Here is a 115343-nt window from a genome sequence, read left to right on the forward strand (position 1 = left end):
AATGGCATATTGTAGAAAGTCTTTGAACACCATCAATCACATCCCAAATACCATCTTCTCTTTGCAAAACAAAAATAGCCGGTATTGGATATCCTAATAAAATTGATTCAATAAAATTAGTTTCTTGTTGTGGATTCCATCTAAACAACCTTTGGAATGCTGGTTCTAAATTAACTTCTCTATTTTCATAAAGATTTATAATTTCACCAACAGACATTGTTAACTGGTTAGTATATATTTCACCTCTTTTAGCTATTAATTCATTTCGTAGATCTGTATATTGTTGCATTTATCCTACCTCCAGTACATAACTTAATTATTTATACAATCATTCAACTCTTGTTTCTTTAAATTATATTCTACATTTTATATTATTTCCCTCTTTAGTTTTCTGTATAAAAAATCTTCATTCTCATACGCTAATCTATTAATATGCTTAATTCTACAAACTGTACATTCTTTTTCTTTGGTTTTGTTTATTATTTCATTACTCCATTTACCACCTTCATCAACTAATTTTATTAACAATATTCTGTATATCCATTCCCAATTTATTTGTACATTTGCTTTTAATAATAACATCGATAAAGCTTTATCTTCTCTTTCAATCTCTATTAAACTATATTCTCTACCATCTATCATAGTTATCTTTCCAATAGCATATTTTCTCTTTGTTATCCCATCACTTAACCTTGAAAATCTCTTGCCTTTTTTCCCTTCTGGAAGTTCTCCAATGATTATCTCTACAAACTTCACATCATATCTTTTCTGTAATAGCCTTAGTATCTCCACAAACTCCTCTAATTCTCCTTTTTCTTCTATATTCTCTATACTAGTAAACTCTAATCCTTTAATTATATCTTGTCCCCCTATATCTGCTGTTGTTCTAAGCTTTTCATTTTCTGAAATGTACTTTTTAGTGTTTTCATCTTCTTTAGTTCTTTTGATTTTTCTTCCACTTTTCACCTTATTTATTCTAGGAACTGTTTCATATTCATGCGTAATCAAAAATGTATTAATTTCATCTGAGCTTTTGGTAGCTCCATCTGCTCCTGAATCTAATTCTCTATCACTGTTGGTATTTCTATTAATATAAGTCCTCTTTTTAATTTCATTTGCGCTTACTGTTTCATCTAAACTAGGATGATATATATTTACTTCTTCCACGTTTATTCTCTTTTTTCTAAGAGACACTATTTCTAACACTCTAATGTATGTTTCCTTTTTCTCAACTCTTGCCTTGATGTTAAATTTATCAAATAAGAAATCAAACTTTAATTCTCCTAATTGCCAAATGTTTTGCCCTATAGAATTAAACATTTTAAATATTTTAGGATTTGTAAGTATCCATGCTATATGATTTACTTTCTCACTTTTTAATAACTTTTCTTCATATTCAGACGCAAAATGAATATCTAGCTTACTTCCGTTTATCTCATAAGTAAAATAGTTCTCTAATGTATCCATTTCAACTATTCTATTTAACATAAATCTATCTGGTGCTAAAACAGCTCTTATTATTTCAATTATAGGTATTGTATACAAAATACCATTCTTAATAAAATTGAATGTCTTGGATTTCGTTTTATCTTTAAATTCACTTCCCGAATTGACCCAATCTCTTTCCTTATATTCTGCTTTAACACCATTTAAATTTATTTCTATAATATCTTCTTTTTCTAAAACTTCTCCATTATTTAAATTTCCATCAGTATAATATTTTTCTACTGATAAAAAGTGTATACTGGCCCAATCTAATGTAATTCTTCTTGTAACTTTACTACCTTTAAAATATGTATTAACCATCCATTTGTTATTTTCTTTAAAAGGTTCTCCAATCCATGTTAGCCTTACTTTTTCTCCTTTTTCGAAAGGCCAATCTTTTATCTTAACTGCTTCCCTTCTCATACATCCCCCTGTTGTTTTCTACATTAATATAATTCACTATTTTTTCTTTTACTTTTTTAAAATCTTTCGTTCTAATACCTGCAAGCCTCTGTATTTCCCACAGCTTTATATCTTCATCCTTTTGTAGTTTGTTATCTATTATATTTTTACATCTTCTTATTTGAAACTCTTCCACAGTTTCTGTTATATCCTTTAAATATTTTTCTGTTTCTGGTAACTTATTAAGATTCTTTTCTAAATCAGCAAGTATTCCTAAGGATTTGCCTATTCTAGATTTTGTTATTCTCATAGGAATATCTCTGCTTAAGAATTCTTTATACTTAGATTTCAACAAAGCTATAATCTCTTTATCTCTTTCATTCCAAGCTACTTTTTTATTATGGTTAATGCTCTTAGTTTTATTGGGTAGATTGTCATGTAGCCACTTTTTATCCCATCTATACAAATATATATATTCTTTTTTGCATATTTCTCTTAGCTTAGTCCTTGTTATTGTTGGATTTTCCTCTATGCTTTTTAAAATACCTTCTTTATATTTTTCTAATAAATCACTCTGCCTTATTTGTTCTTTATGTTCTAAATCAACTGCGTTTTTATATCTATTAAAATAGTTTATCCCTAATAAAGCATCAAACTTCCATATAGTTTTAGGGTCGCAATGCATAAGTCTGGCTAATTCTCTAAGTCCGTATTTTTCTTCTTTCAAGTATACTTTTAACCCGTCTTCCCATACCTTACCGAAGTTTTTTATTCTACCTATTTTATATTTATCAGTTTCATCTTTATCGGGACCTTTTCTTGAATACACAAAACCACAATCGCAGCTGAAAGTTCCAACTGGTAATCTAGTTTTATAATCTTCTGTTATCTTTAAATCCTTTACTCCGTTCATTCTATAATGATTTGCAATTCTATTTAGGCATGGCCATGGGCCTTCTCCAAATGGATTAAATTTTTTATTTATATCTTCAAAAAATCCTTCAATCTTACCCATTAAAAAGTTTATTAATAATAAATGCCTTATTGGGTGCACAGTTCTACTTAGATCTCTTGTAATTACTCTAAGCCAATTATATTCATCATCATTATCTATACTAGATTCCATTATTTTTAAAAATTCTTTCCCATAGAAAGCTATAAACTCTTCATGTAATTCTATTTGCTTTACCCTCATACTGGAAGTAGTTAGACCTCTTTTATATAACAGATTCTTATATTTTTCTAGTATTTTTTCTTTAGACACATTATCTAAATCTGCCTGTAATAGATAGTATGCATCCTTGGATATTTTGAGCAATTTATCTTCATAAGTTTTATTAATCAACCTTATATTTCTTAAATCTAGTAATTTTTCATTTAACCTTATAAACTCAATCCTACTTGAATTGCTCCTATCAACTCTATATTTCTTTAACTTCATTCCATGATGAGGACATACATACACACCTTGCAGCTGATGTTCTCTATGAATATACACCTCTCCATAGTCTTCTATTTCATTATTTGCACAATCCGGACAATAATATATGCCGTTTTTTCTGCATATACTTCCAGCTATAACTCCTAACTTTGTATAAAGCCCTTTACCATCTTTATATTTTATCTCTTTTATGATTTCCTTTTTCCTATCATTAGGTAAGAATGGACTATAGAACGGAAATACTGTGTGATTTTTCATAATATATTCTGAAGTATATTTCTCTCCTAAATTCTCTGCTAATCTACCTAAATTGCTTCCTATCTCTAGGCTTGGAATTATTGACCTACTTCCAAATAGCTCTTCTAACGTATCTTTACAGTCTGCATTACCGGTGTAATAGTGATATCTTGCTATTGCTGAATATATAAGTTCATCTTTATAAGGATCAGTAAAAAAATGTATCATGCCTTATATTCTCCTTTATAAATACACTTTTAACCATCCATTCCCCTTATATTTCTCTTGTTTACTTTATCATCAAAAATTCATCAACTGGATTTTTAATATAACCATTTCTCTTTAATACTTCATACGGATGCTCTTTAGCCCTTATTGCTGTTTCATACAAAGCTAATAATCCTTCTTTTTTAGGTTTATTTAGTTTTGCTAAGTTGTCACTTTTTATTTTTTCATTAAGTTCCATTGCTGCTTTTATTGCCATAGCTTTTATGGAATTATAATCTTCATCTATCGGTTGCTTTTGTACTAATTTTTCGACTAATTTCTTTATTTGTATATCCTCTAAATTATCAAATATCCCTATTGAACATAAATCCATGACTAAACTTTCTACAACACTTCTTCTCTTAAGTTCAATTGTATTATTTCTTTCTTTAAATAGTTCTTCTAATTTTCCATTTAACTCAATATCTTTCCTATAATTAAAAGCTATGTCATCTAAGTTTATTGAGATATCTTCATAGTTTCTAATTTCATTCCTATCATTATTTCTAAGAGCTTTTATCATAGGCTGAATCATATGAAGATCTTCCTTTGCAGTAGTTCTTAATATATCACAATTTATTTTTTCTTTTTCCCCACTTAATGCTCTTTCCTGTGCAAGTATAAATAAATTAACTGCAACTGCCGTTATTCCTTGGCATTCATCATAAAATGCATCCTTTATCTCATCTGTTAAAACAGTGTTTTCTTTTAAACATTGAAAATACCATAAGGTTTCTAGAAAAAAGTTCCATTCATCACTTTTCCTAGCCATTCTATCCCATATTATTGATCCTTCACTAGCTGCTCTTCTTGCCTGTCTGAAGTTACCTTTAAATATTTTTTGTGCATTATTTGTACCTATAAGTACAGTAGGAATACCTACAGTATTACTAAGAGTAACAAAGAAATTTAGCATTTCCTCCATATCATTTTTAGCATTAAGCAGCTGTTGGATTTCATCTATAACTAACACACCAATTCCATACATACTAGCTAAAGTAGTCATATGTAACATCATTGAAGAAGTAATTCTATTAGCATAGCCAAATTTCTCTAGGTACCTTGTTCCTAATAGATCATCTATGGCCTTAAAAAAACTCTTACATAAGGTAGCTAAGCTACCATCGTAGGGACAATCTATTTTAAGCCATACTATTTGAGTTCTACTAAAATTTTCACCCGCATATTCTTCATGTTTTATTATTTGAGGGTACATCAATAAAAGTCTTTCTATAGCTGTTGTCTTCCCAATTCCTGATATTCCTATAATTGATAAGCTATCAGCTGTGGATCTAATATGTTCCATTCTCTCATTAAGAACTTTTTCATTGGAACTTTCATCTCTTAATTCATTTAATATTCTCAATCTTTCTAAGAAAGTTTTATCTAAAGGATTTCTAGCTAAGTAACCACGCCTAATAAGTGATGATAACCTTCTTTCTAAGGTAATATGTATTGGTAAAGGCTGAATGAAATTTTTTGCTCGTTTTATGATGTGATATCTTAAATTTGAAGATTTAACTTTGTCTTTGTCTGTAATTATAGGAGATAATGTAAACCTATCTATTACCTCTTCATCAGAAAATATATGTGGTAACGCTTCTATAAAAGGATTCCCTTTGTATTCTTCTATTTCTTGTTCCTTATAATTAGCTTTTTCAGCATTACCTTTTAATATAATTATTCTTTCATTATTTTTCACGTCTCTCATCTCTTTTCTTTTTAAGCATTTCCATAATCCTATCCTTGCCAGTATCCTTCTTTTCTTCTAAGCTTTTATTAGAATTACATAGTTCAATTACTTCAGCAATCTTACCTTCACTTTTTACTTTTTCTCCAATTTTAAAAGCTTCGCATTCTCTATTAATTTCTTTTTCAACTGTTCTATTATTCTTTATGCCTTTAATCCTTTGATTTTTACTTAACCCATACTCTAATTCTTTTGATTTTGCTACTTTTGCTTCTTTAACTATTTTTTCTATTTCATTTTCTAAATCAATATCAATTTGATTTTGTTCTCTCAAGTGTTTATCCTTTAATTCAGCTAATAACTCTTGATTGAAAATTATTTCTTCTAATAAACAATCTTTGTACTGCATGCTTGTTTCTAATAAGTAACATTCTTCATAACCTAACCCATCATGATATGGAATATATATATTGTTGACATTTCTAGGATCATATACAATTTCAATACTTCTAACCTTTGACTTAACAAACCACTGTTCTTTAATTGCCTTATCAGAACTATAAAATAATCCTTTAAATTTAATTCCTGACCTTGAAACACTTGCTTTTCCTCTTGGAAGAATATTTAGTCTTAATATCTCTCTGTTAACAGTCTTTAATCTTCCTTTTTTGTTTTCAATTCCCCAGTTCCACAATTGAATTGGAATTGGTAATATCTCATCTTCTAGCATTTCTTTTTCAACAGGATATTTTTCTATAAGCTTGCTATTATGTTGTAATACAATATTTATATATATCCTTGTAAATTGCTCTAATGTTAGAGCCGAATTTAATCTATAGTCTTTATCCCCTCGTTTTCTAAATTCCTTTTCTATAGCTCCAGGTGATTTATGCTTTATTTTCCCATTTAGTGTCCTAAAATTTCTTTCTACTATGCCTTTTAAATCACCACGATAAGGAGAAGTATTCTCAACTTTAACATTCAAATTGTTAATTAAACTTTCTGGTAAATAACCCTCAAACTCACCTCTATCAGCTATTATGATATCCGGTAAATGTTTTGCTGGCCATTGACTTTCTGTTATTTCTATTCCATATCTTTTACAAAATTCAACCTTGTCAGCTAGCATATTATCTAGTGCCATCATAGCTCCAAGCCATGACGGTCCCTCTAGCCCTACATAAATTCCCGTAATCAACCTAGAATAAACATCTATTATTGCATAAACAATTGGTCTACCAATAATTCTCTTTGTATTTAAAGAACTTACTAGATACACATCTGCTATGGTTGCATCTATTTGAAATCTTGTTCCTGGACCATCGGTCTCAATCTTAGAATTACCTAGTAATGAACGATGTTTTAAATTAAATTCTTTCTCACTATCCCTTAATATAGTATCCTTTTTAACATCCTCAAACTTCTTAAACCAGTAATAAAATTGATTATATTTAGGTATTCTAGCGTTATCCCAAACAATATGTTTAATTTCATCATTTTCTTTGTATTCATCAGAATAAAAATCTCTAAGCATTAGAGTGTATGTTTCTCTTAAAGATATTTTTTTATTATTTCTATAATACTTATTTATAGCAAATTGAAAATGTCTTTTTACTTCATCAGTTACATTAATTCCTTCTATAAAATCTTCCAAATAGATTTCTCTTTTAGGTCTTCCCACTTTTAAATCCGTTAGTTTCTTTTCTTTGCCTTTTCCTCCAGAATTGACGTAGTCCGGTAATAAAGAGTTTTTATTCATTCCTCTTTGCCAATACCTACTAAACGCTTTTTTTACTTTTGTCAGACTCCAACCTGAACTGTTAGCTATTTCTTTAAGCTTATTTTCTCTATGATTTTTTTCTAAAAGCTCATATTTATTTGAATCCCAATACTTTTCAACAAAACTCCAATTCTCATTTCTTTTATTAATTTGAATTTCAGAAAGTTCTTTTTCATTAATTATTCTTGCGAATGGATCTTTAATCGTTATCAACTTTTCCCCATCAATTTCTTCTTCTAAAGTTTTTAATAGTTCTTTTTTAGGCATTGATGTTACTGCATCAACATTTACTACATACACATAGTCTTCGATAATATCAATAACTCTTATCCGTTCTCCGTTTTCTTCATCTATGTATTTAAAAACTGAATTAATTGATATCATATTACATCCACCTTTTTAATTGATTTTTCGCTTACCCTTATACTAGGTATAGATTTATTAACATCAATTTTTCTTGTTATGTCTATATCAATAATTTTGTTTATCACCAAGTGCTTAAATATTGAAAGGCTGCTTCCTCTTTCTAAACACATTTCAGTATCAAATTCACTACAGATAGTTCTCATAGATTTATGATTGTCTATTATCTTTCTTATAAATGCATACAATAAATCATTCAATTCCATTGCTTCAATGTTACTAAAAGAATCTATTGTCTTTATATCCTTATAATTGTGAACAAAACTTATATTATTTGCTATAACTTTGTTTATTTCTTCATTAGTAACTATTGCCCAATTGATCCCTTTACTTTCCCAATACTTCTGTTCAATATAAAATTTTTCTATAATTCTTCTATTCATAAGGTCATCTTTAGGTTTTATTGTTCTCGCAACCTCATAAGTTTCATTGTTGTGATTTATTGATATTAGAAAATCGGTTGTCATAACAATAAATTCTCCTGTTTTCGGGTTTTTAGGATGTTCTACTCCTAATTCTTTAGCAATAATTAATGTATCTTCAATTGGCAACAATGGGAATTGTTCTCTTATATCTTCCACTTCATCTGAAAATTCCAACAAATAAAAGCAGTCTCTTTCCATATCTGATAAAAATTCATGCTGTCTTCCTGTCTTTATTCCTTTAAGCCTAGTAGATCTACCTAATGAAGGCACATCTTGAATTCTAATCCAAGGTTTATATTCACTACCTTTACCACTTCCTCTGCCTTCCTTAAGCATTTTATCTATATTCAAATGCCTTTTTCTTTTAGCCATTTTTTCACCACCCTTTATAAAGCAAAAACTGCACACTCTCACCCTAAATGAGAATGTGCAGTTTATTACATTCTTATATTTATTTTAAATTTACTTATACTACATTCTCAAAATATAGCATATCCATAACAAATATTTTGATTCAACTTTTTTATAAATAGTTAAACTTTTTTCAAAACGGTTCGACTTTTTTATAAATGGTCAAACTTTTTTATAAAGCTACAACAACTAATTACTTTTTATAAAAAACTATTCGACAGTTACACTTTTGGCTAAATTTCTTGGCTTGTCAACGTCACAGCCTTTTTGTATAGCCATATAGTATGATAATAATTGTAGTGGAATTACTGAAACTACTGGTGAAAGTATATCCATTACTTTTGGTATATACAATGCAGAGTCTACAGTCTTTTCAATTTCATCATATCCTTCACAAGTAACTCCTAAAACATTAGCTCCTCTTGTTTTAACTTCTTTTATATTACTTACCATCTTATCAAATAAGTCTTCTTGGGTAGCTCCTGCTATTACAATAGTTCCTTTTTCTATTAAAGCTATTGGGCCATGTTTTAGTTCTCCACCTGCATACGCTTCTGAATGGATATATGATATTTCTTTAAGCTTTAATGATCCTTCCATAGCTACTGCATAATCAAGACCTCTTCCTAAGAAGAACATATCTTTATGCATATAAGTTTTTGCAGTAAACTTTTGGATAGTTTCTTTATTTTCTAATACCTTCTCTGCTTTTTCTGGCAGTGCAAGCATTTCTTTCTTTATTTGATCTATAGTTTCTTCACTTATAGTCTTTTTATTTTCAGCAAAGAATAATGCTATCATATACATAGCTATAAGCTGCGTAACATATGCTTTTGTTGAAGCAACTGCGATTTCTGGACCAGCCCAAGTATATAATACATCATCAGCTTCTCTTGATACAGAACTTCCAACAACATTAGTTACGGCGATTACTCTAGCACCTTGTTTTTTAGCTTCTCTAAGTGCAGCTAGAGTATCTGCTGTTTCTCCTGACTGACTTATAACCATCATCAGGGTTCTTTCATTTATGATTGGATCTCTATATCTAAATTCAGAAGCAACTTCTATCTCTACAGGTATTCTTGCAAGTTTTTCTATTACATACTTACCCACAACCCCTGCATGGTAAGCAGTTCCGCAAGCTACTATATATATCTTATCTATATTTTCTATTTGCTCTTTTGTTATTTTTATATCATCAAGAGTTACAGGCTTACCTGCCATAATTCTTGAAGTCATAGTATCTTTTATTGCTTTTGGCTGCTCGTGAATTTCCTTTATCATAAAATGTTCAAATCCACCTTTTTCAGCTGCATCTGCATTCCATGTTACGTGATATATATCTCTCTTGATTTCTTCGCCTTCTGCTGTTAGAAGCTTAACTCCGTTTTCACTTAACACTACGAATTCATTATCATTTAAAAGGTATATATCTCTTGTATGGTTTAATATAGCTGGAATATCTGAAGCTATAAAGCACTCATCTTTTCCTAATCCAACTATTAATGGACTATCTTTTCTAACTGCTATAACTTTATTTGGCTCTTTAGAACAAACCACACCTATAGCATAGCTTCCTTCCATCTTTGCAACAGCCTTCATAACAGCATCAGTTAGATCTCCATCGTAGAAATAATCAACTAAGTGAGGTATAACTTCTGTATCAGTTTCTGAAGCAAAGCTATATCCCTTTGTCATTAACCATTCTCTTAAATGGATATAGTTCTCTATGATTCCATTGTGAACTACACTGATTGTTCCATCCTCAGTAGTATGAGGATGTGAATTTAAGTCTGATGGTTCACCGTGAGTCGCCCATCTTGTATGACCTATACCTATACAACCCTTTAATGGAGTTGTTTCAAGTTTTTCTTCGAGATTAGCAAGTCTTCCCTTGCATTTTGTTACATTTAATTTATCTCCGTCAAGTATTGCTACACCTGCTGAATCATATCCTCTATATTCTAATTTGCTTAATCCCTCAATTAATATTGGAGAAGCCTCTCTCTTTCCTACAAAACCAACTATTCCGCACATAAATAATCTTCCTTTCTCATTTTAAATTTATAATTCTCTTTTTCGAGAATAGCGAACTCAAATTTACAATTTTAATTTCACGCTTATAAAGCCTTCCTAAATATCAAAAAATGAAAGGATTAAATAAGCTTTTATGATTTTAAATTCGCTAATGATGAAACTTCTTCATGCTGCATGAAGAAGTAAGCTTTCCAACAAACACAAAGTTAGGTTGGATGCTTAGGTTTTAACACCAGATTGATATTGTGTCGGAAATCACTTCCCGATTTTATCAACCGTTAACGGTAGTGCGATACCGTGGGGCACCCGCCGAAGAATCGATACTCCCCATCCTCGTCAACTTAAGTGAGATTTCAAATCTTCGATTTTACTAATCGAACTTACTCCAGCAGCTTGGCTGGTGGAGTTTCCTTTATAACACAAATCTCTGATTTAGCTAGTCCAACTTACCCGGACGTTTCTAAGTTATCACTTACACATCTGTGTAAGTTCGGTTAACTAAATCATAGATTTAGAACCTCACTTAAGTTCTGGCGCTTTAAAATTTAACTTTATAGAGACTAAAAGCCTACTCTCTTTTATTCACCTCCTCGATTATTAAATCAATATAGCATAAAACAAGTTGCTCCTATATTATATGGCTACTTTAATAATTTGGTCAATATATTTTTTATAAATTTAATATTAAGTTCATTTTAATACTAATATGCTTTAGTTGATTACTTGATCTAAGATAGCTCTATTTAAATTTTAGCGTTGTATATTGCTACATGTTATATCTGCATATAGCAATATACAACTACATATAAATCCTTATATACTTAATATTTTTCAATAATTTTTATGAAACAATTTAATATATTAATATGCAGCTTATATTTGTCACCTGTAACTTTATGTTATTTATTACTAAGGTCTATTTTAAACTTTAAGTCCTTCCTTATATCAAAATCATCAAAATTTCTTGTTCCTATAATATATTTTTTATTTTTATCCAAAGGTTCGAACTCCACAACATATTCATTAGGCTTATTTTCATCTATTCTTCTATTACCTACATCAATAAGGTCCGATTTATTTTTATACTCAACATAATTATTTCCCGTATCTTTAATAAATAAACTACTTGCCTGTGTAAGCGGAGCTAAACCCTCTACATTATACCTAACTATAGTTCTATCTTCTTTGAGTTCTATTTCTTTAATTATAGTCTTCCCAATTTTGCCTTGTAAGATTTCTAGTGGGTACTGTCCATTAATAGATTTACATTCTTCTTTCATTTTATAGTTATTATCAAGTTTAGGGAGACTATAAGGTATAATTGTTAAATACTTAGGAATATTTTTTAATCTAACACATTTTAGTTCACCATAAAAATCGCTAAATAAAGAGTTTTTTTCGGTGGTAGTAAGGAATTCCGTCCATTGAATTTCCGTTCCCTTATCATCATAAATAAACCAATGAGAATATTTCATCTCTCCTGCAAAGTGCTCTTCTCCAAAAGCCTTTGCTCTTTTATCTAAATCTTTATAATCCTTATTTGTATATTTACCAGTAAAAACTATAGAGGTATTAATAGGAGTAAAGGTTACTTTTTTTATATTAATAATTGCTTCTGGGAAGTTTACACTCATATTAGATTTAAATACCTTGGTTTCTTTAAGTATTTCCTTTTTGAATAACTAAAGCTTAGCTTCCAGTTTCCCTGTATTCCACCTATATCTTTTATATTCAGATCTATATTTATAGTTTCTGGAAGATTTTTGTCTGACACGTTAATCTCACAAGATCCTACATAGGTGTGAGTATCTACGTATTTTCCTCCATCTCCACCATTTCCAAAGCCATCTTTACCATTTATCTTCAAATAATGTCCTAGAAAAAAAGGTCTATAATCTTTATCCATTTTTTCCTTAATAACATCCTTAATGTTCCCATCGCTTTTTATTGTATATGCCATAATTAGTCGATTGTTATCACACAGTACTTCATTAATGGTTAATGTTATACCTTTATCAGTGGCACTATTATTAACTGCTTGAGAATATTTTTGATATTCTCCATTCTTATCATTGAAACTCTGAATTATAGAATTTAAAACTGGAATGTTTCTCGCAAAAGCTGGCACTACTAAAACACCAGCTGATATTATGCATACTAAGGCTACAGCAGCCGCTTTATATTTAAACTTTCTTACTTTACATTCACTATTAATTTGCTTCATTAAATTTTTTCTTAATTTTTTCTTCCGTAGATCGTTCATTTTTAGATCCACACGTTCATCTTCTTTATCATCTTTACTAATGTAATTAAATAGTTCTAGCATGTCTCCTTCATCTAAAACATCTCTATTCATTTATACAACCTCCTTTTTTTAAAAAAGCAAGTTTTTCTTTTAAAACTTTTCTCCCCCGTGAAAGCCTATTATCTACTACCGCTCTATCTATTTTTAGGTCACTTGCTATATCTACTATATCTTCCTGTATTAAATACCTTCTTATAAAGATTTCTCTATCTATTTCTTTAAGTTCCTTTATTGCGTTAATAACCTCAACTTTATTCTCCTTAGATATGATTAAATCTTCTACTTGATCTTTAGATTGTATTATATAATCTTCTATACATTCAACATTAGTATTTTTAATTATTTTCTTTTTATAGTTTATAGCTTTATATTTTGCTACAGCCTTAAACCAATATCTAAAACTTCCCTTTTCTTCATCAAAGCTTTCTATGTTATTCCATAGACACATGAATATATCATTAATACATTCGTCTATATAAGTAGAATATTGTTTTGAACCAAATACCCCAAATACTACATTATATATATAGTCACAATAGGTATTAAATGCATATTCTAAAGCTTTAGGATTTTTACTGTTTAATTCTCTAATGAAATTATCTTCATTTATCCCCATTTTCCCCTCCATTATACTTGCTGCAACTTTTATGTTCTTATAAGATAATTTTTTTTAAAGAGCTCTTCATATAATAATACAAATATAATAGCAGCTTTCTATCATTAAATACTAAATTTATCTAAATTATTTAAAATATAGCCTATATATTAATCATAGTATTTATAGTAAAAAAGACACAGGTCCATGCCTGTGTCTTTATATCATATGAAAACTACCTTAAAATTTTACTTTGAACCCTATTTATATATTAACTATTTGCTTTTTTCTCAATAAGTTGTGCTAAGTTGTGCGCCATTTCATCAAGCTCACTTTGAACTTCTCCTTCAAGCATAACTCTAACTAATGGCTCTGTGCCTGAAGGTCTTATTAATACTCGTCCACATCCATTTAGCTTTTCTTCCATCTTCTTTATTTCATTTACTATTTCTTCATCTTCTAAGTATATGCTCTTTTTATTATTTGGAACTGTAGCATTCACAAGTACCTGTGGTAGTTCCTTCATCATTGAAGCTAATTCTGATAAAGTTTTTCCACTTTTCTTAACTATAGCTCCAAGTTGAAGTCCAGTAACCAATCCGTCTCCAGTAGTATTGTAATCTAAGAATATAATATGTCCTGATTGCTCTCCACCAAGCTTGTATCCTTCCTTAGCCATTTCCTCAAGAACATATCTATCTCCAACCTTAGTTTTTATTGTCTTTATGTTCTCTTTATTTAAAGCTATATCTAATCCTAAATTGCTCATTACAGTTACAACAACAATATCCTTATATAATTTGCCAGTCTCTTTTAAATGTTTACCGCAAATAGCCATAATAAAGTCACCATTAATTAGGTTTCCCTTTTCGTCTACTGCAAGGCATCTATCTGCGTCTCCATCAAATGCTAAACCGATGTCACATCCTTTTTTAACCACATAATCCATTAGCTCTTCAGGATGAGTTGATCCGCAATTTTTATTTATGTTAATTCCATCTGGATCATTATTGATAACATACACTTGAGCACCTAATTCTTTAAATGCTTTTACCGCTGTGATATAAGATGCTCCATTAGCACAATCCAATGCTACCTTTAACCCTTTTAAATCTATATCTATAGTTGATTTGGCAAACTCTACATAGTCTCCAATTGCTTCGCCAGACTCTTCTATTTTTCTTCCTATTTCTTCTCCTGTTGGAAGGGGAACTCCCTCAAAGTTACTTTCTATAACACTTTGTATTTTATCTTCTAACTCATCAGATAGCTTGTATCCCTGTCCATTAAAAAATTTTATTCCATTATATTCTACTGGATTGTGAGATGCAGATATAACAACCCCAGCATCTGCTCCGTACTTTCTAGTTAGGTGCGCTACTGCAGGAGTTGGTATCACCCCTACACAAAGAGCCTCTGCACCTACAGATAATATACCTGAAACTAATGCGTTTTCCAACATGTCTCCTGATATTCTTGTATCCATTCCTACTAATATTTTAGGTTTATGTGCTCCCTCAGTAAGCACATAAGCTCCAGCTCTTCCTAATCTATATGCTAATTCTGCTGTTAATTCTTTATTTGCGATACCTCTTACTCCGTCGGTTCCAAACATTCTATGCATATCAATCAATACCTCTCTCTTTTATCTTAATATATTATTTTTTTCAACAATATTAACTACATTATAATATTATATTACAATTTACTTACAGTAACAACAGGTATTAACTAGCGTGAACCTCCTCTACCTATAAAGGCAGAGGCTTCTTATCATTCAGTACTAACTCTTCAGCAGATAATAAGGTTTGCTTAGTATCTTCTATACAAAGTATAGGAAAAGCTTCGTACTTTCTAATAAGCAACGCAGCATAAGCTGTGGGCAGGTCCTTGCCATCTACTACTTCTAACTTACGCTATCCGTAGATACTTCTTTAGTTTTACATTTCCTATATCTCTAATATCACCATATAGATATTTAGATAGTATATTTTTGCTCCCATGTATATCTCTGTGTTCTCTATAACCACACTTACACACATAATTTCTAGTAGAAGTTTTCTTCCTTCTACCGCAGCAGGGACACTGCTGACTTGTATACCTTTCGTTTATTTGTTCTAAGGTTATATCTTCTGCTTTTAGTTTATACTCTAAATAACTCTGTAGTTTTCCAAAAGACCAGTTAGACAGCTTTTGATTCACATCTTTTCTTTTCTTCTTTCTAGTGTTTCTTTGAACACCTTCAATATTTCCAATTACAACTTTTTTCACTTCATTTTCTAAACACCAATTAGCAAATTCTTTAGTAGTTTTATGAAGTATCTCTTTAATCTGATTATCGCTTTTAGATAGTATGTATTTTTTAGCTCCATTATATTTTCTCCACTGCCTGCTTCCTTTTTTACACTTACTCATAAGTTTTTGAAGTTCTTTAAGTTTCTTATTTCTAAGTCTATTTACTGACCTAAGCTTTCTACCTGTAATAATTATTGAATTTAGATTAGTAGCAGTAGAAACTATAGAATGTATTTCTCCTAAATCTATACTTGCTATATTTGTACCACTGTTTTCCTTTTCTTTAGATCCACCATCATAAACTATAGACAGCATAAGTTTTCTATCATATATAAGCTCTATCTCTTTTATATCACCTATAGGCAGCTTTGATACTGTTACTTTAATAGGTAATTCTCTTTTTTTATTTTGTATACCTAAACTTAGAAGTATAGTATTTTTCCCTATTCTAAAGGCTTTATCTACCCACTTAGTATTATAGTTTTTCTTCTTCTTGTAGGGATATTTGTTTTTATAGCAGCCTTTAAGTTTAGCTTTATGAGATGCATCTCTAGAAAATAGATATTTATGTGCTACTGCCTGAATGGATTGAGAATGAAGAGGAAACTTATCTTTAAGTGCTTTTTGCAGATTAGTCTTATTAATCCACTTACCACCATTTGCTACAGAATATTCTTTAGCTACTCTTAGGCACTCATTCCATACAAGAGCAGAAACTCTATTACATAAAAACAATTTCTCTAAATCTTTCTTACTGCATCTGAATTCTGTTTTTAAGCACCTAATCATGTAGTCTCACCTCCATACTTATTATGCCCTAAAGTAAGAATTTCAGCCACTTTTAGAGACTAGAAGTGAGTTTATAAATTTAGGCATTGAGTCTAAATTTATAAAATGCTATCCATCTCCCGCCTTATAGAGGTCGGGAGGGTTCCGTATATATTGGTTAAAATTAATATAAAAACCACCCGAAATAGTTTCGGGTGGTTAAATTCAGCCTTATTATTTTACGTATTCAATTCCTCTTTCAATAGCTTTCTTGTTTACTTCAAAGAATTTTTCTTTTCCATGAGCCTTTAATGAATCAAGTAAAGCTTCTATTGTAACTATTCCTGTCTTCTTAACAAGTGCTCCTAAAAGAACCATATTAGCTATTGTTTTGCTTCCTAATTCTTGAGCTATAGTTTGAGCTGGGATTGCTATAACATTTAAATCAGTTCTTGTAGGCATTACATCCACTAAATCTGAATCTAATACTATAACACCATTAGCTTCTACTAAGTCTTCAAACTTCTCTAGAGAAGGTCTATTCATTACAACTATACTATCAGCTTTAGTAACTATTGGTGAGCCTATGCCCTCGTCAGTTAATATAACTGAACAGTTAGCTGTACCTCCTCTCATTTCTGGACCATATGATGGTAACCATGAAACGTTTAAATTAGCATCCATTCCTGCATAAGCAAGAAATTTACCCATAGATAATATACCTTGTCCACCAAAACCTGCGAAAATTATCTGTTGTGATGCCATTTTATTTCACCTCCTCAGTTGTATCCTTCTTAATGCCAAGAGGATAATATGGTATCATGTTGTCTTTTAACCATTGCATTGATTCTGAAGGTGTTAATCCCCAGTTAGTTGGGCAAATTGATAGTACTTCTATCATTGAGAATCCTTTTCCATCTAACTGATTTTGGAAAGCTTTCTTTATAGCTTTTTTAGCTTTTAATGTATTTGGAACTGTGTCTACAGAAACTCTTTCAACATAGCAAGCACCAGTTAAAGTTGAGATCATTTCAGCAACTCTTATTGGGTGTCCAGCTTGTTTAGTATCTCTTCCGTATGGTGAAGTCTCTGTAACTTGACCTGGTAATGTAGTTGGAGCCATTTGTCCACCAGTCATACCATATATACAGTTATTTACGAATATTGAAGTTATATTTTCTCCTCTAGCTGCTGCATGTACTATTTCAGCAGTACCTATAGCTGCTAGGTCTCCATCTCCTTGATAAGTAAATACTACTTTATCAGGGTTTGTTCTCTTTATACCAGTACCAACTGCAGGTGCTCTTCCGTGTGCAGCCTCAAACATATCACATGCAAAATATTTGTATGCTAAAACCGAACATCCAACTGGTGCTACACCTATAGTTTTATCTAATATACCAAGCTCGTCCATAACTTCAGCAATTAATTTATGGATTAATCCATGAGTACATCCTGGACAGTAGTGAGTTGGCACATCTAACAATGATTTTGGAGTTTGATATACTATAGCCATTACTTTGCACCTCCTACTATATCTTTAACTTTGTTAAGGATATCTGTTGGATCTGGAACCATACCGCCTGATCTTCCGTAGAAGTCAACTGGTTTTCTTCCGCTTGCAACAAGTCTTACATCCTCAACCATTTGTCCACAGCTCATTTCTACTGATAAATAGCCGTGTTTAGTTTTATCTATTGTTTTTTCAAAAGCTTCAACTGGGAATGGCCATAAAGTTATTGGTCTTACTAAGCCTAACTTTATTCCTTCCTTTTCAGCCATTTTAATTACATTCTTACATATTCTTGATGTAGTTCCATATGCAACTAATATTAAGTCACAATCTGATTCACAGTTAAATAATTCATATCTAACTTCAGTTGCTTTTATAGCAGCATATTTCTTTTGAAGATGTGTATTATGATCTTCTAATAGTTCTGGCTCTAAGTATAATGAATTTATAACGTTATGTTCTGTTCTTCCACCTAGTCCATTAGCTGCCCAAGTCTTTTCTGGAAGCTCTCTTGCTTGTTTTTCTTTGAACTCAACTGGTTCCATCATTTGACCAAGCATTCCATCCCCCATAATCATACAAGGAGTTCTATACATATCTGCTACATCAAAAGCATCTTGTATTAGGTCAACCATCTCTTGTATTGAAGCTGGTGCAAATACAGGCATATTAAAGTCTCCGTGAGCGCCGCCTTTTGTAGCTTGGAAATAGTCTGACTGAGCTGGTTGAATACTTCCAAGACCAGGGCCTCCTCTAACTATATTTACAATAACACAAGGTAACTCTGCACCTGCAATGTATGATATACCTTCTGCTTTTAAGCTTATTCCAGGTGAACTTGATGATGTCATACATCTAACTCCAGTACCAGCTGCACCATAAACCATGTTTATAGCAGAAACTTCACTTTCAGCCTGGATAAATGTTCTACCTATCTTTGGCATTTTCTTTGCCATATAAGCAGCAACCTCAGTTTGTGGGGTAATAGGATAACCAAAGAAAGCCTTACAATTTGCTCTTATGGCAGCTTCTCCTATGGCTTCATTACCCTTCATTAATACTTTCTCTCCCATAAAACGCCCTCCTTACTCTTTTTCAACTGTTATTACATAATCAGGACATATTCTTGCACATGATGCACATGCAATACATTCACTCATCTTATCCTCTGTAACAGTTGCAGGATGATATCCTTTTACATTGAGTTTATTAGCAAAGTTTATTATTTTCTTTGGACATACAGCTATACAGTGTCCACAGCCTTTGCATCTTTCTTCTCTAAAAGTTACCTTTGCATTTGGCATAAGAAATTCCCTCCTTAATGTTGGTAATTGAAAATCTTTTGAGCAATTCTTACTAGATAGCTTTTGTTCTAGAAAATTACTGAGTTTTTCAACCCTATTTATATAAATTTTATTTCTAGCAATTTTAAAAATGGTAAAGTCTCACTTTATCTCCAAGGCGGCTTCATATATATATCTATTGGTAAAAGTTCGCCTTGCACCTTACCCTTAACCTCATCAATCAAATCTCTTCTGCAAACAGTATATTTATGAGGTATATTAAGCTTTTCAGATAGCTCATTTACTGTTTTATCACCTCTAATAATATCTTCTACTGCAGTTTCATAAGACATATTAGTATTAGATATTAAATGGGTTACCTTAAGCCTAGAAGCTGCTTGTATAACTCTCATATAATCCTGTGTATCATCATTATTTGATGTTAAAGGTCTATTATTATTTATGACAAAGTACATATCATAAGGTTCTTCTCTTAAGTATCTATTATACTGTCCAAGCACAACAGCTCCTTGATCGTCACCACCGATATCCATGATTACTTCATAGCTCTTATCATTAAAAACAGATAAAACTTCTGGCGGAACCACCATCAATTCTGCATTTGATAAGTTAGGATCTGCAGCAATTACTCTTACACCATGCTCTTCAAGCTCTTTCTTGATTCCCCTTGTACAAAAGTAAGGGTTTACTATGTCCAAATCAACAATTGCAACCCTTTTGCCTTCTTTTGCAAGTTTTATTGCATAATTTATAGATATTTCAGTTTTGCCGCTTCCAAAATGTCCTGTAAATATTCTTATTCTACTCACCATATCACCTCACAGATTAGTGAACAACAACTCTTTTTTCTTCAATTTCGCGTAAACGTATTCACATAGAGTACAACTTAACCTATTATGTTCTTAAATTATGTCCATATGGTTTAATTTTAGCAAACGTTAAGTTCATTGTCTACTATAAAATTCATTACTGAATTTCACTTTTGTAGAAGATTATGAATTTTTTGCTTTAAATTTATTTTTTTCTGACCAATTTTTAATCACATTTATATTATATCATAAAACATTCAAAATTTCTAATATGATTTTTATTTATAATCTTGCATAAAAATTCACTCTAGCTTTTAAATTCTACTAATTCTTTGGTTTGCTTCATTTAGAGAGATTCCACATATGAAAAGAAGTACAGAAAAAGGAATGTGTTCTGTACTTCTATCATTACCTATTAAATTATTTATATTCTCTAGCTTTTTCTTCTCCATTTAATACTCTAAGTCCGCCTTGTGCTAGAGCTAAGAGTTCATCTTCTCCTGGATAAATTACAACTGGTCCAACAAATGATACCATTTCTTTTATAGCTGCTGTTACTGCCTTGCTGTATGCAATTCCTCCAGTTAATAATATAGCATCAACTTTTCCACATAAAACTGCTCCACACTTACCTATTTCTTTTGCAATCTGGAAAACAAATGCATCAAATATTAACTTTGATTTAGCATCTCCTTCTAAGGCCTTCTGTTCTACTACTCTGAAATCATTAGTATCTAAATATGCTACAGTTCCACCTTTACCGTTTATCTTTTTCTTTAATTCATCAATAGTATATTTACCACTGAAGCAAAGCTTAACTAGATCTCCAACTGGTAGTCCACCGCTTCTTTCAGGTGAGAATGGGCCTTCCCCATCTAGAGCATTGTTTACATCTACAACTTTTCCATTTTTGTGAGCTCCTACAGATACTCCGCCACCCATATGTGTAACTATTAAATTTAATTCATCATAGGATTTGTTGTTTTCTTTTGCATATCTCTTTGCAACTGCTTTTTGATTTAATGCATGGAAAATACTTTTTCTTTCAATTTCTGGCATTCCTGATATTCTTGCAACATCATCCATTTCATCTACAACAACAGGGTCAACTATAAATGCTGGTATATTTAATGAATTGCCTATCTCGTTAGCTATTATTCCACCAAGGTTTGATGCGTGTTGTCCTTGAACTCCAATTTTTAAATCTTCAAGCATACTTTCATTTACAGCATAAGTTCCGCCTTCAATAGGTTTTAAAAGTCCGCCTCTTCCTACAATTGCATCTAATGTGTTTATATCAAAATTCTTTTCTTTTAGCACTTGTAGTATAACTTCTTTTCTGAATTCAAATTGATCAAATATAGTAGCATATTTTCCTATCTCTTCTGATGAGTGTCTTAGAGTCTCTTCTAATATTTGTTTTTCGTCCTCATAAACTCCTATTTTAGTTGATGTTGATCCTGGATTTATTATTAATAATTTATAAGCCATTGTTTTTCCTCCCTTAAACTTAAGTGAATAATTCGTAATTTTATATGTAATTAAACTATTTCTTTTTTAACTGAGTAGCAACTAATGCCGCCAAGGCTATTGAGTACATTTTTGTTTCATGGCTATCATTTCTTGAAGTTAAAACAACTGGTGCTGATGTTCCAACTAATAATGCTCCACTCTTGCATTCTGTTGTATAAGTTAAAGTCTTATACATTATGTTTCCAGCTTCTATATTTGGCATTAATAATATATCTGCTCTTCCAGCAACTGGGCCTGTAACCCCTTTATGTGCTGCTGCTTCTTCTGATAAAGCATTATCTAGTGCTAGTGGTCCATCTATGAAGCACCCTTTTATCTGACCTCTGTCATTCATCTTTGAAAGTATTGAAGCATCCACAGTTGCCTGCATACTAGGATTTACAACTTCTACAGCGCAGATAGGAGCAACCTTTGGCTTTTCCACTCCAACTGCTTGAGCCACAGTTACTGCATTTTTAACTATATCCACTTTGTCTTTAAGTTCTGGATACATGTTGAATGCGGCATCTGTTAAGAATAATAATCTATCAAAATTATTTAACTGAAACACACCAACGTGTGACATTAATTTTCCTGTTCTTAACCCAACTTCTTTATTTAGTACTGCTCTTAGGAAGTTTGCTGTATCAATAAGTCCCTTCATTAACATATCAGCTTTTCCTGATGAAACTAGCTCAACAGCTTTTAGTGCAGCTTTTACATTATCTTTTTCATCAACTATTTCAAAATTGCTTAAGTCCATTCCTATTTCTGCTGCAATAGCTTCTATTTGTGACTTTTCGCCAACTAGTATAGCATCTGCTATTCCTTGCTCTTTAGCATCTCTAATAGCTTCAAGAACTGGCTTGTCTTGAGCTACTGCAACTGCTACCTTTTTTGTTTCTTGATCCTTAGCTTTTTGTAAAACTTCTGCAAAATTTTTAATCATTAATAAACACCTCTTCCTCATATACTTTTGGTATTTCTTCACTCTTTAGTGCTCTTAATGCACCTTGAGCCAGTGCTAACATTTCATCTTCCCCTGGAACCACTGTCACAGGAGCAATAAATTTAACCATTTCTTCTATAAAACTTGTAAGTTTTTTATTATGAGCCATACCGCCTGTCAATATTATTGCATCTATTTGTCCTTTTAATTCTACAGACATAGCTCCTATTTCTTTAGCAATTTGATAAGCCATGGCATTCAGAATAAACTCTGCTCTTTTATCTCCTTCATCTATTCTTCTATTAATTTCTCTTCCATCATTAGTTCCTAAATATGCGGTAAGTCCACCTTGACCTATCATCTTTTTCTTTAATTCATCATATGTATATTTCCCACTATAACAGAGTTTTATTAGGTCTCCTACAGGAAGTCCTCCTACTCTCTCAGGTGAAAAAGGTCCTTCTTCATTAGCATTATTCATGTCAATTATTCTTCCGTCTTTAACTGGTGATATTGATATTCCACCGCCTATATGAGCTACAACAAATGAACTTTTGTTAAAGTCCTTATTTAACTGAGTACATACTCTTCTAGTAACAGCTTTTATGTTTAATGCGTGAACAAGTGATCTTCGTTGAATCTCTGGTAATCCTGATATTCTGGCTACATCTTCTATTTCATCAACTGCTACAGGATCAACAATAAATGCAGGTATGTTTACTTTTTTAGATATTGCATGTGCAATTATTCCACCAAGATTCGAAGCATGCTGACCTTGATAACCTATTTTCAAATCTTCCATCATTCTTTCTGTCACTTTATAGGTTCCACCTGGCATTGGTCTTAAAAGTCCACCTCTACCTACTACTGCCGCTAAGCTTTCAACGGAAACATTCTGCTTTCTAATCCATTTCATTATAACTTCTGTGCGCATTTCTTTTTGTTCATAAATGCTCTTGAATTTCTTTATCTCTTCTACACTGTGCGATAAGTTTTCAGAGGCTATACACTCTTCATTGTTAAATAATGCTATTTTTGTAGAAGTTGAACCAGGATTTATTACGAGAATAAGATAATTAACATCCATATGATAGCACCTCCGTGAAACCGTTTTAATATACCCATTTATATTTTAGCAGATATATAGCAAAAAAGTATTTTTCAGAAAATTTAATATAATGGGCAATACTCTTTCATCAGACTTTCTGCAACCTTTAATCCATCTACTGCAGCAGACACTATTCCACCGGCGAAACCAGCCCCTTCTCCACATGGATATAGACCTTGTAAACTTATACTTTCAAGCCTATCATTTCTCGTTATTTTCACTGGAGCAGAAGTTCTAGTTTCAATTCCAGTTAAAATTGCGTTGTTGCTTGCAAAGCCTTTGATTTTAAAATCAAAATTAGCCAAACCTTCTTTTAATGATTCAGAAACATAGGTTGGAAGGCATTTTCTCAAATCTCTGAATTCATAACCTGGTCTATATGTTGGCTTTATATCACCTAATTTAGTAGATATCCTATCCTCTAAAAAATCGCCTACCAATTGAATAGGTGCATAATATCCGCCGCCTCCTAACATATATGCCAATCTTTCATAATGCCTTTGAAATTCCATACCTTTTAGCGGTGTATTTCCTTCAAAGTCCTGCTCTCCTACGGTAACTACAATAGCAGCGTTAGCATTATCTTCATCTCTCTTATAGTAACTCATTCCGTTTGTTACAAGTCTCTCTTCTTCCGAAGCAGCCGCTACCACTTCTCCTCCTGGACACATACAGAAGCTGTAAACAGCTCTACCTGTTGCTTTAGTTGTATGTGTAAGCCTGTAATCTGCAGCTTTTAACCTAGGATGCTCAGCATATTTTCCATACTGATTTAAATTTATTAACTTTTGAGAATGCTCAATTCTTACACCTATAGCAAAAGCCTTTGGCTCCATAAATACATCTTTTTTGTATAACATTTCATAAGTATCTCTCGAACTGTGTCCAATAGCTAATATTAAGTTTTCACATGGAATTTCTTCTCCATTTACTATAGTCGCCTTTAATTGTTTATCCTTCACAATTAAATCCTCTAGTCTATTATTAAATTTAATTTCTCCGCCTAACTCTATTATCTTTTCTCTTATATTTTTTACGACGACCTTTAGTATATCAGTTCCTACATGAGGTTTTCCGCTATATATAATTTCTTCAGGGGCCCCTGCTTTAACTAACTCATCTAATACAAAATCACACCTAGTATCTTTTATTCTAGTTGTAAGTTTACCATCAGAGAAAGTTCCTGCTCCACCTTCTCCAAATTGCACATTAGATTCAGTATTTAAAATTCCTGTATTCCAAAATTTATTTATAGTATCTGTTCGCTCTTCAACTTTTTCTCCCCGTTCTATGATTAGAGGTTTATATCCTTTTTGCGCCATCAAAAGACCTGCAAACATACCTGCAGGCCCCATTCCAACTATAACTGGTCTATGCGCCATTTTTTTCGTACCAAATTTAAAGTCCTCTTTATGCTTCTCCTCTTGTATTTTAACGTCCTTATCATTTATCCTATTTATTACTTTTAATTCATTATCACACTCTATTTCAACAGCATAGTTAAACTTAATTAAATCCTTTTTTCTAGCATCTATTGATTCCTTTATTATTTTAAAATTTCTTATATCATTAACAGATAATTTTAGTTTTTTTGCTACTTTATTTTTTAGAACTTCTATATCTTCATCTATACTAATTGCTATATTACTTATTCTGATTGACATTTTTACCCTCCAATACTTTTTTAGTTATTACTGCTTTTACAGTAGAAGGATTCTGTACTACTTTAGATATTCCGCTAGGTAAGTTTACAATGACATTAGCAACCTGCTCACCTTCAGATAGAGAATTTAAATCTATATAACACTCAATACTTTCTAGTTTTAGGTTGTTTATTGCATCTTCTGGTCCAGAAACAGTTATACTCACCTTATCAATATCTAAACTTACAGCATAGTTATTCCCTAAATTCTTTGTCTGTATATTTAAATTAAAGTCTTTTTGCACAGTTTTATCTAAATTAATTTTTAATTTAACTGTACCATTGCTATTTATAAGAGTAACCCCCTGAGGAATAATAACTTTAACCTCTGCAGTATCTTTATTATATAGCTTGCTTACATCTATATTTTCCGTATCTAAAGCATTCACATTTGAAACTACTTTTTCATCCCCTGCTATATCTATTGTATTCGGTGCAGGAATTATAGATTTTATATTTCCTTCACTGCTTAAATTCCCTTGAATTTTTAAATTTATAGGTACATTTTTAATCTTTTTAACTGGCACTGTTACTTGTATCGAGTTAGGGGTTACAGATACATCCTTTACTGCATTCCCTGAAGAATCCACTGGCTGAAGAGAGACTAACGCCTTTACATCCTGTGTAGAGCTTTTTAAATCAAATCTAGCAACTGCACTGCTCACAGATTTAATTGCATCTGATGGCCCATTTATCTCTACTTCAGTGCTTTTTAATATAGGCTGCATTGCAAAAATCCCTCTTTTGCTTTACCTTCAGTTATTATCTTAACTGGTACAGTTTCTTGCTTTAGCTCATCTAGTGTTATTGTTACCCATAAATTTTCACTATTTACTATTCTTACAGTTTCAGGACTTTTTCTCACTATAACTGGTATTTTATTTTCTCCTTTTTTTACTACATACGCCCCTAAATCTGACTCTAGTTTAAAATCCTCAGTCTTTATCGAATATATATCCGAAGCATTCCCTCTTATTGTCAAGGTTGCATTTAACTGTTCTTCTCCTACTGGTACCAGCTTTGATTGTGCTAATACATCTTTATTTATTACTTGCACTGGTACAGAAATTTTACGCTCTCTCATAGGATTTTCTACATTAAAAATATATAACCATAGTATAGCTGATGCGATAACGCAGCATATTCTAATTATTATTTGCTGCCTTTTATTTTTCTCTTCCATACCATCACCTGCTCTCTAAAAGTCAGCTTTTTTTGCTGTCTCCTCTTAATTATTCTAATAAGAATATCTTTAAGTCTTTCTTTCGTATAATTTCTTGTAAGAACACCATTTACCGCAAGTGAAATATTACCAGTTTCTTCAGACACCACTATAACTAGTGCATCAGAGTTTTCGGATAAGCCAATAGCTGCCCTATGCCTGGTTCCTAACTTTTTATTTATTTCTTGACTATTAGTTAATGGCAGAAAACATCCTGCAGACACTATCCTATCATTTCTGATTATTGTAGCTCCATCATGTAATGGGGTGTTAACCACAAAGATATTTTCAAGGAGAGCAGAAGACACCACTGCATCTATCTTAGTTCCAGTATTTATTATATCACCTAAGCCTGTCATTTGTTCAATTACTAGTAATGCACCTGTTCTAGTATCAGATAAATTTTCTATAGAATTTACAACTTCGGTTATGACTCTTTCCATTGTTTCTTCATCTTCTAAAAGATGTTTATCATTAAACGCAGTTCTTCCTAAGTGCTCTAAAGCACGACGTATTTCTGGTTGAAAAATGATGATAAATGAAAGAAGTCCTATCGTTAATGTTTTAGTTAGAATCCAATTTAACATTGTCAAATTAAGAAAGCTACTGACAGGAATAAGTAATATTATAAATATTATTCCCTTTAAAAGCTGTTCAGCTCTAGTTTCTCTTATCAACATATAACCTTTATAAAAAATATATGAAACTACCAATATATCCATTATGGAAGATATACCCATATTTTTAATTGAGTTAACTACAATATCTAATATTTCCACCCATTTCACCGCCCTTATAAAATACCTATCTACAATTATACACTATTTAGTGTTATTTATTTCAATACTCAAGTTTATTTTATAAAATATTAATAAAAAATTATACTCTGTATTTTTTTTGAATTAATGGGTACAATACCATTAGCCTAAGTTTTTTATTAAACACGGGGAAACCAAAATTTTGGGGTGAATCGCATTTTGCGTAGGTTATGCCTTTACCGAACCCGTCAGCTAACCCCGTAGGTAAAAGGAGAGGATTATATTGAAAAAAATTACTTTTTTTATAACAATCTTGTTGACACTTTTACTTTTATGTGCCAACAAGGTAAATGCCATGGATTCAAATAACTCAGACTCGACATTGTTTAACCAGCAAGACCAAGTAGTTCAAGTTTTTAACTGCTCAGATCAAAAAGTATATATTACTCAAAAAGATATACACTTAATGGCTCAAATAGTTTATGCAGAAAGTAACTGTGAACCTTTTGAAGGCAAAGTAGCTGTTGCTTCTGTAATACTAAATCGCTTGAAATACCCAGAATTCCCCAAAACCATAGAAGGTGTAGTTAAACAGAGAGGAGCCTTTTCTTGCGTAATAAATGGAAATATAAGTGTAGTTCCTGATGAAGATTGCTATAAGGCAGTATTCCAAGCATTAAAAGGAGAGGATCCTACTGAAAAGGCAGTTTTCTTCTACAATCCTAAGATAGCTACATCTCAATGGATGAAAAATATAAATAAAAAGAATGTTAAAACCATTGGAAATCACGTTTTTTTGTAGTTAACTAGACATATTTTGTTTTAGCTATAACGAGCTAAGCACATATATAAATAGCCTCATACATATCTTAGTATATGCATGAGGCTATTTGTTTATTAAATCACATGAAAATAAATAATAAGTCGGTGAAATAGCTACTCTCGGTTTATTATTTATTTAATTTTATCTAAATTGAATCTAAATATGAAACAGCACTTAATGCTGCCACCTGACCTTGACCTGCAGCTCTCATATATTGATAAGGCTTACCTGTGCAATCACCTGCAGCAAAACACCCTTGAATATTAGTTTTCATATCTAAGTCTACTTTTATGTGTTCATTGTCCATGGCAAGGCCTGGAACAAGTTGATTTGGCGCTACGCTATCCTTTAATACAAATACGCCATCAGTAACTAATTCTCCATTTTTTAATACTACTCTACTTACTCTATCTTCTCCTTGTATCTCTACAGGTCTATCCTTAATTCTTTCAATGTTATTTCTCAAATTATAATCTCCGCTGTACATAGGTACGTAATATAATTTCTCCGTCAATTCACTTACATAATTAGCCTCTTCCTCAGCGTCCTTATTGTATCCTATGATTGTTACCACTTTTCCTTTGTAAAGAGGTGCATCACAGGTAGCACAATATCCTACTCCTCTTCCTAAAAATTCTTCTTCTCCCTTTAATGGTTTTGTATATTCCATTCCTGTAGCAATAATAACTGACTTTGCTTCATACATTTTATCATTTACCATTAAAGCGAAATAATCTCCCATTGCGTAAATATTATTTATCCTTTCAGCAGTTACACCTATATCCATAACATTCATATGCTTTTCAAACTGAGCCTTTAGCTCAGTACCTGTAATATCATAAAAACCTAAGTAATTATTTACTTTAGGAGCTTTAATTAACTTATTGCTAAAATTCGTACTTCCAAATAAAATGATATTTTTATTTCTAATTCTAGCATTTATCGCTGCCGATAAACCTGCCGGACCACTACCTACAATAGCTATATCATATCTCATTTTTTTCACTCCCTAATTGTACTTGAAATAATTTATGCGTTTTAAAGTATACCAAACACCTTAAAGATTATAATACAAAATGACAAATTAACATTATGGTTAACTTGTCATTTCTAAATCATAGATTATATATGCTTTTCTATTAAACCTTTTATCGCTTCCTTAGGTCTAAAACCTACTATCGTCTCAACCATATTTCCACCTTTAAATACCATTACAGTTGGTATACTTGAAATTCTATGCTGAGTTGATGTAACAGGATTATCATCAACATTTAATTTAAAGAATTGGGCTTTGCTTTCAAGTTCTGAAGCTATTTCATCTATTATTGGAGCAAGCATTTTGCATGGTCCACACCAAGAAGCCCAAAAATCTACAACTACAGGCACTGAAGAACTCTCAACGGTGCTAGAAAAATTTTCGTCTTTAATTTCTTTTATCATAATTCCACCTCCATTTATACCCCTATTAGGTATATCATATATTAATTTTATCCTATATAAAAAACATAGTCAATGGTTTTTAATAATTATTATCCAAATAAATAAACTATATTACTTTACATAGTTAGTCTATTCTTTATTTTTAATTATATGTATGAGCAAAATATTAATAGCCTAATTGCTTACTAGTCCCTTTGTTATAGAGTTATTATAAATAGAGTTTGGATATTTATCTATGAGTTTTTGACTGTAACTCTTTGCTTTATCTTTATCTACATCTTTATATATTATAACTAAGTTATAAAGAATAGTTTCTTCATAATCTCCATTACTAAAATTCTCATCATATTGTGTATAATATTTTATAGCATTTTCAGCATCACCAGATAATTCATAGCTACTTCCAATCATATAGATTATATGAGAATACAAATAACTTTGTCCTCCTAAAGTATAGGCCTTTAAAAGATATTCCTTAGCTTCTAAATAATTTTTTGCGTTAATGTATTGAGAACCTTTATTATAAAAGTAATTTACACCTTCTTGAAGTAGTAATTCATTAGCTTTTGATATGGTAAGTTTGTCATTGATAGACAAGTTCTTATCTTTCCATTTCATATATTCAGTATATATGTTCTCAAAATTTTTATTTTCAATATCCTTTTTTATATTATCCTCTGGAAATACTTGAGCTTCAGATTTGACACTTGCTATATTATTCTTTGCAGCATTACTTTTTACTACATCACTTTCCTTTATAGCGCCTTTGCTAGTCTCTTTTTTCGTATTGTTATTTTTAAAATTACTTTTAATATTATTTATATTCATAAATAGCCTGCTGATAGTATCACGTTTCGTAAAATTTATTACTACTAAAGTAAAAGCTAATATACATACTATCCCACCGAGCGTACAGGCTATTTTCTTTGTATCTACTTTTGAGTTAACTATGCCTAATTTTTTTAATTCATTTTTGTTTTCTTTAGCCATATCATTGTTTTTGTCAATTTTTAGCACTTTCTCAATATGAGAAAGTGCCTTATCATAATAACCCTTATTTATACAACAAGTTGCCATATAGTTATTTACATTTATATAATTATAATCACTTTGTAAACACTGCTCCAAAATTTCTAAAGCATCATTTATTTTTAATTCCTTAATAAGGCTTAAAGATTCATAGTAAAGTTTTTGTCTTTCGTTATCTCTTTTGCTATCACTCAAATATCTTTCTGAAACTCCATCTTTGTTTAGTTGATAATTCATTTTCCAAAGCCTTTGACAGGTATCCAAATCACCTTTTAGATAATAAAGTAGCCCTTTTAAGTTAATAGCCGCAGCATTTTTTATATTTAGCGAAATACTTTCTTCACTAAGTTCTATAGCCTTATCAATATACCCATTATTATATTTTTCTAATGCTTTAATGTATACTCTTTTGGATTTGTCCATCTATTATTCTCCTTGGTTTATCTACTGGTTAGCTCCATTAATTGTATATATAAGCTTTCCTGTAGAGCTTTTTACTTCCATTTGTTTATTTAGGCTTATATCAAAAGAATAAATAGTCCAATTTTCTGTATGTGCTTTATTATAGTCGCTATCTTCATAAACATTTACTTTTAAATTTATATTGTTACCATTCTTTTTTGTTGTCATAATTTGTTGTTTTTTATCTGGAGTTTGGAAAATCAACGATAATTTCCCTGTAGTGACATTAAGTAAGTATAAGTTTCCTCCTTTAGAAACAGTACCGTGAGCAGAACCTATTATTACCATCAAGTTTTCATTATCTGCCCATTCTATATATCTTGGTGAAATTTTTTGATTATCCGCTATTTCGAAACTAAATATGTTCCCATTATTATCCTTTACAAATATTTTTCCTACACCTTCTTCTAATGCCTCTGAGCCTTTTCCTTCTATGCAAGCTGTGTTATTTCCATTGCTACTAGTTATCCATGGTGTGTTAAAACTTATTTTAGTTTCTTTAGAAGCCTGTTGTTTTACAAACTTAGGTATATTAGCATTTTGGTTATTAACTGTATTTGCATTATTTTTTGTTTCTTTAGAGTTGCTTTGATTATCATTAGGTTTTTGGTTATTATTTTGTTGTACTGATGTCTCATTGTTTACAGCAGCAGATTTATCTTTTTTGCTTGAACATGCAGTAAGTCCAAATGCCAATATTATTGACATAGAGCATAGTACACATATTTTTATTTTGAAGTTTCTCATATAAATTCCTCCTTATACAGTACAAATAATAATGTTTTTACTTCTATATCTTATATTATATACTAAAATTAGGCCTTAGAGTTGATATTTTAATAAAAATAAAACCTAAGCTTGATTTTTGTTAGCTTAGGTTTTATTCTTGTTAAATTAAGTAAACTATATAATTAATTTTGCATTATCAACTGTTTTGCTTTTAATATGGAAGATGCGCTCATAGAGAATTCATCTAATCCATATTCTACTAGTGTAGCGATAGCTTTTTCATCTCCAGCCATCTCTCCACACATTCCACACCATTTACCTTCTTTATGCGCTGCTTCTATAGTCATTTTTATAAGTCTTAATACTGCAGGATGCATTGGATTATAAAGGTATGATATTTTCTCATTCATTCTATCTGCTGCTAAAGTATATTGAATTAAATCATTAGTCCCTATGCTAAAAAAGTCTACATGCTTAGCAAGTTCATCTGCACAAACTGCAGCAGAAGGTATCTCAACCATTATTCCTGTTTCAAGATTTTCATTAAAGTCTTTTCCTTCTTTTTTCAACTCTTCCATACACTCTTTAAGAATCTCTTTAGCTTGTAAGAACTCTTCTAATGATCCTATCATTGGGAACATTATTTTAAGATTGCCAAAGGCTGAAGCTCTAAGCAACGCTCTTAATTGAGTTTTAAATATATCTTTTCTATCTAGGCAAATTCTTATAGCTCTATAACCTAAGAATGGATTCATTTCCTCTGGAAGTGGTAAATATGGAAGTTTTTTATCTCCACCTATATCAAGTGTTCTTATAACTACTGGTCTTCCTTCCATTTTTTCTACTGCATATTTATATGATTCAAACTGTTCTTCTTCACCTGGCATATCATCTCTATCCATATATAAAAACTCAGTTCTAAATAAACCTACTCCATCTCCACCGTTTGCTAGAACTTGATGAACGTCTTCTGGCTTTCCTATGTTTCCCGCAACTTCAATACGCTTTCCAGCTTTAGTAACGGTCTTAACACTTATTAATTTTTTAAGCTTCTTCTCTTTCTTTTTTAAAAGCTTCTTTTTTTGCTTCATATTTTTTTATCGTTTCAACATCTGGATTTACTATGGCAACTCCTTCAATACCATCTACAATAATAGTATCTCCACTTTTTACTGATGAAGTTATATCTTGCAATCCAACTACAGCCGGAATTTCTAAAGTTCTTGCCATTATTGCACTATGTGAAGTTCTTCCTCCTATGTTAGTTAGGAATGCTATAACCTTGCTCTTATCAAGCTGAGCAGTATCAGATGGTGTTAGGTCATGTGCAACAACTACTGTATTATCCGCCATTAACTCTGAGTCTCCTGATATCTTGCCTAGTAAGTTCGCAAGAACTCTCTTTCCAACATCTTTTACGTCAGCGCCTCTTTCCCTCATGTATTCGTCTTCCATAGCTGCAAATATCCCAGCATACATATCTACAACATCTTGGAGTGCTTTTTCAGCATTGATTTTATTACTCTCTATTCCCATTTCAACAGCGCCTGCAAATTCTGGGTCCTCTAATAGCATTGCATGGCTTTCAAAAACTGCTGCCTTGTCTGCACCCATTTCTTTTGCTGCTTTTTCTTTTATATTTAATAACTGTTCCTTAGAAGCTTCTAGAGCTTTTTTAAATCTCTCCTTTTCAGCCTCTACATTTTCTATCGCTCTCTCTTCTATATTTAATTCATTTTCTTCTTTTACAACAACTGTACCTATAGCATATCCTTTTGAAGCTGCAATACCTATTTTCATCTTTCTTCCTCCTCAAAACAAATAATTATCTATTTAAATTCAGCTCTTATTTCCAAGTCATTTTAAATCCAATACTAATATTATTTAAGCAATTCCTATGCCAAAGATTTAAAAATTTCATTATAAAAATATTATTTTCTATATTTATATTGTATATGCCTTTATTCTTCTCAATCTAATTTATATCTTTTAAATTTTTTTAAATTAGTATTATAAATTTAAAAAATTTGCAGAAAAATAGATTGATAAAAATTATCAACGTAAACATATACATTAATAAAAGTTTACCATAACTTCCTCATAAAAATTCTAGACTTATTGATTTATATAGGTTAATATATTATTGATAATTTTTATCAACATTTTCAATATATATGATACTTTTTATCAAACAGGGGGGAATTATGTATAAAAATAGTATAACTGTTCCTATTCATAATGGAATACATACAAGAATAGCTGCAATGATAGTTCACAAAGCTGCTGAACTTAAAAGCAGATACGGCATAAATCTTTATATACGCAACTTATCTTCTAAGGAACCCTTAGCTATAAGTATGTTGGCGTTAATCTCCTTGAAGATAAGAGAAGATGAAATAATAGAAGTCTCATGTAAAGAAGATTCTATAAATGGACAAAGAGCAGTAATTGATCTCTGTAATTTTATCACCAAGGACATGGCTACTAATAATTCTGTTCTATCTAAAATTGATGATATTATAGAAGAGAATACTATAGCATATGAGCAAATTGTTGAAAACATACCGGTAGGTATACTAGTTATAGATATTGATGGCTATATTACAGTTATGAATGATTATGCTTTAAAAATTATTGATAAAGAATCAAATGATGTTATTGGAAGATATGTTAAAGACATCCTTCCAACTACCGATCTTACTAATATTGTCTTATCTAAAAAACGTAAAGTCGGCGAAACTCAATATATAAACAATCGTCTTGTTATCACCGGTAAGTCTCCCATATTTTCTAATGATAAGGTTATAGGGGCCTTAGGTGTCTTTCAAGCAGTAGATGAATTAAAAGATATTGTAAAAAAACTAGAAGAATCAGAAGAAGAATTAAATTATTACAAAGAAGAGTTGAAAAGACATACAGATCTCGTAAGTTCATTTGATTCTATTATAGGATGCAGTAGCTCTCTCAAGGATTGCCTTGTAATAGCTCAAAAAGCTTCTCAATCTACATCTACAGTATTGATACGTGGCGAAAGTGGTACAGGAAAAGAGGTTATAGCAAAAGCTATTCACAATAATAGCGCTAGAAAAGATATGTCTTTTGTTAGAGTAAATTGCGCCGCTATTCCTGAAAATCTACTTGAAAGTGAGCTCTTTGGCTATGAGAAAGGTGCTTTTACTGGGGCAATAAAAAGCAAACCGGGTAAATTTAATATAGCAAATGGGGGAACTATTTTCTTGGATGAAATAGGAGATATGCCTCTTTCAATGCAAGTTAAGCTTCTACGAGTGTTACAGGAGAGAGAATTTGAAAGCGTAGGTGGACTTAACACTCAAACTGTAGACGTAAGAATAATTGCTGCTACTAATAGAAACCTCGAAAAAATGATAGAACAAAATAATTTTAGAGAAGATTTATATTATAGATTAAATGTTATAAGCATTATGCTCCCACCTTTAAGGCAACGAAAAGAAGATATAAATCTTTTAGCAGAACATTTTATTCATAAGATAAGTAATAAGTTAAATAAAAGTGTATCAGGCATAGATACTAAATCTTTAATACACCTTCAAGAATACCATTGGCCTGGTAATATACGAGAGCTTGAAAACATTATAGAAAGAGCAATAAATATGTGTGATGATACCATAATAACAGAAAAAGATTTACCTTTCTATATTGTAAATACAAGCCCAGAAAGGTCTGGTTTGATAAATTTTAAAAATGGAGAACTTCAGCCTTTGGAGTATTACGAAAAAGAAATTATAGCTCTTGCTATGAAAAAATATAAAAGCTATAACAAAGCTGGCAAGGCTTTAGGCATAACCCATAGAACTGTCGCTTTAAAATGTAAAAAGTATAATATTAGCGTTGAAAATACCTAAATTTAATTTTATCCACAGTTACAAAAGAAAATAATCCCCAATGTTTAAAAATTGTTGGGGATTATTTCTATTTTATTAGATCCTGAAACTCCTTAGAGTCCCTTACTGGATTAAAATCTTCTTCGTCACTAGCAAATTTTTTAATTTCAGGAGACATATCTATAGCTATTTTTAAGTATTTTACTGTATTCTCTACATCCCCTTTTCTTCCGTATATGCTAGCCTTACCATAGTAACTCCATATATAATTTTCAATTTCTAAATCTTTATCATACCAACTTAAAGCATCATCATAGTTGCCATTTAGTTCGTATGCTAGTGCTTTATTAAATCTTGCATATCCAAAGTCTGGCTTTAACTCCAGTGATCTATCTATATTCTTCATACCTTCTTCATAACTTCCACTATAGCATAAAGCAATTCCTTTTATATTGTAGGCTTTATAAAAATTCGCATCTTCCTTTATAATATCATTTGCCATACTTATAGTGTCAGTATATCGTTTTTCACTAAAGGCTTTTGAACTTTGCTCATATAGTTCTTCTAGTCTTTTATTTTTTTCTCCCTGAATTTTTTGAGCTTCATTCTTTATATTTTGTGAGCTGTCAGAACCCTTGATAGTTGCCGGTGGGCTATTATTTGTTTTTCTATTTTGTTTTTCTATAATACTTTTATTGCTATTACTATTATTGTTCAATGCTTCCTTGTAAACAATTCCCCCTGCTATTAATATTAGAATACAAAGTATAATTATTTTAGTCCTTATAGAAATATTTCTAAACAAACTACTTTCCCTATCTCTAAATCCCACTCTATTTTCCTCCTAAATGTAGCAACTTGCTATCAATAATATAATAATTATATTATTTTTGTAGTTTATAAGAAACTATTATAACTATTTTTTATAAAATTCTTAATCTCTTTCTCATCATGTTGTCTTTGTCTCACACATATATGTGCATAATTTTCACATATGTAGCATCTTCTACTATCTAGCCCTAAGTCTTTTCTACTTAGACTTCTATTATATTTATCATATACGTCTATGTCAACAAACCTTCCTAGTGGGTGATTCTCCTCAATGCCTACGGTTCTGTTTTTACTGTCCATAGCTAATTCATCTACAACTAATGTAAGTATAGGGCCTTCTGCCGTTATATTAAACTTTTTATATAAAATGTGATTGCTAAATTCCTTAATAACCATATCACATAAGATTTTCATTATTCCAATTGAAACATAGTCATTTTTAGCTACTCCTGGATAGTTTACTCTAATACAAATAAGAGAAGAATTATACTTTTTATTAGTTCTTCTTGTACGTGAACTCTTTCTTCTCTTTCAGCAAGTATGTCCTCTGGTACATACTGTCTAGTATATCTTATTATATAATCATTTAACGCTTCTGAATCTACAGAAGCGTCTATAAATGTTAGTATATCTTTTATTATGTCTATTTCGGTTTCTAATTTAGTATTATCTTCCTTCATAGTTAATGTGGAGAATTGCTGCTCTTTATTCTCCCAGCTATCTCCTTTCCTTCATGTGAATTTAAAAAATTCCAGGTTGCTTCTGGTACAATATTTCTTACTTCTTCTATTTTATCATTTTTTATAAGTTCTCTAACTTTAGATGCACTTATATAGTATCTATCATATTTTTTTCTTTCTAACTCAATAAGTTCTACTTTATACTGAGGCATAATCTCCTTTAGAGTTTGATTATATGTATTAGTGACATTGCAATAAGGTTCCTGTCCTACAAATCTTTTTACTATATTGAATTTACTACAGAAGTATTTTCCGAATATCCCACAGTCTATACTTTCATAAGCTTTTAGTTTTTCATCTTCTTTCCTTATGAAATACGAAGGAAATGTAGCAGAAGATATAATGTATTCTCCACCTGGAACAACTGTTACATTTTCTAAATCCTTTACTGCTTCTTTCACAATAGCATATCTATGTTTAAATGGGAAAAGAGATTTATCTTCTTCCACAATAAATACTAATACCTTTTCACAACTTTTTGATGCCTGCTCAATTAGGTATCTATGACCTTCTGTAAAGGGATTGCAATTCATCACTAAGGCTCCCTTTTCTGTAGAATTATCTATACTATACTTTGCTGCTATATCATCTAATGCTTTATTTATATCATATATGCCATATTCTAGTAGTGCTGCATCTTTTACCTCAAGTATAGTTTTAAAGTTAAGTGAATTAAAAACTTTAACTTTGTCTGGCTTTGTAAATATAAAACTGTGAAAAATCCCTTCTTCAAAAAGCTTATCTATTAAATTAGATATAAGAGAAGAAGTCACATTCTCTCCTCTTATATCTTCTGATATTGCAAAACATTTAAAAACATTTTTAGCTTTAGAACAGGTTGCTTGAATATTATCATTTATATCTCTTAAAACAATAGTATAGTCTACATCCTTATCTAAGGTTAATCCAAACTCTTCTAAGAATTTATATACCTCATTTTTCTCATATTCATTTTTTAAATTTATTTTCTGGAGTCTTAAATCAAACATCTATTTTCTCTCCTTTAATTTAAGGTATATAAAAATATGCTCCTAAGCTATTGGTTTTCTGACTACATCTATAACTGTCCCATCTCTATATTCTACTATAGCTACAACTTCATCTGATGTTTCTATAGCTTCTGGTTTTCCTGTCATTTTTTCAGCTAACTCTTTTAATTCTTCTATAGTCATAACTGGTAAATTTGTATTGCTTAGTTTCTCTATTAAATCTTTTCTATTTTGATTTACAGCTATACCTCTTTCAGTAACAACTACATCAACACTTTCACCGGGAGTAGTTACTGTAGTAACTCTGTCTTTTATAATTGGAAGTCTTCCTTTTATAAGATTCGTAACCACAATAGCGAGTTTTGCTCCCGCTGCTGTATCACTGTGTCCACCAGATCCACCCATTATAACTCCGTCTGAACCTGTAGTTACATTTACATTAAAGTTAGTATCTATTTCGGTAGCACCAAGTATCATTACATCTAAGTTGTTTACTACAGCTCCTTTGTTATGAGGGTTTCCATACATAGAACCTGACATACCTTGATGTTTAGGATTATCTCTATATGATTCAACTGCATCCAAGTCAAAGCATTGAACATCAAATAGATTTCTAAATAATCCTTCTTTTAGCATATCCACTATATAGCCAGTTATTCCACCAGCAGCAAAGCTTCCTACTACTCCCTTATTTTTCATCAATTCTTTAAGTTCCGCTGCGACCGCAAGAGAAGTTCCGCCCGCTCCTGTTTGGAATGACAAGCCATCCTTAACAAGACCTGATGCTTCTATAACCTTAGTTGCCATCTTAGCTATTTTAAGTCCTACAGGATCTTTAGTTATTCTTGTAGTACCTGATACTATACCCTTTGGATCTCCAATAGAATCTACTTTTACAACATAATCTACATAGATTTGGCTTATTTCTATTGGACATGCAGGGTATGGAACCAAATTATCTGTAATCGCAATTACTTTATCAGCATATTCAGCATCTGCTACTGCATATCCAAGTGACCCACAGGCAGCGTTTCCATATACTCCATTTATATTTCCGTAAGTATCCGCTGTTGGCGCTCCAATAAATGCTATATCTATATGTAAATCTCCACTCTCAATTGCTCTAGGTCTTCCTCCATGAGTCATCATAACTGCTGGCTTCTTTAAATATCCATCAGATATAGCTCTAGCAACAGGTCCTGATATATAGTTTGCAACTATTCCTGTTACCACTCCATTTTTCATGTGCTCAACAAGAGGCTCATGAACTGGGAATATTGAGCTTGCAGCAATAGTTATATCCTTTATTCCTCTTTTTGCTATAGCGTATACTACATTATTAAGTACAAAGTCACCATTTCTTAGATGATGGTGAAAAGATATAGTTATTCCATCTCTTAATTCAATTTTGTCTAATGCTTCATCAATACTGTTTAATACTTTTTCTTCTCCTGGCTTTACACTACTTACTTTTACACCTATTTTTTCTCTAATGCCATAGTTTGCAAAAGCGCCTTGGAAAGGCTTTATTTCTCTGTAACCTTCTATGTAATCAGGAATCTCTCTTCCTAGTACATTTTTCATGCTAATCCCTCTCTTTTTAAAAAATTCGCAATTGAAAACCTAAAATAATTATTAAATAAGTCCTAACATTTTAGCCAACTCAACAATTGTTGTCGCTCTATTTATTATAGGTGCATCCACCATTTTTCCATCTAATGAGAAAACTCCAAGACCTTTTTCTTTTGCTTCATCTCTTGCTTGAAGTACTCTTAATGAGTGTTTAATTTCATGTTCTGTTGGTGCGAAAACTGAATGTATAGTATCAATTTGTCTTGGATTTATGGATGCTTTTCCTGTAAATCCTACACTCTTTGCCTTAGCTGTATCCTTAGCAAGACCTTCATAATCATTTGTATCAGTGAATGGAGTATCTATAGCATCTACTCTGGCAGCTCTACACGCAGTTGAAACTCTATTCCTTGCATAGAATATTTCTTCTCCTTCTTTGGTTCTTTTTATTCCAAAGTCAGAAGTTAAATCCTCCGCTCCTAAAAGAACAGCAACTATTCTTTTTGAAGAATTAATTATGCTATATACATTCTCCAATCCATAAGCTGTTTCTACAATTGGTATAAGCTTTATTATTCCTTGCTCAAATCCTTCTTCACTTTCTATCTTTGAAAGTGTTTTGTCTATAGTTTGTATTTGTTCTTCTGTAGCTTTTGGAATCATTAAACTATCTGGCTTTACTCTTGCTATTGTATCAATGTCTTTTAAACCATATTCTGTATCAAGTGGATTTACTCTCACAACCAGCTCTACTTTTGAGTAATCTAGAACCTTAATCGCTTCCTTTACAAGGATTCTTGCACTATCCTTTTCTGTAAGACTTACTGCATCTTCTAAATCAAGTATTACAGAATCAGCTCCAAGAATTGACGCATTTTGAAGCATTCCTGGATTGTTTCCAGGCATAAAAAGCATAGTTCTTCTTAATTTTTTCATTTATATCACCTCGAACTTCAATAAAAATTTACACAGCTCTTTCTATAGCAGTTTGTACTCTTGCTTTAATTGTATAATCTAATGCACCCTTATCTTGTGCCTTTATAACTACATCTTCTACATTCATCTCTTTAAGTTTATCTAATATTGTGCTTTTTATTTGATTTCCAAACTGTTTTATAACAATGCTTTCAAGCTGAAGTTCCACTCCACCTTTTTCATTAGGCATAACCATAATCATTATGTCATTAGATTCAAGTGTTCCAGCTTTAGCCACTTTATTTATTCTCATTTCAAATCCTCCTAACATTGATAATCAGAAATTAAGAATTGATAACAATAAAAATAGTTATCAATTCTTAATTATAATTTACTTTACTGAGTTAAGATATTCTTTCTGTCCCATCTCATAAAGGTTATTTCCTTCTGAATCTATAACTACAACTACAGGTAAATCCTCTACCTCAAGTCTTCTTATGGCTTCAGAGCCTAAATCTTCATAAGCAACTATTTCTGCACTTTTTATGGACTTACCCATTAATGCAGCTGCTCCCCCTATAGCTGCAAAATAAACAGCCTTATTTTTTTTCATAGATTCTATAACTTCTTTTGATCTTAATCCCTTTCCTATCATGCCTTTTAAACCAATTTCTAAAAGTCTTGGTGCATAGGAATCCATTCTATAGCTAGTAGTTGGTCCCGCTGACCCGATAGGTTGACCCGGCTTTGCCGGAGTCGGACCTACGTAGTATATAATTGAGTTTTCAACATCTACAGGTAGTTTTTCCCCTTTATCTAAAAGTTCTACTAATCTCTTGTGAGCGGCATCTCTTGCAGTATATATAATTCCTGATATTAAAACGCTATCTCCAGCTTTCAAATCCTTAACTTTTTCCTCTGTTAGTGGAGTTGTTATTCTCTTATCCATCGCTATCCCTCCAATTTAGATTGTTAACTTTCCTTATAGTATTACTTCTGAGTGTCTTGTAACGTGACAATTTATATTTACTGCCACAGGTAAACCAGCTATATGTGTAGGATATGTTTCGATATTTACCGCAAGAGCAGTAGTCTTTCCACCAAACCCTTGTGGTCCTATACCAATGGAGTTTACTTTCTCTAATAGCTCATTTTCTAAGTCTGCATAGAATTGATTGCTATTTCTCTCTGATAAAGGTCTAATAAGAGCTTTTTTAGCTAGATTAGCAGCTCTATCAAAAGTTCCACCTATCCCAACTCCTACAACTATTGGTGGGCATGGATTAGGACCTGCTTCTTTTACTACTTTAAGGACAAATTCTTTTACGCCATCTAGTCCATCTGCAGGCTTTAACATTTTTAACTGACTCATATTTTCAGAGCCGAATCCCTTTGGTGCTACAGTAATTTTTAATTTATCTCCTGGTACAATATCATAGTATATTACTGCAGGTGTATTATCCTTTGTGTTAACTCTATCTAAAGGGTCTTTTACTACAGATTTTCTTAGGTATCCTTCTTCATATCCTTGTCTTACGCCTTCATTTATTGCATCTTCTATGTTTCCGCCTGCTAAATGTACATCTTGACCTATTTCAACAAAGACGCATGCCATTCCTGTATCCTGACAAATTGGCATATCTTCATCCTTAGAAATCTGTACATTAGTAAGAATCTTATCTAGAATACCTTTTGCCATATCCCATGTTTCATTTTTTGCAGCCTCTTCTATTTTATTTTTAACATCAGCTGAAAGATAGTAATTTGCGTCGATACATAATTTTTTTACTGCCTTTGTTACCTCTGATACATTTATCTCTCTCATAATTAAACTATTCTCCTTTTCATGAAGTTTACATTTAATTTATATATGAAAAGGCAGTTTCTAAAACCGCCTTTTCATAACTAAAAATCTGCTTATTTGTTTCTTCTATTTATTAATGCAAGTACTCTGTTCATTTCGTTGTTAACTATCATGTAGCCTTCGTCTACACCCATTCCTGGTTTTGCAAGTACTTGTTTTGCTCCGCAAGCCATACCTATGTTTGTTGTAACCTCAGCAGATCTATTAGTTTCGTTGCAGGTTCCTCCACAATAAGCTCCCATGCCATGTTCTTTACAGTACATTATAGCATCAGCTATATTGTTAACTCCTCCAAGATCTGGAGTCTTTATTTGAACCATATGTCCAGCTTTATTATCTGTAAAGAATTTAACATCCTCAACAGTATTGCACCATTCATCTGCAACTAATTCAACTTTTATTCCTCTGCTATCAATTTCAGCTCTTAAATCTCTTAAAGCTTCCATTTGCTTTTGTCTGTCTTCTACATCCATAGGTCCTTCAATTCTTAATTGGAATGGTTTAGCTGCTTCTTCTAATGTTCCAATATAGTCAGCCATAGCTTTTGTATTACAGTCAAATGCCATTCCTATTGTTCCATAAACATCTATATGGAATATTGGATTATAATTTTCTGATGTTCTTAATTCAAGCACTCTATCTCTTAACCATTTTACATAGTCTAATAATTTCTCACCCTTTAATCCAAGCTTTTCTGCTACGTGGTTTATAAGTGCATGAGGCATTACATCTGCACCTTTTATGATCATTTTGTCTGAGTTATCGTATCTATCATCACCAGATTGAGTGAATATTGGCACTCTTTTTATTTCAGCTTCTGGATTGTATTCATTTCTTATAACTTCAGCCATAGTTATTTTTTGTGATTTTGCTACAGCATCAAGTATTGCTTGAGATACTCCGTATCTTATAGCAGTGTGTAATCTATTTCCGTTAATTTTCATGTTATCAAACTCTTCAGCAAGAACTTTAAAGCTGTTTAATTCTCTTCCTATAAGCTTTGGTGCTATTTCCTTTTCTATTACTGGTATAAAGTCTTTTGCTAAAAATAGTGGATCTCTTCCGCCTGCTCCTGAATATTGAACAGCAGCACAATCTCCGTATGCTACTTGACCGTCTTCAAGCACTAACATAACAGATATAGCTTCTCCTGCCTGTCTTACACTAGTAAAACCATCTGTTACAGGCTCTCCTACATATGTAAATCCATCATGCTTTGCTCCTTTTTTTATTGCTCTTTGGTCATCAAAATAAAATCCAGTTTTTCCTTCTGCACAAATAACGTCAACTATTTTCATTTTTTACACCCATCTTTCTAAATAGTTTATTTTTGTATTTATTAATATGTACACTTATAGTTGTTGACTACCGCTTAGAAAACGGTAGTCTTAATAATTAATATCAAATATTTATTCTTATTATTCTGGTCTTCCTATAAGAACACCCTTACCTACAGCAAATATATCATCTATTGTCATTTGGAAGCTTACTTCTCTTCCTTCAAAGTTACCTCTTTCTTGTAGTTTTTTCATGTTAAATTCTTTTAATTCATCACTTAGAGGTACGTTTCCAAAGTTAAGATATCTTACAGCTCCATTGTTATCTCTTGCTGGCATCATCTGTCCTAAATTATATTTACTTGGAGCGAATGGTATATCTACTGTTCCAACTTCGAAACCTTTTACTGTTCCTATAGCTAAATCGCCATTTCCAAGTTCAAATAATTTATCCATCATACATTTAGTTTCAGCTTTAATTACAGCTATTTCTGTTTCTAATTCTTTTGACATAGGAAGTCTTTGTCCTTGAAGCATGTTTAATGCCATTTTTGTAGCCTTTATTCCAGCTGCATTAGCTTCTTTTGTTGGTATTCCTAGTGCTTCATGAGGAGTTTTTACTATAACCTTTGTAGCTCCAGCTAAAGCTGCTGTTGCTGCTCCTGATGATATAACTCCGAAAGCTTTTGCTTCATCTTGTGGGAATCCACCCATCCACTGATGGAATACTGTTGTTACATAAACATCGTTATATCCATATTGCTTTAAGTATTCATTTACTTGTTCTTCTAAAGCTCTTATTGCTGCAACGTCTTGAACTAGGTTTCCGCATTGTCCATATCCAACAGTTATGTTTTTAACTCCTTGCTCTGCTGCAAGTAAAGCTTCTATTATAGCAACTGTATTTGATGTGCTTGGTGGAACTAATGTACCTGTTAAAGGACCGAACGGCTCTCTATTTATAGATATTCCTTGCTCTTCATAATATCCAGCAAGTCTATCACAGTACTGCCAATCTAATAAAGTTTTTTCTATAGATACACTCTTTGCATAAGGAATGTTGTAGGATATTCCGCCACCTTCATTTGAAGTCCAACCTGCTGCATGAATTATCTCTGTAAGTAATCTAGCATCTGGTGTACCGTGTCTTGCTTGAAGAGGTAGGTTTACTGATTCAAATACCTTTCTACATCCTTGCACTCCATGGTTAACTCCTGGAAAACCATTTAATAGTGATCTTCCTGCTGCTATACTTTCTTGAATTCCTACTTCACACTCATCGTATCTATTTTGTCTTGTATAACTATCTATAGTTGATGGAAGCAAATCTGCTCCACCTTCATTTTGTAGGTATGTTAAAAGTTCTATATGCTCATTTAATAAAGCAACACCTGCTCTTGGTTGAGCTAATGTAATTCCTGTTTCTTTAGCCTTCTTTAATTTAGCTGGAAAGCTTTTACTTTCAGGTATGCTCTTTAAGTATTCAACAGCTTCTTGAAGATCTACTTCTTTACCAGTTGGCCACTGAGCTAAAACCTCTTTTCTCATATTGAAAAACTCTTCATCAGTCCATTTTTTATTTTTAAGTTCCAATCCGATTACCTCCTAATCTACATTAACCAAATATTTTTTCATTATTCTTACCGCTTTATCTGGATTCACTTCTGCTAATAATCCCATAGCAGATAAAATATATGTCTTATCCATTAAATATTTAGGTTTTTTGGTTTTAGAGAAGTAGGGTTAGTCACATCAAATGTTCCTGCTTTTAATATTTCTGCAGGGTTTTCGCTATGAACTAGTACTCCGCCTGTTCCTATTAAATATTTAACCTCTAAAAGATCCTTACCTTCCTGTGAATATATAACACCACATGGTGTGTATAATGTTTCAAGCACCCCAACATGTCTTTCTAAAGCTATTTCAGTTGCAGTTTTTGCCATAGCCTCATCAAACTTTATTTCTTCTTCTGTAGTTGGTACCATTCTTATATTCTCTGCTCTATATCTGCAATTTGCCTCTATGTCTACTGTCTTATCATTTAGATATTTTTGTATTTTTCTTGTTGTGGCTGCTTCCCATAAAGCAACTGCAGAATACCTCATTCCTAAATCACCTTCTACAGTTCTTTTTGCAAAAGGCTCTTGAAGACCTCTTAGTGTTACTCCAGCCTTTGATGGTTCTCCATCAGCTAATGAGTGTACATCAGTAGTAGCTCCACCTATGTCAACTACCGCCAAGTCTCCTAATCCTTCTTCTTTATCGCTTCCCTCACTTAAAACTCTCGCTGCTTTCAATACTGCTGCCGGTGTTGGCATTAGTATTCCATTTATAAAATTCTCCGCATCTTTCATGCCCTTAGCTTCAACTATTTTTTCCATAAATATTTTTCTTATTTCTTCTCTAGCTGGTTCCACGTTTAATGCATTGAGCTTTGGCATTACATTATCAGTTATTTTATAAAACATACCTGCATCTTTAAGTATTTTTTCAACAGTATCCACTGCCACCTTATTACCAGCTACTACTATCGGAAGATCTAGTCCACTTTCAGCAAGCATTTTTGCATTATGAATTATACAGTCCTTATTTCCACCATCAGTACCACCGGCAAGAAGTATGATGTCTAATTTTGAGTTTCTAATTTCTTCTATCTCTTTTGAAGTTAAATCATAGCTATATACATTTAATACTCTTGCTCCAGCACCTAATGCTGCTCTTTTTGCTGCTTCAGCTGTAAGCTCTGGTACTAAGCCAATAGCAACCATCTTTAATCCTCCAGCCGCTGAAGAACAAGCCAATTTTTTAATAAAGTTGACTTCTTTACCCTGAAGCTTTTCTTGCAACCTTTCATAAGCATTATTAAAGCCTACCATTATATCGTTTTCAATAGTAGTAATGTCTTTTGCAGTAGCAAGTATTTCTTCATTCTCAATATCAACGGCAGTAAGTTTGGTATAAGTGCTACCAAAATCTATAAGCAAATAACAATCCAACTCTATCACTCCTGTTTTCTCACACAGAGGTTTTATTTAAATTAATTTTCTATTTTTAAGTCTGTCTTTAAGTCCCTTATTGTTATTTCTGGTGATGTTCCTGGAGCATACACTTTGTCGAATCCCATATCTTTAAACTTTTCATAAACATCTTCCCATTTTTGCTTTCCAACAACTAAGTTTCCACCAACATACATTAATATTCCTTTTAAACCTGCTTCATCACACTTTTCTCTTAATCCTCTACAATCTATCTCTCCATGTCCATATAATGATGAAACTATTATAGCATCTGCACTAGTTTCTATTGCAGCATTTATAAAATCCTCTTGTGGAGAAAGAACTCCTATATTTACTACATTAAATCCTGCTTGTGTAAATGAATGTTCTAATATCTTATTTCCTACAGCATGACAATCTGATCCAATTACGCCTATTACTAAAGTTTTCATTATGAGACCTCCCAAATTTACTTTTGATATTTTAATTCAATAATTTTTGATTTTAATGCCTTTATTGAGCTTTCATCAAGACTATATATAAATCTTAATACTTCTTTTTCTTCACCTATAATTTCTTTTACATCCTTATACCTACCAGGTGAGACTATTATTACATCTGAGCTATTTGTAATCTTTTTCAATTCATCCCTATCTGTAGCATTTGTATACTGTATGTTAATATTGCCTAATCCCGCTTTTTCCAAGGCTCCCCTTGCTTTAAACATAAACTCTTGTGACATACAAACAAATCCGAACTTAGTTTCTTCAGAATATCTTGCTATCTTAACTATTGTTTGTAAATCTACGTTGATTGCTACTCCAATAATTTCTTTTTTAAATGGCTTAGTCAATCTAGCAACTTCATTAACATGGTTAAATGTAGCTATAATAACCTGACACTTTTCTATTATATTTTTCTTTTCTTCATTCATATCCATTATGTCACTTAGAGTAAATGGAATTACATTCATATTTGTACTTTCAGTTAGCTGTTTGCTAAACATCCTTGATTGTTCAATATTGCATTCCACATACAATGCTGTTATTTTACTCATTATTTCTTTCTTTTCTTTAACTCTTTGGGCAACTATATCTAAGAATTCATCTACATCCATTCCAGTTTCTATCGCTTCTTCTAATCCTAAGTCTACAAACTTTATTATTTTCTCTTTTATGTTTTGAGCCTTCCATGGATTAGCTTCTTCAGCTACAAAAGTTCCTCTGCCTTGATAAGACTTCAAAACACCTTCTTGTTCCAATTCATTATAAGCTGCACTTATAGTGTTTCTGCTAACTTTTAAATTTTCTGACAATTCTCTTTCTGTAGGCATTTTATTACCCACCTTTAAGGTGCCATTCTTTATTAAGTCCATTATTTGTTTTTTTACTTGCAAGTAAAGTGGTACTCCACTTTCCTTGTTTATTCTAATATCTATAATAATCACCCCGAAGCTTCCATTGGATTAATGGACTAATCCATCCTTTAATTAAATAATAACATATTCAAAATTGGACATCAATAACCAGTTACAAAAATTCAAAATTAAGAAAACTTTAATACAGGTTGAATAATTTATATATTTTATACATTTTTAGCTTATTATTATGCAACCATTAAAGTCTTAATTTCAACTATATTTAGACAAACACTAAATATTATGCAAATATATTTGTATATTTATTAATAACCTTTCAATATCCTTACTATGCATTTTGAATAATTGCACACAAAAAGCTGCAAGTTATATTTCACAACTGCAGCTTTTCATCTCTATTTTCTATATTTATTGATTATAATAAAATTTTACCGAATTTTCTATGGATTCCGCAATTTTATTTTGATATTCTTCTGATTTCAACTTTTGTTCTTCAATTGGATTTGATAGAAACCCGCATTCAACTAACACACCAGGCATATCATCATTGCACCTTAATACTTTATATGAATCTAGAGCTGGTTTTGCTTGTCTATTATTATTGATATCTAAGTCTTTTTTCAAATTGTCTTGAATTATCTTAGCAAATCTTTGACTATCTTTATTTCTTGAATACCATACTTGAGCGCCATAGTATTTAGACTCTTGGAACATGTTTAAATGTATACTAATAAACATACCACATTGAGTGTCTTTCTTAATTTTACATCTATTGTTTAAGTCCTCAATCTTTTTCTTTCTTATCTTACCTTCATCTGTATATAAGCCTTTATCTTCTTCTCTAGTCATTATTACTTTATAGCCATCCTTAACCAGTCTCTCTCTAAGCTTTAAACTTATTTTTAAATTAATATCTTTTTCCATGGTTCCAGTTTGTGATACAGCTCCCCCATCTATCCCTCCATGTCCGGGATCTATAAGAATAATCTTATTCTCATTTTCTTTATCTATTTTATGATTGTCAGCAATTACTGTATATCTTGCATTAGCATAAAATATAGAAGCTAATCCTAAAAACACTACAAAAATAACTATTAATAACTTAGCATTCTTGAATTTCAATTTTTCCCCTCCTAAAATAAGACTTCATATATATTTTATGCTTGTACATTAAATATAATTTATTATAAATAAAAAAAGAGAGGAAATTTCCTCTCTTTGATTATCTCTTTGAGAACTGTGGAGCTCTTCTTGCTTTTTTAAGACCGTATTTCTTTCTTTCCTTCATTCTTGGGTCTCTTGTTAAGAAACCAGCTTTTTAAGCTCTGGTCTTAAATTCTCATCAGCTTTTAATAAAGCTCTTGATATTCCGTGTCTGATAGCTCCAGCCTGACCTGTGAAACCACCACCGTGTACATTTACTAATACATCGAATTTTTCTTTAGTTGCAGTTAAAACTAAAGGTTGATTAACTATAACTCTCAAAGTTTCTAATCCGAAGTAAGTTTCTGCATCTCTTTTATTTATTATTACTTTACCTTCACCAGGTACAAGTCTTACTCTTGCTATTGATTTCTTTCTTCTTCCTGTTCCAAAATATTGAACTTTAGCCATTTTTTCTCCTCCTTCCAGCTTCCAATTAATATCTTAATTCTAATACTTCTGGTTTTTGAGCTTCATGATTATGCTCAGCACCTCTGTATACTTTAAGTTTCTTAAGCATTTGTCTTCCTAATACTCCATTTGGAAGCATTCTTCTTACTGCTTCTTGGAATACAAACTCAGGCTTCTTTTGTATAGCTTCTCTATATGGAGTTTCTTTTAATCCACCTGGATATAATGAGTGATGTCTTAACATTTTTTGATCTAATTTCTTTCCTGTTAAAACTACCTTCTCAGCATTTATTATTATAACAAAATCTCCAGTATCAACATTTGGTGTAAATGTTGGCTTATGCTTTCCTCTTAATATTGTAGCTACTTGGCTTGCTACTCTTCCTAGTGGTTTTCCAGCAGCATCAACAACATACCATTTTCTTTCAACTTCTTGTGGTTTAGCTATGTATGATTTCATCTTTTTCCCTCCCTGAATTCTTATACATAAAATACGTTCTTCTATATAAAGACCCGGGGCTAGTGGATCTTTTATACTTTTGATACAAACATTTATATTATAATACAATCTGCCTGGCGTGTCAATAAATTTCGCTAAAGCATTATTGTAATTTATTAGCTAAATACTATGTCCAGTATAAATTGTTAATAATATACTTCTTCTAAACATAATCCACTTGCTGATACCGATTTACCAGCTTTAGACCTATCCTTAGACTTTATTATATCTACTATATGCTCTGGACTAAATTTGCCTACTCCAACTTCTAAAAGAGTTCCGACAATTATTCTAACCATGTTATATAAAAAACCGTCACCAACTATACTAAACTTTATAGTTTTTTCTTCCTTAACTATTTGTAATTCTTTTATAGTTCTTACGGATGTTTTTACTGAACTTCCGGTTTTCTTAAAAGCCGAAAAATCATGAGTTCCTAAAAAATATCTTGACGCTTCTTTCATCTTTTCCATGTCTAAGCTTCTATGAAAGCAATATACATAATTTCTACCTATAGCAGGTCTCTCAGCGCCAGTTACAACAGTATATACGTATCTTTTCCCCGAACTATCAAATCTAGAATGAAATTCCTCATCTACCTCTTTAGAATCGATTATAACGATATCTGCTGGTAAAAAACTATTTAAAGCCTTTTTAAAATTTGATGAAGGTATCTTACTTTCTGTATGAAAGTTACACACAAAGCCTCTTGCGTGTACTCCAGCATCTGTTCTGCTGGACCCTATAACTTCGGAAAAAGCCCCTGTAACAATTTCTATTGATTCTTCTACTCTTTGTTGTATTGCAATTGCATTATTTTGTCTTTGCCAACCTGCATAATTAGTACCATCATATTCTACAATTAACTTTATATTTCTCATCAATGCCACATCCTGCTCCATATAGAAAGTGACACCAATGCTACTGTAAAGAATGATGCAATCAAGTCTTTGTTAGTTAATCTTAACTGTTTCATTCTAGTTCTTCCTTCGCCACCTCTATAGCATCTTGATTCCATTGCCATAGCCAATTCATCGGCACGTCTAAAAGAGCTTATAAACAACGGAACTAATATAGGAATCAAACTCTTAGCTCTTTGCATTAAATTGCCTGATTCAAAATCAGCTCCTCTAGCCATTTGTGCTTTCATAATTTTATCTGTTTCATCCATTAAAGTTGGAATGAATCTTAATGCAATAGTCATCATCATAGCAAGTTCATGTGCAGGTATACCTATCTTCTTTAAAGGATTTAAAAGCTTCTCTATCCCATCTGTCAATTCTATTGGAGAAGTTGTTAGAGTAAGTAACGATGTACCAATTATTAGAAACACAAGTCTTAAAACCATAAATACAGCTAAAATCAATCCTTCTCTATAAATGGTTATAAATCTCCACTGAAATAATGGTGGATTGGTTCCCCCTGTCATTAACATGTTAAGCAAAGCAGTTATAATAGCTAATACAAGTATAGGTTTAAGTCCTTTATATATATACCTGAATTGAACTTTAGAGATAATTATAGAAAACAAAGTAAAAATTGTTATAAATATATAACCCTTAAAATTGCTTACTATAAATAAATCCACTATGTATATTAAAGATATCAATATTTTAACTCTTGGATCTAATTTATGCACAAAAGACTCGCCAGGTATATACTGTCCTATTGTAATATCTTTAATCATTTATTAGCTCCCCTAACGTTTATTTAGTATTCTTAGTATTTCTTTTTTAGCTTGTTCAACTGTAAATATGCTATCAGATATATCAAATCCTTTTGATTTAAGTCTTTTAACAAGATACGTTACTTGTGGAACTGCAAGCCCAACACTTTCTAGGGTATCTATTTCCTTAAATACTTCAGATGGCTTACCATCAAGTATACATTTTCCCTTATTCATTACTAATATTCTATCAGCAAGCTTTGCTACATCCTCCATGCTATGTGAAACAAGTACTATAGTCATGTTATATTCTAAGTGTAGGTCTTTTATCTTACCTAAAATCTCATCTCTTCCTTTTGGATCAAGACCGGCTGTTGGTTCATCTAATATTAGAATTTTAGGTTCCATTGCTACCACGCCTGCTATCGCTACTCTTCTTTTTGTCCTCCACTTAGCTCGAATGGAGACTTATCCTTATACTTTTCATAGTCTAGACCTACCATATTCATTGCTCTTTTAACTCTTTTATTTATATCATCATCACTTAATCCTAGATTCTTAGGGCCAAAAGCAATGTCTTTTTCTATAGTTTCTTCAAATAACTGATATTCTGGATACTGAAACACAAGCCCCACTTTTTTTCTTATAAAATTTAGATTAACCTTTTTTTTTGTAATGTCAATATCGTCTATTATTATACTACCTAAATCTGGCTTTAGCAGGCCATTAATATGTTGAATAAGCGTGGATTTTCCTGAGCCAGTATGACCAATCAGTGCAAGAAATTCCCCGCTATTTATAGTAATATTAACATTATCAAGTGCCTTTTTTTCGAAAGGAGAACCCTTCATGTATATATGAGTTAAGTTTTCTATTTTAATCGACATAATTCATCCACCATCTCATCTATAGTTAATATATCTTCTCTAATATTTAATCCACTATTTTTCAATTCATAGGATAATTCTGTCATTTGGGGTACATCAAGTCCTATAGTTTTCATTTTATTAACCTTACTAAAGATATCTTTTGGAGTGCCTTCCATCATAACCTTACCTTCATCCATAACTATGATTCGGTTAGCTTCCACGGCTTCTTCCATATAATGTGTAATAAGTACTACAGTTATCCCGTACTTATTATTTATTTCTTTTATAGTTTTTATTACTTCTCTTCTTCCTGAAGGATCAAGCATAGCAGTGGATTCATCAAATATTATGCATTCAGGCATCATGGCTAATACTCCAGCTATAGCTACTCTTTGCTTTTGACCTCCTGATAGCAAATGGGGTGCATGTTTCCTGTACTCATACATATTAACCTTTTTTAAACAGTCATCTACTCTTCTCCTAATTTCAGAAGATTCAATACCTAAGTTCTCTGGCCCGAACGCTACATCCTCTTCTACAATAGTCGCAACAATTTGATTATCAGGATTTTGAAATACCATACCTGCCTTGTTTCTTATATCCCAAATATTTTTTTCTATAGATGTATCTAGCTTACTAACATACACCTTTCCTTCACTTGGAATCAATAAGGCATTCATATGTTTTGCTATAGTTGATTTTCCAGATCCATTTCTTCCTAAAATAACAAGAAACTCACCTTTTTTCACCTCTAAGGTAACATCATTTATAGCTAATTTTATATCATCCTTATTATTACTCTCATATTTAAAAACAACGTTTTGACACTGTACCATCTTTTCTTCCATAAGAAACACCCCGCTATTTTTGCAGCAATAAAATAATATATTATAGCAAAATGGGGACTAAGCTAGCCTACTTAATCCCCTTAATTTTATAGTAATTATTATACTAACTCTAGTATAACAACTTCAGCTCCATCGCCTCTTCTTGGTCCTACTTTATACATTCTTGTATATCCGCCGTTTCTCTCAGCATATTTAGGAGCTACATTGTCAAATAAGTTTCTTACTACTTCCTCTTCAGTTACAAAAGAAAGTACTTGTCTTCTAGCATGAAGATCTCCTCTTTTAGCAAGAGTTATCATTTTCTCAGCTAGACTTCTAGTTTCCTTCGCTCTAGTTTCTGTTGTTTCAATTTTACCATGCTTTAAGAAACTAGTAACAAGGTTTCTTAGCATTGCTTTTCTTTGGTCAGTTGGACGACCTAATTTACGATATCCTGCCATCTCCTATACCTCCTTACCTTTACTCTTCTTCAAGTATGACTATATCAGAACTACTATATTATTCTTCACTCTGTTTTAATGATAATCCTAAAGCAAGAAGTTTTTGTTCAACCTCTTCTAAAGATTTTTTACCTAGGTTTCTAACCTTCATCATGTCATCCATGGTTCTCTCGGTTAGTTCCTGTACTGTATTAATACCTGCTCTTTTTAAGCAATTATAACTTCTAACAGAAAGATCAAGTTCTTCTATTGTCATTTCAAGAACTTTTTCCTTTTTGTCTTCTTCCTTTTCAACCATTATTTCAACATTGTTGGCATGGTCAGTTAAAGTCATAAATAACTTAAAATGCTCTATTAGAATCTTAGCAGATAAACTAATAGCTTCATCAGGCATTATAGTACCATTAGTCCAAACTTCAAGAGATAACTTATCATAATCAGTTATCTGACCAACTCTTGTATTTTCTACAACAAAGTTAACTCTTTTGATTGGAGTATATATTGAATCTACAGGAATAGTACCTATAGGCATCTCTTCTGCTTTATTCTTAGTTTGAGAGACATAACCTCTTCCTCTATTAATCATGATTTCCATATAAAGCTTTCCATCTTCATCAAGGGTAGCTATATGTAAATCTTTGTTGATTATTTCAACATCTCCATCAGTTCTAATGTCTCCTGCTGTAACTTCTCCTGGCCCTTGTGCATCTATGTAGACAGTCTTAGGACCATCTCCATTCATTTTTAATGCTAACCCCTTAATGTTCAGAATTAATTCGCTAACATCTTCTTTAACGCCACGGACAGTCGAAAACTCATGGAGAACTCCCTCTATTTTAATGTGGTTGGCAGCCACTCCTGGTAATGAAGAAAGGAGAATTCTTCTTAATGCATTACCAAGAGTAGTACCATATCCTCTTTCTAGTGGTTCTACCACAAACTTACCATAGGCACCATCTTCACTAACTTCAACACACTCTATTTTAGGCTTTTCTATCTCTAACATGAATATAACCCTCCTTCTATTTATATTAAAATGTATTTTGAGGGCAACTGATTCTATATTAATTACTTACTATATAACTCTACTATTAATGTTTCGTTAACAGGAATATCTATATCTTCTCTAGTTGGCTCTCTAAGAACTCTTCCTTGGAAATCTGCAGTACTTCCCTCTAACCAAGCTGGTACAGTCTTTGGATTTTCAGCAAATACCTTAAACTTTTCTGATGCTCTGCTCTTTTCACGAACAGCTATAACATCTCCAGCTGATAATCTGTATGAAGCAATGTCTACTTTTTTACCATTAACTAAGAAGTGTCCGTGAGTTACTAATTGTCTAGACTCACTTCTTGATCCGCCAAATCCTAGTCTGTAAACTACATTGTCAAGTCTTAATTCAAGAAGTTTTAACAAGTTTTCACCTGATATACCTCTCATTCTTTCAGCTCTTTCGTATGTAGCTCTGAATTGACCTTCTAATAAGCCGTACATCTTTTTAGCTTTTTGTTTCTCTCTTAATTGTAAGCCGTAGTTAGATAATTTCTTTCTACCCTGTCCGTGTTGTCCTGGTGCATATCCTCTTCTTGAGAATGCACACTTATCTGTATAACATCTATCCCCTTTTAGGAATAGCTTTAAACCTTCTCTTCTGCATATTCTACATGCAGGTCCAGTATATCTTGCCATTATTTCTACACCTCCTATGCCTAGACTCTTCTTCTTTTTGGTGGTCTACATCCGTTATGTGGTATTGGAGTAACATCTTTTATTAATGTAACTTCTAATCCAGCAGCTTGTAATGATCTTATTGCAGCTTCCCTACCAGCTCCTGGTCCCTTTACATAAACTTCAATACTCTTTAAACCATGTTCCATAGCTGCTTTTGCAGATGTTTCTGCAGCCATTTGCGCAGCAAATGGAGTACTCTTTCTTGAACCTCTGAAGCCTAATCCGCCTGCACTAGCCCATGATAAAGTGTTTCCTACTGCATCAGTAATTGTAACTATGGAATTGTTAAAAGTTGATTTTATATGCGCACAGCCATGCTCAACATTTTTTCTTTCTTTTTTTCTTCTTGTCTTTTTAACTTTTGATCCAGCTGCCATCGTTTTCCCTCCTTAACTATTAATTACTTCTTCTTCTTAGCACCTATCATCTTTTTAGGGCCTTTTCTTGTTCTAGCATTAGTCTTAGTTTTTTGTCCTCTTACTGGAAGGCCTCTTCTGTGTCTTATTCCTCTGTAACAGCCGATTTCTACTAATCTCTTTATGTTAAGAGCAATTTCTCTTCTTAGGTCACCTTCAACTTTAACGTTCTTATTTATATAATCTCTTAAAGCATTAACTTCTTCTTCAGTTAGATTCTTAACTCTAGTATCTGGGTTAACTCCAGTTTCGCTAAGAATTTTTTGAGAAGTTGGTAGTCCTATGCCATATATATAAGTTAAACCTATTTCAACTCTTTTTTCCTTTGGTAAGTCTATACCTGATATTCTTGCCATTAATATTTACACCTCCTAAATATCTAATTGGTAAGCATATAATACGCTTATTTTTCAATTTAGTTTTGTTTTTATATAAAGTTTTAGGTTAATAGAATAAGAATCTTATTCTATCATCAGCCGCATCCTAAAACATTATTAACTTAAATTAATATAATCTATTATAAAATATAGTATATATTAGCCTTGTTTTTGCTTATGTTTAGGATTTTCACAGATAACCATTACTCTTCCTTTTCTTTTTATAATTTTACATTTCTCACAAATAGGCTTAACTGATGGTCTTACTTTCATAGCTAACCCTCCTTAATTACTTTGCTCTCCAGGTTATTCTTCCACGAGTTAAATCGTAAGGAGAAAGTTCTACTGTAACTTTATCACCTGGTAAAATTCTTATAAAATTCATTCTTAATTTACCTGATATGTGTGCTAGTATCTTATGTCCGCTTTCCAATTCTACCTCAAACATTGCATTAGGTAATGCTTCAAGCACAGTACCCTGCATTTCTATAACATCATCTTTTGACATAAGGCAATCGAACCTCCTTATCATTGTCATAGGACTGCAAAATTCTTTTTATAATTGCATTAGTAACTTTTTCGTCTGACATTAATAAGCTCCCTATTTCTTCAGCAATTATATTAGTAAACTCTAAGTGTTTTATTTTTTTCCTCTTAGGTTTTTCTACAGGCCTTAGGCTGCCATCACAAACATAAACATACTCATCATTTAGTATGCTTACTACTACGAAAACCTTGCCTTGATCTCTTCCTGCTTTAGAATAAACTATTTTTCCCAAACAGCTATTATTTAACAATATATTCACCTCTGTTAAACTATGGTCAGTATTTCAGGGCCGTTATCTAAGATAGCAACAGTATTTTCATAATGTGCTGATAAACTCTTATCTACTGTAACAACAGTCCAGTCATTTGATTCTACTTCTACATGATACTTACCTATATTAACCATAGGTTCTATAGCTAAAACCATACCTTTTTTTAATGTAGGACCTCTTCCTGGTCTGCCGTAGTTAGGTACTTCAGGATCCTCATGCATTTCTTTTCCTATGCCATGACCTACATAATCCCTAACTATAGAATAGCCAAAGCTTTCAACGTATTCCTGAATTGCAGCTGATATATCTGTTAACTTGTTACCAACAATAGCTTTTTCAATACCTTTGAAAAAACTTTGTTTAGTTACTTCAATTAACTTTAATGCTTCTTCTGAAGTGTTTCCAACAGAAAAAGTTCTCGCTGCATCTCCTTGATATCCATTTAATATAGCCCCGCAATCAACGCTAATAATATCGCCTTCTTGCAAAACTACATTTTTTGCTGGAATACCATGAACTACCTCATTATTAACAGAAGCACATATTGAACCTGGAAATCCACAGTAACCTTTAAAAGACGGCTTTGCACCTTGTTTTAAAATATACTCTTCTGCAATTATATCCAATTCTGCAGTAGTTATTCCAGGTCTTATTGCCTCTTCAAGCTTCAACAGGGTATTGGCAACAACTTTACCTGCCTGCCTCATATACTCAATTTCTATATCGGTTTTAATTATTATCATTTAGCAACCGCTCCTAGAACATCACAAATTTTTTCAAATACCATACCTATTTCTTCTGTTCCATCTACTTTTGCGAGTATATTTTTCTCCTTATAGTACTGAATTAGAGGTTGAGTCTGTCTGTCATAGACATCTAATCTTTCTTTGACAGTTTCCTCAGTATCATCTTTTCTTTGTACTAAAGGGCCACCACAAACATCACATTTATTTTCAACCTTAGGCGTATTGAATTTTATGTGATAACTTGCGCCGCATGCAGAGCAAACTCTTCTGCCTGTCATTCGCTCCAAAATAAATTCCTTAGGAACGTCAATCAGTAAAGCTGTATCGATTTTTTGATCATTGCTGTTCAAAAACGAATCTAATGCCTCAGCCTGTTTCACTGTTCTTGGAAAGCCATCTAATAAAAAGCCATTTTCACAATCATTCATACTTAATCTATCATTAACTATACCTATAGTAACTTCATCCGGTACTAACTGTCCGTTATCCATATACCTCTTAGCTTCTATTCCAAGAGGAGTTTTTTCTGAAATATTTTTTCTGAAAATATCTCCTGTTGATATATGCGGTATAGAATATTTTTCAGTAATTAATTTAGCCTGTGTTCCTTTTCCAGCTCCCGGAGGACCTAGTAAAATAATCTTCAACCGAATCATCTCCAAATACTTTTTATTTTAAGAATCCTTGATAATGACGCATTACCAATTGAGACTCTAGCTGCCTTAAAGTATCAAGTGCAACTCCTACCATAATTAGTAAACCAGTACCGCCAAAAGATATTCCTTTAAAGTTAGAATATGATTCTGCAATAATAGGAGTTATCGCTATTATCCCTGCAAAAGCTCCACCAATTATGGAAATTTTAGCAAGAACTTTTCCTATATAGCTAGCTGTTGGTTCGCCTGGTCTTATTCCTGGTACAAATCCTGAAGATTTATGCATATTCTCAGCCATTTCATCTGGCTTGAAAGTAACTTCAGTATAGAACCAAGTGAAGAAAATTGTCAATGCAAAATAAGTTACTGCATACTGCCAACTACCTTCTTTAACCAAGCTAAACTTACTCCCAGTAATAAACTGATAAAAAGCTGAATTTGGCCAAAACTGACCTATTGTTTTCGGAAAACTCATAACTGATATTGCAAAAATTATTCCGATAACTGCTGATCCGTTTACATTGATAGGAATATGGGTTGATTGACCCTTATATACCTTGCCACCAGCTGTTTTACCTGCATATTGAACAGGAATTCTTCTTTCTGACAGACTCATTATTACAACTCCTATAAATAAGGCTAAGGATGCTGCAGCAAATACTACAAGTTCAATAAAATTGACTGTCTCTGCTTTTTGGAGTCCTATAATTTGGTATAAAGTTGTTGGAAATCTTGATATGATATTCACAAATATTAATAGTGATATACCATTTCCAACTCCTTTTTCAGTTATCTTATCACCAAACCACATTAAAAAGGTTGATGCTGTAGTTAACGTAAGTATTATCAAGAATATATTTAACTTATTTGACGGATCTTGAAGTGCACCAGCTCTAGTTATTATTGCATATGAGGTAAATGCTTGAATTAGTCCTAAAGGTACTGCAGCATATCTTGTGTACTGCTGTATCTTTTTTCTTCCATCTTCGCCTTCTTTTGAAAGCTGTTCCAATCTTGGAACTGCAATTGTTAATAACTGCATAATTATAGAAGAGTTAATGAACGGAACTACTCCCATAGCAAAAATACTGAACTGACTAAATGCACCACCAGATATTAAATCATAAAAGCCAAATAATGATCCGCTTTTTGTTAAACTAGCAAGTTTTGCCGTGTCAATTCCAGGAACAGGAATTGTATTTCCCATCCTGAAAATTGCTACCATAAATAATGTAAATAATATCTTTTTTCTTAATTCAGGAACTTTCCAGGCATTACGTAAAGTTGATAGCACCTATATCACCTCAACTTTTCCTCCAGCTGCTTCAATTTTCTCAGCTGCAGCCTTTGTGAATTTTGCTGCCTTAACAGTTAATTTCTTCTGTAATTCACCATTGCCAAGTATCTTTACTCCATTCTTAGCTTTCTTTACTATACCTTTTTCAAGTAATAGTTCAGGTGTAATTTCAGTACCATCTTCAAATATGTTTAGTCTTTCAACATTTATTTCAGCATATTCTTTAGCAAATATATTTGTAAAACCTCTCTTAGGAAGCCTTCTGTATAGTGGCATCTGACCTCCTTCGAATCCTAGTCTTACTCCACCACCACTTCTAGCTTTTTGGCCTTTTTCACCTTTACCGGCATTTCTTCCTAATCCAGATCCAGTACCTCTTCCAACTCTTTTTGGTGCTTTTCTTGCGCCTTCAGCTGGTCTTAACTCATGAAGTTTCATTCTATTTACACCTCCTCTGTACTATATCTCTTCTACCTTTAAAAGATAGCTAACTTTATTTACCATGCCTCTTATTTGAGGAGTATCCTCATGCTCTACAGTTTTTCCAATCTTCTTAAGTCCAAGTGCATTTACTGTTGCAATTTGGTCTTTTCTTCTTCCAATTAAACTTCTGTTTAAAGTTATTTTTAGTTTAGCCAAGGTTCGTTCCCTCCTAACCTAAAATCTCTTCAACGGTTTTACCTCTAAGCTTAGCAATATGCTCAGCTGTTCTTAAGCTTGATAAACCATTGATAGTAGCGTTAACCATATTTCTTGGATTGTTAGAACCTAATGATTTTGCTCTAACGTCCTTTAATCCTGCAAGTTCAAGTACTGCTCTAGCAGGACCTCCTGCTATAACTCCTGTACCTTCTGAAGCTGTCATTATAAGCACTCTTCCAGTACCAAATTCTCCAACTATATCATGTGGTACTGTAGTACCAACTATTGGAACTTCAACTAAGTTTTTCTTTGCATCTTCTATTGCTTTTCTGATTGCTTCAGGTATTTCTATAGACTTTCCAGTTCCTACTCCAACGTGGCCGTTTTCATCTCCAACAACTACAAGAGCACTAAATCTGAAGTTTCTACCACCTTTAACAACCTTAGCAACTCTATTTATAAATACAACTTTTTCTTTTAGATTTAAAGTGCTAGGATCTATTCTCATTTATTTCCCTCCTTTTTTAGAATTGTAAACCAGCCTCTCTTGCACCTTCTGCAAGATTCTGTACTCTTCCGTGATATACAAATCCGCCTCTATCGAAAACTACTTCTTTTATTCCTTTTTCAATAGCTTTTTTAGCTATTAATTCGCCAACTGCTTTTGCTGCTTCTTTATTGCTTCCGATACCGTTAAAATCTTTATCTAAACTTGAAGCAGAAACTAAAGTTACTCCGTTTATATCATCTATAATTTGTGCATATATGTTCTTTTCACTTCTATATACTGAAAGTCTTGGTCTCTCAGTTGTTCCAAAAATCTTTTTACGAACTCTTAGATGACGTCTTACTCTAGCTTTTTTTCTGTCTTCTTTGTTAAACATAAGTTTCACTCCTTTCTACTATTTCTTACCAGTCTTACCTTCCTTACGTCTTATCACTTCGTTATCATATTTGATTCCTTTTCCTTTGTAAGGTTCAGGTTTTCTCCAAGCTCTTACGTCTGCCGCAACAGCTCCTACTTTTTCTTTGTCTATACCTCTAACTATAACTTTTGTAGCAGCAGGTGTTTCAAATGTTACACCTTCAACTGGTTCTATTTCAACTGGATGAGAATATCCAAGATTCATAACTAATTTCTTACCTTGTAACTGAGCTCTGTAACCTACACCAACTAGATCTAAAGTTTTTGCAAATCCTTCAGTTACTCCGATAATCATGTTATTTATTAATGCTCTTGTTAATCCATGAAGAGCTCTTACGTTCTTTAAATCGTTGTCTCTTGAAACAGTTACAGAACTGTTTTCAACAACTATGTTTACTTCATTGCTCATAGCTCTTTCAAGTTGACCTTTTGGTCCTTTTACTGTAACAACGTTGTCTGGTGTTACGGTAACAGTTACGCCACTTGGTATAGCTATTGGAAGCTTTCCTATTCTTGACATGATTACACCTCCTGTATTCCTTATAAGCCCGTAATAAATATTATTTATCACGCGTCCTCTATTTCTTTCAAATCATCAACAGGGCATATCTGTTGATGCCATATTTTATTTCTAAATCGCAATAAACATTTCTGCTATGCATTCTATGTTGTTTATATAAAACATTAATTGCTATGTCTTCTTTTTTAAGTTATATATCTATATTTAAACTACCAAATGTAGCAAAGAACTTCTCCGCCTACTCCAAGTTTTGTAGCTTCTTTATCTGTTACAATTCCCTTTGAAGTTGATAGTATAGCAACTCCTAAACCATTTAATACTTTAGGAATTTCTTCTTTTCTGCAGTAAACTCTTAATCCTGGTTTTGATATTCTCTTTAAACCAGTTATAACTCTTTCCTTGTTTTGACCATACTTCATTGATAATCTTATCATGTTAACGGAACCATCAGTGTATTCCTCTACATCTTTTATATATCCTTCTTGAAGCATTATATTTAGGACAGCCTTCTTTATATTTGAAGAAGGTACTTCCACTATTTCATGTCTAACTATATTTGCATTTCTTATACGAGTAAGTAAGTCTGCTATAGGATCAGTCATTACCATTTATTGTGCCTCCTTTCATCAATAACTAAGTATTACCAACTTGCTTTTCTACATCCAGGTATTTCACCTTTGTATGCAAGCTCTCTAAAACAAATACGGCATATTCCATATTTCTTTAATACAGAGTGTGGTCTTCCACATATTCTGCATCTTGTATAAGCTCTAGTTGAATATTTTGGTTCTTTCTTCCACTTTTCTATTAAAGCTTTACGTGCCACGTTTTTCCCTCCTTATTTTTGAGCAAATGGCATTCCAAGGAATCTTAACAATTCTCTTGCTTCTTCGTCTGTTTGTGCAGTTGTAACGAAGATTATATCCATACCTCTAACTTTGTCTATCTTATCATATTCTATTTCAGGGAATATTAATTGCTCTTTTATTCCTAATGAGTAGTTTCCTCTTCCATCAAATGATTTATCTGAAACTCCTGAAAAGTCTCTAACTCTTGGTAAAGCAATGTTCATTAATTTATCAGCAAATTCATACATGTTTTGCTTTCTTAATGTAACTTTACAGCCTATTGGCATGTTTTCTCTTATTTTAAAGTTAGCTATAGACTTCTTAGCTCTAGTTAAAACTGGTTTTTGTCCTGTAATTATTGTTAAATCGCTAACTGCTGATTCTAACACTTTTGCATTGTCTTTAGCTTCTCCAACACCCATGTTTATAACTATTTTTTCAAGCTTTGGCACTTGCATTATATTATTATATTCAAACTTTTCCATTAAAGCAGGAACAACTTCTTTTTCGTACTTTTCTTGTAATCTTAAACTCATTTGTAGCCCTCCTTTCAAAGATTAGAATGTTTCTCCGCACTTTTTACAAACTCTTACTTTAGTTCCATCTTCTAAAACTTTATGGCTTATTCTTGTTACTGATTTGCATTTATCGCAATATAACATCACTTTTGAGCTGTATATAGGAGCTTCTTTATGAATTATTCCGCCCTGCATATTAGCTTTGTTTGGTTTTTGATGTTTTGTTACTACGTTAATACCTTTAACAACAACTTTTCCTGTCTTTGGCATTACTGCAAGAACTTCGCCTACTTTACCCTTATCTTTTCCGGATATAACCATAACTGTGTCTTTTTTTCTAACATGTATTTTGTTTATTGCCATCTCTAGACACCTCCTTATCTTATAGAACTTCAGGCGCTAATGATAATATTTTTGTAAAATCCTTATCTCTTAGCTCTCTTGCTACTGGTCCGAAGATACGAGTTCCTCTTGGTTGTTTGTCATCCTTTATTATAACAGCAGCATTTTCATCGAATCTTATATATGAACCGTCTGCTCTTCTTAATCCTTTTACTGATCTAACTATAACGGCCTTTATAACATCACCTTTTTTAACAACACCGCCTGGTGTTGCACTTTTAACGCTAGCAACTATTATATCACCAATGTTTCCATATTTTCTCTTGGAACCACCTAATACTCTTATACACATAATTTCCTTAGCACCGGAATTATCTGCAACTTTTAGTAATGTCTGTTGCTGAATCATTGAAAATACCCTCCTTTCAGCTTTATAGACTATTTAGCCTTTTCAACTATTTCAACAAGTCTCCATCTCTTATCTTTTGACAATGGTCTTGTTTCCATTATTAAAACTCTATCATTAGCTTTTGCATCATTATTTTCATCATGAGCCTTAAATTTAGTAGTTCTGTTAACTGTCTTTCCATATAATGGGTGACGAACCTTAGTCTCTACAGCAACTACAATTGTTTTATCCATTTTATCAGAAACGACTCTTCCTATTCTTGTCTTTCTATTTCCTCTCTCCACAGGACAAACCTCCTTTCAGCCTACTGTTCAAACGCCCTTAGTTCTTCTTCTCTAAGGATGGTTTTAATTTGGGCTATAGATTTTTTTACTTCTCTTATTCTCATTGGGTTTTCCAACTGACCTGTAGCTAATTGAAATCTTAAGTTAAATAACTCTCCCTTAAGATCATTTAATTTAGCTTGTAAATCCTGAGGGCCACTTTGTCTTAATTCTTTTAATTCATTAGCCTTCATTGATTTCACCACCCATTTCTTCAAAATCTCTTCTAGTTACGAACTTAGTCTTTACAGGTAGCTTGTGTGACGCAAGTCTCATAGCCTCTCTTGCAACTGTTTCGTTAACTCCTGATAACTCAAATAAAATTCTACCTGGCTTAATAACTGATACCCAGTATTCTGGTGATCCTTTACCGGAACCCATACGTGTTTCAGCTGGCTTTTCAGTTACTGGCTTATCTGGGAAAATCTTTATCCAAAGTTTTCCTCCTCTTTTAATGTATCTATTGATAGCTATTCTGGCAGATTCTATTTGGTTACTTGTGATCCATCCACATTCAGTAGCCTGTATAGCGAAATCTCCGTATGCTATAAAATTACCTCTTGTAGCTTTACCCTTCATTCTACCACGCTGTACCTTACGATGTTTAACTCTTTTAGGCATTAACATGTCATATTCCTCCTTCCTTATGCGTTAGCTTCTTCCTTTTTTTCAACTACTTTCTTAGTTGGAAGAACTTCCCCTTTGTAAACCCAAACCTTTACACCGATCTTTCCGTATGTTGTATCTGCTTCCGCAAATCCATAATCTATATCAGCTCTTAATGTTTGTAGTGGAATAGTTCCTTCATGATATGCTTCAGTTCTAGCTATTTCAGCACCGCCAAGTCTTCCTGCGCAAGCTGTCTTAACTCCCTTAATACCATGCTTCATTGCTCTTTGAATTGTCTGCTTCATCGCTCTTCTGAATGAAATTCTCTTTTCTAATTGTTGAGCTATGCTTTCAGCCATAAGTTGAGCATCAGCTTCTGCTGATTTTACTTCAACTATGTTTATTAAAATATTTTTATCTCCAACTATTTTTTGAATTTCTGCCTTTAAAGCATCTATTCCTTGGCCGCCTTTGCCTATTACCATACCAGGCTTAGCAGTATATATATTTAATTTAACTCTTTTAGCTGCTCTTTCAATTTGAATTCTTGAAACTCCAGCTGCAGCAGTTTTAGCTTTTACAAATTCTCTAACCTTATTATCTTCAACTAGGTTATCTGCAAAATTTCTATTATCTGCAAACCATTTAGCATCCCAATCTTTAATTACGCCAACTCTTAGGCCGTGTGGATGTACTTTCTGTCCCATCAGTTTCCCTCCTTCTTATGCTCTTTCTCTAACTATTACAGTTACGTGGCTAGTTCTTTTCTTTATTCTAAACGCTCTACCTTGCGCATGTGGTCTGAATCTCTTTAATGTTGGGCCTGCACAAGCATATGCTTCTGCAACATAAAGATTGCTTTTGTCTAAGTTTAAATTATTTTCTGCATTTGCTACAGCTGATTTTAAAACCTTATTAACCACCTCAGCTGCATCCTTTGGAGTATATTGTAATATAGCAAAAGCTTCATTTACATTTTTTCCTCTTACTAAATCAAGAACGATACCTATTTTTCTTGAGGACATTCTTACATATTTTGCTATAGCCTTAGCTTCCATTCTATGTTACCTCCTTTCTGGACTATCTAGAACCAGATGATCTTTCATTTTTAACGTGACCTTTGTATGTTCTAGTAAGAACAAATTCTCCTAATTTGTGTCCTACCATATCTTCTGATATATATACAGGAACATGCTTTCTTCCGTCATGTACTGCTATTGTATGACCTATCATTTGTGGAAATATTGTTGAACTTCTTGACCAAGTCTTTATAACTTTCTTTTCGCCATTTTTATTCATTTCATTTATTTTATTTAAAAGTCCTTCATGAACAAAAGGTCCTTTTTTAACTGATCTACTCACTTGATTGGCCTCCCTTCATACGATCTGATTAATAGTTAGTGAAGAGAATATATTATTCTCTTCATACTATTTAGTGTTTCTTCTCTTAATAATAAATCTATCTGAATATTTCTTATGTTTTCTTGTTTTATATCCAAGAGCTGGTTTACCCCATGGAGTCATTGGACTTGCGTGTCCGATTGGTGATCTACCTTCTCCACCACCGTGAGGGTGATCGCAAGGATTCATTACAGAACCTCTTACTGTTGGTCTAACGCCCATGTGTCTCTTTCTTCCAGCTTTACCTATATTGACAATTTCATGTGTTAAGTTTGAAACTGTTCCTATAGTTGCTCTACATTCGATTCTTACGTATCTCATTTCACCACTTGGAAGTCTTAATGTAGCATAATCGCCTTCTTTAGCCATAAGCTGAGCTGAACTACCAGCTGATCTTACAAGCTGACCTCCTTTACCTGCTTGTAATTCTATATTATGAACTACTGTACCTACAGGTATATTCTTCATAGGAAGACAGTTACCAACTTTTATGTCTGAATCTGCCCCTGATACTACAACATCTCCAACTTTTAATCCAACTGGAGCTATTATGTATCTCTTTTCACCATCATTGTAAACTACAAGTGCTATATAAGCTGATCTGTTTGGATCATATTCTACTGTAGCTACCTTTGCTGGTATTCCATCTTTATTTCTTTTGAAATCTATTAATCTATATTTTTGTTTAGCACCGCCACCTATGTGACGAACTGTTATCTTACCTTGTGCATTTCTACCACCAGTTCTTTTCTTTGAGACAAGAAGTGATTTCTCAGGCACATTTGTAGTTATTTCTTCAAAAGTGCTCATAGTCATCTGTCTTCTTGAAGGTGTGGTAGGGTTAAAACTTTTAACTGCCATTCGGTATTCCCTCCTTCTTTTAGCTTATCTGGTATTCAACCAATAACTGCTTTGCTAGATTACATTCCTTCAAAGAACTCTATAGCTTTGCTGTCTGCTGCTAAAGTTATAATAGCCTTTTTGTAATCTGCTCTTTTTCCAACATGTACGCCTACTCTTTTAGTTTTTCCTAAGTATCTTGCAGTCTTAACATCTTCAACTTTTACTCCGAATACATCTTCAACTGCTCTTTTTATCATAGATTTGTTAGCGTGTATATCAACTATGAAGGTATATTTTTTATCTCCCATAGAAGCCATGCTTTTTTCAGTTATAACTGGTCTTCTAATGATATCATAATTAGTTAACTTCATTATGCATACACCTCCTCAATCTTTGATACAGCATCCTTAGTTATAACAAGCTTTTCGTACTTTAATAAATCATATACGTTTAAATTGTTAACCGGAAGTACTGCTACTCCCTCAATGTTTCTTGCTGACTTATATATATTTTCATTTGAATCAGCAGTAACTATTAATGTTTTCTTAGCTTCTAATGCGCTTAGCATTTTTACTATTTCTTTAGTTTTTGGAGCATCTAATTCAAGACTTTCTAAAACTATCATTTCATTATCATTAACTTTGCTAGTAAGAGCTGACTTCATAGCCACTCTTCTCATTGACTTTGGTACAGAAACTCTGTAGTCTCTTGGCTTTACTGCGAAAACCATACCACCATGAATCCATTGTGGTGCTCTTATTGAACCCTGTCTAGCTCTACCAGTTCCTTTTTGTCTCCAAGGCTTTATTCCACCCCCAGAAACCTCAGCTCTAGTTTTAGCTGATTGAGTTCCTTGTCTTTTGTTAGCAAGTAATGCAACCACTACTTGATGTAATGCGTATTGGTTAACTTCAACAGCAAATACGCTTTCTGATAGTTGAACATCTCCAACTTTTTGACCTTCTTTATTAAATAATCCTACTGTAGGCATTCTGCATCCTCCTTTCTACCTAAACTTAAGCTTTAACTGTATTTCTTATTACTACAAAGCCCTTATTAGGTCCTGGTACTCCGCCTTTTATTAATATAATATTTTTTTCAGGCATAACCTTTGCAACTTGTAGATTTAATACTGTTGTATTTTCATTGCCCATGTGTCCTGGCATTTTCTTGTTTTTGAATGTTCTTGATGGATCTGATGATCCTCCCATTGAACCAACTGATCTATGGAATTTTGAACCGTGAGTCATTGGACCTCTGTGTCCATTCCATCTTTTAATTGTACCTTGGAATCCCTTACCTTTTGATATTCCAGATATGTCTACTCTTTCTCCAGCCGCAAATACGTCAGCCTTTATTTCTTGACCAACCTCATATGCACTTATATCTTCTAATCTCAACTCTTTTACAAATCTTTTCAAAGCAACACCTGCTTTTGCAAAATGTCCTTTAACTGGTTTGTTAACAAGTTTTTCTCTTATATCAGCAAATCCTACCTGTATAGCTTCGTAGCCATCTTTTTCTGCAGTTTTCTTTTGAACAACTACACATGGACCAGCTTCAATAACTGTAACTGGAATTATCTTTCCATCTTCTCCGAATATTTGAGTCATACCAAGTTTTTTACCTAGTATAGCCTTTTTCATTATCTACACCTCCTCAACATATTAGCGGATCGCTATGCGATCATAATAGTCAGTAATAGTTATCTATTACAATTATAGTTTTATTTCAATATCTACACCTGCTGGTAAATCTAATCTCATTAGAGCATCAACAGTTTTTGGTGATGGACTTATTATATCTATAAGTCTCTTATGAGTTCTTATTTCGAACTGCTCTCTTGAATCCTTATATTTGTGTGGAGCTCTTAAGACTGTTATAATATCTTTTTCAGTTGGTAGTGGAACTGGTCCAGCCACCTTTGCTCCTGTTGATTTTGCAGTTTCTACAATTTTTTCAGCTGATTGATCCAATATATTGTGATCAAACGCTTTCAATCTGATTCTTATTTTTTGTTTTGCCATTGTTTTTCCCTCCTTTTCATGCACGCTTTACTTCTTACGTACAACAGCGGATGCGTTCTGTAAACTGTTCCGGGTGTTGCATATTTTTTTAAATAACGACACCAAACACAGAACCACCGTCGCCTGGTTCAAGACCTCGGCATACTCAGTCAAGAATTACCCGGAAGCCCGGCAACCTCTTGCCTCATCACTGTTATCACATTACAACTTCTTAATTATACAATATAATATTTTGTTTGACAAGTATAATTTTTAATATTAATTAATTTTATTAAAAAAGGAAAGAGCGTCCTCTTTCCTTTTTATAACTAAAGGCCTTTAATTTTTAATAATTACTCAACTATCTTAGAAACAACTCCTGAACCTACTGTTCTTCCGCCTTCTCTTATAGCAAATCTTAATCCTTCATCCATTGCTACTTGAGTGATTAATTCAACGTTCATGTCGATGTGGTCTCCTGGCATTACCATTTCCATTCCATCTGGTAATTTGATGCTTCCTGTAACGTCTGTTGTTCTGAAGTAGAATTGTGGTCTGTATCCATCGAAGAATGGAGTGTGTCTTCCGCCTTCTTCTTTCTTAAGTACGTATACTTGACCTACGAATTTCTTGTGTGGGTGTACTGAACCTGGTTTTGATAATACCTGACCTCTTTCGATATCTGTTCTTTGAACACCTCTTAATAATGCTCCGATGTTATCTCCTGCCATCGCTTGGTCAAGAAGCTTTCTGAACATTTCTACTCCTGTACATACACTCTTGCCCTTTTCTTCTTTTAATCCTACGATTTCGATTTCGTCTCCAACTTTTAATATTCCGCTTTCAACTCTTCCTGTTGCAACTGTTCCTCTTCCTGTGATTGTAAATACGTCTTCTACTGGCATTAAGAATGGTTTGTCAGTTGCTCTTTCTGGAGTTGGAATGTAGCTATCTACTGCATCCATTAATTCCATTATGCATTTTGTTGCTGCTTCATCTGTTGGATTTTCTAATGCTTTTAATGCTGATCCTGTTACTATTGGAGTATCATCTCCTGGGAAGTCATACTCGTTTAATAACTCTCTTACTTCCATTTCTACTAATTCTAATAATTCTGGATCGTCTACCATATCTGCTTTATTTAGGAATACTACTATGTAGTTAACTCCTACTCTTGATGCTAGTAGTATGTGTTCTCTTGTTTGTGGCATTGGACCATCTGCTGCACTTACAACTAGTATTGCTCCATCCATTTGTGCTGCTCCTGTAATCATGTTCTTTACATAGTCAGCGTGTCCTGGACAGTCAACGTGTGCATAGTGTCTGTTATCTGTTTGATACTCAACGTGTGCAGTGTTGATTGTGATTCCTCTTTCTCTTTCTTCTGGTGCTTTATCTATTGACGCATAATCAAATGCTTCTGCAAATCCTTTTTTGATAATACTGTTGTTATTGCTGCTGTTAATGTTGTCTTACCGTGGTCTACGTGACCTATTGTTCCTATGTTTACGTGTGGTTTTGTTCTTTCAAATTTAGCTTTTGACATTTTTATTCCTCCTTAAAATTACGTAATTTATTTATAATTAAGCATTTTTCTTTCCTGTAATTTGTTCTTGTATGCTCTTTGGCACTTCTTCATAATGATCAAATACCATTGAGTAAACACCTCTACCTTGAGTTCTTGATCTTAGAGTTGTTGCATAGCCAAACATTTCTGAAAGTGGTACAAAAGCTCTTATTACTTGTGCTCCTGCTCTTGGGTCCATACCCTCAATTCTTCCTCTTCTTGAGTTAATGTCTCCCATTACATCTCCCATGTACTCTTCTGGCACTATAACTTCAACCTTCATCATTGGCTCAAGTAATGCTGGGTCTGCTTTAGACATAGCATTTTTGAATGCCATAGATCCTGCGATCTTAAACGCCATTTCTGATGAGTCAACATCATGGTATGATCCATCAACAAGTCTAACTTTAAAGTTGATAACTGGATAACCAGCAACTACACCAGTATCTGAAGCCTCTTGAATTCCGTTATCGATTGGTGATACATATTCTTTTGGAATAGCTCCTCCAACGATAGCATTTTCAAATGAATACTCTTCTTCTGTTGGTATCATTTCTATCCAACAGTGACCATATTGACCACGTCCGCCAGACTGTCTAACAAACTTACCTTCAGCTTTAACAGCTTTTCTGATAGTTTCTTTGTATGCAACTTGTGGCTTACCAACGTTACATTCAACTTTAAATTCTCTTTGAAGTCTGTCAACGATTATTTCAAGATGAAGCTCACCCATACCAGAAATAATTGTCTGACCAGTTTCTTGATTAGTAAATGTTTTAAATGTTGGATCTTCTTCAGCAAGTTTAGCTAAAGCGATACCCATCTTTTCTTGACCAGCTTTAGTCTTTGGCTCTATAGCAACGTCTATAACTGGATCTGGGAATTCCATGCTTTCAAGTATAATTGGACTTGATTCATCACACAGAGTGTTACCTGTAGTAGTTTCTTTTAATCCAACTACAGCTCCTAAATCACCTGCACGAAGTTCTTCAACTTCTTCTCTGTGATTTGCATGCATTTTAACAAGTCTTCCTATTCTTTCTTTTTTACCTTTAGTTGAGTTATATACATAAGTACCACTCTTCATTATTCCAGAATAAACTCTTGTAAATGCTAATCTTCCTACGAATGGGTCTGTAGCAATTTTAAATGCTAACGCAGACATTGGAGCGTTATCATCTGCTGGTCTTTCATCTTCTGCACCAGTATCTGGATTAGTACCCTGAATTGCTGGAATGTCAATAGGTGATGGCATGTAAGCAACTACAGCATCAACCATTGGCTGTACTCCTTTATTTTTGTATGATGAACCACATACAACTGGTACTATTTCATTAGCTATAACACCTTTTCTAAGTGCCATATTTATTTCTTCTTCAGTTAACTCTTCGCCATCAAGATATTTCATCATTAATTCTTCATCTTGCTCAGCTACAGCTTCAAGTAAAGCATTCCTATACTCTTCAGCTTTATCTTTTAATTCAGCTGGAATTTCAACTGAATCCATAACTGTTCCTAAATCATCTTCATATATTATAGCTTCATTTTTTACAAGGTCTATGATTCCTTTAAATTGGTCTTCTGCTCCTATCGGAATTTGAATAGGAGTTGCATTACAGTGTAATCTATCTCTTAATGTGTTTACACACATATAGAAGTCTGCACCTGTTGAGTCCATTTTATTAATATAAACCATTCTTGGAACTCTATAATTGTCCGCCTGTCTCCATACTGTTTCTGTTTGAGGCTCAACCCCACTCTTAGCATCTAGTACAGTAACCGCACCATCTAGAACTCTTAATGATCTTTCAACTTCTACTGTAAAATCCACGTGTCCTGGTGTATCTATTATGTTTATCGCATGGCCCTTCCATTGACAGAAAGTTGCTGCTGATGTTATTGTTATACCTCTTTCTTGCTCTTGAACCATCCAGTCCATTGTAGCCTGACCTTCGTGAACTTCTCCTATTTTATGAGTCTTTCCTGTATAGAAAAGTATACGCTCAGTAGTTGTAGTTTTTCCTGCATCAATGTGTGCCATTATTCCGATATTACGGAATTTATCTAATGGATATTGTCTTCCCACTTACTCTTCCTCCTTAAAGTATAAATTTCACAACTTTAAATTCGACAAAACTGTTTTGGTGAAACACCAAAACAGTTTTGAGTATTAATATCTATAATGTGCAAAAGCCTTATTAGCCTCAGCCATTTTATGAGTATCTTCTCTTTTCTTAACAGCTGCACCAGTGTTGTTAGCTGCATCCATTAATTCATTTGCAAGTCTTTCTCTCATGTACTTCTCGCCTCTTTTTCTAGCTGCGGCAAGCATCCATCTGATTCCTAAAGTCTGTCTTCTTTCTGGTCTAACTTCCATTGGAACCTGGTATGTAGCACCACCTATTCTTCTTGCTTTTACTTCAAGTAATGGCATTACATTGTTCATAGCCTCTTCAAATACTTCCATTGGTTCCTTGTTTGTTTTCTCACGAATTATTTCAAAAGCAGAGTAACATACTTTTTGAGCTACTCCCTTTTTACCATCTTCCATTATACTGTTTATAAATTTAGTTACAACCTTACTGTTGTACATTGGATCTGGTAATACATCTCTTTTAGCTATATGTCCTTTTCTTGGCACTTTTCTTCCCTCCTTAACAATACTTATTTTAAGTTCATCGGTACTCGGTTGTAGCGTGCTTAACTACACCCAACCGCAAAGTGCTTTGTACTTCTGCAAATCTATTTGTTAAATCTATATAAATGCTGAAGACATAGCACTGTTTTCAAATTAACTTATCCCAAAACTATTTTTGTTTTGGTCTCTTAGCACCATACTTTGATCTTGATTGTAATCTGTTAGCTACTCCAGCTGAGTCTAATGCTCCTCTGACAATATGGTATCTAACACCTGGAAGGTCTTTTACTCTTCCACCTCTTATAAGAACAACGCTGTGTTCTTGCAAGTTATGTCCTACACCTGGAATGTACGCTGAAACTTCATAACCATTTGTTAATCTAACTCTGGCAATTTTTCTTAGCGCTGAGTTTGGTTTCTTAGGAGTAGTAGTTTTTACTACTGTACAAACTCCTCTTTTTGTGGACATTCCTTAAGTGCTGGTGATGCTGATTTTGAGCCTACAGTCTTTCTTCCTTTTCTTACCAATTGGCTAATTGTTGGCATATTTACACCTCCTTTAAAATATCAGCTAACTAAATAAAATTTACCTAGTTAACCAAACTGCTTATAACAATTTTTATGTTAAATTATATTATGAAAGCTATTTTAAACAAGCACTAGTTATTTAGTACTGCAGCAGTAGCTGCTCCTACGTCAATTCCACAAAGTTTTCCTAAATCCTTCATCGTATTAACATATACTACTTCTAGGGAATTTTCATCAATTAATACTTTTACTGACTGTATCAATTTATCATCGGCATCTTTTGCAATATAAATAGTCTTTGCAGTACCATTCTTTATAGCTTTAACTGTTTGTTTCACACCGACAACCTTGTTTCCTTCAAGCCTGTAAATCATTATCTCTCATTCCCCCTTACAGTGCTACAGAGACAAAGTTTTAAAAAACTCTGTCTCCTTTTAAAACATACAGATGTATTTTATCATCTTAGCACTATTATGTCAATAACTTATCTTCTAAGCTTCAATTTCATTATTTAACTGTTTTTCCTCTGTTTCCTTTTCGGTATTGATTCTAATTGATCTATATCTTGTCATTCCTGTACCTGCTGGTATTAGCTTACCGATTATAACATTTTCTTTCAATCCAAGTAATGGATCAATTTTCCCTTTAATAGCGGCATCCGTAAGTACTCTTGTAGTCTCTTGGAATGAAGCTGCTGAAAGGAATGAATCAGTAGCTAAGGCTGCTTTAGTTATACCAAGTAATGATACTCTTCCTACAGCTGGTTTTTTACCCTGTTCCTCTATTCTCGAATTTTCTTCGTTAAAGTCAAAAATATCTATCATTGTTCCTGGTAATAATTCAGTATCCCCAGACTCCTCTATTTTTATCTTTCTTGTCATCTGTCTTACAACTACCTCAAGATGCTTATCGTTTATATCAACGCCTTGAAGTCTATAAACTTTTTGAACCTCAGATAAAAGATAGTTTTTAACGCCTTGAACACCTTTAATTCTCAATACATCGTGTGGGTTAACAGAACCTTCTGTTATCTCATCACCAGCGCTTATTACCTCACCATTTGATACTTTAAGCCTTGAACCGAATGGAATATCGTAAGTTATCTCTTCTCCAGTTTCTGTTATGACTGAAATTGTTCTCTTCTTCTTTGTTTCTTCCATCTTAACAGTACCAGAAACCTCACTTACTATAGCAAGACCCTTAGGTTTTCTAGCTTCAAATAATTCCTCAACTCTTGGAAGACCTTGAGTTATGTCTGCACCCGCAACACCACCAGTGTGGAATGTTCTCATTGTAAGCTGTGTACCAGGCTCTCCTATACTTTGTGCAGCCACTATACCAACAGCTTCACCTATATTAATTCTTTGTGCTGTAGCCATGTTCATACCATAGCACTTTGAACATACTCCATGCTTTGATTTACAGGTAAATACAGATCTTATTTTAACTCTCTTTACTCCTAGCTTTTCAACTTTTTCAGCAATTTCTTCATTCATATAGCTATCTCTTGCTACTATTATTTCTCCAGACTTTGGATCCATAATATCTTCTGCAGAGTATCTTCCTGTAAGTCTCTCAGCTAAGCTTTCTATTACTTCATTTCCTTCTTTTATTTCTGCAACATTATATCCTTCAAGTGTTCCACAATCTTCTTCTCTTACTATAACATCTTGGCTTACATCAACAAGTCTTCTTGTTAGATATCCTGAGTCTGCAGTCTTTAATGCTGTATCCGCGTTACCTTTTCTAGCTCCGTGAGTTGATATAAAGTACTCAAGTACGTCTAGACCCTCTCTAAAAGAAGCTCTTATAGGTAATTCTATAATTTTACCTGACGGATTAGCCATAAGACCTCTCATTCCAGCAAGCTGTTTTATCTGGCTCTTAGAACCTCTCGCTCCAGAGTCTGCCATCATGAATATTGGGTTGAACTTATCAAGACTCGCCATAAGCTCATCTGCTACATCTTCTGTAGTTTTAGTCCATTTTTCTATAACTCTTTCATATCTTTCATCCTCGGAGATAAAGCCTCTTCTATACATTTTTTCGATTTTGTCAACTGCAGCATCAGCTTCAGCAAGTAATCTCTTCTTAGCTTCTGGAACCACCATATCTGAGGTAGAAACTGTTATAGCGCCTATACTAGAATAGTGATAACCTTTTGCTTTTATCAAGTCAAGCATTGTAGATGTTTTTGTCGCACCATGCTTCATATAACATTTATCTATTACTTTACCTAAGTTTTTCTTTGTAACAAGGAAGTCAATTTCCAACTTAAATTCATTTTCTGGATTACTTCTATCTACAAAACCTAAATCCTGTGGTATAGATTCGTTAAATATAATCTTACCTGGAGTAGTTTCTATAATTCCGCTTATTAACATGCCATCTTTAATCTTTGACATTTTAACTTTTATTCTAGCATGTATATTTACTTCTTTAAGCTGATATGCCATAATTACTTCTTCTGGTGATGAGAATATTTTACCTTCACCCTCTACACCATCTTTATCCATTGTTAGATAGTATGAACCAAGTACCATATCCTGTGTTGGAACAACAACTGGCTTACCATCTGAAGGTTTCATTATGTTATGAGCTGCAAGCATTAAAAATCTTGCTTCTGCTTGAGCTTCAACGGATAATGGAACGTGAACAGCCATCTGGTCACCATCAAAGTCAGCATTATATGCTGTACAAGATAATGGATGTAGTTTTATTGCTCTACCTTCAACAAGAACTGGTTGGAATGCTTGAATTCCTAGCCTATGAAGAGTAGGTGCACGGTTTAATAGTACAGGATGATCAGTTATAACTTCTTCAAGAACATCCCAAACCTGCGCTTGAACTCTTTCTACCATTCTCTTAGCACTCTTTATGTTATGAGCTAACCCACTTTCAACAAGTTTTTTCATAACAAAAGGCTTAAATAGCTCTAATGCCATTTCCTTTGGAAGTCCGCACTGATACATTTTAAGTTCAGGTCCAACAACTATAACAGAACGTCCAGAGTAGTCAACACGTTTTCCAAGAAGGTTCTGTCTAAATCTTCCCTGCTTACCTTTTAGCATATCAGATAATGATTTTAATGGTCTATTCCCTGGGCCTGTTACAGGTCTTCCTCTTCTACCATTGTCTATAAGAGCATCTACTGCTTCTTGAAGCATTCTTTTTTCATTTCTTACTATTATATCTGGTGCTCCTAAATCCAAAAGCTTTTTCAATCTATTATTTCTATTTATAACTCTTCTATAAAGGTCATTTAAATCTGATGTAGCAAATCTTCCTCCATCAAGTTGAACCATAGGTCTTAGATCTGGTGGTATTACAGGTATAACATCTATAATCATCCACTCTGGTCTATTAGTTGATTTTCTAAAAGACTCTACTACTTCCAATCTTCTTATTATTCTTACTTTCTTTTGACCTGTACTGCTTTTCAAATCATCTTTTAACTCTGTACCTAATTGTTCAAGATCTATTTCTTCCAAAAGTCTTTTAACAGATTCTGCACCCATTCCAGCTACAAAACTTTCTTCACCGTATTTATCTACAGCTTCTCTATATTCTTTTTCGTTTAGTAACTGCTTTTTAAGTAACGGTGTTTCCCTAGGATCTAAAACCACATATGATGCAAAATAAAGTACTTTTTCAAGAGCTCTTGGAGACATATCTAGAATAAGTCCCATACGTGAAGGTATTCCTTTAAAATACCATATATGAGATACTGGGGCAGCAAGCTCAATATGCCCCATTCTCTCACGTCTTACTTTCGCTTTAGTAACCTCAACACCACATCTATCACAGACAATCCCTTTGTATCTTATTCTCTTGTATTTTCCACAGTGGCATTCCCAGTCTTTGATCGGTCCAAAGATTCTTTCGCAGAATAAACCATCTCTCTCTGGTTTTAAAGTTCTATAGTTAATAGTTTCTGGTTTCTTTACTTCACCTCTTGACCACTCTCTAATTTTCTCCGGTGAAGCTAATCCTATTTGTAGTGCATCAAAATTATTTAATTCAAACAAGGGTACATCCTCCCTTCCTAATGTTCATCACCAAAATCATCTATTTCCAACTCACCTTGGATATCATCTAAAGATAAATCTTCATAATCAAGGTCTAATTCTTCATCACTGTCATCATTCTCAACATAGTCATCACTTGGAGGTGGTGGAACAAACTCTTCGTTTCCTTCGATATTTACACCTAAATCTTCCATTTCTTCATCTGTAGATTCTCTTAATCGTACTTCTTCATTGTCATCATTTAATACTTTTACATCAAGGCATAAAGCTTGAAGTTCCTTAATAAGAACTTTGAAAGATTCAGGAACCCCAGGTTCAGGAATATTTTCTCCCTTAACAATTGCCTCATAAGTCTTAACTCTTCCCACAACGTCATCAGATTTAACAGTAAGTATCTCCTGAAGTGTATGTGCTGCACCATAGGCCTCAAGTGCCCAAACTTCCATCTCTCCGAATCTCTGTCCTCCAAATTGAGCTTTACCACCCAACGGCTGCTGTGTAACCAATGAATATGGTCCAGTTGATCTAGCATGTATTTTGTCATCAACTAAGTGAGCAAGCTTTAATATATACATGTAACCAACAGTTACTGTATTATCAAAAGGTTCTCCGGTTCTTCCGTCATATAATACAGTTTTACCATCTTCTCTGTAACCAGCTTTTTTCAAGCATTCTACTATATCATTCTCTGTAGCTCCATCAAATACTGGAGTTGCAATATGCCATCCCAGCTCTGATGCTGCCCATCCTAGATGAACTTCAAGTACCTGACCGATATTCATACGTGAAGGTACTCCTAGAGGATTTAAGCATATTTGTAATGGTCTTCCGTCTGGTAAGAATGGCATATCTTCTTCTGGTAATACTCTTGAGATAACCCCTTTATTACCGTGTCTTCCAGCCATCTTATCTCCAACAGATATTTTTCTTTTTGAGCAATATAACATCTAACAAGTTTATTAACTCCTGGAGGAAGCTCATCTCCATTTTCTCTTGTAAATACTTTTACATCTACAATTATACCAGCTTCACCATGTGGAACTCTAAGCGAAGTATCTCTTACTTCTCTAGCCTTTTCTCCAAATATAGCCCTAAGTAATCTTTCTTCTGCAGTAAGCTCAGTTTCTCCTTTTGGAGTAACCTTTCCAACTAAGATATCTCCTGATCTTACTTCAGCTCCAATTCTGATTATTCCTCTTTCATCTATATCTTTTAGTGCATCTTCTCCCACATTTGGTATATCTCTTGTTATTTCTTCTGGTCCTAGCTTTGTATCCCTTGCTTCAGCTTCATATTCTTCTATATGAATTGATGTGAATACATCATTTTTAACTAATTCCTCTGAAATAAGCATAGCATCTTCATAGTTGTAACCTTCCCAAGTTATAAAGCCCATTCTTATGTTTTTACCTAATGCTATTTCTCCAAGGTCTGTTGATGGACCATCTGATAAAACTGTTCCTTTTTCAACACGCTCATTCTTAGACACTATTGGTCTTTGATTTATACATGTGCCTTGGTTGGATCTCTTAAACTTAAGAAGTCTGTAAGTGTCTATTCCACCATCTGAATCTCTTTTAACTCTTACTTCATTAGCACTTACATATACAACAGTTCCTGCATTTTTAGCTTTAGGAAGAACTCCTGAATCTACCGCTGCCTTGAACTCTATTCCTGTTCCTACGACAGGAGCCTGTGGTTTTAACAATGGAACAGCTTGACGCTGCATGTTTGATCCCATTAGAGCACGGCTGGCGTCATCATTTTCAAGGAATGGAATCATAGCTGTAGCCACGGAAACTAATTGCCTTGGCGATACGTCCATAAAATCAACATCCTCACGTGGAACTACAATTACATCTTCCTTATTTCTTACGGTTACTTTATTATCTATAAAATGTCCATTATCATCAATAGGCTCATTTGCCTGAGCAACCAAATATTCATCTTCTTCATCAGCTGTTATATATATTAATTTATCAGTAACCACACCTGTATTTTTATCAACTTTTCTATATGGAGTCTCTATAAATCCATATTCATTTACCCTAGCATAAGTAGCTAATGAGTTTATAAGCCCAATGTTAGGACCTTCTGGTGTTTCTATCGGACACATTCTACCATAATGTGAATGGTGAACGTCTCTAACTTCAAAGCCAGCTCTCTCTCTTGAAAGACCTCCTGGTCCTAAAGCTGAAAGTCTTCTCTTATGAGTAAGCTCTGATAGCGGGTTAGTCTGATCCATGAACTGTGAAAGCTGTGAGCTTCCAAAGAACTCTTTTATAGCTGCTGCTACAGGTCTTATATTAATTAAAGCTTGAGGAGTTATTACTTCTTGATCTTGAATAGTCATTCTTTCTTTAACTACTCTTTCCATTCTTGAAAGACCTATTCTAAATTGATTCTGCAATAATTCTCCTACTGATCTAAGTCTTCTATTTCCAAGGTGGTCAATATCGTCAGTATGACCTATATTATAAGCTAATCCTAACTCATAACTTATAGTAGCATAAATATCATCTCTTATTATATGCTTTGGTATTAGCCCATGCATATTTTTTCTTATTTGTTCTTTTATGCTATTTTCATCACTATAATTATCAAGTATTTCTTTTAAAGTAGGATAATGAACAAGTTCTCTTATATTCAAATCATCTATATTAAAGTCAATAAATTTATGTATATTTACAAAGCTGTTACTTATAACTCTTACTGTCTTGTCTTCAACTTGAATATCTACTACATTCACACCACAGTTTTGAATTTCTATGGATTTTTCTCTGCTAATTTTTTCACCCTTTTGAACAAGTATTTCTCCTGTTTGTGGGTTTACAATGTCTTGTGCTGATATTTGGTTTGCAATTCTAAGATGCAAAGCTAATTTTTTATTAAACTTATATCTTCCAACTCTGGAAAGATCGTATCTCTTTGCATCAAAAAATAAAGATTCGATAAGTGATTGAGCACTATCAACTGTAGGAGGTTCTCCTGGTCTCAATCTCTTATATATTTCAAGTAATGCCTCTTCGCGGGTCTTAGTATTATCTTTTTCTATTGATGCCTTTAATCTTTCTTCATCACCAAAAAATTCAGTAATTTCTGCATCAGTGCCATAACCCATAGCTCTTGCTAGAATAGTTATAGGCAATTTTCTTGTTTTATCAATTCTTACATATATTACATCGTTAGAATCTGTTTCATATTCTAACCAAGCTCCTCTGTTCGGAATTACAGTTGATGAGAAAAGCTTTTTTCCTGTTTTATCAACTGTCATATCGTAATATACGCCTGGTGATCTTACTAACTGGCTAACTATTACTCTTTCGGCTCCGTTAATAATAAAAGTTCCTTGCTCTGTCATAAGAGGAAAATCTCCCATGAACACTTCCTGTTCTTTTACTTCACCAGTTTCCTTATTAAGTAATCTAACTTTTACTTTCAAAGGTGCTGCATAAGTTGCGTCTCTTTCTTTGCATTCTTCTACAGAGTATTTGATATTATCCATATCCAATTTATATCCAACAAATTCTAAGTTAAGATTTGCTGTATAGTCCTGAATAGGATTTACATCATCAAATACTTCCTGTAAGCCTTCTCTTAAAAACCAGTTATAGGAGTCTAATTGAACCTCAATTAAGTTAGGCATATCTCCTACTTCCTTTAATCTAGAAAAGCTCATTCTTGTTCTTTTGCCAACCTGGACAGGATGTACCATTGACTTTCACCCCTTGCATAAACTAAAAATAACCAAAAACACACTTTATTTTTATGCGCTTTTGGATTGATCACGTTACCATCAAATTAGTATAACCCAATTTTAACAATTAATTCAAGTTTTAAAAAATAATATAAATTATATAATTATTTTTTAATTAATCAATGCAATTTATTATGTTACCATAATACAACTAAGTTGTCAACTGTTAATTATTCTAATTTTTATAAGTTTTAAAAAAAAGAGGCACTTTTGTAAAAGTACCTCTTTTTAGAAATTATCATGAGTTATTATTTTATTTCTACAGTAGCACCAACTTCTGCAAGTTTAGTTTTTATAGCTTCAGCATCTTCTTTGCTTACGCCTTCTTTTAATGTCTTAGGAGCTCCGTCAACTACTTCTTTAGCTTCCTTTAATCCTAATCCAGTTAATTCTCTAACTACTTTTATAACTTTAATTTTTTCTGATCCAGCGTTAGCTAACACTACGTCGAATTCAGTTTTTTCTTCAGCAGCAGCTGGAGCAGCAGCCCCTGCAGCTGCAACTGGAGCAGCAGCGCTTACTCCGAACTCTTCTTCACATGCTTTTACTAATTCGTTTAATTCTAAAACGCTCATTTCTTTTACAGCTTGAATTATTTCTTCTCTAGTCATTATTAGGCACCTCCAAAATTTCCTTTTTTTAAATTAAGCTTCTATATTAAGCTTCTTCAGATTCTTTTTTTTCTTTAATAGCATTTAATAAGTATGCAAGATTTGACAATGGAGCTTTGAAGCTTCCAAGTAATTTTGCAATAAGTACTTCTCTTGGTGGTATTGTAGCAAGTTGTTGAATTTTAGCAGTATCAAACACTTCGCCTTGAACAACTCCACCCTTTAACTCAAGTTTCTTGTAATCTTTTGCAAAGTTATTAAGAATTCTTGCTGGAGCAGTTGGATCTTCGTATCCAAATGCTACTGATACAGGTCCTTCTAATATACTTTCTAGACCTTCTATTCCTAATTCTTTTGCAGCTAACGCAGTTAAAGTGTTTTTATAAACCTTATATTCTACACCAGCTTCTCTTAAATTCTTTCTAAGATTAGTATCTTGCTCAACAGTTAATCCTTGATATTTAGCAAATATTACACCTTGAGCTTTTTCCATTTTTTCTTTTATTTCTAAAACTTTAGCTTCTTTTAATTGTCTGTTACTTCCCACTGTGTGTCCACCTCCTCACAGTTTAAACTGTTGTTATATAATTTAAAGGCCCCCCCGTAGACACAGAGAGACCAATCATACACTTATATTGGAACCCTCGGTAGGTTGGTATAACCGTTATGCTTTCGCACCTACTGTCTACGGAATATTTACTTATTCAACCTTTAAAATTTTACACAAAATATTTATTTATGTCAATACTATTCTAAAACTTTAACTGGATTTATTTTTACTCCAGGACCCATAGTACTTGAGACTACTACAGATTTAACATATTGACCTTTAGCTGCTGCTGGTTTAGCTTTGATTACAGCTTCCATTAATGTATGGAAGTTTTCAGCTAATTTATCTGTTCCAAATGATCTTTTTCCAATTGGAACGTGAACTATAGCAGTTTTGTCAACTCTATATTCAACTTTACCAGCTTTGATATCAGCTACTGCTCTTGCAACGTCAAAAGTAACTGTACCAGATTTTGGGTTTGGCATTAATCCCTTAGGTCCTAATACTCTACCTAATCTACCAACAACACCCATCATATCTGGAGTTGCAACAACTACATCAAATTCAAACCAGTTCTCTTTTTGTATTTTATCGATGAACTCTTCTGCTCCAACGTATTCTGCTCCTGCTGCTTCAGCTTCTTTAGCTTTATCGCCTTTCGCAAAAACTAATACTCTAACCTTTTTTCCTGTTCCATGAGGAAGTACTACAGCTCCTCTAACTTGTTGATCTGCATGTCTTGGGTCAACACCAAGTCTTACAGCTAATTCTATAGTTTCATCAAACTTAGCTTTTGATGTTTTTATAGCAAGCTCCATAGCTTCCGCTGGAGTGTACAAAACATTTCTATCAATAAGCTTAGCGCTTTCGATATAATTCTTTCCCATTTCTTAATCCTCCTTTGTGGTTTTAACGGCTTTTACCTCCCACTATTTTGGTCGACTATTCTTCTACAACTATACCCATGCTTCTAGCAGTTCCTGCTATCATGCTCATAGCAGTTTCAACAGATCCTGCGTTTAAGTCTGGCATTTTTGTTTCAGCTATTTGTCTAACTTGATCCTTAGTTACTTTAGCAACTTTAGTTTTGTTTGGTACACCAGAACCACTTTCTATTCCTGCTGCTTTCTTTAGTAATACTGCTGCTGGAGGAGTCTTTAGTATGAAACTAAATGATCTATCCTGATATACAGTTATTACTACTGGAATTATTAATCCAGCTTGATTAGCAGTTTTAGCATTAAACTCTTTACAGAATCCCATAATATTTACACCATGCTGTCCAAGCGCTGGTCCAACTGGTGGTGCTGGAGTTGCTTTTCCTGCAGGAAGCTGAAGTTTTATCATTCCTACTACTTTTTTAGCCATGAATTTACACCTCCTATAATGTGGTTTATGCGGATTATAAAATCCTCCCACTTTGTTAAGACAAATGTCTTACAAGTTAATCTAGTTTTTGTATTTGGTTAAAATCAAGTTCAACAGGTGTTTCCCTGCCAAACATGTTAACTAACGCTTTAATTTTTCTCTTTTCTGTGTTTATTTCTTGGATGATCGCTGGGAAATTTTCCAACGGTCCTGATTTAACTATTATGTTTTCACCTACTGATATATCTATGTTAACAGGTTTTTCAACAATTCCCATTGCTGCAACTTCTTCATCTGTAAGTGGTACAGGCTTAGATCCTGGACCAACAAAACCTGTTACTCCCCTAGTATTTCTAACTACATACCAAGAATCATCAGTCATTACCATATGAACTAAAACATATCCTGGAAATATCTTTTTCAGAGATACCTTCTTTTTGCCATCTTTAATTTCCACTTGTTCTTCCATTGGAACTTGAACATCGTCAATCCAATCGTACAAGTTTCTATTTTCTATAGTTTTTTCCAAGTTGGCTTTAACTTTATTTTCATAACCAGAATATGTGTGAACTACATACCATCTAGCTTTCTCTGCCATAACTCAAGGGACGGGAATCTTATCTCGACCCCTACCTCCTTTTTAGTTTTATTTAAAGATTACACTAATTAAGCTTTTAAATCCATAGTCTAGTAATCCAACAATCACTACATAAACAAGACAGAATGTCATAACTGTTATTGTTGCTTTTTTTACATTTTCCTTAGAGGCCCAAGTTATTCTTTTAAACTCAGCTTTTAGCTCTTTAAAAAAACCAATGATTCTATTTCCGGACGTTGCTGATTTATTTATATTTTTTACACTATCGTGCGCAGCCATCTTTTCACATCCTCAAAATATTTTAATTACATGCCTCTATATACTATTTTGTCTCCTTGTGAGCTGTGTGCTTATGACAAAATGGACAATATTTTCTCATTTCTAATCTATCTGGGTCGTTTTTCTTATTTTTCATTGTATTGTAGTTTCTTTGTTTACAATCTGTACATGCTAGAGTTACTTTTATTCTCATTGTTTACACCTCCCAATACTTGTATATATATATAAACATTATTTTGTCGTTTATTGCTAATTTAAATTATGCATTACTTAGATAATTTATCACAATATAGCCTATATGTCAATGAAATCATAGATGAAATCGTTGGTATATATTTCAACAGATTATTTTATACTTTTAAAAGGACCAGGTCTAGAAACCCAGTCCTATAAGTAATTACTCAACTATCTTAGAAACAACTCCTGAACCTACTGTTCTTCCGCCTTCTCTTATAGCAAATCTTAATCCTTCATCCATTGCTACTTGAGTGATTAATTCAACGTTCATGTCGATGTGGTCTCCTGGCATTACCATTTCCATTCCATCTGGTAATTTGATGCTTCCTGTAACGTCTGTTGTTCTGAAGTAGAATTGTGGTCTGTATCCATCGAAGAATGGAGTGTGTCTTCCGCCTTCTTCTTTCTTAAGTACGTATACTTGACCTACGAATTTCTTGTGTGGGTGTACTGAACCTGGTTTTGATAATACCTGACCTCTTTCGATATCTGTTCTTTGAACACCTCTTAATAATGCTCCGATGTTATCTCCTGCCATCGCTTGGTCAAGAAGCTTTCTGAACATTTCTACTCCTGTACATACACTCTTGCCCTTTTCTTCTTTTAATCCTACGATTTCGATTTCGTCTCCAACTTTTAATATTCCGCTTTCAACTCTTCCTGTTGCAACTGTTCCTCTTCCTGTGATTGTAAATACGTCTTCTACTGGCATTAAGAATGGTTTGTCAGTTGCTCTTTCTGGAGTTGGAATGTAGCTATCTACTGCATCCATTAATTCCATTATGCATTTTGTTGCTGCTTCATCTGTTGGATTTTCTAATGCTTTTAATGCTGATCCTGTTACTATTGGAGTATCATCTCCTGGGAAGTCATACTCGTTTAATAACTCTCTTACTTCCATTTCTACTAATTCTAATAATTCTGGATCGTCTACCATATCTGCTTTATTTAGGAATACTACTATGTAGTTAACTCCTACTCTTGATGCTAGTAGTATGTGTTCTCTTGTTTGTGGCATTGGACCATCTGCTGCACTTACAACTAGTATTGCTCCATCCATTTGTGCTGCTCCTGTAATCATGTTCTTTACATAGTCAGCGTGTCCTGGACAGTCAACGTGTGCATAGTGTCTGTTATCTGTTTGATACTCAACGTGTGCAGTGTTGATTGTGATTCCTCTTTCTCTTTCTTCTGGTGCTTTATCTATTGACGCATAATCAAATGCTTCTGCAAATCCTTTTTTGATAATACTGTTGTTATTGCTGCTGTTAATGTTGTCTTACCGTGGTCTACGTGACCTATTGTTCCTATGTTTACGTGTGGTTTTGTTCTTTCAAATTTAGCTTTTGACATTTTTTATTCCTCCTCGTTTAGTTACATTTTGTTTAAGTAAACTCACCCTGGTGTGTTGTGAACTTTTTATATTATTGGAGCCCATGACCGGGATTGAACCGGTGACCTCCACCTTACCAAGGTGACGCTCTGCCTACTGAGCTACATGGGCAATTTACTTCTGGAGCGGGAAACGGGGATCGAACCCGCGACGGCTAGCTTGGGAAGCTAGTGTTCTACCGCTGAACTACTCCCGCTCGCGTTAAATCTTCAAAAGGTTATATACCGATTATAAATTTTAATACAAATATATTTTTTTGTCAATATGTATTTTTTTATTTATCGCTTAAACACTTTTCCAATTTCCTTTTTACTCTTTGTAATGCATTATCTATGGACTTTGCATGTCTATCTAAATCACAAGCAATTTCTTGGTATGATTTACCATCCAAATAAGACATTAATACTTCCATTTCTAAGGTTGATAATACTTCTCCTATTTCATTTTGAATATGATTTAGTTCTTCTCTGCTAATAATCAACTCTTCTGGGTCAGATATTTTTGCTTCTGATAAAACATCAAGTAAAGTTCTATCAGACTCCTCATCATATATAGGTTTATTTAGAGAAACATATGTATTAAGCGGAATATGCTTCTGACGCGTAGCTGTTTTTATAGCAGTAATTATTTGCCTTGTAACACATAATTCTGCAAAAGCTTTAAATGAAGATAGTTTATCAGGTTTAAAGTCTCTAATCGCCTTATATAGCCCTATCATTCCCTCTTGATATATGTCTTCTTTATCTGCACCTATCAAAAAATAAGATTTAGCCTTGGCTTTCACAAAATTCTCGTATTTATTTATTAAATACTCTTGTGCCCAAGTATCCCCACTTTTGGCCTCTATAACGACTTCCTCATCTAATTTTTCTTGAAAGGAGGAAATTTTTTTATTAATATAACCCCTCTTCTCCAAAGGTATCCCCTCCATAAAAAATATAACATACATATTGATTATACATTATAATTAAATTTTCAGTCAATATATTTTAATTACTTCTGCGAATTTTTTCAAGCTCTTCCAATATGTCCTTATTTATCATATCTTCCAATGAATATCTTTTTTTGAATAATTTTTCTCTATCTTATTTTTTATCTTTCTTTCAATACCTTTTATTTCATGATAAAACTCAATGGAGGACATCCTTGTAGCACCTCTTTGAAAAACAAGCTGCTGTTCTAATGAATCGGAAGTAACAACACTAACTTCAAATTTTCTTCCTACTTGATTTATCATTCTTTCTATAAAACTATCAGCTGTCTCTCCTTCCTTGGTAAACACTACAATGACATTCCCATTTCCGAATTTTTCTTTTTTTTCCACGCTCCCACTTACCATATGTGCATCAAAGACAATAAAGATTTTGTAACCTTTATATGCTGCGTAATTACTTAATGTTTCTATGAGTTCGCTTCTAGCCGACTCTAGACTGTAATCTTTTATAACTTTCAGTTCAGGCCAACTGTTTATAACATTATATCCATCTACAAAGATATTTTTCACTTTTTATCACGTTTTATTTTTTGTTTTAAAATTTCATACATTAATATTCCACCTGCAACCGAAGCATTCAGTGATGATATATTACCTACCATAGGTATTTTTACAAGTGCGTCACACTTTTCTTTTGTAAGTTTAGAAATACCCCTACCTTCACTTCCTATTACCAAAGCTACGGCTCCATCAAAATTAACCTCAAAGCAGTTATTGCCATTCATATCTGCTCCATATATCCATATGCCTTTTTCTTTTAGCATATCGATGGCATTATTTAAATTTGTTACTTTAGCAATTTTTGTGTACTCTACAGCTCCAGCTGAAGACTTAAAAACAACAGGAGTTACTCCTACATTTCTCCTTTTTGGTATAATAATTCCATGCGCACCACATACTTCGGCAGTCCTTATTATAGACCCAAAATTATGTGGGTCTTCTATCTCATCAAGAATTATAATGAATGGCTGTTCATTTTTTTCCTTAGCATATTCTAATATATCTTCCACATCACAATATTTATAAGGAGTAACCTGCGCAATTACCCCCTGATGTGAACCTGTCTGCGAAATTTGATCTAGCTTTTTTCTATCTACATATTTTACAACTACACTTTTTTCTTTAGCAAGAGCTAAAACTACATTTATGGATCCTGAAACATCTCCATTAGCAACAAATATTTGTTCTATAGTTCTATTTGATCTCAATGCTTCAATAACGGCATTTCTTCCTTCAACAATATCCTCTCTTACTTTAATTTCCTCACTTGAAAAAGTAGGATTTACATTTGCTTGTTTAAAGCTTCTATCATTTTTTGCTCTTTTATCTTTAAATACTTTCTTTGTATCTTTCACACTATTACCTCTTTCATTAATAAATACTTGCTATTTAATACTGTAGCTTTTTCTAACCTCTTCTATCTTTCCACAGGTCATTCTACCCTCTGGACATGCAGAGTTCAAACAAGATGGTCCACTATACTTAAAGAGTATAGGCGCTATATCTTTTACTTGTTTTAGCATTTCATCTGCAAGTGCTTTTATCTCCCATTGTGCCCTATTACAACATCTATGCTTAAAAAAGTTCATTAAAGTTCTAGCATTCATTGTTACCATTATTTTAGTTTCACATGCATTGGGGAAAACATATCTTGCATCTTCAATTGCTCTTTTTTCTGCTGCAATCGGATCCATTCCATTTTTTATATGTTTATCTTTTAAAATTTCAGTTAACTGACTATAGGACTCTTGACTTCTTTCCATAGAATCAATAAATATTTTTCTTACTTCATTATCTTTTTCTATTTCTGGAGGAATTATATACTGAAATTGTTCTAGTCTTACATATCTTTGACTTTGCTGAGAATATGATGCCAATCTGTGTCTTACAAGTTGGTGAGTTAAACTCCTTGAAACTCCTTCTATAGCAAAAGTAAAGGATACATGTTCTACAGGTGATTCATGTCCATATGACATTAACATATTCAAAAATTTTAATGCTTTATCCTCATCTAAATTCTTTTCTATTTCGTCCACACCAACTGCACTATAGCATAGTTTAGCTGATGCTGCTATAACTTTTTCAGGATTAGGTGTATGTTCTATTAACCTAACTTTAAGAGCCATTTATATTCCCCCCATTAACACTTAATTCTATTATCATTTCTAACAAATAATTTAACCTATCTACCTGTTCAGTAATATATAAATAACCTATCAGGGTTTCAAATCCAGTTGCAAATTTATACTCTTGAACATCAGCATTTTTAGGAATAGTTCCTGATTTAGAATTCCTACCCCTTTTAAAGAAGTGTATTTCCTCTTCAGTTAGTTCTTCCTCTAGTTTTTTAATAAATTCACTTTGTGCATGAGCTTTTACAAATCCAATTGCCTTCACATGAAGTTTATGTACGGACATATCTCTATTTTTATCTACTAAATAAGTTCTTACAAAAACCTCATATATAGCATCTCCGATAAAAGCCAGTACTAATGGATTCATCTGTCTTACATCACCTTTAGTGAATCTTCCTTTTAATAAGCTAAAATCCATCCAAACTCTCCATTCTAAAGATTATTAAACGACCAAATATTTTCGGCATTCTATTTTATTTCAAAGCACATTAAGCTTTTTTCCATCTTACGCCTTGCGGTGTATCTTCTAGCACAATTCCTCTTGCTTTTAAATCATCTCTAATTTTATCTGAAAGCGCCCAATCCTTATTCTTCCTAGCCTGTTGTCTTTCTTCTATCAATTTTTCTATTTCTTCTTCTAAACTTCCTTTAGTTGATTTTTGAAGTATTCCTAATGGGCTACCTAATTCTCTTATTAAATTTAATGAATAATTAACTAATTCTTTGGATGAGTTAACTCCCAAATTTGTATTGATATCTCTAACTAAATCAAAAATTATAGATATTGCATCTGCAGTATTGAAATCATCATCCATTTTCTCTATATACTTTTCTTTATATGAATCTAAATCTTTAATATAATGCTTTTCATTATCTGATAATTGCTCTATTTTAACTTCATCTAATAGACTTTCTAAGATTGAAACAGCATTATATAGTCTATCTAGTGCTGATTTTGTTGATTCTAGCAGTTCTACACTAAAATTTATCTGAGTTCTGTAGTGTCCAGATAACATAAATAATCTTATTACATCCGATTCATATTTCTCTAGTATTTCTCTTGCTGTAAAAAAGTTATTTAATGACTTTGACATTTTTTGATTATTTACATTAACAAAAGCTGAGTGCATCCAGTACTTAGCAAAAGGCTTACCAGTTCTAGCCTCACTTTGTGCTATTTCATTTTCGTGATGTGGGAACGCTAAATCTGATCCTCCAGCATGAATGTCTATAGTTTCTCCCAATAGTTTGTGGGCCATACAAGAGCATTCAATATGCCATCCTGGTCTTCCCATTCCCCATGGACTTTCCCATGCCGGTTCTCCTGGTTTCTGACTTTTCCAGATAGCGAAGTCCATAGGATCTTTTTTTCTTTCATCTATGTCAATCCTTGCTCCTGCTTGAAGTTCTTCTAAATTTTGACCTGATAGCTTTCCATAATCATTAAATCTTTTAGTGTTAAAGTATACATCACCATTTGTTTCATAAGCATATCCTTTATCTATTAAGTCTTTTACAAAGCTAATTATTTCTCCTATATACTCAGTGGCTCTTGGATTCACTGTAGCTCTTTCTATATTTAGGTTATCTGCATCTTTATAATATTCTTTTATAAATCTATCTCCTAATTCCTTTACAGTAATATTTTCCTCATTAGCTCTTTTTATCATCTTATCATCTATATCTGTAAAGTTTTGTATAAACTTAACCTTATAGCCTCTATATTCAAAGTACCTTCTTACCGTATCGAAGACAACAAATGTTCTTGCGTTTCCAATATGAAAAAAGTTGTATACAGTAGGCCCGCATACATACATCTTTACTTCTCCCTCTGTTAAAGGTATAAATTCCTCTTTTCTTCTTGTCATAGTATTAAAAACTTTCATATTAATTTCTACCCCCTGATTGGATATTATATAGTTATATATTTAGACCTTTGCCTTAAGTACTAAAATTGTATATGTAAAAATAAATTACATTATTCAACTAACCTAATCACTTAAACATTTTAACATATTATAATAACTTATTTAACCCTTATTATTATTTTTATTTATTAATTATTGCCTAAAATAATATAAGCATGCACAAGCATGCTTATATTAAAAAATATTATAAATTTTTATTCTATTTTAACCCTCTTTTTTAATTCTCTTTACTATACCTTCTGCAACATATAAATCTTCAGGCGTCGTGATTTTTATGTTGTCGTAGCTTCCTTCATAAAGATAAACAATATTACCATAATAGCTGGTAACAGCAGTATCATCGGTTACGCTTATGCTATCTTCACTTAATTTTCTGTGACATTCTAAAATCATATTATACTTAAAACACTGCGGCGTTTGAACTGAAAAAAGACTATTTCTATCAAGTGTACCAGTGGAAATCCCTTGATCGTCTCTAACTTTAATTGTATCCTTCGGTATTACTCCACATGCACATGCACCATATTGTTTAGCGTACTTTATTCCTTCTTCAATAATCTTATCAGTGACAAAAGGCCTTGCACCATCATGTATGAGAGCTATTTCACAATCTTTTATAGCTCTTAATCCATTATAAACAGAATCTTGTCTTTCTTTTCCTCCAGCAACTATTTTAGATACTTTATCAATCTTGTACTTTTCCACAATTTCTATTTTACAATATTCCATCTCATCTTCAGCACATACTATAACAATTTCGTCAATTAACTTATTATCTGAGAAAGTATTTAAAGAATAATATATTACTGGCTTATCTTTTATATTCAGGAACTGCTTATTAACATCAGTTCCCATTCTTTTACCTCTCCCTGCAGCCACTATGATTACACAATTTTTACCCATATTAAGCTTCCTCTTTCTGTTTTGCAAAAATCATTCTTCCTGCCGCTGTCTGTAAAACTGATGTAACAACTACATCCTTGGTTTCACCTATATACTTTCTTCCGCCTTCTACTACTATCATGGTACCATCATCTAGGTAGGCAACACCTTGGCCTGATTCTTTTCCATCTTTAATTATCTGTATCCTCATTTCTTCTCCTGGTAGAACCACAGGTTTTACAGCATTCGCTAACTCATTTATATTTAAAACCGGAACTCCTTGAAACTCTGCAACTTTATTCAAGTTATAATCGTTGGTTACAACTTTTCCATTCAAAACTTGAGCAAGCTTTAATAATTTACTATCTACCTCTGCTATATCAGGGAAGTCCTTTTCGTATATTTGAACATCTATATTTAGTTCCTTTTGTATTTTATTTAATATATCAAGACCTCTTCTTCCTCTGTTTCGCTTTAACCCATCAGAGGAATCAGCTATATGTCTTAGCTCTTCCAACACAAAGGTCGGTATAACTAAAGATCCTTCAACAAATCCTGTCTGGCATATATCAAATATTCTTCCATCTATTATCACAGATGTATCTAAAACCTTAGGGTATCCCTTGTAGTCACCTTTAGACTTCTTGTCTTTTCCTGGAGCGGCCTTTTTTATACCAATACTTGAGATTAGACTTATTAACTCTTCTCTTCTTCTTATAGCTATATTTGCACCTAAAGCGGCCATGATAACAGCCACAACAACGGCTAATACTGCCCCTATAATAGGTATACGGGCTAAAAGATTTACAAATAATGCAGCTACTGCAAGACCAATTATAGCTCCCATAGTGCCAAATAATATTTCAGTTGCCGGCAGTTTTTGTATACTTTTTTCAATATAGTCCATGATTTTAATTATGAGTCCATTAATCCAAGGCGATATTAAAAATAATATGATTCCAAAAAGTACTGTTGACAGAATTAAAAATAGCACTGTTTTTATAGGACTATTACTAAAGTACCCTGAGTTTGAGAAATAATTAGTGCGGATTACTTCATCCCCTATTAAGTAACCTAGTAATAACCCTATTATTGTAAAAAGTCCCCTTAATAATTTTTTTAGCATTTACTCACCTCCTTTAAAATTATTAACATTTTTTTCATTTTTAAATCCTATTAATATCTAATATATATTAATAAATTATTTTTTTCAATAAAAGTTAAATCTTTTAATAAATTATTTACCTAAAGTTCTTATTTGAGTTAATGCTTCCTCCATAGTTATATCTAAAACTAACACTATTTCGCTTGCCACCATATTTTCTGCATTACAAAGTATTTTCTTCTCACCTGGTGGCAGCATTCCCTGATTTTTTAGATAATATAAATCTCTTATAACCTCACACATCTTAAATAAATCACCGCTCTTAATTTTATCATTGTTTAATCTATATCTTTTACTCCATTTTTTTTCAATATCTATTGGTTTATTACTAATTATATCCATAGCCATATCCAATTCTTCTTTTTTTATAATACTCCTAATTCTATACCCTGCGATCTTATCTTCAGGAATAAATAAATCTATATCATTAAGCAAAAAAGATATGCTTATATATTTCTTATTTATATCGTAATTTTTTTTATCTTCTAAATCCTTCATAATACCTGCCCCATAATTCGGAACAAATACTTTTTGTCCACAATTTAACATTATAATCCCCCTATCCATAAAAGTGTTCTTGATTTATTATATAGGAGTAATGTAAAATTCGTACTATGCTTTATTGACAAAATTATCTGAAAAAAATTATAATTAATCTATGAACCTTTACTTAAATCTTTATAAGGAGTTGAACCTCATGAAAGATGTAATTTTTGATGATTTCCAGAACGCAGTAAATGATTCTCTAATAAGACACAAAAGTATTTTAGATATACTAACTAAATTTCAAGAATCTAATGGAAGAACAAACAGAGCTGTTGCAAAATCAATCACAAGTTGTGGTTGTATAAATGTTACTGCGAAAAAACAACAAATGCCTGAAGATAATGATGATATTAATATAGAATCCTTGAAAGACTGTCTACAAACCCACACTGATGGTAAATTATGTGATAATTGCAGAGATGTAATTGAGCGCGAAATTGGAAATAATCTATTTTACTTAACATCCCTTTGTAATATTCTCGATTTAAACTTATATGATATTCTTATAAAGGAATATGATAAAATAAATACCCTAGGAAAGTATACATTTAGATAAAAAATTAGCACAAAATAATGTTTGACATTATTTTGTGCTAAAATTATTATCTATCATAATTTGCTCTCTAAGCCTTCTAAGTCCATTTTTTATAGCTCTAGCTCTTGCTTCTCCGATTCCCTCAACCTTATCTAACTGTTCATAGGACGCTTCCATTACACCCTTAAGTTCCTTGAAATTTTTCACTAGATTTTCTATTACGTTAGTTGGTATTCTAGGTATTTTATTTAGCATTCTATATCCTCTAGGTGATATAAGTGTATCTACTAATGGTGCACCTACATATCCTAACGCTTTTGATATATATTCTAGGTTTAGTATCTCTTCCGAGGTCATTGCCTGTATTTGCTTATATACTTCATTAAAATCTATGTTATTTTGACAATAGTCTCTAATTAACAGTATTCCATCTTGTTCTACACTTTTTATAAGCTCATTCAATTGCATTGAAATAAGTCTTCCTTCGTTTCCTAACTCACATATATATCTCTCAATTTCTAGTACAATCCTCATAACCATCTCAGTCCTCTGAATTCCAGTTATCACATCAAATAAAGTTACTAGATCTTGAAACTCAAGTATATTTAGGTTGCTAACAACTCTATCTAAAACTGCTACATATTTTTCTAAAGTTTGAATAGCCTGATTAGCTCTACCCAGAATTATACTGCTATCTCTTAATACATATTTAATACTCCCTTTATACACAGTAATTATATGCCTTCTTTGAGATATGGCAACAACTATAGCACCTGTTTGCTTAGCTACCCTGTCTGCGGTTCTATGTCTAGTCCCAGTCTCAAAAGTAGGAATACTTGAGTCCGGAATAAGCTGAGCATTTGCATATACAATTTTTTTCAGATCACTACTAAGAATTAACGCTCCGTCCATTTTTGCAAGCTCATATACATATGAAGGACTATATTCAGAGTTTATTGTAAATCCTCCATCAACAATTTTTAATATATGCTCGCTGTCGCCCAATACTAGAAGTCCACCTGTCTTAGCCCTAAGTATATTTTCAAGCCCATCTCTAAGTTGTGTGCCTGGAGCTAACAGTTTAAGTATACTCATTAGTTCTTTATCTTTTTCTAATCTCAACATAATCACCCTATATTAAAATACTTTATTTACCGCTTCTCTAAGAGATGATACAGAAATACTATTAATATTCCTATTTCTTATCTTCTCCAAGTTTCTCATCGGTATTATTACATTCTTAAATCCCATTTTATGTGCTTCATTTACAAGTCTATCACAAAAGGATACTGGTCTTACTTCGCCTGTTAACCCAATTTCTCCAACCACTAATAGTTTTTCTAGACTTATTTCTTTAGATTTTACACTTGATATAAGCGCCAATGCAAGCCCTAAATCTCCAAATGTTCCTTCAATATTAAGTCCACCAACAACATTTATATAAACATCTGAATTATAAAATGGTATTTTAAGTTTTTTCTCCAAAACTGCTAGTATAAGATTTAGCCTAGAAGCATCTACCCCTACTGCAGTTCTTCTAGGCATAACTGCCTTTGTTTCACTGACCAAGGCTTGTATTTCAACTAAAATTGGTCTCGTTCCCTCCATAACACCTATAACTACTGAACCTTCTTTTTGAAACTCAGTTTCTTCAAGAAATACTTCTGATGGATTAGATATTTCTTCAAGCCCACTTTCCCTCATCTCGAAAACTCCAATTTCACTAGTAGTTCCAAAACGATTCTTCAAGGTTCTTAATATTCTAAACTCCTCTGTTCTTTGCCCTTCAAAAGACAAAACTGTATCCACCATATGTTCAAGTACTCTAGGCCCAGCTAATTCACCTTGCTTAGTAACATGCGCCACAATAAAAAATGATATGCCTTTGCTCTTCCCCATATGCATAATATCGTTAGCACTTTCTCGAACTTGAGACACACTTCCTGGAGCAGAACTAACTGATTGCTTAAAAAGAGTTTGTATAGAGTCTATGATTACGAATACAGGCTTTGTGTTTTCTATATGTTCCTGTATTTGATCTAGATTTGTTTCTGAAACCACATAAAGATTTTCCGATATTGTATCGAGTCTATCTCCTCTCATTTTTATTTGTTCCTCGGACTCCTCACCTGACACATATAAAACTTTTCCATACTTTTGTGATATATTATTAGCTGTCTGTAAAAGCAACGTTGATTTTCCTATTCCTGGTGCTCCAGATATCAATGTAAGAGAACCCTTAACTAGTCCTCCTCCTAAAACCCTGTTTAGTTCTGTTATTCCCGTATCAAATCTTTCATATTCACTAGACTTTATACTAGTTATATTTTTAGGAACACTTCCAGACTTTAATGGATTAAATGCAAAATTATTTACTGATTTAATTTCTTCAACTAAACTATTCCATGTGCTACAATTTGGACATTTCCCTAACCACTTAGGGGATTCATACCCACATTCTTGGCAAACAAACGTGGTCTTATTTTTCGCCACTAAAACCATCTCCTTCTATACAAAATATAATTATACAGTATTGAGACCGAATGTTGTCAATAATAAATAAAATTTAAAAAAAATTAAAAAACAATGTGTAACGCCTAACCTTTACACATTGTTTTTACTTAATTAAATATTAACTTTTATTGAATTCTAATTGTCCGTCTTTTACACTAACAACTACCTTATCTCCTTTTTTAACATTACCTTTTAACATTTCTTCCGAAAGCTTATCTTCTACAGTTTTTGTTATAGCTCTTCTAAGAGGTCTTGCACCGTATGTTAGATCAAAACCTTCTTTTGCAAGTAATTCTTCTGATTCTCCTGTAAAATTAATATCAATTTCTTGTTCTTTTAATCTTTCTGATACAGTATCTAACATCAATCTTACAATTTGTTTTAGATCTTCTTCTTGAAGTTGATGGAATACTATGATATCATCTATTCTATTTAAAAATTCAGGTCTGAATGAGCGTCTAAGCTCTTCCATTATATTTTCCTTCATCTTTTCGTATTCATTCTGCTTCACATCTTCATCTCCAAAAGCAAATCCCATTGATTTTTGCTTTTTAATAGTAGATGCACCAACATTAGATGTCATTATTATTATGGTATTTTTAAAATTGACTGTTTTTCCTTTACTATCTGTGAGTCTTCCATCCTCAAGTATCTGTAGAAGAATATTAAATACCTCTGGATGAGCTTTCTCTATCTCATCAAACAACACAACAGAATAAGGATTTCTTCTTACCTTTTCAGTTAATTGACCACCTTCATCAAAACCAACATATCCTGGAGGAGATCCTACCAATCTTGATACTGTGTGCTTTTCCATGTATTCAGACATATCTATTCTTATCATATTATTTTCATCACCAAACATTGCTTCTGCTAACGCCTTTGAGAGCTCTGTTTTTCCTACCCCTGTTGGCCCCAAGAATATAAATGATCCTATTGGTCGCTTTGGATCCTTGAGTCCTACTCTAGCTCTCCTTACAGCTCTTGATATAGACTTTACAGCCTCATCCTGACCAATTACTCTTTTATGAAGAATTTCTTCTAGTTTTAATAATCTTTCCGATTCTCTTTCAGTCAGCTTTTCTAGCGGAACATTAGTCCATTTTGAAACAACTGCCGCTATTTGCGCCTCACTCACAGTAAGGTTTGAAACTTCTTTCTTGGTGTTCCAGTTAGCTTTCAATCCTTCTAACTTATCTTTTATTTCTTTTTCTTTATCTCTTAATCTTGCTGCTTTTTCAAAATCCTGAACCCTTATTGAGTCTTCTTTCTCTTTGGTAGTTTTCTCAAGATCGCTTTCTAGTTTTTTCAAGTCTGGTGGCGCTATTAAATTTTCAATTCTTACTTTAGCTGCTGCTTCATCAATTAAATCTATTGCTTTATCTGGCAAATATCTATCAGTAATATATCTATCTGATAAATTTACTGCCGCATCTATAGCCTCATCTGTAATCTTTACTCTATGGTGTGCTTCATATTTATCTCTTAATCCCTTCAATATAAGCACAGCCTCTTCCTTATTAGGTTCTCCAACCATAATTGGCTGAAATCTTCTTTCTAAAGCGGCATCTTTTTCTATATATTTTCTATATTCATCTATAGTAGTTGCACCTATACATTGTATTTCTCCTCTAGCCAATGCAGGCTTTAATATATTAGAAGCATCTATAGCACCCTCGGCTGCACCAGCACCTATTATAGTGTGAATTTCATCAATAAATAATATAACACTTCCTGACTTTCTTAATTCATCCATGACCTTTTTTAGTCTTTCTTCAAATTCACCTCTATATTTTGATCCTGCGACCATTGAAGATAAATCTAATGTTACAACTCTCTTATTTCTGAGTATTTCAGGAATGTTTCCTGACACTATTCTTTGTGCTAATCCTTCTGCTATTGCAGTTTTACCTACACCAGGGTCTCCTATTAAACATGGATTATTCTTACTTCTTCTACATAAAATTTCTAAAACTCTCTGTGTTTCCTTTTCTCTACCCACTACTGGATCAAGCTTTCCTTCTTTGGCCATTTCAGTTAAATCTCTTCCAAACTGATCTAACGTAGGAGTTGGCTCATTATTTGCTTTACCTAAATCACTAGTACTTGCTGATTGTTCTCCTGAAAGATTGTCAATTAGCCCTTTTCTTAATTTATCAAAGTCAGCACCTAAGTTATTTAGTATTGTAAATGCAACTCCTTCTGCTTCTCTTATAAGCGCTAATAATATATGCTCCGGACTTATATAATTATGGTTTAGGTTCCTAGCCTCAAGTAGACTTAATTCTAATAATCTCTTGGTTCTAGGGGTAAGTGGAATCTCATTTTTATATAAGTCGATATCCCCTTTACCTTCATATTCTTCCACTAAATTTCTTACAGCCTCCACATTAATGCCCATATCGTTTAAAAATTTTTTAGCTACTCCGTCTTCTCTTAATATTCCTAGTAAAATATGCTCTGTTCCAACATACCCATGTTGAAGAGCTTGTGCTTCTTCTTGAGCATAAAAAAGAACTTTTTGTGCTCTTTCAGTAAACCTTCCAAACATCATGTTAAAATAACCTCCCTTAATATCATAATATCATTTTAGCTAATCGTTCTTTAATAAGTTTAGCTCTATTAAGTTCTATTCCTTTATTTGATAATTTTTCTTTATGAATTTGTTGTATAGATGCTGCTTGCGTATCTACAAGAAGATTGTTTAATATAACATTATCAACATCTTTAATTATTCCCATTTCCATGCCTAATCTTACATCTGATAAAAGTTTTATACATTCATTTGAGTTTAATAGTACTGCAGACTTCAACGTACCTAAAGCTCTATAGATTCTGTCCTCTATTTCATATTTATAATTTTTAATTAGATCTTCCCTTAAAAGATTTTCTTCATTAATAATCTGTTTTACAACTGCTTCTAAGTTACTTATAATTTCTTCTTCACTAAGGCCTAATGTAACTTGATTTGATATCTGATATATATTGCCATAAGCCTTGGAACCTTCACCATATAATCCCCTTGCTGTCATGCCAACTTGTGAGACTGCATTTATAACTCCGTTCATCTTGTTATTTAAGGAGAGTGTTGGGAGATGAATCATAACAGATGCTCTAAGTCCTGTTCCAATATTAGTAGGACATGATGTTATATACCCAAGCTTCTCATCAAAAGCATAGCTCAGCTTTTCTTCAAGTAAATTATCAATTTTATTACTTAAATCATATGCTTCTTCCAGATTCAAACTAGATGTTATGCACTGGATTCTTATATGATCTTCCTCATTTATCATGACACTTACAGTCTCATTTTTATCTATTATAAAAGCTGTCTTATCACTATTATTGATTAAGTTTTTGCTTATTAAATGTCTCTCCAAATAAACCTGATTTGCAATTATATCTATATCGTATAAATACTTAGTTACATATTCCTCTCTCATATGAACTGATCTGTAAAAGGCATCCTCAACTATTGGAACTATCGCTCTTCCCTTTTCCGTGCCTAATTTATGTGGAAAAGGCATTTTGTCAATATTCCTAGCAAGTCTTATTCTGCTGCTTAATACGAGGTCATCTCTTTTCCCTTGATAATTTATCCAATTTTCCATACTTGATATAGCCTCCTATTTTTGATTATTCTGTATCTTTCTAATCAAATCTCTTATTTCTGCAGCCTTTTCGTATTCTTCTGCGGTTATGGCCTTTTGGAGGTCTTCCTTTAATTTCAATAATTTCTTCTTTTCAATTATATGCCTACCTAACTTTTTAGGAATCTTTCCGGTGTGTTCAATATTTCCTTGAACTCTCTTTATAATAGGATTTATCATTCCACTGAAACTTTTATAACATTCACTGCATCCAGCCAATCCTCTTTGTTTAAATTCACTATAGGTAGTTCCACAATTTTCACAATAACTATATGGGCTTTTCGCATCCTTACCTACATTGCCTACATGTTCCATTATTCCGCTCAATATATTTTGAAAGGTAAATGATGAAGAGATATCTATAGGGCTATAAAAAGTTAATTCTCCTTTTTCCTTAGCACACTTTTCACATAAATTTAGTTCCTTTTTATCTCCATTCAATATTTTAGTTATGTGAACAGTGGCCTCATTTTGCTTACATAAGTCACATATCATATTATCACCCCTTTATGTTATACACTTCATGATATGATAACCATTATATCACACATTTTACATTTAAAAGAAATTTATTCTTAGTTTAAAATTACCATAACTACAGCTTTTAAGATATCCGCTCTTAATTTATTTCTATTATCACTTGCAGCAATTAGAGTTCTGTCATTTAAAACAACTCTTAGCATATCTGCCTCAGTTTTAGTTATTATTTGAGCATCAAATAATCCATTTATTATTTGATGTGCTGAATTATAAGTTATACTATCTCCTATTTTCTCATTTATGTCATCTATAAAGGAATCATCGCTCCTTACTTCTAATCGTCTTATAATAATACAGCCACCACCACCTCTTCTACTTTCAATATAGTATCCTTTATTAGTGGTGAATCTAGTGGTTAATACATAATTAATTTGAGAGGGAGCACAACTAAAATAATTAGCCAATTCATTTCGTACAATTTGTAACTGGCTTTCTCTACTTTCATTTAACATAGCTTTAATAAACTCTTCAATCTCATCTGATAGTCTAGCCATAAAAACACCTTCCTGACTTTGTCTTTCTTTGACCTTTATTTAATATTAATACTATTATTATCTTTATACAATATCTGTATTATCCCAAATTTTAATTTTATCCTAATCATTCTCTATATTCGTTTAAATTACTTCTGTTTTTAAAATTATTCTTTATAAACTTCATATTATTTTAACTTATAGATATAAAACTATACTACTACATGAATGATAAACAAATAACTGTCTTAATTTTTACTTTTTAAGACAGCTATCTATTTAATTAGTTTTGGACGCTTTGATATAATATATTCCATTATGCTTATTGCAATCTAAATCAACGGTAAAATTATTATTTTCCAGCATTTGCTTTACTATATTAATGTTTTCCGTATTATTCTCAATACTTATTGTAAGATTATCATCTTTATCAACTATAGAAATATAATCATAAATGCTACTATAATCGGCTAAACTTATCTTACCGTTTATGTTCATTTGGTATTCTGACATAAAACCTCTCCCTTGCTAAACTTACTACAAGCAAACTAATAATCTTATCTTTTCTAATGAGCCATTAAATTATACAAAATAATAAGGAGAGCTCCAATGCCTATATCGGAGCTCTCCTTATTATTTTCTATTCTTCTACCTTAGCTTTTATTTTTTTAGCTTCATCTATTATCTTATTTACCTCTGTAGCTGGAACTTCTTCATACCTTTCAAATTTCATTGTAAAACTTCCTCTTGCCTGAGTCATTGATCTTAGATCTGTAGCATACTTAAACATTTCTCCTTGAGGAATCTCTGCTATTATTTTTTGATTGTCTTCAAATGATTCCATTCCCAAAACTCTTCCTCTTTTTTTATTTATGTCGCCAATTATATCTCCCATATAGTACTCTGGAACCAATACTTCTACATGCATTACTGGCTCTAAAAGTACAGGTTGAGCTTCCATTAGTCCTTTCTTATAAGCTAAAGATGCTGCCACCTTAAATGCCATTTCTGATGAATCAACAGGGTGATACGATCCATCATGCAGTGTAGCTTTTAGCCTTATCACAGGATATCCCGCTAAAACACCACGCTGTATGCATTCTTTTAGACCTTTTTCAACTGCTGGAATATATTGTCTCGGAACAACACCACCAACTACCTGATCAACAAATTGTAATTCATCTTCTCCATCCAGTCTAGGCTCAAACTTAATTTTTACATCTCCATATTGGCCATGTCCACCAGATTGCTTTTTATGTTTACCCTGAACATCGGCAACTTTTTTTATCGTTTCTCTATAAGGTACCTTTGGCGTTTGAAGTACTACATCTGCTCCAAACTTGCTTTTCAATTTACATGCAATTACATCTAGATGGGTTTCTCCTAATCCCGAAACTATTGACTCTGCATTCTCTAAATCTCTTGATACTTTAAATGTAGGGTCTTCTTCCAATAATTTATTTAATCCATTAGAAATTTTATCTTCATCATTTTTGGACTTTGGTAAAACAGCCATTGACATTGATGGCTCAGGGAATTCTATATTTTCAAAAGTTACTGGATTAGATACATCACATAGGGTATCCCCAGTACTTGTGAATTGTAATTTTGAGACAGCACCAATATCTCCAGCTATTATTTCACTAATAGGGGTTTGCAACTTACCTTTCAAGAAATACATTGTTCCTATTTTCTCTGCTTTATCTTTGTTAGCGTTGTATACCGTTGAGTCCGATTTAATCTTACCAGTAATAACTTTAAATAATGATAATTTTCCAACAAAAGGATCTGCTATTGTCTTAAATATAAATGCTGATAACGGCGCATTTTCATCAAATTTAATACTCTTTTCAGAATCAGACTTTAAGTCTCTAGCTTTTAATGGCTCCGCATTTGCAGGTGATGGAAAACATTCTACTATATCTTCTAGTAATGTTTCGATACCAATGCCACTAAATGCAGATCCACACATTACAGGAGTAATTTCACCTTTAGCACAACCGTTTATAAGTCCATTGTATATTTCCTCATCACTTAGAGTACCTTCATTAAAATATTTATCTAGTAATGCTTCATCAGTTTCAGCTACAGCTTCTACAATCATATTTTTGCATTGATCTACCTTCTCAATTAATTCATCAGGTATATCCGCTTCACTCATAAGTTGAGTTTTCTTATCAAATATCCTAGCTTTTCTAGAAATAACATTTATAACTCCTACAAAATTTTCTTCATTTCCTATTGGATACTGAACTGGTACTACTGATATACCAAACCTTTCTTTTAGACCGGATAGTACTTTGTCAAAATTAGAATTTTCTCTATCCAATTTATTTATATACAATGCTCTAGGTAATCTATACTTATTCACATATCCCCAGGATTTTTCTGTACCTACTTGAATACCAGAGACTCCGGATACAACAATCATTGCAACATCTGCTGCTCTTAGTCCCTGAAATGTTTCACCTATAAAATCAAAATATCCTGGCATATCGATTAAATTTATCTTAACATCTCCCCATTCGCATGGAGCTACTGAAGTAGATAAGGATATCTTTCTTCTTTTTTCTTCAGCGTCATAATCACTAATAGTATTTCCTTCTTCAATTTTTCCAAATCTATCTGTAGCCTTAGTATAATAAAGTATTGCTTCCGTTAAAGTAGTTTTTCCTGAGCTACTGTGCCCTATTACTCCTACATTTCTTAAATTTTTTGTTGAATAGTTTTTCATAAGCAATTCCCCCTCTTACTTTTAAGCTTAATTATATATTCTATTTTTAATTTAAAAATCCTTTTAAGTTTGTGAAATTTTCTAAATTATTTGATTATATATATATTTCCATATACTCCATATTTTATGCGAGTATATGAAAAATATTAAAACTTTTTTTCTAAAATAAAAAAACACACTAGTTAAAGATACTAGTGTGTTTTGAATTAAATAATATTATATACAAAAAATAAAAATGGCTCCGTGGAGAGGATTCGAACCTCCAACCCTTCGGTTAACAGCCGAATGCTCCACCATTGAGCTACCACGGAACATTTAACCTGACGACGACCTACTCTTCCACAGGGTCTCCCCTGCAGTACCATCGGCACTATGAAGCTTAACCTTCGTGTTCGGAATGGGAACGGGTGTTACCTTCACGTCATAATCACCAGATGTTGATTTCTTCTAAATCTTTGATTTAGCTAAAGAATCAGTACTCCTCAGCTCTGCCGAGTGAGTTTCATATCTACTACAGTTTTATATTATACTGGATTCGCTTAAGTTTGTCAACATTTTTTTTATGTTTATCAAACTTTTTCAGGAACATTGAGTAATTTGCACATTTGTTCTCTGAAAATTGCACAGTGAATTATATTTGGTCAAGCCCTCGACCTATTAGTATCAGTCAGCTGAACATGTTACCATGCTTACACCTCTGACCTATCAACCTTGTGTTCTTCAAGGGGTCTTACTAGCTTACGCTATGGGAAATCTAATCTTGAGGTGGGCTTCACGCTTAGATGCTTTCAGCGTTTATCCCGTCCCGACATAGCTACCCAGCTGTGCTCCTGGCGGAACAACTGGTGCACCAGAGGTCAGTCCATCCCGGTCCTCTCGTACTAAGGACAGCTCCTCTCAAATTTCCTACGCCCGCGACGGATAGGGACCGAACTGTCTCACGACGTTCTGAACCCAGCTCGCGTGCCGCTTTAATGGGCGAACAGCCCAACCCTTGGGACCTACTTCAGCCCCAGGATGCGACGAGCCGACATCGAGGTGCCAAACCTCCCCGTCGATGTGGACTCTTGGGGGAGATCAGCCTGTTATCCCCGAGGTAGCTTTTATCCGTTGAGCGATGGCCCTCCCACGAGGAACCACCGGATCACTAAGCCCGACTTTCGTCCCTGCTCCACTTGTATGTGTCGCAGTCAGGCTCCCTTCTGCCTTTGCACTCTACGAACGATTTCCAACCGTTCTGAGGGAACCTTTGGGCGCCTCCGTTACTTTTTAGGAGGCGACCGCCCCAGTCAAACTGCCCACCTAACAATGTCCCGTGACCAGATTCATGGCCGCCGGTTAGAATCCCAGTACTGTCAGGGTGGTATCCCAAGGATGACTCCATAAGAGCTGACGCCCTTACTTCTCAGTCTCCCACCTATCCTGTACAGACAATACCGAAACTCAATGCTAAGCTACAGTAAAGCTCTACGGGGTCTTTCCGTCCAATCGCGGGTAGCAAGCATCTTCACTTGCACTACAATTTCGCCGGATTTGTTGTCGAGACAGTGCCCAAGTCATTACGCCATTCGTGCGGGTCGGAACTTACCCGACAAGGAATTTCGCTACCTTAGGACCGTTATAGTTACGGCCGCCGTTTACTGGGGCTTAAGTTCACACCTTCGCTTGCGCTAAGTGTTCCCCTTAACCTTCCAGCACCGGGCAGGCGTCAGCCCCTATACATCAGCTTTCGCTTTAGCAGAGACCTGTGTTTTTGCTAAACAGTTGCTTGGGCCTATTCTCTGCGACCTACTTGCGTAGGCACCCCTTATCGCTAACTTACGGGGTCAATTTGCCGAGTTCCTTGACAACAATTCTTCCGCTGGTCTTAGGATTCTCTCCTCACCTACCTGTGTCGGTTTGCGGTACGGGCACCAACTTCCTCCATAGAGACTTTTCTTGACAGCGTGGAATCAGATACTTCGCCCGAAAGGGCTCCCCATCACACCTCAACATTGACTAAACGGATTTGCCTGTCTAGTCTGTCTAAGTGCTTAGACACACATCCAATAGTGTGCACATCTTATCCTCCTGCGTCATCCCATTTGTAATAACGTCAGTTGGCGGTATCGGAATATCAACCGATTGTCCATCACCTACGCCTTTCGGCCTCGGCTTAGGTCCCGACTAACCCTGAGCGGACGAGCCTTCCTCAGGAAACCTTAGGTTTTCGACCAATAAGATTCTCACTTATTTCTCGCTACTTATGCCAGCATACTCACTCCTGTACAGTCCACCGCTCCTTTCGGTACGACTTCAATCCATACAGGAAGCTCCTCTACCGCTCTTTCGAGCCCATAGCTTCGGTGGTAAGTTTTAGCCCCGGACATCTTCGGCGCAGGATCTCTCGACTAGTGAGCTATTACGCACTCTTTGAATGAGTGGCTGCTTCTAAGCCAACATCCTAGTTGTCTTAGAAATCCCACATCCTTTTCCACTTAACTTACACTTTGGGACCTTAGCTGATGATCTGGGCTGTTTCCCTTTTGACCACGGATCTTATCATTCGTAGTCTGACTGCTGAGATTCAAGTATATGGCATTCGGAGTTTGATAGGGTTCAGTAACTGTTGTCAGCCCCTAGCCCATTCAGTGCTCTACCTCCATTACTCATTCTCAACGCTAGCCCTAAAGCTATTTCGAGGAGAACCAGCTATCTCCGAGTTCGATTGGAATTTCTCCGCTATCCACAGCTCATCCCATGGTTTTTCAACACCAACGTGGTTCGGTCCTCCACGGAATTTTACTTCCGCTTCAACCTGTCCATGGATAGGTCACCCGGTTTCGGGTCTACGACATGCAACTTATTGCCCTATTCAGACTCGGTTTCCCTTCGGCTGCGCACCTTAAGTGCTTAACCTTGCTACATATCGTAACTCGCTGGCTCGTTCTACAAAAAGCACGTCATCGCACGTAAAAGTGCTTTGACCGGTTGTGGACACACGGTTTCAGGTTCTATTTCACTCCCCTCCCGGGGTTCTTTTCACCTTTCCCTCACGGTACTGCTTCACTATCGGTCACCAGTTAGTATTTAGCCTTGGGAGGTGGTCCTCCCTGCTTCCCACAAGGTTTCACGTGTCTCGTGGTACTCTGGAGCAGATCTCGTTGCTATTCTTTTCACTTACAGGGCTGTTACCTTCTACGGCGGAGCCTTCCAGCTCTCTTCAATTAAGAAATCACAACTTTTATGATCTGTCCGCAACCCCAGGAACAAGTTCCTGGTTTGGGCTCTTTCCCTTTCGCTCGCCGCTACTTAGGAAATCGATTTTTCTTTCTCTTCCTCCGGGTACTTAGATGTTTCAGTTCCCCGGGTATATCCCTATAAACCTATGAATTCAGTTTATAGTACACTACGTTAGTAGTGTGGGTTGCCCCATTCGGAAATCTTCGGATCACAGGCTATTTGCGCCTACCCGAAGCTTATCGCAGCTTATCACGTCCTTCTTCGACTACTGGTGCCAAGGCATTCACCATGCGCCCTTTGTAGCTTGACCATTCAATCGAAAATTGCTATAAGCTTCGCAGCTCTTCGTCAAGCCCCCTCCCTGTGGTGCTCATTTACCAGTCAGTAAACTCCGCTCCTCGCTCGGGTCTTTCCTCGATCTGCTAGCTTCTATCAATTTTCTTGGTTTCATTCATAAAATTTAGTTCTACTCATGAAACTTAAAAATCTACAAAAGTTCATTACTTATATAATAAGTAGTTTTACCTTTAGCTTTACTTTTATTTATATATCACTGTGCAATTTTCAAAGAACAATTGGTGGGCTTAAATGGACTCGAACCATCGACCTCACGCTTATCAGGCGTGCGCTCTAACCAGCTGAGCTATAAGCCCTTATAAGAGTTATTATCTTATTGATAATCCCTCAAGATTAAACAGAGTGTAAACAAACCTTCAAGATAGAATTACCTACCTTGTCGACTCCTTAGAAAGGAGGTGATCCAGCCGCAGGTTCTCCTACGGCTACCTTGTTACGACTTCACCCCAATCACTAACCCCACCTTCGGCCGCGTCTTCCTTACGGTTAGACTACGGACTTCGGGTGTTGCCAGCTCTCATGGTGTGACGGGCGGTGTGTACAAGGCCCGGGAACGTATTCACCGCGACATGCTGATTCGCGATTACTAGCAACTCCAGCTTCATGTAGGCGAGTTTCAGCCTACAATCCGAACTGAGGGTAATTTTATAGTTTTGCTCCACATCACTGTATTGCTTCTCTTTGTATTACCCATTGTAGCACGTGTGTAGCCCTAGACATAAGGGGCATGATGATTTGACGTCATCCCCACCTTCCTCCCGGTTAACCCGGGCAGTCTCACTAGAGTGCTCAACTTAATGGTAGCAACTAATGATAAGGGTTGCGCTCGTTGCAGGACTTAACCTAACATCTCACGACACGAGCTGACGACAACCATGCACCACCTGTCTTCCTGCCCCGAAGGGCTTCCTCCATTACGAGTAATTCAGGAGATGTCAAGTCTAGGTAAGGTTCTTCGCGTTGCTTCGAATTAAACCACATGCTCCGCTGCTTGTGCGGGCCCCCGTCAATTCCTTTGAGTTTTAATCTTGCGATCGTACTTCCCAGGCGGAGTACTTATTGTGTTAACTGCGGCACAGAAGGGGTCGATACCTCCTACACCTAGTACTCATCGTTTACGGCGTGGACTACCAGGGTATCTAATCCTGTTTGCTACCCACGCTTTCATGCCTCAGCGTCAGTTACGGTCCAGAGAGTCGCCTTCGCCACTGGTGTTCTTCCTAATCTCTACGCATTTCACCGCTACACTAGGAATTCCACTCTCCTCTCCCGCACTCTAGACTTCCAGTTTGAAATGCAGCACCCAAGTTAAGCCCGGGTATTTCACATCTCACTTAAAAATCCGCCTACGCATCCTTTACGCCCAGTAAATCCGGACAACGCTCGCCACCTACGTATTACCGCGGCTGCTGGCACGTAGTTAGCCGTGGCTTCCTCCTTTGGTACCGTCATTATCGTCCCAAAAGACAGAGCTTTACAACCCGAAGGCCTTCATCACTCACGCGGCGTTGCTGCATCAGGCTTTCGCCCATTGTGCAATATTCCCCACTGCTGCCTCCCGTAGGAGTCTGGACCGTGTCTCAGTTCCAATGTGGCCGATCACCCTCTCAGGTCGGCTACGCATCGTCGCCTTGGTGAGCCTTTACCTCACCAACTAGCTAATGCGCCGCGGGTCCATCTCAAAGCGGATTACTCCTTTAATTAGTTCTCCATGCGAAAAACTAATGTTATGCGGTATTAATCTCCCTTTCGGGAGGCTATCCCCCTCTTTGAGGCAGGTTACCCACGTGTTACTCACCCGTCCGCCGCTAATCCACCCCGAAGGGTTTCATCGCTCGACTTGCATGTGTTAGGCACGCCGCCAGCGTTCGTCCTGAGCCAGGATCAAACTCTCAATTTAAAAGTTTGAATGCTCATTACTGTTGTTTTTGACTACTAACAAGTAGTTCAAAAGAATTGCTGGTTTAGTTTACTTAATAAAAGTTTAAATAACTTTTAACCTCTGTTTAATTTTCAAGGATCATTTGTCGTTCTCTTAACGACCTTTTAAAGTTTATCATAAGCTAGGAGTCTTGTCAATACTTTTTTTATTGTTAATACTTGTATTGTTACCTCTCAGCGACTTTTATATAATATCACGGTAAGTAGTTCTATGTCAATAACATTTTTAAAAAATTTATATTTCATAAACATGGTTCCATTATACAAATCTATATCTACAAAAATACATAACTAATATAACTATGGCGTTTATTCAACTCAAATATAGCAATCATATATTTACCTATTTACTATATAAATATGTTCTTTATAAATATATTTCCTGTCTATATCCATAGAAGAATAAATATCCATCAATTTGACTTATGGTATTAAATGCATAAAAAAAGAGTGATAAATATCACTCTTTTTTATGGTGGAGATAAAGAGATTCGAACTCTTGACCCTCTGCGTGCAAGGCAGATGCTCTCCCAACTGAGCTATACCCCCATAAATGGTGGACCTTCAGGGACTCGAACCCCGGACCAACCGGTTATGAGCCGGTTGCTCTAACCAACTGAGCTAAAGATCCATATTAGACCTGGCGACGACCTACTCTTCCACAGGGTCTCCCCTGCAGTACCATCGGCACTATGAAGCTTAACCTTCGTGTTCGGAATGGGAACGGGTGTTACCTTCACGTCATAATCACCAGATGTTGATTTCTTCTAAATCTTTGATTTAGCTAAAGAATCAGTACTCCTCAGCTCTGCCGAGTGAGTTTCATATCTACTACAGTTTTATATTATACTGGATTCGCTTAAGTTTGTCAACATTTTTTTTATGTTTATCAAACTTTTTCAGGAACATTGAGTAATTTGCACATTTGTTCTCTGAAAATTGCACAGTGAATTATATTTGGTCAAGCCCTCGACCTATTAGTATCAGTCAGCTGAACATGTTACCATGCTTACACCTCTGACCTATCAACCTTGTGTTCTTCAAGGGGTCTTACTAGCTTACGCTATGGGAAATCTAATCTTGAGGTGGGCTTCACGCTTAGATGCTTTCAGCGTTTATCCCGTCCCGACATAGCTACCCAGCTGTGCTCCTGGCGGAACAACTGGTGCACCAGAGGTCAGTCCATCCCGGTCCTCTCGTACTAAGGACAGCTCCTCTCAAATTTCCTACGCCCGCGACGGATAGGGACCGAACTGTCTCACGACGTTCTGAACCCAGCTCGCGTGCCGCTTTAATGGGCGAACAGCCCAACCCTTGGGACCTACTTCAGCCCCAGGATGCGACGAGCCGACATCGAGGTGCCAAACCTCCCCGTCGATGTGGACTCTTGGGGGAGATCAGCCTGTTATCCCCGAGGTAGCTTTTATCCGTTGAGCGATGGCCCTCCCACGAGGAACCACCGGATCACTAAGCCCGACTTTCGTCCCTGCTCCACTTGTATGTGTCGCAGTCAGGCTCCCTTCTGCCTTTGCACTCTACGAACGATTTCCAACCGTTCTGAGGGAACCTTTGGGCGCCTCCGTTACTTTTTAGGAGGCGACCGCCCCAGTCAAACTGCCCACCTAACAATGTCCCGTGACCAGATTCATGGCCGCCGGTTAGAATCCCAGTACTGTCAGGGTGGTATCCCAAGGATGACTCCATAAGAGCTGACGCCCTTACTTCTCAGTCTCCCACCTATCCTGTACAGACAATACCGAAACTCAATGCTAAGCTACAGTAAAGCTCTACGGGGTCTTTCCGTCCAATCGCGGGTAGCAAGCATCTTCACTTGCACTACAATTTCGCCGGATTTGTTGTCGAGACAGTGCCCAAGTCATTACGCCATTCGTGCGGGTCGGAACTTACCCGACAAGGAATTTCGCTACCTTAGGACCGTTATAGTTACGGCCGCCGTTTACTGGGGCTTAAGTTCACACCTTCGCTTGCGCTAAGTGTTCCCCTTAACCTTCCAGCACCGGGCAGGCGTCAGCCCCTATACATCAGCTTTCGCTTTAGCAGAGACCTGTGTTTTTGCTAAACAGTTGCTTGGGCCTATTCTCTGCGACCTACTTGCGTAGGCACCCCTTATCGCTAACTTACGGGGTCAATTTGCCGAGTTCCTTGACAACAATTCTTCCGCTGGTCTTAGGATTCTCTCCTCACCTACCTGTGTCGGTTTGCGGTACGGGCACCAACTTCCTCCATAGAGACTTTTCTTGGCAGCGTGGAATCAGATACTTCGCCCGAAAGGGCTCCCCATCACACCTCAACATTGACTAAACGGATTTGCCTGTCTAGTCTGTCTAAGTGCTTAGACACACATCCAATAGTGTGCACATCTTATCCTCCTGCGTCATCCCATTTGTAATAACGTCAGTTGGCGGTATCGGAATATCAACCGATTGTCCATCACCTACGCCTTTCGGCCTCGGCTTAGGTCCCGACTAACCCTGAGCGGACGAGCCTTCCTCAGGAAACCTTAGGTTTTCGACCAATAAGATTCTCACTTATTTCTCGCTACTTATGCCAGCATACTCACTCCTGTACAGTCCACCGCTCCTTTCGGTACGACTTCAATCCATACAGGAAGCTCCTCTACCGCTCTTTCGAGCCCATAGCTTCGGTGGTAAGTTTTAGCCCCGGACATCTTCGGCGCAGGATCTCTCGACTAGTGAGCTATTACGCACTCTTTGAATGAGTGGCTGCTTCTAAGCCAACATCCTAGTTGTCTTAGAAATCCCACATCCTTTTCCACTTAACTTACACTTTGGGACCTTAGCTGATGATCTGGGCTGTTTCCCTTTTGACCACGGATCTTATCATTCGTAGTCTGACTGCTGAGATTCAAGTATATGGCATTCGGAGTTTGATAGGGTTCAGTAACTGTTGTCAGCCCCTAGCCCATTCAGTGCTCTACCTCCATTACTCATTCTCAACGCTAGCCCTAAAGCTATTTCGAGGAGAACCAGCTATCTCCGAGTTCGATTGGAATTTCTCCGCTATCCACAGCTCATCCCATGGTTTTTCAACACCAACGTGGTTCGGTCCTCCACGGAATTTTACTTCCGCTTCAACCTGTCCATGGATAGGTCACCCGGTTTCGGGTCTACGACATGCAACTTATTGCCCTATTCAGACTCGGTTTCCCTTCGGCTGCGCACCTTAAGTGCTTAACCTTGCTACATATCGTAACTCGCTGGCTCGTTCTACAAAAAGCACGTCATCGCACGTAAAAGTGCTTTGACCGGTTGTGGACACACGGTTTCAGGTTCTATTTCACTCCCCTCCCGGGGTTCTTTTCACCTTTCCCTCACGGTACTGCTTCACTATCGGTCACCAGTTAGTATTTAGCCTTGGGAGGTGGTCCTCCCTGCTTCCCACAAGGTTTCACGTGTCTCGTGGTACTCTGGAGCAGATCTCGTTGCTATTCTTTTCACTTACAGGGCTGTTACCTTCTACGGCGGAGCCTTCCAGCTCTCTTCAATTAAGAAATCACAACTTTTATGATCTGTCCGCAACCCCAGGAACAAGTTCCTGGTTTGGGCTCTTTCCCTTTCGCTCGCCGCTACTTAGGAAATCGATTTTTCTTTCTCTTCCTCCGGGTACTTAGATGTTTCAGTTCCCCGGGTATATCCCTATAAACCTATGAATTCAGTTTATAGTACACTACGTTAGTAGTGTGGGTTGCCCCATTCGGAAATCTTCGGATCACAGGCTATTTGCGCCTACCCGAAGCTTATCGCAGCTTATCACGTCCTTCTTCGACTACTGGTGCCAAGGCATTCACCATGCGCCCTTTGTAGCTTGACCATTCATCCGAAAATTGGTTTCTATCAATTTTCTTTGCTTAGTTATAAATCTACAAAGGTTACTTACTTATATAATAAGTAGTTTTACCTTCAGCTTTACTTTTATTTAATATCACTGTGCAATTTTCAAAGAACAATTGGAGATTCATTTTATCATGTTGATTATTTAAAATCAACCGGTAAATAATCCCTCAAGATTAAACAGAGTGTAAACTCAAACCTTCAAGATAGAATTACCTATCTTGTCGACTCCTTAGAAAGGAGGTGATCCAGCCGCAGGTTCTCCTACGGCTACCTTGTTACGACTTCACCCCAATCACTAACCCCACCTTCGGCCGCGTCTTCCTTACGGTTAGACTACGGACTTCGGGTGTTGCCAGCTCTCATGGTGTGACGGGCGGTGTGTACAAGGCCCGGGAACGTATTCACCGCGACATGCTGATTCGCGATTACTAGCAACTCCAGCTTCATGTAGGCGAGTTTCAGCCTACAATCCGAACTGAGGGTAATTTTATAGTTTTGCTCCACATCACTGTATTGCTTCTCTTTGTATTACCCATTGTAGCACGTGTGTAGCCCTAGACATAAGGGGCATGATGATTTGACGTCATCC

109 protein-coding genes, 6 tRNA genes, 6 rRNA genes, 9 pseudogenes, 1 riboswitch and 1 other annotated feature (2 of these 132 cut by a window edge) are annotated in these 115343 nt (G+C 34.0%); of the genes and pseudogenes, 3 read left to right on the forward strand and 127 right to left on the reverse strand.

Translation table 11 applies throughout. The features are described from left to right. The 25 genes from RCG18_RS05650 to cdaA form a co-directional block, all read right to left on the reverse strand. On the reverse strand, positions 1-289 hold the 5' end (the start) of the coding sequence (locus tag RCG18_RS05650; protein WP_308040425.1) for a DUF262 domain-containing protein. The gene continues 848 nt to the left of window position 1, outside the view; the window shows 289 of its 1137 coding nt (coding positions 1-289); its start codon is at positions 287-289; the stop codon falls past the left edge of the window. 77 nt (positions 290-366) lie between these two features. Next, positions 367-1908, reverse strand: coding sequence for a Tn7-like element transposition protein TnsE (locus RCG18_RS05655; RefSeq protein ID WP_308040426.1), 1542 nt, complete (start codon positions 1906-1908; stop codon positions 367-369). Continuing rightward, positions 1889-3793: a TnsD family transposase gene (locus RCG18_RS05660; RefSeq protein ID WP_308040427.1), complete on the reverse strand. Its 1905-nt coding sequence runs from the start codon at positions 3791-3793 to the stop codon at positions 1889-1891. Before RCG18_RS05660 ends, RCG18_RS05655 begins: the two co-directional genes overlap by 20 nt. A gap of 61 nt (positions 3794-3854) precedes the next feature. Further along, complete coding sequence (locus tag RCG18_RS05665; RefSeq protein WP_308040428.1) at positions 3855-5543, reverse strand: ATP-binding protein; 1689 nt, start codon at positions 5541-5543, stop codon at positions 3855-3857. After that, positions 5524-7686, reverse strand: a complete 2163-nt coding sequence (locus tag RCG18_RS05670; protein WP_308040429.1) for a Mu transposase C-terminal domain-containing protein — start codon at positions 7684-7686, stop codon at positions 5524-5526. The genes RCG18_RS05665 and RCG18_RS05670 overlap by 20 nt, the downstream gene beginning before the upstream one ends. Beyond that, the gene (locus RCG18_RS05675) at positions 7683-8522 is read right to left on the reverse strand and encodes a TnsA endonuclease N-terminal domain-containing protein (RefSeq protein WP_308040430.1); all 840 of its coding nucleotides are present in this window, start codon (positions 8520-8522) and stop codon (positions 7683-7685) included. The genes RCG18_RS05670 and RCG18_RS05675 overlap by 4 nt, the downstream gene beginning before the upstream one ends. 249 nt (positions 8523-8771) lie before the next feature. Then, complete coding sequence (glmS, locus tag RCG18_RS05680) at positions 8772-10598, reverse strand: glutamine--fructose-6-phosphate transaminase (isomerizing) (RefSeq protein WP_308040431.1); 1827 nt, start codon at positions 10596-10598, stop codon at positions 8772-8774. 899 nt (positions 10599-11497) lie between these two features. Beyond that, complete coding sequence (locus RCG18_RS05685; RefSeq protein WP_308040432.1) at positions 11498-12232, reverse strand: DUF5643 domain-containing protein; 735 nt, start codon at positions 12230-12232, stop codon at positions 11498-11500. After that, positions 12229-12954 carry a DUF4179 domain-containing protein gene (locus RCG18_RS05690; RefSeq protein WP_308040433.1) on the reverse strand — a complete coding sequence of 242 codons (726 nt, stop codon included), beginning with the start codon at positions 12952-12954 and terminating at the stop codon, positions 12229-12231. The genes RCG18_RS05685 and RCG18_RS05690 overlap by 4 nt, the downstream gene beginning before the upstream one ends. After that, complete coding sequence (locus RCG18_RS05695) at positions 12947-13519, reverse strand: sigma-70 family RNA polymerase sigma factor (protein ID WP_308040434.1); 573 nt, start codon at positions 13517-13519, stop codon at positions 12947-12949. Before RCG18_RS05695 ends, RCG18_RS05690 begins: the two co-directional genes overlap by 8 nt. A gap of 250 nt (positions 13520-13769) precedes the next feature. Further along, complete coding sequence (glmM, locus tag RCG18_RS05700; RefSeq protein ID WP_308041965.1) at positions 13770-15122, reverse strand: phosphoglucosamine mutase; 1353 nt, start codon at positions 15120-15122, stop codon at positions 13770-13772. A gap of 287 nt (positions 15123-15409) precedes the next feature. Continuing rightward, positions 15410-16582, reverse strand: a complete 1173-nt coding sequence (locus tag RCG18_RS05705; protein WP_308040435.1) for a transposase — start codon at positions 16580-16582, stop codon at positions 15410-15412. A gap of 213 nt (positions 16583-16795) precedes the next feature. After that, positions 16796-17326 (reverse strand): 2-oxoacid:acceptor oxidoreductase family protein, encoded by a 531-nt coding sequence (locus RCG18_RS05710; protein WP_308040436.1) that lies wholly within the window; start codon positions 17324-17326, stop codon positions 16796-16798. Position 17327: 1 nt separating this feature from the next. Then, entirely contained in the window at positions 17328-18077 is a 750-nt protein-coding gene (locus RCG18_RS05715) for a thiamine pyrophosphate-dependent enzyme (RefSeq protein ID WP_308040437.1), read from the reverse strand. After that, positions 18077-19147 carry a 3-methyl-2-oxobutanoate dehydrogenase subunit VorB gene (locus RCG18_RS05720; protein WP_308040438.1) on the reverse strand — a complete coding sequence of 357 codons (1071 nt, stop codon included), beginning with the start codon at positions 19145-19147 and terminating at the stop codon, positions 18077-18079. Before RCG18_RS05720 ends, RCG18_RS05715 begins: the two co-directional genes overlap by 1 nt. A 12-nt stretch (positions 19148-19159) precedes the next feature. Next, positions 19160-19378, reverse strand: coding sequence for a 4Fe-4S dicluster domain-containing protein (locus RCG18_RS05725; protein WP_308040439.1), 219 nt, complete (start codon positions 19376-19378; stop codon positions 19160-19162). A gap of 146 nt (positions 19379-19524) precedes the next feature. Continuing rightward, a complete protein-coding gene (locus RCG18_RS05730; RefSeq protein WP_308041966.1) occupies positions 19525-20187 on the reverse strand; it encodes an ATP-binding protein in 663 nt (220 codons plus the stop codon). Positions 20188-20501: 314 nt separating this feature from the next. Next, positions 20502-20639, reverse strand: coding sequence for a hypothetical protein (locus RCG18_RS05735; RefSeq protein WP_308042135.1), 138 nt, complete (start codon positions 20637-20639; stop codon positions 20502-20504). Continuing rightward, positions 20608-21678, reverse strand: coding sequence for a butyrate kinase (gene buk / locus RCG18_RS05740; RefSeq protein WP_308040440.1), 1071 nt, complete (start codon positions 21676-21678; stop codon positions 20608-20610). Before buk (RCG18_RS05740) ends, RCG18_RS05735 begins: the two co-directional genes overlap by 32 nt. A 55-nt stretch (positions 21679-21733) precedes the next feature. Continuing rightward, the gene (gene ptb / locus RCG18_RS05745; RefSeq protein WP_308040441.1) at positions 21734-22648 is read right to left on the reverse strand and encodes a phosphate butyryltransferase; all 915 of its coding nucleotides are present in this window, start codon (positions 22646-22648) and stop codon (positions 21734-21736) included. Beyond that, complete coding sequence (buk, locus tag RCG18_RS05750; RefSeq protein WP_308040442.1) at positions 22641-23735, reverse strand: butyrate kinase; 1095 nt, start codon at positions 23733-23735, stop codon at positions 22641-22643. The genes ptb and buk (RCG18_RS05750) overlap by 8 nt, the downstream gene beginning before the upstream one ends. Before the next feature lie 83 nt (positions 23736-23818). Next, on the reverse strand, positions 23819-25420 hold the full coding sequence (locus tag RCG18_RS05755; protein WP_308040443.1) for an NAD(P)/FAD-dependent oxidoreductase: 1602 nt from the start codon (positions 25418-25420) through the stop codon (positions 23819-23821). Then, positions 25401-26186 (reverse strand): CdaR family protein, encoded by a 786-nt coding sequence (locus RCG18_RS05760; protein WP_308040444.1) that lies wholly within the window; start codon positions 26184-26186, stop codon positions 25401-25403. Before RCG18_RS05760 ends, RCG18_RS05755 begins: the two co-directional genes overlap by 20 nt. Continuing rightward, entirely contained in the window at positions 26171-26641 is a 471-nt protein-coding gene (locus tag RCG18_RS05765) for a hypothetical protein (RefSeq protein ID WP_308040445.1), read from the reverse strand. The genes RCG18_RS05760 and RCG18_RS05765 overlap by 16 nt, the downstream gene beginning before the upstream one ends. Beyond that, positions 26611-27459 (reverse strand): diadenylate cyclase CdaA, encoded by an 849-nt coding sequence (cdaA, locus tag RCG18_RS05770; RefSeq protein ID WP_308040446.1) that lies wholly within the window; start codon positions 27457-27459, stop codon positions 26611-26613. Before cdaA ends, RCG18_RS05765 begins: the two co-directional genes overlap by 31 nt. Positions 27460-27592: 133 nt before the next feature. Then, a riboswitch (cyclic di-AMP (ydaO/yuaA leader) is annotated at positions 27593-27719 on the forward strand. A gap of 2 nt (positions 27720-27721) precedes the next feature. On the opposite strand from cdaA, the gene RCG18_RS05775 reads away from it, so the two are divergent. Beyond that, entirely contained in the window at positions 27722-28240 is a 519-nt protein-coding gene (locus RCG18_RS05775) for a cell wall hydrolase (protein WP_308040447.1), read from the forward strand. 166 nt (positions 28241-28406) lie between these two features. On the opposite strand, the gene RCG18_RS05780 is transcribed toward RCG18_RS05775, so the two are convergent. The 5 genes and pseudogenes from RCG18_RS05780 to ptsP all read right to left on the reverse strand — a co-directional run bounded on the left by RCG18_RS05780 (position 28407) and on the right by ptsP (position 33721). After that, on the reverse strand, positions 28407-29258 hold the full coding sequence (locus RCG18_RS05780; protein ID WP_308040448.1) for an NAD(P)/FAD-dependent oxidoreductase: 852 nt from the start codon (positions 29256-29258) through the stop codon (positions 28407-28409). A 125-nt stretch (positions 29259-29383) separates the two neighbouring features. Next, positions 29384-29701, reverse strand: a complete 318-nt coding sequence (gene trxA / locus RCG18_RS05785; RefSeq protein ID WP_308040449.1) for a thioredoxin — start codon at positions 29699-29701, stop codon at positions 29384-29386. Positions 29702-29875: 174 nt separating this feature from the next. Further along, positions 29876-31153 (reverse strand): tetratricopeptide repeat protein, encoded by a 1278-nt coding sequence (locus RCG18_RS05790; RefSeq protein ID WP_308040450.1) that lies wholly within the window; start codon positions 31151-31153, stop codon positions 29876-29878. Between the two features lie 21 nt (positions 31154-31174). Continuing rightward, complete coding sequence (locus RCG18_RS05795; RefSeq protein WP_308040451.1) at positions 31175-31939, reverse strand: DUF4652 domain-containing protein; 765 nt, start codon at positions 31937-31939, stop codon at positions 31175-31177. A 164-nt stretch (positions 31940-32103) separates the two neighbouring features. Then, a pseudogene (gene ptsP / locus RCG18_RS05800) lies at positions 32104-33721 on the reverse strand (phosphoenolpyruvate--protein phosphotransferase). 404 nt (positions 33722-34125) lie between these two features. On the opposite strand from ptsP, the gene RCG18_RS05805 reads away from it, so the two are divergent. Next, positions 34126-35805, forward strand: a complete 1680-nt coding sequence (locus RCG18_RS05805) for a sigma 54-interacting transcriptional regulator (protein WP_308040452.1) — start codon at positions 34126-34128, stop codon at positions 35803-35805. A 67-nt stretch (positions 35806-35872) separates the two neighbouring features. Here the strand turns inward: RCG18_RS05805 and RCG18_RS05810 are convergent, their stop codons facing one another. The 79 genes and pseudogenes from RCG18_RS05810 to RCG18_RS06200 form a co-directional block, all read right to left on the reverse strand. Further along, the gene (locus RCG18_RS05810) at positions 35873-36616 is read right to left on the reverse strand and encodes a tetratricopeptide repeat protein (RefSeq protein WP_308040453.1); all 744 of its coding nucleotides are present in this window, start codon (positions 36614-36616) and stop codon (positions 35873-35875) included. 65 nt (positions 36617-36681) lie between these two features. Beyond that, positions 36682-37089: a citrate lyase holo-[acyl-carrier protein] synthase gene (gene citX, locus RCG18_RS05815; RefSeq protein ID WP_308041967.1), complete on the reverse strand. Its 408-nt coding sequence runs from the start codon at positions 37087-37089 to the stop codon at positions 36682-36684. Beyond that, positions 37074-37295 carry a hypothetical protein gene (locus tag RCG18_RS05820; protein WP_308040454.1) on the reverse strand — a complete coding sequence of 74 codons (222 nt, stop codon included), beginning with the start codon at positions 37293-37295 and terminating at the stop codon, positions 37074-37076. The genes citX and RCG18_RS05820 overlap by 16 nt, the downstream gene beginning before the upstream one ends. A 2-nt stretch (positions 37296-37297) precedes the next feature. Further along, on the reverse strand, positions 37298-38344 hold the full coding sequence (citC, locus tag RCG18_RS05825) for a [citrate (pro-3S)-lyase] ligase (RefSeq protein ID WP_308040455.1): 1047 nt from the start codon (positions 38342-38344) through the stop codon (positions 37298-37300). 42 nt (positions 38345-38386) lie between these two features. Then, a complete protein-coding gene (gene citF, locus RCG18_RS05830) occupies positions 38387-39928 on the reverse strand; it encodes a citrate lyase subunit alpha (protein ID WP_308040456.1) in 1542 nt (513 codons plus the stop codon). Between the two features lie 51 nt (positions 39929-39979). Then, positions 39980-40852 carry an aldolase/citrate lyase family protein gene (locus tag RCG18_RS05835; RefSeq protein WP_308040457.1) on the reverse strand — a complete coding sequence of 291 codons (873 nt, stop codon included), beginning with the start codon at positions 40850-40852 and terminating at the stop codon, positions 39980-39982. A gap of 28 nt (positions 40853-40880) precedes the next feature. Then, on the reverse strand, positions 40881-41144 hold the full coding sequence (gene citD / locus RCG18_RS05840) for a citrate lyase acyl carrier protein (protein WP_211144731.1): 264 nt from the start codon (positions 41142-41144) through the stop codon (positions 40881-40883). Between the two features lie 78 nt (positions 41145-41222). Next, a complete protein-coding gene (locus tag RCG18_RS05845) occupies positions 41223-41780 on the reverse strand; it encodes a Fe-S-containing hydro-lyase (RefSeq protein WP_308040458.1) in 558 nt (185 codons plus the stop codon). Positions 41781-41813: 33 nt separating this feature from the next. Then, positions 41814-42656, reverse strand: a complete 843-nt coding sequence (locus RCG18_RS05850; RefSeq protein ID WP_308040459.1) for a fumarate hydratase — start codon at positions 42654-42656, stop codon at positions 41814-41816. A 92-nt stretch (positions 42657-42748) separates the two neighbouring features. Then, positions 42749-43993 carry a methylaspartate ammonia-lyase gene (locus tag RCG18_RS05855; RefSeq protein ID WP_308040460.1) on the reverse strand — a complete coding sequence of 415 codons (1245 nt, stop codon included), beginning with the start codon at positions 43991-43993 and terminating at the stop codon, positions 42749-42751. A gap of 120 nt (positions 43994-44113) precedes the next feature. Next, positions 44114-45565, reverse strand: a complete 1452-nt coding sequence (locus RCG18_RS05860) for a methylaspartate mutase subunit E (protein ID WP_308040461.1) — start codon at positions 45563-45565, stop codon at positions 44114-44116. Positions 45566-45577: 12 nt separating this feature from the next. Further along, positions 45578-46968 (reverse strand): annotated as a pseudogene (gene glmL, locus RCG18_RS05865) (methylaspartate mutase accessory protein GlmL). A 41-nt stretch (positions 46969-47009) separates the two neighbouring features. Next, on the reverse strand, positions 47010-47420 hold the full coding sequence (glmS, locus tag RCG18_RS05870; protein ID WP_308040462.1) for a methylaspartate mutase subunit S: 411 nt from the start codon (positions 47418-47420) through the stop codon (positions 47010-47012). Positions 47421-47437: 17 nt separating this feature from the next. Further along, positions 47438-48415 (reverse strand): GntR family transcriptional regulator, encoded by a 978-nt coding sequence (locus RCG18_RS05875; RefSeq protein ID WP_308040463.1) that lies wholly within the window; start codon positions 48413-48415, stop codon positions 47438-47440. Between the two features lie 339 nt (positions 48416-48754). Then, complete coding sequence (gene cwlD, locus RCG18_RS05880) at positions 48755-49468, reverse strand: N-acetylmuramoyl-L-alanine amidase CwlD (protein WP_308040464.1); 714 nt, start codon at positions 49466-49468, stop codon at positions 48755-48757. 100 nt (positions 49469-49568) lie between these two features. Further along, positions 49569-49960, reverse strand: a pseudogene (rpsI, locus tag RCG18_RS05885) (30S ribosomal protein S9). 25 nt (positions 49961-49985) lie between these two features. After that, entirely contained in the window at positions 49986-50420 is a 435-nt protein-coding gene (gene rplM / locus RCG18_RS05890) for a 50S ribosomal protein L13 (RefSeq protein WP_308040465.1), read from the reverse strand. 185 nt (positions 50421-50605) lie between these two features. Beyond that, positions 50606-51340: a tRNA pseudouridine(38-40) synthase TruA gene (truA, locus tag RCG18_RS05895; protein WP_308040466.1), complete on the reverse strand. Its 735-nt coding sequence runs from the start codon at positions 51338-51340 to the stop codon at positions 50606-50608. Continuing rightward, positions 51340-52146, reverse strand: a complete 807-nt coding sequence (locus RCG18_RS05900; RefSeq protein WP_308040467.1) for an energy-coupling factor transporter transmembrane component T — start codon at positions 52144-52146, stop codon at positions 51340-51342. Before RCG18_RS05900 ends, truA begins: the two co-directional genes overlap by 1 nt. Positions 52147-52158: 12 nt before the next feature. Next, a pseudogene (locus RCG18_RS05905) lies at positions 52159-53012 on the reverse strand (energy-coupling factor transporter ATPase). Then, the gene (locus RCG18_RS05910; RefSeq protein ID WP_308040468.1) at positions 52997-53842 is read right to left on the reverse strand and encodes an energy-coupling factor transporter ATPase; all 846 of its coding nucleotides are present in this window, start codon (positions 53840-53842) and stop codon (positions 52997-52999) included. Before RCG18_RS05910 ends, RCG18_RS05905 begins: the two are co-directional and overlap by 16 nt. A 98-nt stretch (positions 53843-53940) precedes the next feature. Beyond that, positions 53941-54282 (reverse strand): 50S ribosomal protein L17, encoded by a 342-nt coding sequence (rplQ, locus tag RCG18_RS05915; protein ID WP_211143622.1) that lies wholly within the window; start codon positions 54280-54282, stop codon positions 53941-53943. Positions 54283-54340: 58 nt separating this feature from the next. Continuing rightward, positions 54341-55288 (reverse strand): DNA-directed RNA polymerase subunit alpha, encoded by a 948-nt coding sequence (locus RCG18_RS05920; protein WP_211143623.1) that lies wholly within the window; start codon positions 55286-55288, stop codon positions 54341-54343. A gap of 62 nt (positions 55289-55350) precedes the next feature. Next, positions 55351-55971 carry a 30S ribosomal protein S4 gene (gene rpsD, locus RCG18_RS05925; RefSeq protein WP_308040469.1) on the reverse strand — a complete coding sequence of 207 codons (621 nt, stop codon included), beginning with the start codon at positions 55969-55971 and terminating at the stop codon, positions 55351-55353. 20 nt (positions 55972-55991) lie between these two features. After that, positions 55992-56390: a 30S ribosomal protein S11 gene (rpsK, locus tag RCG18_RS05930; RefSeq protein WP_178906758.1), complete on the reverse strand. Its 399-nt coding sequence runs from the start codon at positions 56388-56390 to the stop codon at positions 55992-55994. Positions 56391-56413: 23 nt separating this feature from the next. Then, positions 56414-56785, reverse strand: coding sequence for a 30S ribosomal protein S13 (gene rpsM, locus RCG18_RS05935; protein WP_211143625.1), 372 nt, complete (start codon positions 56783-56785; stop codon positions 56414-56416). A 180-nt stretch (positions 56786-56965) separates the two neighbouring features. After that, positions 56966-57079: a 50S ribosomal protein L36 gene (rpmJ, locus tag RCG18_RS05940; RefSeq protein WP_025434559.1), complete on the reverse strand. Its 114-nt coding sequence runs from the start codon at positions 57077-57079 to the stop codon at positions 56966-56968. A 16-nt stretch (positions 57080-57095) separates the two neighbouring features. Beyond that, positions 57096-57314 (reverse strand): translation initiation factor IF-1, encoded by a 219-nt coding sequence (infA, locus tag RCG18_RS05945; protein WP_011988826.1) that lies wholly within the window; start codon positions 57312-57314, stop codon positions 57096-57098. Then, positions 57301-57585 (reverse strand): KOW domain-containing RNA-binding protein, encoded by a 285-nt coding sequence (locus tag RCG18_RS05950; RefSeq protein WP_308040470.1) that lies wholly within the window; start codon positions 57583-57585, stop codon positions 57301-57303. Before RCG18_RS05950 ends, infA begins: the two co-directional genes overlap by 14 nt. Before the next feature lie 32 nt (positions 57586-57617). Beyond that, positions 57618-58367, reverse strand: coding sequence for a type I methionyl aminopeptidase (gene map, locus RCG18_RS05955; protein WP_308040471.1), 750 nt, complete (start codon positions 58365-58367; stop codon positions 57618-57620). Further along, positions 58364-59017, reverse strand: coding sequence for an adenylate kinase (locus tag RCG18_RS05960; protein ID WP_308040472.1), 654 nt, complete (start codon positions 59015-59017; stop codon positions 58364-58366). The genes map and RCG18_RS05960 overlap by 4 nt, the downstream gene beginning before the upstream one ends. A 22-nt stretch (positions 59018-59039) precedes the next feature. Continuing rightward, on the reverse strand, positions 59040-60320 hold the full coding sequence (secY, locus tag RCG18_RS05965; protein WP_308040473.1) for a preprotein translocase subunit SecY: 1281 nt from the start codon (positions 60318-60320) through the stop codon (positions 59040-59042). After that, positions 60321-60761 (reverse strand): 50S ribosomal protein L15, encoded by a 441-nt coding sequence (gene rplO, locus RCG18_RS05970; protein ID WP_308040474.1) that lies wholly within the window; start codon positions 60759-60761, stop codon positions 60321-60323. Positions 60762-60782: 21 nt separating this feature from the next. Further along, a complete protein-coding gene (gene rpmD / locus RCG18_RS05975; RefSeq protein WP_178906751.1) occupies positions 60783-60962 on the reverse strand; it encodes a 50S ribosomal protein L30 in 180 nt (59 codons plus the stop codon). A 13-nt stretch (positions 60963-60975) separates the two neighbouring features. After that, positions 60976-61473: a 30S ribosomal protein S5 gene (rpsE, locus tag RCG18_RS05980; RefSeq protein WP_178906750.1), complete on the reverse strand. Its 498-nt coding sequence runs from the start codon at positions 61471-61473 to the stop codon at positions 60976-60978. Positions 61474-61489: 16 nt separating this feature from the next. Then, positions 61490-61849 carry a 50S ribosomal protein L18 gene (gene rplR, locus RCG18_RS05985; RefSeq protein ID WP_211143632.1) on the reverse strand — a complete coding sequence of 120 codons (360 nt, stop codon included), beginning with the start codon at positions 61847-61849 and terminating at the stop codon, positions 61490-61492. 18 nt (positions 61850-61867) lie between these two features. Further along, entirely contained in the window at positions 61868-62410 is a 543-nt protein-coding gene (gene rplF, locus RCG18_RS05990; RefSeq protein ID WP_308040475.1) for a 50S ribosomal protein L6, read from the reverse strand. Between the two features lie 209 nt (positions 62411-62619). Next, positions 62620-63018 carry a 30S ribosomal protein S8 gene (rpsH, locus tag RCG18_RS05995; RefSeq protein WP_308040476.1) on the reverse strand — a complete coding sequence of 133 codons (399 nt, stop codon included), beginning with the start codon at positions 63016-63018 and terminating at the stop codon, positions 62620-62622. Between the two features lie 32 nt (positions 63019-63050). Continuing rightward, positions 63051-63236 (reverse strand): type Z 30S ribosomal protein S14, encoded by a 186-nt coding sequence (locus RCG18_RS06000; RefSeq protein WP_123054717.1) that lies wholly within the window; start codon positions 63234-63236, stop codon positions 63051-63053. Between the two features lie 12 nt (positions 63237-63248). Beyond that, positions 63249-63794 carry a 50S ribosomal protein L5 gene (gene rplE, locus RCG18_RS06005; RefSeq protein ID WP_308040477.1) on the reverse strand — a complete coding sequence of 182 codons (546 nt, stop codon included), beginning with the start codon at positions 63792-63794 and terminating at the stop codon, positions 63249-63251. A gap of 21 nt (positions 63795-63815) precedes the next feature. After that, positions 63816-64133: a 50S ribosomal protein L24 gene (gene rplX / locus RCG18_RS06010; protein WP_308041968.1), complete on the reverse strand. Its 318-nt coding sequence runs from the start codon at positions 64131-64133 to the stop codon at positions 63816-63818. 25 nt (positions 64134-64158) lie between these two features. Next, positions 64159-64527, reverse strand: a complete 369-nt coding sequence (gene rplN / locus RCG18_RS06015; protein WP_211143636.1) for a 50S ribosomal protein L14 — start codon at positions 64525-64527, stop codon at positions 64159-64161. Between the two features lie 29 nt (positions 64528-64556). Next, positions 64557-64811, reverse strand: coding sequence for a 30S ribosomal protein S17 (gene rpsQ, locus RCG18_RS06020; RefSeq protein WP_308040478.1), 255 nt, complete (start codon positions 64809-64811; stop codon positions 64557-64559). A gap of 20 nt (positions 64812-64831) precedes the next feature. Then, positions 64832-65044, reverse strand: a complete 213-nt coding sequence (rpmC, locus tag RCG18_RS06025) for a 50S ribosomal protein L29 (RefSeq protein WP_211143638.1) — start codon at positions 65042-65044, stop codon at positions 64832-64834. Beyond that, positions 65034-65477: a 50S ribosomal protein L16 gene (gene rplP, locus RCG18_RS06030; protein ID WP_211143639.1), complete on the reverse strand. Its 444-nt coding sequence runs from the start codon at positions 65475-65477 to the stop codon at positions 65034-65036. The genes rpmC and rplP overlap by 11 nt, the downstream gene beginning before the upstream one ends. Positions 65478-65494: 17 nt before the next feature. Then, positions 65495-66166, reverse strand: a complete 672-nt coding sequence (gene rpsC / locus RCG18_RS06035; RefSeq protein ID WP_308040479.1) for a 30S ribosomal protein S3 — start codon at positions 66164-66166, stop codon at positions 65495-65497. A 15-nt stretch (positions 66167-66181) separates the two neighbouring features. Then, positions 66182-66517, reverse strand: coding sequence for a 50S ribosomal protein L22 (gene rplV / locus RCG18_RS06040; RefSeq protein ID WP_308040480.1), 336 nt, complete (start codon positions 66515-66517; stop codon positions 66182-66184). A gap of 22 nt (positions 66518-66539) precedes the next feature. Further along, complete coding sequence (rpsS, locus tag RCG18_RS06045; protein WP_308040481.1) at positions 66540-66821, reverse strand: 30S ribosomal protein S19; 282 nt, start codon at positions 66819-66821, stop codon at positions 66540-66542. Between the two features lie 66 nt (positions 66822-66887). Further along, on the reverse strand, positions 66888-67721 hold the full coding sequence (rplB, locus tag RCG18_RS06050) for a 50S ribosomal protein L2 (protein WP_308040482.1): 834 nt from the start codon (positions 67719-67721) through the stop codon (positions 66888-66890). Positions 67722-67780: 59 nt separating this feature from the next. Continuing rightward, the gene (gene rplW / locus RCG18_RS06055; RefSeq protein ID WP_211143641.1) at positions 67781-68074 is read right to left on the reverse strand and encodes a 50S ribosomal protein L23; all 294 of its coding nucleotides are present in this window, start codon (positions 68072-68074) and stop codon (positions 67781-67783) included. Beyond that, positions 68074-68694 (reverse strand): 50S ribosomal protein L4, encoded by a 621-nt coding sequence (gene rplD, locus RCG18_RS06060; RefSeq protein ID WP_308040483.1) that lies wholly within the window; start codon positions 68692-68694, stop codon positions 68074-68076. The genes rplW and rplD overlap by 1 nt, the downstream gene beginning before the upstream one ends. A 25-nt stretch (positions 68695-68719) precedes the next feature. Beyond that, on the reverse strand, positions 68720-69349 hold the full coding sequence (rplC, locus tag RCG18_RS06065; RefSeq protein ID WP_308040484.1) for a 50S ribosomal protein L3: 630 nt from the start codon (positions 69347-69349) through the stop codon (positions 68720-68722). 72 nt (positions 69350-69421) lie between these two features. Further along, the gene (gene rpsJ, locus RCG18_RS06070; RefSeq protein WP_308040485.1) at positions 69422-69730 is read right to left on the reverse strand and encodes a 30S ribosomal protein S10; all 309 of its coding nucleotides are present in this window, start codon (positions 69728-69730) and stop codon (positions 69422-69424) included. A gap of 332 nt (positions 69731-70062) precedes the next feature. Further along, positions 70063-71255: pseudogene (gene tuf, locus RCG18_RS06075) on the reverse strand (elongation factor Tu). 37 nt (positions 71256-71292) lie between these two features. Further along, positions 71293-73362 carry an elongation factor G gene (fusA, locus tag RCG18_RS06080; protein WP_308040486.1) on the reverse strand — a complete coding sequence of 690 codons (2070 nt, stop codon included), beginning with the start codon at positions 73360-73362 and terminating at the stop codon, positions 71293-71295. Between the two features lie 84 nt (positions 73363-73446). Beyond that, a complete protein-coding gene (rpsG, locus tag RCG18_RS06085) occupies positions 73447-73917 on the reverse strand; it encodes a 30S ribosomal protein S7 (RefSeq protein WP_211144080.1) in 471 nt (156 codons plus the stop codon). A 166-nt stretch (positions 73918-74083) separates the two neighbouring features. Further along, positions 74084-74460, reverse strand: a pseudogene (gene rpsL, locus RCG18_RS06090) (30S ribosomal protein S12). Between the two features lie 113 nt (positions 74461-74573). Continuing rightward, on the reverse strand, positions 74574-74816 hold the full coding sequence (locus tag RCG18_RS06095; protein ID WP_308040487.1) for a ribosomal L7Ae/L30e/S12e/Gadd45 family protein: 243 nt from the start codon (positions 74814-74816) through the stop codon (positions 74574-74576). Positions 74817-74933: 117 nt separating this feature from the next. Beyond that, positions 74934-78470, reverse strand: coding sequence for a DNA-directed RNA polymerase subunit beta' (gene rpoC, locus RCG18_RS06100; protein WP_308040488.1), 3537 nt, complete (start codon positions 78468-78470; stop codon positions 74934-74936). Between the two features lie 17 nt (positions 78471-78487). Further along, positions 78488-82185 (reverse strand): annotated as a pseudogene (gene rpoB, locus RCG18_RS06105) (DNA-directed RNA polymerase subunit beta). A 290-nt stretch (positions 82186-82475) separates the two neighbouring features. Further along, positions 82476-82838: a 50S ribosomal protein L7/L12 gene (gene rplL / locus RCG18_RS06110; RefSeq protein ID WP_308040489.1), complete on the reverse strand. Its 363-nt coding sequence runs from the start codon at positions 82836-82838 to the stop codon at positions 82476-82478. 46 nt (positions 82839-82884) lie between these two features. Next, positions 82885-83385, reverse strand: a complete 501-nt coding sequence (rplJ, locus tag RCG18_RS06115; protein WP_308040490.1) for a 50S ribosomal protein L10 — start codon at positions 83383-83385, stop codon at positions 82885-82887. Positions 83386-83418: 33 nt separating this feature from the next. Beyond that, positions 83419-83547, reverse strand: a sequence feature (ribosomal protein L10 leader region). Positions 83548-83585: 38 nt separating this feature from the next. Continuing rightward, positions 83586-84275, reverse strand: a complete 690-nt coding sequence (rplA, locus tag RCG18_RS06120) for a 50S ribosomal protein L1 (protein WP_308040491.1) — start codon at positions 84273-84275, stop codon at positions 83586-83588. A 55-nt stretch (positions 84276-84330) separates the two neighbouring features. Next, a complete protein-coding gene (gene rplK, locus RCG18_RS06125; RefSeq protein WP_308040492.1) occupies positions 84331-84756 on the reverse strand; it encodes a 50S ribosomal protein L11 in 426 nt (141 codons plus the stop codon). Between the two features lie 76 nt (positions 84757-84832). Then, the gene (gene nusG, locus RCG18_RS06130) at positions 84833-85354 is read right to left on the reverse strand and encodes a transcription termination/antitermination protein NusG (RefSeq protein ID WP_308040493.1); all 522 of its coding nucleotides are present in this window, start codon (positions 85352-85354) and stop codon (positions 84833-84835) included. A gap of 48 nt (positions 85355-85402) precedes the next feature. Continuing rightward, on the reverse strand, positions 85403-85633 hold the full coding sequence (gene secE / locus RCG18_RS06135) for a preprotein translocase subunit SecE (protein WP_308040494.1): 231 nt from the start codon (positions 85631-85633) through the stop codon (positions 85403-85405). Between the two features lie 43 nt (positions 85634-85676). Beyond that, positions 85677-85826 carry a 50S ribosomal protein L33 gene (gene rpmG, locus RCG18_RS06140; protein ID WP_178909736.1) on the reverse strand — a complete coding sequence of 50 codons (150 nt, stop codon included), beginning with the start codon at positions 85824-85826 and terminating at the stop codon, positions 85677-85679. Between the two features lie 204 nt (positions 85827-86030). Continuing rightward, positions 86031-87223 (reverse strand): annotated as a pseudogene (gene tuf, locus RCG18_RS06145) (elongation factor Tu). Positions 87224-87298: 75 nt separating this feature from the next. Then, positions 87299-87374, reverse strand: a tRNA-Thr gene (locus tag RCG18_RS06150). Between the two features lie 10 nt (positions 87375-87384). Beyond that, positions 87385-87459, reverse strand: a tRNA-Gly gene (locus tag RCG18_RS06155). Positions 87460-87537: 78 nt separating this feature from the next. After that, complete coding sequence (gene sigH / locus RCG18_RS06160; protein ID WP_308040496.1) at positions 87538-88179, reverse strand: RNA polymerase sporulation sigma factor SigH; 642 nt, start codon at positions 88177-88179, stop codon at positions 87538-87540. 73 nt (positions 88180-88252) lie between these two features. Then, a pseudogene (locus RCG18_RS06165) lies at positions 88253-88767 on the reverse strand (NYN domain-containing protein). Continuing rightward, positions 88764-89516: a 23S rRNA (guanosine(2251)-2'-O)-methyltransferase RlmB gene (rlmB, locus tag RCG18_RS06170; RefSeq protein WP_308041969.1), complete on the reverse strand. Its 753-nt coding sequence runs from the start codon at positions 89514-89516 to the stop codon at positions 88764-88766. The pseudogene RCG18_RS06165 and the gene rlmB overlap by 4 nt, the downstream one beginning before the upstream one ends. A gap of 126 nt (positions 89517-89642) precedes the next feature. Then, positions 89643-90383, reverse strand: coding sequence for an FAD-dependent thymidylate synthase (gene thyX / locus RCG18_RS06175; RefSeq protein ID WP_308040497.1), 741 nt, complete (start codon positions 90381-90383; stop codon positions 89643-89645). Further along, positions 90373-90810 carry a ribonuclease III domain-containing protein gene (locus tag RCG18_RS06180; RefSeq protein WP_308040498.1) on the reverse strand — a complete coding sequence of 146 codons (438 nt, stop codon included), beginning with the start codon at positions 90808-90810 and terminating at the stop codon, positions 90373-90375. The genes thyX and RCG18_RS06180 overlap by 11 nt, the downstream gene beginning before the upstream one ends. Before the next feature lie 70 nt (positions 90811-90880). Beyond that, on the reverse strand, positions 90881-92278 hold the full coding sequence (cysS, locus tag RCG18_RS06185; RefSeq protein WP_308040499.1) for a cysteine--tRNA ligase: 1398 nt from the start codon (positions 92276-92278) through the stop codon (positions 90881-90883). Between the two features lie 246 nt (positions 92279-92524). Beyond that, complete coding sequence (gene ispD, locus RCG18_RS06190; RefSeq protein WP_308040500.1) at positions 92525-93223, reverse strand: 2-C-methyl-D-erythritol 4-phosphate cytidylyltransferase; 699 nt, start codon at positions 93221-93223, stop codon at positions 92525-92527. 1 nt (position 93224) lies between these two features. Continuing rightward, a complete protein-coding gene (locus RCG18_RS06195) occupies positions 93225-94328 on the reverse strand; it encodes a PIN/TRAM domain-containing protein (RefSeq protein ID WP_308040501.1) in 1104 nt (367 codons plus the stop codon). A 111-nt stretch (positions 94329-94439) separates the two neighbouring features. Next, positions 94440-94916 (reverse strand): CarD family transcriptional regulator, encoded by a 477-nt coding sequence (locus RCG18_RS06200; RefSeq protein WP_308040502.1) that lies wholly within the window; start codon positions 94914-94916, stop codon positions 94440-94442. Between the two features lie 148 nt (positions 94917-95064). On the opposite strand from RCG18_RS06200, the gene RCG18_RS06205 reads away from it, so the two are divergent. Next, positions 95065-95469 (forward strand): DUF1573 domain-containing protein, encoded by a 405-nt coding sequence (locus RCG18_RS06205; RefSeq protein ID WP_308040503.1) that lies wholly within the window; start codon positions 95065-95067, stop codon positions 95467-95469. 27 nt (positions 95470-95496) lie between these two features. Here the strand turns inward: RCG18_RS06205 and disA are convergent, their stop codons facing one another. The 18 genes from disA to RCG18_RS06295 form a co-directional block, all read right to left on the reverse strand. Continuing rightward, positions 95497-96570, reverse strand: a complete 1074-nt coding sequence (disA, locus tag RCG18_RS06210) for a DNA integrity scanning diadenylate cyclase DisA (RefSeq protein ID WP_308041970.1) — start codon at positions 96568-96570, stop codon at positions 95497-95499. A gap of 15 nt (positions 96571-96585) precedes the next feature. Beyond that, positions 96586-97941 (reverse strand): DNA repair protein RadA, encoded by a 1356-nt coding sequence (gene radA / locus RCG18_RS06215; protein ID WP_308040504.1) that lies wholly within the window; start codon positions 97939-97941, stop codon positions 96586-96588. A gap of 139 nt (positions 97942-98080) precedes the next feature. Beyond that, positions 98081-100516: an ATP-dependent Clp protease ATP-binding subunit gene (locus tag RCG18_RS06220; protein WP_308040505.1), complete on the reverse strand. Its 2436-nt coding sequence runs from the start codon at positions 100514-100516 to the stop codon at positions 98081-98083. A gap of 22 nt (positions 100517-100538) precedes the next feature. Beyond that, positions 100539-101573, reverse strand: a complete 1035-nt coding sequence (locus RCG18_RS06225) for a protein arginine kinase (protein ID WP_308040506.1) — start codon at positions 101571-101573, stop codon at positions 100539-100541. 15 nt (positions 101574-101588) lie between these two features. Then, positions 101589-102107: a UvrB/UvrC motif-containing protein gene (locus RCG18_RS06230; protein ID WP_308040507.1), complete on the reverse strand. Its 519-nt coding sequence runs from the start codon at positions 102105-102107 to the stop codon at positions 101589-101591. Between the two features lie 80 nt (positions 102108-102187). Continuing rightward, positions 102188-102646 carry a CtsR family transcriptional regulator gene (locus tag RCG18_RS06235; protein WP_308040508.1) on the reverse strand — a complete coding sequence of 153 codons (459 nt, stop codon included), beginning with the start codon at positions 102644-102646 and terminating at the stop codon, positions 102188-102190. Between the two features lie 258 nt (positions 102647-102904). Continuing rightward, entirely contained in the window at positions 102905-103138 is a 234-nt protein-coding gene (locus RCG18_RS06240) for a hypothetical protein (protein WP_308040509.1), read from the reverse strand. A 127-nt stretch (positions 103139-103265) separates the two neighbouring features. Further along, positions 103266-105359: an elongation factor G gene (fusA, locus tag RCG18_RS06245; RefSeq protein WP_308040510.1), complete on the reverse strand. Its 2094-nt coding sequence runs from the start codon at positions 105357-105359 to the stop codon at positions 103266-103268. Between the two features lie 236 nt (positions 105360-105595). Continuing rightward, a tRNA-Asn gene (locus RCG18_RS06250) sits at positions 105596-105670 on the reverse strand. 7 nt (positions 105671-105677) lie between these two features. Continuing rightward, positions 105678-105794: ribosomal RNA gene (gene rrf, locus RCG18_RS06255) — 5S ribosomal RNA — on the reverse strand. Positions 105795-105996: 202 nt separating this feature from the next. Beyond that, a 23S ribosomal RNA gene (locus RCG18_RS06260) occupies positions 105997-108891 on the reverse strand. A gap of 266 nt (positions 108892-109157) precedes the next feature. After that, positions 109158-109234, reverse strand: a tRNA-Ile gene (locus RCG18_RS06265). Positions 109235-109329: 95 nt separating this feature from the next. Next, a 16S ribosomal RNA gene (locus tag RCG18_RS06270) occupies positions 109330-110838 on the reverse strand. Between the two features lie 514 nt (positions 110839-111352). Further along, positions 111353-111428: transfer RNA gene (locus tag RCG18_RS06275), tRNA-Ala, on the reverse strand. A gap of 5 nt (positions 111429-111433) precedes the next feature. Beyond that, positions 111434-111510 (reverse strand) — tRNA-Ile (locus tag RCG18_RS06280). 7 nt (positions 111511-111517) lie between these two features. Further along, positions 111518-111634: ribosomal RNA gene (rrf, locus tag RCG18_RS06285) — 5S ribosomal RNA — on the reverse strand. Positions 111635-111836: 202 nt separating this feature from the next. Then, positions 111837-114731: ribosomal RNA gene (locus RCG18_RS06290) — 23S ribosomal RNA — on the reverse strand. A 256-nt stretch (positions 114732-114987) separates the two neighbouring features. After that, positions 114988-115343 (reverse strand): 16S ribosomal RNA (locus tag RCG18_RS06295) (it continues 1153 nt past the right edge of the window). The 16S, 23S and 5S rRNA genes sit together here with 4 tRNA genes alongside, the layout of an rRNA operon.

It is taken from the genome of Clostridium sp. OS1-26, assembly GCF_030915445.1.
In the GTDB taxonomy this organism is placed as follows: Bacteria; Bacillota; Clostridia; order Clostridiales; family Clostridiaceae; genus Clostridium_AM.

Coding starts and splice junctions, on each gene's coding strand:
- RCG18_RS05655 (WP_308040426.1), bottom strand. CDS start 1,908: ATGAGAAGGGAAGCAGTTAAGATAAAAGATTGGCCTTTCGAAAAAGGA.
- RCG18_RS05660 (WP_308040427.1), bottom strand. CDS start 3,793: ATGATACATTTTTTTACTGATCCTTATAAAGATGAACTTATATATTCA.
- RCG18_RS05665 (WP_308040428.1), bottom strand. CDS start 5,543: ATGAGAGACGTGAAAAATAATGAAAGAATAATTATATTAAAAGGTAAT.
- RCG18_RS05670 (WP_308040429.1), bottom strand. CDS start 7,686: ATGATATCAATTAATTCAGTTTTTAAATACATAGATGAAGAAAACGGA.
- RCG18_RS05675 (WP_308040430.1), bottom strand. CDS start 8,522: ATGGCTAAAAGAAAAAGGCATTTGAATATAGATAAAATGCTTAAGGAA.
- glmS (WP_308040431.1), bottom strand. CDS start 10,598: ATGTGCGGAATAGTTGGTTTTGTAGGAAAGAGAGAGGCTTCTCCAATA.
- RCG18_RS05685 (WP_308040432.1), bottom strand. CDS start 12,232: ATGAGTGTAAACTTCCCAGAAGCAATTATTAATATAAAAAAAGTAACC.
- RCG18_RS05690 (WP_308040433.1), bottom strand. CDS start 12,954: ATGAATAGAGATGTTTTAGATGAAGGAGACATGCTAGAACTATTTAAT.
- RCG18_RS05695 (WP_308040434.1), bottom strand. CDS start 13,519: ATGGGGATAAATGAAGATAATTTCATTAGAGAATTAAACAGTAAAAAT.
- glmM (WP_308041965.1), bottom strand. CDS start 15,122: ATGCATAGAATGTTTGGAACCGACGGAGTAAGAGGTATCGCAAATAAA.
- RCG18_RS05705 (WP_308040435.1), bottom strand. CDS start 16,582: ATGATTAGGTGCTTAAAAACAGAATTCAGATGCAGTAAGAAAGATTTA.
- RCG18_RS05710 (WP_308040436.1), bottom strand. CDS start 17,326: ATGGCATCACAACAGATAATTTTCGCAGGTTTTGGTGGACAAGGTATA.
- RCG18_RS05715 (WP_308040437.1), bottom strand. CDS start 18,077: ATGGCTATAGTATATCAAACTCCAAAATCATTGTTAGATGTGCCAACT.
- RCG18_RS05720 (WP_308040438.1), bottom strand. CDS start 19,147: ATGGGAGAGAAAGTATTAATGAAGGGTAATGAAGCCATAGGAGAAGCT.
- RCG18_RS05725 (WP_308040439.1), bottom strand. CDS start 19,378: ATGCCAAATGCAAAGGTAACTTTTAGAGAAGAAAGATGCAAAGGCTGT.
- RCG18_RS05735 (WP_308042135.1), bottom strand. CDS start 20,639: ATGGAGAAGAAAAAGCTAGAGAATATAAATAATTTAATAGGTAATGAT.
- buk (WP_308040440.1), bottom strand. CDS start 21,678: ATGGCTTATAAATTATTAATAATAAATCCAGGATCAACATCAACTAAA.
- ptb (WP_308040441.1), bottom strand. CDS start 22,648: ATGATTAAAAATTTTGCAGAAGTTTTACAAAAAGCTAAGGATCAAGAA.
- buk (WP_308040442.1), bottom strand. CDS start 23,735: ATGGATGTTAATTATCTTATTCTCGTAATAAATCCTGGTTCAACTTCT.
- RCG18_RS05755 (WP_308040443.1), bottom strand. CDS start 25,420: ATGTCAATCAGAATAAGTAATATAGCAATTAGTATAGATGAAGATATA.
- RCG18_RS05760 (WP_308040444.1), bottom strand. CDS start 26,186: ATGCAGCCTATATTAAAAAGCACTGAAGTAGAGATAAATGGGCCATCA.
- RCG18_RS05765 (WP_308040445.1), bottom strand. CDS start 26,641: ATGGAAGAGAAAAATAAAAGGCAGCAAATAATAATTAGAATATGCTGC.
- RCG18_RS05780 (WP_308040448.1), bottom strand. CDS start 29,258: ATGAGATATGATATAGCTATTGTAGGTAGTGGTCCGGCAGGTTTATCG.
- trxA (WP_308040449.1), bottom strand. CDS start 29,701: ATGATAAAAGAAATTAAAGACGAAAATTTTTCTAGCACCGTTGAGAGT.
- RCG18_RS05790 (WP_308040450.1), bottom strand. CDS start 31,153: ATGGACAAATCCAAAAGAGTATACATTAAAGCATTAGAAAAATATAAT.
- RCG18_RS05795 (WP_308040451.1), bottom strand. CDS start 31,939: ATGAGAAACTTCAAAATAAAAATATGTGTACTATGCTCTATGTCAATA.
- RCG18_RS05805 (WP_308040452.1), top strand. CDS start 34,126: ATGTATAAAAATAGTATAACTGTTCCTATTCATAATGGAATACATACA.
- RCG18_RS05820 (WP_308040454.1), bottom strand. CDS start 37,295: ATGAAGGAAGATAATACTAAATTAGAAACCGAAATAGACATAATAAAA.
- citC (WP_308040455.1), bottom strand. CDS start 38,344: ATGTTTGATTTAAGACTCCAGAAAATAAATTTAAAAAATGAATATGAG.
- citF (WP_308040456.1), bottom strand. CDS start 39,928: ATGAAAAATGTACTAGGAAGAGAGATTCCTGATTACATAGAAGGTTAC.
- RCG18_RS05835 (WP_308040457.1), bottom strand. CDS start 40,852: ATGAAAAAATTAAGAAGAACTATGCTTTTTATGCCTGGAAACAATCCA.
- citD (WP_211144731.1), bottom strand. CDS start 41,144: ATGAGAATAAATAAAGTGGCTAAAGCTGGAACACTTGAATCTAATGAC.
- RCG18_RS05845 (WP_308040458.1), bottom strand. CDS start 41,780: ATGGATAAGAGAATAACAACTCCACTAACAGAGGAAAAAGTTAAGGAT.
- RCG18_RS05850 (WP_308040459.1), bottom strand. CDS start 42,656: ATGAGAGAGATAAATGTATCAGAGGTAACAAAGGCAGTAAAAAAATTA.
- RCG18_RS05855 (WP_308040460.1), bottom strand. CDS start 43,993: ATGAAAATAGTTGACGTTATTTGTGCAGAAGGAAAAACTGGATTTTAT.
- glmS (WP_308040462.1), bottom strand. CDS start 47,420: ATGAAAACTTTAGTAATAGGCGTAATTGGATCAGATTGTCATGCTGTA.
- rplM (WP_308040465.1), bottom strand. CDS start 50,420: ATGAAATCATACATAGCTAAACCACAAGAAGTTGAAAGAAAATGGTAT.
- truA (WP_308040466.1), bottom strand. CDS start 51,340: ATGAGAAATATAAAGTTAATTGTAGAATATGATGGTACTAATTATGCA.
- RCG18_RS05900 (WP_308040467.1), bottom strand. CDS start 52,146: ATGATTAAAGATATTACAATAGGACAGTATATACCTGGCGAGTCTTTT.
- RCG18_RS05910 (WP_308040468.1), bottom strand. CDS start 53,842: ATGGAAGAAAAGATGGTACAGTGTCAAAACGTTGTTTTTAAATATGAG.
- rplQ (WP_211143622.1), bottom strand. CDS start 54,282: ATGGCAGGATATCGTAAATTAGGTCGTCCAACTGACCAAAGAAAAGCA.
- RCG18_RS05920 (WP_211143623.1), bottom strand. CDS start 55,288: ATGTTAGAGATAGAAAAGCCTAAAATAGAGTGTGTTGAAGTTAGTGAA.
- rpsD (WP_308040469.1), bottom strand. CDS start 55,971: ATGGCAAGATATACTGGACCTGCATGTAGAATATGCAGAAGAGAAGGT.
- rpsK (WP_178906758.1), bottom strand. CDS start 56,390: ATGGCAGCTGGATCAAAAGTTAAAAAGACAAGAAGAAAAAAAGAAAGA.
- rpsM (WP_211143625.1), bottom strand. CDS start 56,785: ATGGCAAGAATATCAGGTATAGACTTACCAAAGGAAAAAAGAGTTGAA.
- rpmJ (WP_025434559.1), bottom strand. CDS start 57,079: ATGAAAGTAAGACCATCAGTTAAGCCTATTTGTGAGAAATGTAAAATT.
- infA (WP_011988826.1), bottom strand. CDS start 57,314: ATGTCAAAAGATGATGTTATAGAAATGCAGGGTACTGTGCTTGAAGCA.
- map (WP_308040471.1), bottom strand. CDS start 58,367: ATGATAATAATTAAAACCGATATAGAAATTGAGTATATGAGGCAGGCA.
- rplO (WP_308040474.1), bottom strand. CDS start 60,761: ATGAAACTTCATGAGTTAAGACCAGCTGAAGGCGCAAGAAAAGCACCA.
- rpsE (WP_178906750.1), bottom strand. CDS start 61,473: ATGAGAATAGATCCTAGCACTTTAAATCTAAAAGAAAAAGTTGTATTT.
- rplR (WP_211143632.1), bottom strand. CDS start 61,849: ATGTTTAACAAAGAAGACAGAAAAAAAGCTAGAGTAAGACGTCATCTA.
- rplF (WP_308040475.1), bottom strand. CDS start 62,410: ATGTCAAGAATAGGAAAGCTTCCAATAGCTATACCAAGTGGCGTAACT.
- rpsH (WP_308040476.1), bottom strand. CDS start 63,018: ATGGTAATGACTGATCCTATAGCAGACTTACTTACTCGTATAAGAAAT.
- rplE (WP_308040477.1), bottom strand. CDS start 63,794: ATGAGTTTAAGATTACAAGAAAAGTACGAAAAAGAAGTTGTTCCTGCT.
- rplN (WP_211143636.1), bottom strand. CDS start 64,527: ATGATTCAGCAACAGACATTACTAAAAGTTGCAGATAATTCCGGTGCT.
- rpmC (WP_211143638.1), bottom strand. CDS start 65,044: ATGAAGGCTAATGAATTAAAAGAATTAAGACAAAGTGGCCCTCAGGAT.
- rplP (WP_211143639.1), bottom strand. CDS start 65,477: ATGTTAATGCCTAAAAGAGTTAAACATCGTAAGGTACAGCGTGGTAGA.
- rpsC (WP_308040479.1), bottom strand. CDS start 66,166: ATGGGACAGAAAGTACATCCACACGGCCTAAGAGTTGGCGTAATTAAA.
- rplV (WP_308040480.1), bottom strand. CDS start 66,517: ATGGAAGCTAAGGCTATAGCAAAATATGTAAGAATGTCCTCAAGAAAA.
- rplB (WP_308040482.1), bottom strand. CDS start 67,721: ATGGCAGTTAAAAGTTTTAACCCTACCACACCTTCAAGAAGACAGATG.
- rplW (WP_211143641.1), bottom strand. CDS start 68,074: ATGAAGTTAACTAATTATGATATCATTAGAAGACCAGTTATAACTGAA.
- rplD (WP_308040483.1), bottom strand. CDS start 68,694: ATGCCTACAGTAGGATTATTTAATAAAGAAGGTCAAAAAGTTGGAGAT.
- rplC (WP_308040484.1), bottom strand. CDS start 69,349: ATGAAAAAGGCTATACTAGGTAAAAAACTTGGTATGACTCAAATATTC.
- rpsJ (WP_308040485.1), bottom strand. CDS start 69,730: ATGGCAAAACAAAAAATAAGAATCAGATTGAAAGCGTTTGATCACAAT.
- RCG18_RS06095 (WP_308040487.1), bottom strand. CDS start 74,816: ATGATTTACAGGCTTGAAGGAAACAAGGTTGTCGGTGTGAAACAAACA.
- rplL (WP_308040489.1), bottom strand. CDS start 82,838: ATGACTAGAGAAGAAATAATTCAAGCTGTAAAAGAAATGAGCGTTTTA.
- rplA (WP_308040491.1), bottom strand. CDS start 84,275: ATGGGAAAGAATTATATCGAAAGCGCTAAGCTTATTGATAGAAATGTT.
- rplK (WP_308040492.1), bottom strand. CDS start 84,756: ATGGCTAAAAAAGTAGTAGGAATGATAAAACTTCAGCTTCCTGCAGGA.
- nusG (WP_308040493.1), bottom strand. CDS start 85,354: ATGGCAGAGAAAGCTAGATGGTATGTAGTTCACACATATTCTGGTTAT.
- secE (WP_308040494.1), bottom strand. CDS start 85,633: ATGGCTGCGCACGATAGTGTAAAAAATATAAATAAATCAGCAACGTCC.
- rpmG (WP_178909736.1), bottom strand. CDS start 85,826: ATGAGAATAAAAGTAACTCTAGCATGTACAGATTGTAAACAAAGAAAC.
- thyX (WP_308040497.1), bottom strand. CDS start 90,383: ATGGCTCTTAAAGTTAGGTTAATAGAACATACACCTAATCCTGAAAAA.
- RCG18_RS06180 (WP_308040498.1), bottom strand. CDS start 90,810: ATGGATTTTAGCTTATTAAAAGGAAGATTCACTAAAGGTGATGTAAGA.
- cysS (WP_308040499.1), bottom strand. CDS start 92,278: ATGAAAGTTTTTAATACTATGACAAGAAGAAAAGAGGAATTTATACCT.
- ispD (WP_308040500.1), bottom strand. CDS start 93,223: ATGGGTAAAAATTGTGTAATCATAGTGGCTGCAGGGAGAGGTAAAAGA.
- RCG18_RS06195 (WP_308040501.1), bottom strand. CDS start 94,328: ATGCTAAAAAAATTATTAAGGGGACTTTTTACAATAATAGGGTTATTA.
- RCG18_RS06200 (WP_308040502.1), bottom strand. CDS start 94,916: ATGTTAAATTGTGGACAAAAAGTATTTGTTCCGAATTATGGGGCAGGT.
- RCG18_RS06205 (WP_308040503.1), top strand. CDS start 95,065: ATGAAAGATGTAATTTTTGATGATTTCCAGAACGCAGTAAATGATTCT.
- RCG18_RS06220 (WP_308040505.1), bottom strand. CDS start 100,516: ATGATGTTTGGAAGGTTTACTGAAAGAGCACAAAAAGTTCTTTTTTAT.
- RCG18_RS06225 (WP_308040506.1), bottom strand. CDS start 101,573: ATGGAAAATTGGATAAATTATCAAGGGAAAAGAGATGACCTCGTATTA.
- RCG18_RS06230 (WP_308040507.1), bottom strand. CDS start 102,107: ATGATATGTGACTTATGTAAGCAAAATGAGGCCACTGTTCACATAACT.
- RCG18_RS06235 (WP_308040508.1), bottom strand. CDS start 102,646: ATGGCTAGACTATCAGATGAGATTGAAGAGTTTATTAAAGCTATGTTA.
- RCG18_RS06240 (WP_308040509.1), bottom strand. CDS start 103,138: ATGTCAGAATACCAAATGAACATAAACGGTAAGATAAGTTTAGCCGAT.
- fusA (WP_308040510.1), bottom strand. CDS start 105,359: ATGAAAAACTATTCAACAAAAAATTTAAGAAATGTAGGAGTAATAGGG.